The sequence below is a fragment of the Embleya sp. NPDC056575 genome, from assembly GCF_042793325.1.
Classification (GTDB): Bacteria; Actinomycetota; Actinomycetes; order Streptomycetales; family Streptomycetaceae; genus Embleya.
In genome coordinates, this window is sequence record NZ_JBHTVA010000006.1 from 1 (window position 1) to 113,996 (window position 113,996).

The 113,996-nt window shown below is 70.4% G+C and carries 102 protein-coding genes, 12 pseudogenes and 4 riboswitches; of the genes and pseudogenes, 53 read left to right on the forward strand and 61 right to left on the reverse strand.

The features are described 5' to 3' along the window. Positions 1-52 precede the first annotated feature (52 nt). The 6 genes and pseudogenes from ACFRCG_RS06010 to ACFRCG_RS06035 all read right to left on the reverse strand — a co-directional run bounded on the left by ACFRCG_RS06010 (position 53) and on the right by ACFRCG_RS06035 (position 6,414). Entirely contained in the window at positions 53-586 is a 534-nt protein-coding gene (locus ACFRCG_RS06010; protein WP_380029647.1) for a GNAT family N-acetyltransferase, read from the reverse strand. A 12-nt stretch (positions 587-598) separates the two neighbouring features. After that, a pseudogene (locus ACFRCG_RS06015) lies at positions 599-802 on the reverse strand (4-hydroxy-2-oxovalerate aldolase); the annotation flags it as partial. A gap of 128 nt (positions 803-930) precedes the next feature. Further along, a complete protein-coding gene (locus ACFRCG_RS06020) occupies positions 931-2,304 on the reverse strand; it encodes an NAD(P)/FAD-dependent oxidoreductase (RefSeq protein ID WP_380029231.1) in 1,374 nt (457 codons plus the stop codon). 390 nt (positions 2,305-2,694) lie between these two features. Further along, the gene (locus tag ACFRCG_RS06025; protein WP_380029233.1) at positions 2,695-3,324 is read right to left on the reverse strand and encodes a DUF1989 domain-containing protein; all 630 of its coding nucleotides are present in this window, start codon (positions 3,322-3,324) and stop codon (positions 2,695-2,697) included. A 1-nt stretch (position 3,325) separates the two neighbouring features. Next, on the reverse strand, positions 3,326-4,792 hold the full coding sequence (locus tag ACFRCG_RS06030; RefSeq protein WP_380029235.1) for an APC family permease: 1,467 nt from the start codon (positions 4,790-4,792) through the stop codon (positions 3,326-3,328). Then, positions 4,789-6,414 carry an amidohydrolase gene (locus tag ACFRCG_RS06035; protein ID WP_380029237.1) on the reverse strand — a complete coding sequence of 542 codons (1,626 nt, stop codon included), beginning with the start codon at positions 6,412-6,414 and terminating at the stop codon, positions 4,789-4,791. The genes ACFRCG_RS06030 and ACFRCG_RS06035 overlap by 4 nt, the downstream gene beginning before the upstream one ends. 96 nt (positions 6,415-6,510) lie before the next feature. Between ACFRCG_RS06035 and ACFRCG_RS06040 the strand changes: the two genes are divergently transcribed. Next, on the forward strand, positions 6,511-7,524 hold the full coding sequence (locus ACFRCG_RS06040) for a LacI family DNA-binding transcriptional regulator (RefSeq protein WP_380029239.1): 1,014 nt from the start codon (positions 6,511-6,513) through the stop codon (positions 7,522-7,524). Positions 7,525-7,741: 217 nt separating this feature from the next. Here the strand turns inward: ACFRCG_RS06040 and ACFRCG_RS06045 are convergent, their stop codons facing one another. After that, complete coding sequence (locus ACFRCG_RS06045) at positions 7,742-8,605, reverse strand: carbon-nitrogen hydrolase family protein (RefSeq protein WP_380029241.1); 864 nt, start codon at positions 8,603-8,605, stop codon at positions 7,742-7,744. 366 nt (positions 8,606-8,971) lie between these two features. Between ACFRCG_RS06045 and ACFRCG_RS06050 the strand changes: the two genes are divergently transcribed. Further along, positions 8,972-10,687, forward strand: a complete 1,716-nt coding sequence (locus tag ACFRCG_RS06050; protein WP_380029243.1) for a SpoIIE family protein phosphatase — start codon at positions 8,972-8,974, stop codon at positions 10,685-10,687. A gap of 116 nt (positions 10,688-10,803) precedes the next feature. Here the strand turns inward: ACFRCG_RS06050 and ACFRCG_RS06055 are convergent, their stop codons facing one another. After that, positions 10,804-11,169, reverse strand: coding sequence for a MerR family transcriptional regulator (locus tag ACFRCG_RS06055; RefSeq protein WP_380029245.1), 366 nt, complete (start codon positions 11,167-11,169; stop codon positions 10,804-10,806). Between the two features lie 64 nt (positions 11,170-11,233). Between ACFRCG_RS06055 and ACFRCG_RS06060 the strand changes: the two genes are divergently transcribed. After that, entirely contained in the window at positions 11,234-12,505 is a 1,272-nt protein-coding gene (locus ACFRCG_RS06060; protein WP_380029247.1) for an MFS transporter, read from the forward strand. Between the two features lie 159 nt (positions 12,506-12,664). Here ACFRCG_RS06060 and ACFRCG_RS06065 read toward each other — a convergent pair. The 6 genes and pseudogenes from ACFRCG_RS06065 to ACFRCG_RS06090 all read right to left on the reverse strand — a co-directional run. Then, positions 12,665-13,180: pseudogene (locus ACFRCG_RS06065) on the reverse strand (MFS transporter); the annotation flags it as partial. Between the two features lie 160 nt (positions 13,181-13,340). Continuing rightward, a complete protein-coding gene (locus ACFRCG_RS06070) occupies positions 13,341-13,475 on the reverse strand; it encodes a hypothetical protein (protein WP_380029249.1) in 135 nt (44 codons plus the stop codon). A 57-nt stretch (positions 13,476-13,532) separates the two neighbouring features. Further along, entirely contained in the window at positions 13,533-14,135 is a 603-nt protein-coding gene (locus ACFRCG_RS06075) for a GNAT family N-acetyltransferase (protein ID WP_380029649.1), read from the reverse strand. 253 nt (positions 14,136-14,388) lie between these two features. Next, positions 14,389-15,456: an agmatinase gene (speB, locus tag ACFRCG_RS06080; protein ID WP_380029251.1), complete on the reverse strand. Its 1,068-nt coding sequence runs from the start codon at positions 15,454-15,456 to the stop codon at positions 14,389-14,391. Between the two features lie 277 nt (positions 15,457-15,733). Next, entirely contained in the window at positions 15,734-16,642 is a 909-nt protein-coding gene (locus ACFRCG_RS06085; RefSeq protein WP_380029253.1) for a LysR family transcriptional regulator, read from the reverse strand. Positions 16,643-16,910: 268 nt separating this feature from the next. Next, on the reverse strand, positions 16,911-17,303 hold the full coding sequence (locus ACFRCG_RS06090; RefSeq protein WP_380029255.1) for a winged helix-turn-helix transcriptional regulator: 393 nt from the start codon (positions 17,301-17,303) through the stop codon (positions 16,911-16,913). A 142-nt stretch (positions 17,304-17,445) separates the two neighbouring features. On the opposite strand from ACFRCG_RS06090, the gene ACFRCG_RS06095 reads away from it, so the two are divergent. The 3 genes from ACFRCG_RS06095 to ACFRCG_RS06105 all read left to right on the forward strand — a co-directional run bounded on the left by ACFRCG_RS06095 (position 17,446) and on the right by ACFRCG_RS06105 (position 20,650). Next, positions 17,446-18,057: an FMN-dependent NADH-azoreductase gene (locus tag ACFRCG_RS06095; protein WP_380029257.1), complete on the forward strand. Its 612-nt coding sequence runs from the start codon at positions 17,446-17,448 to the stop codon at positions 18,055-18,057. Positions 18,058-18,877: 820 nt separating this feature from the next. Next, complete coding sequence (locus tag ACFRCG_RS06100; protein ID WP_380029259.1) at positions 18,878-19,027, forward strand: hypothetical protein; 150 nt, start codon at positions 18,878-18,880, stop codon at positions 19,025-19,027. 201 nt (positions 19,028-19,228) lie between these two features. Next, positions 19,229-20,650: an APC family permease gene (locus ACFRCG_RS06105; protein ID WP_380029261.1), complete on the forward strand. Its 1,422-nt coding sequence runs from the start codon at positions 19,229-19,231 to the stop codon at positions 20,648-20,650. A gap of 507 nt (positions 20,651-21,157) precedes the next feature. On the opposite strand, the gene ACFRCG_RS06110 is transcribed toward ACFRCG_RS06105, so the two are convergent. The 3 genes from ACFRCG_RS06110 to ACFRCG_RS06120 form a co-directional block, all read right to left on the reverse strand. Continuing rightward, positions 21,158-21,724, reverse strand: a complete 567-nt coding sequence (locus ACFRCG_RS06110) for a MarR family winged helix-turn-helix transcriptional regulator (RefSeq protein ID WP_380029263.1) — start codon at positions 21,722-21,724, stop codon at positions 21,158-21,160. A 190-nt stretch (positions 21,725-21,914) separates the two neighbouring features. Further along, complete coding sequence (locus tag ACFRCG_RS06115) at positions 21,915-22,460, reverse strand: hypothetical protein (RefSeq protein ID WP_380029265.1); 546 nt, start codon at positions 22,458-22,460, stop codon at positions 21,915-21,917. Then, a complete protein-coding gene (locus tag ACFRCG_RS06120) occupies positions 22,457-23,203 on the reverse strand; it encodes a hypothetical protein (RefSeq protein WP_380029267.1) in 747 nt (248 codons plus the stop codon). Before ACFRCG_RS06120 ends, ACFRCG_RS06115 begins: the two co-directional genes overlap by 4 nt. A gap of 214 nt (positions 23,204-23,417) precedes the next feature. Here ACFRCG_RS06120 and ACFRCG_RS06125 point away from each other — a divergent pair, with 214 nt between their 5' ends. Further along, the gene (locus ACFRCG_RS06125; RefSeq protein ID WP_380029269.1) at positions 23,418-24,383 is read left to right on the forward strand and encodes a hypothetical protein; all 966 of its coding nucleotides are present in this window, start codon (positions 23,418-23,420) and stop codon (positions 24,381-24,383) included. 42 nt (positions 24,384-24,425) lie between these two features. Here ACFRCG_RS06125 and ACFRCG_RS06130 read toward each other — a convergent pair whose 3' ends face one another. Then, positions 24,426-25,223: an IclR family transcriptional regulator gene (locus ACFRCG_RS06130; protein ID WP_380029271.1), complete on the reverse strand. Its 798-nt coding sequence runs from the start codon at positions 25,221-25,223 to the stop codon at positions 24,426-24,428. A 131-nt stretch (positions 25,224-25,354) separates the two neighbouring features. Between ACFRCG_RS06130 and ACFRCG_RS06135 the strand changes: the two genes are divergently transcribed. From ACFRCG_RS06135 to ACFRCG_RS06150, 4 genes are all read left to right on the forward strand, one after another. Continuing rightward, positions 25,355-26,383, forward strand: a complete 1,029-nt coding sequence (locus ACFRCG_RS06135; RefSeq protein ID WP_380029273.1) for an NAD(P)/FAD-dependent oxidoreductase — start codon at positions 25,355-25,357, stop codon at positions 26,381-26,383. Between the two features lie 122 nt (positions 26,384-26,505). Next, positions 26,506-26,841: an indolepyruvate ferredoxin oxidoreductase subunit alpha gene (locus tag ACFRCG_RS06140; protein WP_380029275.1), complete on the forward strand. Its 336-nt coding sequence runs from the start codon at positions 26,506-26,508 to the stop codon at positions 26,839-26,841. Further along, positions 26,838-27,566 carry a class II aldolase/adducin family protein gene (locus ACFRCG_RS06145; protein WP_380029277.1) on the forward strand — a complete coding sequence of 243 codons (729 nt, stop codon included), beginning with the start codon at positions 26,838-26,840 and terminating at the stop codon, positions 27,564-27,566. The genes ACFRCG_RS06140 and ACFRCG_RS06145 overlap by 4 nt, the downstream gene beginning before the upstream one ends. Before the next feature lie 35 nt (positions 27,567-27,601). Beyond that, positions 27,602-28,348, forward strand: coding sequence for a dienelactone hydrolase family protein (locus ACFRCG_RS06150; RefSeq protein WP_380029279.1), 747 nt, complete (start codon positions 27,602-27,604; stop codon positions 28,346-28,348). A 416-nt stretch (positions 28,349-28,764) separates the two neighbouring features. On the opposite strand, the gene ACFRCG_RS06155 is transcribed toward ACFRCG_RS06150, so the two are convergent. Next, positions 28,765-29,823: a GNAT family N-acetyltransferase gene (locus ACFRCG_RS06155; protein ID WP_380029281.1), complete on the reverse strand. Its 1,059-nt coding sequence runs from the start codon at positions 29,821-29,823 to the stop codon at positions 28,765-28,767. A 236-nt stretch (positions 29,824-30,059) separates the two neighbouring features. Here ACFRCG_RS06155 and ACFRCG_RS06160 point away from each other — a divergent pair, with 236 nt between their 5' ends. Next, positions 30,060-30,569: a hypothetical protein gene (locus tag ACFRCG_RS06160; protein WP_380029283.1), complete on the forward strand. Its 510-nt coding sequence runs from the start codon at positions 30,060-30,062 to the stop codon at positions 30,567-30,569. Between the two features lie 312 nt (positions 30,570-30,881). After that, positions 30,882-31,463 (forward strand): annotated as a pseudogene (locus ACFRCG_RS06165) (DDE-type integrase/transposase/recombinase); the annotation flags it as partial. Between the two features lie 70 nt (positions 31,464-31,533). Here ACFRCG_RS06165 and ACFRCG_RS06170 read toward each other — a convergent pair. The 3 genes from ACFRCG_RS06170 to ACFRCG_RS06180 are packed head-to-tail and all read right to left on the reverse strand — an operon-like array spanning position 31,534 to position 33,193. Then, positions 31,534-32,340: an NAD(P)-binding domain-containing protein gene (locus ACFRCG_RS06170; protein ID WP_380029285.1), complete on the reverse strand. Its 807-nt coding sequence runs from the start codon at positions 32,338-32,340 to the stop codon at positions 31,534-31,536. A gap of 48 nt (positions 32,341-32,388) precedes the next feature. Further along, positions 32,389-32,838, reverse strand: coding sequence for a hypothetical protein (locus ACFRCG_RS06175; RefSeq protein ID WP_380029287.1), 450 nt, complete (start codon positions 32,836-32,838; stop codon positions 32,389-32,391). A gap of 46 nt (positions 32,839-32,884) precedes the next feature. After that, positions 32,885-33,193, reverse strand: a complete 309-nt coding sequence (locus ACFRCG_RS06180; RefSeq protein ID WP_380029289.1) for a hypothetical protein — start codon at positions 33,191-33,193, stop codon at positions 32,885-32,887. A 92-nt stretch (positions 33,194-33,285) separates the two neighbouring features. On the opposite strand from ACFRCG_RS06180, the gene ACFRCG_RS06185 reads away from it, so the two are divergent. Further along, positions 33,286-33,969: a TetR/AcrR family transcriptional regulator gene (locus tag ACFRCG_RS06185; protein ID WP_380029291.1), complete on the forward strand. Its 684-nt coding sequence runs from the start codon at positions 33,286-33,288 to the stop codon at positions 33,967-33,969. Between the two features lie 747 nt (positions 33,970-34,716). Here the strand turns inward: ACFRCG_RS06185 and ACFRCG_RS06190 are convergent. Then, the gene (locus tag ACFRCG_RS06190) at positions 34,717-35,814 is read right to left on the reverse strand and encodes a peptidase (protein ID WP_380029293.1); all 1,098 of its coding nucleotides are present in this window, start codon (positions 35,812-35,814) and stop codon (positions 34,717-34,719) included. 128 nt (positions 35,815-35,942) lie between these two features. Continuing rightward, a riboswitch (cobalamin riboswitch) is annotated at positions 35,943-36,078 on the reverse strand. Between the two features lie 372 nt (positions 36,079-36,450). After that, positions 36,451-36,632: riboswitch (cobalamin riboswitch) on the forward strand. 40 nt (positions 36,633-36,672) lie between these two features. Between ACFRCG_RS06190 and ACFRCG_RS06195 the strand changes: the two genes are divergently transcribed. Continuing rightward, positions 36,673-37,266 carry a cob(I)yrinic acid a,c-diamide adenosyltransferase gene (locus ACFRCG_RS06195; RefSeq protein ID WP_380029295.1) on the forward strand — a complete coding sequence of 198 codons (594 nt, stop codon included), beginning with the start codon at positions 36,673-36,675 and terminating at the stop codon, positions 37,264-37,266. Between the two features lie 216 nt (positions 37,267-37,482). Here the strand turns inward: ACFRCG_RS06195 and ACFRCG_RS06200 are convergent, their stop codons facing one another. From ACFRCG_RS06200 to ACFRCG_RS06235, 8 genes and pseudogenes are all read right to left on the reverse strand, one after another. Further along, entirely contained in the window at positions 37,483-38,382 is a 900-nt protein-coding gene (locus ACFRCG_RS06200) for an ECF transporter S component (RefSeq protein ID WP_380029297.1), read from the reverse strand. Beyond that, positions 38,379-40,067: an ABC transporter ATP-binding protein gene (locus ACFRCG_RS06205; protein ID WP_380029299.1), complete on the reverse strand. Its 1,689-nt coding sequence runs from the start codon at positions 40,065-40,067 to the stop codon at positions 38,379-38,381. Before ACFRCG_RS06205 ends, ACFRCG_RS06200 begins: the two co-directional genes overlap by 4 nt. Continuing rightward, positions 40,064-41,296 carry a CbiQ family ECF transporter T component gene (locus ACFRCG_RS06210; protein WP_380029301.1) on the reverse strand — a complete coding sequence of 411 codons (1,233 nt, stop codon included), beginning with the start codon at positions 41,294-41,296 and terminating at the stop codon, positions 40,064-40,066. Before ACFRCG_RS06210 ends, ACFRCG_RS06205 begins: the two co-directional genes overlap by 4 nt. Next, on the reverse strand, positions 41,293-42,297 hold the full coding sequence (locus ACFRCG_RS06215) for a hypothetical protein (protein ID WP_380029303.1): 1,005 nt from the start codon (positions 42,295-42,297) through the stop codon (positions 41,293-41,295). Before ACFRCG_RS06215 ends, ACFRCG_RS06210 begins: the two co-directional genes overlap by 4 nt. Before the next feature lie 32 nt (positions 42,298-42,329). After that, positions 42,330-43,826, reverse strand: coding sequence for a prenyltransferase/squalene oxidase repeat-containing protein (locus ACFRCG_RS06220; protein ID WP_380029305.1), 1,497 nt, complete (start codon positions 43,824-43,826; stop codon positions 42,330-42,332). 123 nt (positions 43,827-43,949) lie between these two features. After that, a riboswitch (cobalamin riboswitch) is annotated at positions 43,950-44,024 on the reverse strand. Between the two features lie 310 nt (positions 44,025-44,334). Next, positions 44,335-44,667 (reverse strand): annotated as a pseudogene (locus ACFRCG_RS06225) (5-methyltetrahydropteroyltriglutamate--homocysteine S-methyltransferase); the annotation flags it as partial. Positions 44,668-44,816: 149 nt separating this feature from the next. Next, a complete protein-coding gene (locus ACFRCG_RS06230; protein ID WP_380029307.1) occupies positions 44,817-45,350 on the reverse strand; it encodes a flagellar hook-length control protein FliK in 534 nt (177 codons plus the stop codon). A gap of 181 nt (positions 45,351-45,531) precedes the next feature. Then, positions 45,532-45,606: riboswitch (cobalamin riboswitch) on the reverse strand. A gap of 249 nt (positions 45,607-45,855) precedes the next feature. After that, positions 45,856-46,806, reverse strand: coding sequence for an NADP-dependent oxidoreductase (locus ACFRCG_RS06235; protein ID WP_380029310.1), 951 nt, complete (start codon positions 46,804-46,806; stop codon positions 45,856-45,858). Between the two features lie 82 nt (positions 46,807-46,888). Between ACFRCG_RS06235 and ACFRCG_RS06240 the strand changes: the two genes are divergently transcribed. Further along, complete coding sequence (locus tag ACFRCG_RS06240) at positions 46,889-47,461, forward strand: TetR/AcrR family transcriptional regulator (RefSeq protein ID WP_380029312.1); 573 nt, start codon at positions 46,889-46,891, stop codon at positions 47,459-47,461. A gap of 348 nt (positions 47,462-47,809) precedes the next feature. Beyond that, positions 47,810-48,427 carry a hypothetical protein gene (locus tag ACFRCG_RS06245; protein WP_380029315.1) on the forward strand — a complete coding sequence of 206 codons (618 nt, stop codon included), beginning with the start codon at positions 47,810-47,812 and terminating at the stop codon, positions 48,425-48,427. Positions 48,428-48,666: 239 nt separating this feature from the next. On the opposite strand, the gene ACFRCG_RS06250 is transcribed toward ACFRCG_RS06245, so the two are convergent. Together ACFRCG_RS06250 and ACFRCG_RS06255 are read right to left on the reverse strand one after the other, a co-directional pair. Beyond that, positions 48,667-49,848, reverse strand: coding sequence for a low temperature requirement protein A (locus ACFRCG_RS06250; protein WP_380029318.1), 1,182 nt, complete (start codon positions 49,846-49,848; stop codon positions 48,667-48,669). Between the two features lie 164 nt (positions 49,849-50,012). Further along, positions 50,013-50,471 carry a MarR family winged helix-turn-helix transcriptional regulator gene (locus tag ACFRCG_RS06255; RefSeq protein WP_380029320.1) on the reverse strand — a complete coding sequence of 153 codons (459 nt, stop codon included), beginning with the start codon at positions 50,469-50,471 and terminating at the stop codon, positions 50,013-50,015. 594 nt (positions 50,472-51,065) lie between these two features. Between ACFRCG_RS06255 and ACFRCG_RS06260 the strand changes: the two genes are divergently transcribed. Both ACFRCG_RS06260 and ACFRCG_RS06265 read left to right on the forward strand, forming a co-directional pair. Beyond that, positions 51,066-52,076 carry an aldo/keto reductase gene (locus ACFRCG_RS06260; protein WP_380029323.1) on the forward strand — a complete coding sequence of 337 codons (1,011 nt, stop codon included), beginning with the start codon at positions 51,066-51,068 and terminating at the stop codon, positions 52,074-52,076. Between the two features lie 61 nt (positions 52,077-52,137). Further along, positions 52,138-52,560, forward strand: coding sequence for an SRPBCC family protein (locus ACFRCG_RS06265; RefSeq protein ID WP_380029325.1), 423 nt, complete (start codon positions 52,138-52,140; stop codon positions 52,558-52,560). A gap of 180 nt (positions 52,561-52,740) precedes the next feature. On the opposite strand, the pseudogene ACFRCG_RS06270 reads toward ACFRCG_RS06265, so the two are convergent. Both ACFRCG_RS06270 and ACFRCG_RS06275 read right to left on the reverse strand, forming a co-directional pair. Beyond that, a pseudogene (locus ACFRCG_RS06270) lies at positions 52,741-53,052 on the reverse strand (helicase associated domain-containing protein); the annotation flags it as partial. Positions 53,053-53,382: 330 nt separating this feature from the next. After that, positions 53,383-54,102: an SDR family NAD(P)-dependent oxidoreductase gene (locus ACFRCG_RS06275; protein WP_380029328.1), complete on the reverse strand. Its 720-nt coding sequence runs from the start codon at positions 54,100-54,102 to the stop codon at positions 53,383-53,385. 68 nt (positions 54,103-54,170) lie between these two features. On the opposite strand from ACFRCG_RS06275, the gene ACFRCG_RS06280 reads away from it, so the two are divergent. The 4 genes from ACFRCG_RS06280 (at position 54,171) to ACFRCG_RS06295 (ending at position 57,785) form a co-directional block, all read left to right on the forward strand. After that, on the forward strand, positions 54,171-54,743 hold the full coding sequence (locus ACFRCG_RS06280) for a MarR family winged helix-turn-helix transcriptional regulator (protein ID WP_380029330.1): 573 nt from the start codon (positions 54,171-54,173) through the stop codon (positions 54,741-54,743). Positions 54,744-55,372: 629 nt separating this feature from the next. After that, positions 55,373-56,308, forward strand: a complete 936-nt coding sequence (locus ACFRCG_RS06285; RefSeq protein ID WP_380029333.1) for a YhjD/YihY/BrkB family envelope integrity protein — start codon at positions 55,373-55,375, stop codon at positions 56,306-56,308. Continuing rightward, complete coding sequence (locus ACFRCG_RS06290) at positions 56,305-56,931, forward strand: potassium channel family protein (protein ID WP_380029336.1); 627 nt, start codon at positions 56,305-56,307, stop codon at positions 56,929-56,931. Before ACFRCG_RS06285 ends, ACFRCG_RS06290 begins: the two co-directional genes overlap by 4 nt. Continuing rightward, positions 56,928-57,785: a hypothetical protein gene (locus tag ACFRCG_RS06295; RefSeq protein ID WP_380029338.1), complete on the forward strand. Its 858-nt coding sequence runs from the start codon at positions 56,928-56,930 to the stop codon at positions 57,783-57,785. Before ACFRCG_RS06290 ends, ACFRCG_RS06295 begins: the two co-directional genes overlap by 4 nt. A gap of 60 nt (positions 57,786-57,845) precedes the next feature. Here the strand turns inward: ACFRCG_RS06295 and ACFRCG_RS06300 are convergent, their stop codons facing one another. Together ACFRCG_RS06300 and ACFRCG_RS06305 are read right to left on the reverse strand one after the other, a co-directional pair. Further along, complete coding sequence (locus ACFRCG_RS06300; protein ID WP_380029340.1) at positions 57,846-58,934, reverse strand: FUSC family protein; 1,089 nt, start codon at positions 58,932-58,934, stop codon at positions 57,846-57,848. 388 nt (positions 58,935-59,322) lie between these two features. Next, positions 59,323-59,432 (reverse strand): annotated as a pseudogene (locus tag ACFRCG_RS06305) (transposase); the annotation flags it as partial. Between the two features lie 61 nt (positions 59,433-59,493). On the opposite strand from ACFRCG_RS06305, the gene ACFRCG_RS06310 reads away from it, so the two are divergent. The 4 genes and pseudogenes from ACFRCG_RS06310 to ACFRCG_RS06325 form a co-directional block, all read left to right on the forward strand. Continuing rightward, on the forward strand, positions 59,494-60,861 hold the full coding sequence (locus ACFRCG_RS06310) for a prealbumin-like fold domain-containing protein (protein WP_380029342.1): 1,368 nt from the start codon (positions 59,494-59,496) through the stop codon (positions 60,859-60,861). A 1,512-nt stretch (positions 60,862-62,373) separates the two neighbouring features. Continuing rightward, the gene (locus ACFRCG_RS06315) at positions 62,374-62,964 is read left to right on the forward strand and encodes a transposase (RefSeq protein ID WP_380029344.1); all 591 of its coding nucleotides are present in this window, start codon (positions 62,374-62,376) and stop codon (positions 62,962-62,964) included. A gap of 21 nt (positions 62,965-62,985) precedes the next feature. Then, positions 62,986-63,309 (forward strand): annotated as a pseudogene (locus tag ACFRCG_RS06320) (reverse transcriptase domain-containing protein); the annotation flags it as partial. Positions 63,310-63,365: 56 nt separating this feature from the next. Continuing rightward, positions 63,366-64,110, forward strand: a pseudogene (locus ACFRCG_RS06325) (transposase); the annotation flags it as partial. Between the two features lie 130 nt (positions 64,111-64,240). Here the strand turns inward: ACFRCG_RS06325 and ACFRCG_RS06330 are convergent. Further along, a pseudogene (locus ACFRCG_RS06330) lies at positions 64,241-64,435 on the reverse strand (transposase); the annotation flags it as partial. Between the two features lie 95 nt (positions 64,436-64,530). Beyond that, positions 64,531-65,121 (reverse strand): TetR/AcrR family transcriptional regulator, encoded by a 591-nt coding sequence (locus ACFRCG_RS06335; protein WP_380029346.1) that lies wholly within the window; start codon positions 65,119-65,121, stop codon positions 64,531-64,533. Positions 65,122-65,207: 86 nt separating this feature from the next. Here ACFRCG_RS06335 and ACFRCG_RS06340 point away from each other — a divergent pair, with 86 nt between their 5' ends. Beyond that, entirely contained in the window at positions 65,208-67,454 is a 2,247-nt protein-coding gene (locus ACFRCG_RS06340; protein WP_380029348.1) for a glycoside hydrolase family 3 C-terminal domain-containing protein, read from the forward strand. Here the strand turns inward: ACFRCG_RS06340 and ACFRCG_RS06345 are convergent. Then, positions 67,441-68,370 carry a formylglycine-generating enzyme family protein gene (locus ACFRCG_RS06345; RefSeq protein ID WP_380029350.1) on the reverse strand — a complete coding sequence of 310 codons (930 nt, stop codon included), beginning with the start codon at positions 68,368-68,370 and terminating at the stop codon, positions 67,441-67,443. The genes ACFRCG_RS06340 and ACFRCG_RS06345 overlap by 14 nt on opposite strands. 55 nt (positions 68,371-68,425) lie before the next feature. On the opposite strand from ACFRCG_RS06345, the gene ACFRCG_RS06350 reads away from it, so the two are divergent. The 3 genes from ACFRCG_RS06350 to ACFRCG_RS06360 all read left to right on the forward strand — a co-directional run bounded on the left by ACFRCG_RS06350 (position 68,426) and on the right by ACFRCG_RS06360 (position 72,195). Continuing rightward, positions 68,426-68,995 carry a PadR family transcriptional regulator gene (locus ACFRCG_RS06350; RefSeq protein WP_380029352.1) on the forward strand — a complete coding sequence of 190 codons (570 nt, stop codon included), beginning with the start codon at positions 68,426-68,428 and terminating at the stop codon, positions 68,993-68,995. Continuing rightward, positions 68,992-70,755 carry a sulfatase-like hydrolase/transferase gene (locus tag ACFRCG_RS06355; protein ID WP_380029354.1) on the forward strand — a complete coding sequence of 588 codons (1,764 nt, stop codon included), beginning with the start codon at positions 68,992-68,994 and terminating at the stop codon, positions 70,753-70,755. The genes ACFRCG_RS06350 and ACFRCG_RS06355 overlap by 4 nt, the downstream gene beginning before the upstream one ends. 96 nt (positions 70,756-70,851) lie before the next feature. Next, complete coding sequence (locus ACFRCG_RS06360; RefSeq protein WP_380029356.1) at positions 70,852-72,195, forward strand: MFS transporter; 1,344 nt, start codon at positions 70,852-70,854, stop codon at positions 72,193-72,195. 168 nt (positions 72,196-72,363) lie between these two features. Here ACFRCG_RS06360 and ACFRCG_RS06365 read toward each other — a convergent pair whose 3' ends face one another. Continuing rightward, positions 72,364-73,140 carry a phosphotransferase gene (locus ACFRCG_RS06365; RefSeq protein WP_380029358.1) on the reverse strand — a complete coding sequence of 259 codons (777 nt, stop codon included), beginning with the start codon at positions 73,138-73,140 and terminating at the stop codon, positions 72,364-72,366. Positions 73,141-73,211: 71 nt separating this feature from the next. Between ACFRCG_RS06365 and ACFRCG_RS06370 the strand changes: the two genes are divergently transcribed. Further along, on the forward strand, positions 73,212-73,442 hold the full coding sequence (locus ACFRCG_RS06370) for a hypothetical protein (protein ID WP_380029361.1): 231 nt from the start codon (positions 73,212-73,214) through the stop codon (positions 73,440-73,442). A 120-nt stretch (positions 73,443-73,562) separates the two neighbouring features. On the opposite strand, the pseudogene ACFRCG_RS06375 reads toward ACFRCG_RS06370, so the two are convergent. Beyond that, positions 73,563-74,277 (reverse strand): annotated as a pseudogene (locus ACFRCG_RS06375) (IS5 family transposase); the annotation flags it as partial. A gap of 238 nt (positions 74,278-74,515) precedes the next feature. Next, on the reverse strand, positions 74,516-75,331 hold the full coding sequence (locus ACFRCG_RS06380) for an alpha/beta fold hydrolase (protein ID WP_380029363.1): 816 nt from the start codon (positions 75,329-75,331) through the stop codon (positions 74,516-74,518). 1,307 nt (positions 75,332-76,638) lie between these two features. Between ACFRCG_RS06380 and ACFRCG_RS06385 the strand changes: the two genes are divergently transcribed. Next, positions 76,639-77,781: a hypothetical protein gene (locus tag ACFRCG_RS06385; RefSeq protein WP_380029365.1), complete on the forward strand. Its 1,143-nt coding sequence runs from the start codon at positions 76,639-76,641 to the stop codon at positions 77,779-77,781. Positions 77,782-78,304: 523 nt separating this feature from the next. On the opposite strand, the gene ACFRCG_RS06390 is transcribed toward ACFRCG_RS06385, so the two are convergent. The 3 genes from ACFRCG_RS06390 to ACFRCG_RS06400 all read right to left on the reverse strand — a co-directional run bounded on the left by ACFRCG_RS06390 (position 78,305) and on the right by ACFRCG_RS06400 (position 79,900). After that, positions 78,305-79,492 carry an NAD(P)/FAD-dependent oxidoreductase gene (locus tag ACFRCG_RS06390; RefSeq protein WP_380029367.1) on the reverse strand — a complete coding sequence of 396 codons (1,188 nt, stop codon included), beginning with the start codon at positions 79,490-79,492 and terminating at the stop codon, positions 78,305-78,307. Further along, the gene (locus ACFRCG_RS06395) at positions 79,489-79,686 is read right to left on the reverse strand and encodes a ferredoxin (RefSeq protein WP_380029369.1); all 198 of its coding nucleotides are present in this window, start codon (positions 79,684-79,686) and stop codon (positions 79,489-79,491) included. The genes ACFRCG_RS06390 and ACFRCG_RS06395 overlap by 4 nt, the downstream gene beginning before the upstream one ends. Before the next feature lie 76 nt (positions 79,687-79,762). Continuing rightward, positions 79,763-79,900, reverse strand: coding sequence for a hypothetical protein (locus tag ACFRCG_RS06400; RefSeq protein ID WP_380029371.1), 138 nt, complete (start codon positions 79,898-79,900; stop codon positions 79,763-79,765). Between the two features lie 287 nt (positions 79,901-80,187). On the opposite strand from ACFRCG_RS06400, the gene ACFRCG_RS06405 reads away from it, so the two are divergent. Beyond that, positions 80,188-81,282: an AraC family transcriptional regulator ligand-binding domain-containing protein gene (locus ACFRCG_RS06405; RefSeq protein ID WP_380029373.1), complete on the forward strand. Its 1,095-nt coding sequence runs from the start codon at positions 80,188-80,190 to the stop codon at positions 81,280-81,282. Positions 81,283-82,221: 939 nt separating this feature from the next. Next, the gene (locus ACFRCG_RS06410) at positions 82,222-82,599 is read left to right on the forward strand and encodes a hypothetical protein (RefSeq protein WP_380029375.1); all 378 of its coding nucleotides are present in this window, start codon (positions 82,222-82,224) and stop codon (positions 82,597-82,599) included. On the opposite strand, the gene ACFRCG_RS06415 is transcribed toward ACFRCG_RS06410, so the two are convergent. Together ACFRCG_RS06415 and ACFRCG_RS06420 are read right to left on the reverse strand one after the other, a co-directional pair. Next, positions 82,584-82,730, reverse strand: a complete 147-nt coding sequence (locus ACFRCG_RS06415) for a hypothetical protein (RefSeq protein WP_380029377.1) — start codon at positions 82,728-82,730, stop codon at positions 82,584-82,586. The genes ACFRCG_RS06410 and ACFRCG_RS06415 overlap by 16 nt on opposite strands. A 534-nt stretch (positions 82,731-83,264) precedes the next feature. Continuing rightward, positions 83,265-83,822, reverse strand: a complete 558-nt coding sequence (locus ACFRCG_RS06420) for a hypothetical protein (RefSeq protein ID WP_380029380.1) — start codon at positions 83,820-83,822, stop codon at positions 83,265-83,267. 206 nt (positions 83,823-84,028) lie between these two features. Between ACFRCG_RS06420 and ACFRCG_RS06425 the strand changes: the two genes are divergently transcribed. Beyond that, positions 84,029-85,063 carry a hypothetical protein gene (locus ACFRCG_RS06425; protein ID WP_380029382.1) on the forward strand — a complete coding sequence of 345 codons (1,035 nt, stop codon included), beginning with the start codon at positions 84,029-84,031 and terminating at the stop codon, positions 85,061-85,063. Between the two features lie 209 nt (positions 85,064-85,272). Here ACFRCG_RS06425 and ACFRCG_RS06430 read toward each other — a convergent pair whose 3' ends face one another. Both ACFRCG_RS06430 and ACFRCG_RS06435 read right to left on the reverse strand, forming a co-directional pair. Continuing rightward, a complete protein-coding gene (locus tag ACFRCG_RS06430; RefSeq protein ID WP_380029384.1) occupies positions 85,273-85,926 on the reverse strand; it encodes a response regulator in 654 nt (217 codons plus the stop codon). Then, positions 85,923-86,876: a HAMP domain-containing sensor histidine kinase gene (locus tag ACFRCG_RS06435; RefSeq protein WP_380029386.1), complete on the reverse strand. Its 954-nt coding sequence runs from the start codon at positions 86,874-86,876 to the stop codon at positions 85,923-85,925. The genes ACFRCG_RS06430 and ACFRCG_RS06435 overlap by 4 nt, the downstream gene beginning before the upstream one ends. 338 nt (positions 86,877-87,214) lie before the next feature. Here ACFRCG_RS06435 and ACFRCG_RS06440 point away from each other — a divergent pair, with 338 nt between their 5' ends. From ACFRCG_RS06440 to ACFRCG_RS06450, 3 genes are all read left to right on the forward strand, one after another. Then, positions 87,215-87,685 (forward strand): cation:proton antiporter regulatory subunit, encoded by a 471-nt coding sequence (locus tag ACFRCG_RS06440; RefSeq protein WP_126642345.1) that lies wholly within the window; start codon positions 87,215-87,217, stop codon positions 87,683-87,685. Between the two features lie 4 nt (positions 87,686-87,689). After that, positions 87,690-88,907, forward strand: a complete 1,218-nt coding sequence (locus ACFRCG_RS06445) for a cation:proton antiporter (protein ID WP_380029388.1) — start codon at positions 87,690-87,692, stop codon at positions 88,905-88,907. A gap of 140 nt (positions 88,908-89,047) precedes the next feature. Then, positions 89,048-90,109 carry an acyltransferase family protein gene (locus tag ACFRCG_RS06450; RefSeq protein WP_380029390.1) on the forward strand — a complete coding sequence of 354 codons (1,062 nt, stop codon included), beginning with the start codon at positions 89,048-89,050 and terminating at the stop codon, positions 90,107-90,109. Between the two features lie 151 nt (positions 90,110-90,260). Here the strand turns inward: ACFRCG_RS06450 and ACFRCG_RS06455 are convergent, their stop codons facing one another. The 3 genes from ACFRCG_RS06455 to ACFRCG_RS06465 are packed head-to-tail and all read right to left on the reverse strand — an operon-like array spanning position 90,261 to position 91,670. Then, the gene (locus ACFRCG_RS06455) at positions 90,261-90,446 is read right to left on the reverse strand and encodes a multicopper oxidase domain-containing protein (protein WP_380029392.1); all 186 of its coding nucleotides are present in this window, start codon (positions 90,444-90,446) and stop codon (positions 90,261-90,263) included. Continuing rightward, complete coding sequence (locus ACFRCG_RS06460; RefSeq protein ID WP_380029394.1) at positions 90,424-91,212, reverse strand: hypothetical protein; 789 nt, start codon at positions 91,210-91,212, stop codon at positions 90,424-90,426. Before ACFRCG_RS06460 ends, ACFRCG_RS06455 begins: the two co-directional genes overlap by 23 nt. Continuing rightward, complete coding sequence (locus tag ACFRCG_RS06465) at positions 91,209-91,670, reverse strand: hypothetical protein (RefSeq protein WP_380029396.1); 462 nt, start codon at positions 91,668-91,670, stop codon at positions 91,209-91,211. Before ACFRCG_RS06465 ends, ACFRCG_RS06460 begins: the two co-directional genes overlap by 4 nt. A gap of 387 nt (positions 91,671-92,057) precedes the next feature. Between ACFRCG_RS06465 and ACFRCG_RS06470 the strand changes: the two genes are divergently transcribed. Then, positions 92,058-92,894, forward strand: coding sequence for a carbohydrate-binding protein (locus tag ACFRCG_RS06470; protein WP_380029651.1), 837 nt, complete (start codon positions 92,058-92,060; stop codon positions 92,892-92,894). Positions 92,895-93,145: 251 nt separating this feature from the next. Next, positions 93,146-93,355, forward strand: a complete 210-nt coding sequence (locus ACFRCG_RS06475; protein WP_380029398.1) for a hypothetical protein — start codon at positions 93,146-93,148, stop codon at positions 93,353-93,355. A 62-nt stretch (positions 93,356-93,417) separates the two neighbouring features. Here ACFRCG_RS06475 and ACFRCG_RS06480 read toward each other — a convergent pair whose 3' ends face one another. Next, positions 93,418-93,792: a tectonin domain-containing protein gene (locus tag ACFRCG_RS06480; RefSeq protein ID WP_380029400.1), complete on the reverse strand. Its 375-nt coding sequence runs from the start codon at positions 93,790-93,792 to the stop codon at positions 93,418-93,420. Between the two features lie 156 nt (positions 93,793-93,948). After that, complete coding sequence (locus ACFRCG_RS06485) at positions 93,949-94,098, reverse strand: hypothetical protein (RefSeq protein WP_380029402.1); 150 nt, start codon at positions 94,096-94,098, stop codon at positions 93,949-93,951. A gap of 933 nt (positions 94,099-95,031) precedes the next feature. Here ACFRCG_RS06485 and ACFRCG_RS06490 point away from each other — a divergent pair. The 5 genes and pseudogenes from ACFRCG_RS06490 to ACFRCG_RS06510 form a co-directional block, all read left to right on the forward strand. Next, positions 95,032-95,490, forward strand: coding sequence for a hypothetical protein (locus tag ACFRCG_RS06490; RefSeq protein ID WP_380029404.1), 459 nt, complete (start codon positions 95,032-95,034; stop codon positions 95,488-95,490). A 214-nt stretch (positions 95,491-95,704) separates the two neighbouring features. Further along, complete coding sequence (locus tag ACFRCG_RS06495; protein WP_160161748.1) at positions 95,705-96,079, forward strand: peptidase inhibitor family I36 protein; 375 nt, start codon at positions 95,705-95,707, stop codon at positions 96,077-96,079. 278 nt (positions 96,080-96,357) lie between these two features. Then, positions 96,358-96,969, forward strand: coding sequence for a molecular chaperone (locus tag ACFRCG_RS06500; RefSeq protein WP_380029406.1), 612 nt, complete (start codon positions 96,358-96,360; stop codon positions 96,967-96,969). Positions 96,970-97,240: 271 nt separating this feature from the next. After that, positions 97,241-97,411: a hypothetical protein gene (locus tag ACFRCG_RS06505; RefSeq protein WP_380029408.1), complete on the forward strand. Its 171-nt coding sequence runs from the start codon at positions 97,241-97,243 to the stop codon at positions 97,409-97,411. A gap of 3 nt (positions 97,412-97,414) precedes the next feature. Then, positions 97,415-97,639: pseudogene (locus ACFRCG_RS06510) on the forward strand (ATP-binding protein); the annotation flags it as partial. 59 nt (positions 97,640-97,698) lie between these two features. Here the strand turns inward: ACFRCG_RS06510 and ACFRCG_RS06515 are convergent. Next, a complete protein-coding gene (locus tag ACFRCG_RS06515) occupies positions 97,699-98,367 on the reverse strand; it encodes a hypothetical protein (protein WP_380029410.1) in 669 nt (222 codons plus the stop codon). A 13-nt stretch (positions 98,368-98,380) separates the two neighbouring features. On the opposite strand from ACFRCG_RS06515, the gene ACFRCG_RS06520 reads away from it, so the two are divergent. Continuing rightward, positions 98,381-98,527: a hypothetical protein gene (locus ACFRCG_RS06520; RefSeq protein ID WP_380029412.1), complete on the forward strand. Its 147-nt coding sequence runs from the start codon at positions 98,381-98,383 to the stop codon at positions 98,525-98,527. 871 nt (positions 98,528-99,398) lie between these two features. Here the strand turns inward: ACFRCG_RS06520 and ACFRCG_RS06525 are convergent. Next, on the reverse strand, positions 99,399-99,848 hold the full coding sequence (locus ACFRCG_RS06525; protein WP_380029414.1) for a hypothetical protein: 450 nt from the start codon (positions 99,846-99,848) through the stop codon (positions 99,399-99,401). A gap of 714 nt (positions 99,849-100,562) precedes the next feature. Between ACFRCG_RS06525 and ACFRCG_RS06530 the strand changes: the two genes are divergently transcribed. From ACFRCG_RS06530 to ACFRCG_RS06550, 5 genes are all read left to right on the forward strand, one after another. Further along, positions 100,563-101,039 carry a hypothetical protein gene (locus ACFRCG_RS06530; RefSeq protein WP_380029416.1) on the forward strand — a complete coding sequence of 159 codons (477 nt, stop codon included), beginning with the start codon at positions 100,563-100,565 and terminating at the stop codon, positions 101,037-101,039. Positions 101,040-101,160: 121 nt separating this feature from the next. Further along, a complete protein-coding gene (locus ACFRCG_RS06535) occupies positions 101,161-103,716 on the forward strand; it encodes a DUF6603 domain-containing protein (protein ID WP_380029422.1) in 2,556 nt (851 codons plus the stop codon). Positions 103,717-103,738: 22 nt separating this feature from the next. After that, positions 103,739-105,946, forward strand: a complete 2,208-nt coding sequence (locus ACFRCG_RS06540) for a hypothetical protein (protein WP_380029424.1) — start codon at positions 103,739-103,741, stop codon at positions 105,944-105,946. A 13-nt stretch (positions 105,947-105,959) separates the two neighbouring features. Next, positions 105,960-109,418 (forward strand): hypothetical protein, encoded by a 3,459-nt coding sequence (locus tag ACFRCG_RS06545; protein ID WP_380029426.1) that lies wholly within the window; start codon positions 105,960-105,962, stop codon positions 109,416-109,418. Between the two features lie 36 nt (positions 109,419-109,454). Then, the gene (locus tag ACFRCG_RS06550; RefSeq protein ID WP_380029428.1) at positions 109,455-111,026 is read left to right on the forward strand and encodes a hypothetical protein; all 1,572 of its coding nucleotides are present in this window, start codon (positions 109,455-109,457) and stop codon (positions 111,024-111,026) included. 494 nt (positions 111,027-111,520) lie between these two features. On the opposite strand, the gene ACFRCG_RS06555 is transcribed toward ACFRCG_RS06550, so the two are convergent. From ACFRCG_RS06555 to ACFRCG_RS06570, 4 genes are all read right to left on the reverse strand, one after another. Further along, the gene (locus tag ACFRCG_RS06555; RefSeq protein ID WP_380029429.1) at positions 111,521-112,078 is read right to left on the reverse strand and encodes an alpha-ketoglutarate-dependent dioxygenase AlkB family protein; all 558 of its coding nucleotides are present in this window, start codon (positions 112,076-112,078) and stop codon (positions 111,521-111,523) included. Positions 112,079-112,173: 95 nt separating this feature from the next. Next, a complete protein-coding gene (locus tag ACFRCG_RS06560) occupies positions 112,174-112,302 on the reverse strand; it encodes a hypothetical protein (protein WP_380029430.1) in 129 nt (42 codons plus the stop codon). A 153-nt stretch (positions 112,303-112,455) separates the two neighbouring features. Next, positions 112,456-112,704, reverse strand: coding sequence for a hypothetical protein (locus ACFRCG_RS06565; RefSeq protein WP_380029432.1), 249 nt, complete (start codon positions 112,702-112,704; stop codon positions 112,456-112,458). A 362-nt stretch (positions 112,705-113,066) separates the two neighbouring features. Next, positions 113,067-113,309 (reverse strand): helicase associated domain-containing protein, encoded by a 243-nt coding sequence (locus tag ACFRCG_RS06570; protein ID WP_380029434.1) that lies wholly within the window; start codon positions 113,307-113,309, stop codon positions 113,067-113,069. Positions 113,310-113,540: 231 nt separating this feature from the next. Here ACFRCG_RS06570 and ACFRCG_RS06575 point away from each other — a divergent pair. Continuing rightward, positions 113,541-113,957 (forward strand): annotated as a pseudogene (locus tag ACFRCG_RS06575) (OsmC family peroxiredoxin); the annotation flags it as partial. Positions 113,958-113,996: the final 39 nt, after the last annotated feature.

Here is a 113,996-nt window from a genome sequence, read left to right on the forward strand (position 1 = left end):
ACCATTGGTCGCGGACGGGCAGCCTTCGAGTAAAGGGGTCGCTCGGCTCGGATCAGAGGTCCAGGACGTAGCGCTGTTCCGGACGGCCGTTCCGAGGATGTGGGACCGGCTCGCCCGATGCCCTCCACCCGAGTCGCCGATACAGCGTGACGGCGCGTTCGTTGTCCGCGTAGACGAGGAGAGCGGCCCGCGAGAACCCTGCGGACTTCAGGTGCTCGGGGACGGCGTCCATGAGGATTCGGCCCACGCCCTCGCCCCAACGGTCGGGGTGCACGCCTACATAGCACACCTCCGCCACCGCGGCGGTGTCCGCCGGCCGCACAGCCGCGAAGCCCACGACGCGCTCGTCGGGGTGCACCGCGACCAGAACGAACGCCCTCGGCGACGCGTCGAGCACCGCCTGGATGATCGGCCGCGCCTCCTCCGTCGGCGCCACGTCGGGATCCCCGTCCCGCGCGGCCGTGGCCCGCGCCCACACCTCTGCGGCACCATGGAGGTGACCTTCGCCGGACGCCTTCAGAACTCGCACATCGCTCATCGGGCGACTGTAGCCGGCGCGCGCGAGTCCGTTCCGTGGGCGATACACCTGGGCTCTCGTGGCCGAGTGGGCGTCGACCAGGTCGAGCGCGACGTCGACGATCAGGTCCTCCTGTCCGCCGACCGGGCCGCGCCGGCCCACATCGACGAGCACGTCGCGGGCGTTCAGGTCGTAGCGGACGGTGGCGCGTTCGGCGTGGTGCGGGAAGGACGAGTACACGCCGGCGTAGCCCAGGGTCGGGGTCTCCCGGTCCACCCAAACCGGGTAGCCGATGGCGGCCGGGTCGGCGTTCGGGAGTTCGGTGCGGATCGGCGGGATGGCCGCGCCGGTGCGGTGGGCCTCGTGCAGGCGGTCCGCGACCCGGGCGATCCGCGGGTCGGTGGGGTGCTCGGTCATGATGTCTCCTCACTGCTCGCGGTGCTCGTGACGCCCGCTTGTGGCGATCGTGGCTGTGGGTGGGATCGGAGCCGGGCCGCCAGGGGGTCCGGCGCGGCGGGGGGTCTGGCCAGGGCTCGCAGGTCGGTCGTGGGGGAGGCCAGGGCGGCGGCGTCCACCGGCACGCGACGTTCGATGAGCGTGCGGGTCGCGCGCAGTTCGCGGGCACGGTCGAGGCCGGCGGCGGCCACCGGGACGCCGTCGCGGATCCAGAACCCGAGGAAGCCGTCGCCGGCGGGCTCGCCCGCCTCGGCCGGGTCCACCGGGTCCACCGCGTCCGCGGCCTCGGCGCGCAGGACGAACTCGTCGCCGGGGGCCGGGCGTCCGTACATCTGTAGGGTCCGGCCGTACTGCTCGGAGTAGAAGTAGGGCAGCGCGGTGTGGCTCTCCGGGACGCCCGCGAGTACGGCGCCGGCGACCGCGCCCTGCTGCATGGCGTTGTCCCAGTGTTCGATCCGGCCCCGGGCGGGCAGGTGCGGATGCGCCTGGTTCGTGGCGTCGCCCGCGGCGAGAATCCACGGCACATTGGTGTGGCAGTGCCGATCGACGACGATGCCCTCGTCGCACAACACTCCGGCCGCCTCGGCGAGCGCGGTGTCGGGTCGTACCCCGACGCCGACCAGCACGGTCGCGGCGGGCAGTACCTGCCCGTTGCCGAGGCGGACCCCGGTGACGTCGGTCTCGCCGATGAACGCGGTCACCGACTCCCCGGTCCGCAGCCGGACTCCGGCCCGCTCGTGCAGCCCGGTCATCCGCGCGGCCAGCACCGGGCCGAGCGGGCCCTCCAACGGACGGGCTCCGATCTCCACCACGGTGACGTCCAGTCCGGCCTCGCGCGCCACCGCCGCGACCTCCAGACCGATGAAGCCGCCACCCACCACGACGACCGGCCCGCCCGCGCGCAGGCGGGCGGCGAGTTCCCTGGCGTCGCGCACGTCCCGCAGGGTCAGCACGCCGCGCAGGTCGGCGCCGGGCACCGTCAGGGTGCGCGCGAGCATGCCGGTTGCGAGCAGGACCCGGTCGGCGTACAGCGTTTGACCGTCGTCCAGTTCGACGGCCCGGCGGTCCGGGTCCAGGGCCAGGACGCGGGTGGCCGTCAGCAGGGTGATGCGGTGCTCGGAGTACGCCTGCCGGGGCAGGATCGCATGCAGGAAGGAGTGTTCGCCGCCGGCCAACGCCTTGGACAACGGCGGTCGTTCGTAGGGGAGTTCGTCGCCCGCCTCGACGACGGTGACGCGTCCGGCGAAGCCGTGCCGGCGCAGTGCGAGCGCGGCGGAGACGCCGGCCGCGCTTCCTCCGACGATGACATGGTGGTGCGTCTCGTCGCCCATGTGTGCCTCGGTCTCCCCGTCCCCCACGGGACGGACGGGCGCAAGGCTATGAACGGACCGGCGCCTGTAGGGCCGATCGTTCCGGCGAACGGGACACGTACTCGGACCGCCGCGGCCGCCCACCGGCGGCACCGGTCGCCGGTACCGGGGGTCCGCTCCTCCTCCGCGAGGCGGTTTGTCGGGTCCACAGTCCCCCCACTACCGGCGACCGGATTGCCCCTCGCTTGCCGGGCAGGCGGAATTCCTCGGATCAGCACTCGGTGCCGGCGAGCAGTTTCCGTGTGCCCGGTCGGCGTCGCGGCGATGCGAACCCGCCGCACCGGGGGAGTGGCCGGGCCGGACCGTGTGTGTGGGACGCGGTCACCCTGTTCGGCGTATGAGCGGCGAAGGTCAGGGATCGACGAGGATCTCGAAGTCCCGTGGCGAGCCGTCGCCGCCGTTGGTCGGGTAGTGGTCGTCGGGACAGGAGGACACGACGAGCACCAGATCCATCTCCGCGCGCAGTTCGACGTACATCCCCGGACGGAACGGCGGTCGTCTGTAGACGATCCTCCCGCCCGGCACCACCTCGGCTGTCATGAACAGGTTCCAAGGCTGCGGCGGATCGGCGAACGGCCACTGCGGCAACGCCTGTGCGTGATTGGCGGTGCAGCTCCGATGGGTCCCCGGGAGGCCGACGTTGAGGTACATCTCGGTCCGGCAGGGCGCGATCAGGGTGTCGTGGTCGATGCCCGAGGTGTCGTCGACGACGGTGAGGCAGGCCCGGTAGCGATTGGTCGACAGGGTGTCCCCCGGCCGGAAGTGGATCCGCTGCAGCACCTCCCTGCACTGCGAGAGGCCCAGATACTCGCCCGGGTCGTCCCGCGTATGCGCCCACAGATCCACCACCTGTGTGCCGGAGGTGTTGACGACACGAAGCGTCTGCCCGCGACGGACGTCGACCGCGGTGCCCCGGCCCGCGGGCACGATCACGCGTCGAGTCGGATTCGTGTCGTTGCCGGTTGTGTCGTAGGCGTGCATCTCACGCTCCCTCGGTTCGGCCCGGGGCCGGCGCGAGCCGGTTGTCGAGCGAGAGGGCCGGTCGCGGCTCGTGGCGAACCCGTCTCGTGTGCCGCGTTGCCGCCGCGCCGACGAGGAAGGCCACCGGTACGACGAGGAGCAGGGCGGTGTTGGTGGCCGTTCCGGCTCCGGTGAGGACGGAGAAGTTCTCGACGATGAGGTAGAGGGCCGCGGTGAGCGCGAGGGCGGCCGCGGTGGGCGCGATAAGCCGCCGAACGATCCCCACTCCGTGGGAGTCGCGCGCGAAGAACACGATGATCGCGACGGAGCACAGGACCTGGAGCCCGATGATCCCGGCGATGCCGATGCCGTTGAGCCACAGGAACGTCTGCAGGTACGGGTCGGCTCCGAACAGTTGGAAGCCGACGACGCCCAGGACGGTCAGGGCCGTGACGAGCAGGCTCGCGTTGGCGGGCGAGTGCGTCCTCGGGTCGGTCCTGGCGAGGACGCGAGGCAGTACGCGATCCCGCGCGAGAGCGTGCAGGTAGCGGGCCGAGGCGTTGTGCACCGCGAGCACGGAAGCCAGGGCACTGGTCACCAGGAGCAGGTGCATCGCGTCGCTGACGGGTTTGCCCACCCATTGCGTCATCGCCACGAAGAACATGTCGGCCGGATCGGAGTCGGCCGTCTCGACGGCCTTCGATTCCCCGAACGACATGATCACGGCCCAGACGACGAGGGAGTAGAACACCGCCAGGAAGCCGACCGCGATGTACGTCGCCCTGGGTACCGCCCTCTCGCCGTCCCTGGTCTCGCCGCGGTAGATGGCGGTCGACTCGAATCCCAGGAAGGCCCCGAAGGAAAGGACGAACAGGCCGCCCACTCCGGGCGCGAAGATGTTTCCGGGGCTGAAGCCGTCGAGACTGAGCCCCTCCGCGCCGCCTTGGACGACGACCGGCACGGTGAAGACCAGGAGGACCAGAACCTCCAGGACGAGGATCGTTCCCAGGACCTTGGCGCTCAGGGTCACGTTGAGGTAGCCCAGGATCGCGACGATCGCGCCGCCGATCGTCGCCCACACGCTCCAGGGCACGTGGAGTCCGAACACCGATTCGGCGCTCTGTTGGGCGAAGACGCCGATGGCGGGGACGAATCCGACGGCGATGGGGATGTAGGAGGCGAGCGCGACGAAGGCGGCGCCTCCGCCGACGACGCGGCCGAGCCCCTCCGAGATGTAGGCGTAGAAGGCGCCGGGGTTGGGGACGTACCGGGTCATCGCGGTGAAGCCGACCGCGAACACGAACATCGCGATGCCGCCGAGGAGATAGCCGCCCGGTGCTCCGATGCCCCCGAACTGGATCGCGAGTGGCGCCACGCCCGACATGACCGCCAGCGGCGCGGCCGCCGCGACGACGAAGAACACCAGATCCCACATGCCGAGCGCGTTGGGCCGCAGTTCCTTCGAGGGTTTCCGCGCGGAGTCGTTCATGGTCTTTCCTCTCCGAACGAGTACCCGCCGTCGACGATAGTGGCGAGCACGGGCAGTTCCGGCAGTTCGTCGGCGGGGACTTCCAGGGGGTCGCCGCCGAAACAGGTGAGGTCGGCGGCCATGCCCTCGACGACGCGGCCGCGTGAGGTGTCGCCGAGTGCCTTCGCGGCGGCGGTCGTGTAGGCGTGCAGGGCCTCGGCGGGTCGCAGGACCTGATGCGGTTCGAAGACCGCTCCATCGAGGCCCGGTGGGCGCCTCAGTCGGGCCCAGGCCATCCCGACACGTGGGTCGAACGGCGCCACCGGCCAGTCGGAACCGAGTGCCAGCGGGATGCCCAGGTCCAGCATGTCCCTCGTCCGGTAGGCCCGGGACGCGCGATCGGGGCCCAGGCGGGAGGACCACTTGTCGGACCGATCGTGGCGGCGCCATTGCATCTGGAGAGGTTGCATCGACGCGGTGGCGCCGAGCCGACCCATGCCGGACAGGTCGGCGTCGGTCAGCGTCTCGATGTGTTCGATCCGATGGGGGGCGCCGTTCGCGGCGAGGATCCCCACCTTCCGATAAGTTTCGACGACTTCCCCCACCGCTCGGTCGCCGATCGCGTGCGTGGCGATCTGGAACCCCGCCGCGGCGTATCGCGACACCACGTCCGTGAATCGGTCTCGATCCGTCCAGTAGGACTTGTGGCTGTGGCCACAGGTGTCGGGCTCGTAGAGCCATGCCGTACCCGTCTCGACGACGCCGTCGAGGAACAGCTTGATGATGCCGGTGCGCCATCGACGCCCCCGGTCGGTCCGTCGGGCGACGAACTCTTCGACGCCGTCGTCCCCGCGCCCGGGTTCGTGCCACAGGGCGACGTCCAGGCGGATGGGAAGATCCTCGGTCGTCTCGATCTCGGCCAGCAGGTCGAGGGTGTCGAGGGACCCGTCCATCACCACGCCCCCGGTGAGCCCGGTGCGGGCGAAGTCGCGCAACACGCGCGTGGTGTGGTCCCGCAGTTGCGAGCGGGTCACCTGCGGGCACGCTCGCAGGAGCAGCTTGTAGGCACTGGGCTCGCGGAGTTCGCCCGTGGGTCGGCCGTCGGCGTCCACGACCACGACCGACTGGTCGGCGAACGTCTCGCTCCCGTCGATGCGGGCGTGCGCGAGCGCGGCGTCCGTCGCCACGCCGGTGTGGAGGTCGTGGAACATCACCACCGTCGGCATGGCGTGCACGGCATCGGTGAAGTCGACGCCCCGGATCGGCCGCCCCTCGAGCGCGGCGTAGTCCAGGTTCCAGGCGAAGACCCACTGTTCGCCCTTGCGGATCGTCGCGTCGGCCTCGGCCCGCAGCGCGGCCAACACGGCCCGGAAGCTCGTCAGTCCGCCGAGGTCGACGCCTCGGGCCAACTCGGCGCCCCAGATCGGGTGCGTGTGGGAGTCGATCAGGCCGGGGGTGACGGTCCCTCCGCGGGCGTCCACGAGGGGACCGGCGGGCCGGGAGGCCAGGACGTCGGCCGATGTGCCCACCAGGGTGATCCGGCCGTCGCGCCACGCCACCGCTTCGGCGACGGGACGCGCCGGATCCATCGTGTGCACGTTCGCGTTGACGATGGCGCCGTCGCGCAGTGATGAGATTCGCATGGCCAGACCGTAACCCAAAACGATTTGGGCGTGAAGGGGTCCGGTCGGGTCGCGATGGACTACCGTGTGCGGATGGCCGCGCGTTCCGGAACACGAGTGACGATCAAAGACGTGGCGGAGGCGGCCGGAGTGTCCATCACGACCGTCTCCCACGCCCTGAACGACAAGGGTGAGGTCAACGCCGAGACCCGCCGACGGGTTCGAGAGACCGCGGCCGCCCTGGGGTACCGCCCGAACCGGGCGGCCCAGGATCTGCGCGGGACACCGCGCAAGTCCGTCGCGCTGATCCTTCCGCGGACCGACGGCTCGCCCGCGGAGGCGGAGCTGATCGGGCTCGACTACTACCTCGAGATCGCGTCGGCCTGCGCCGGCGCGGCGTTCGCGGGTGGCAACTCCCTCGTGTTCCCGCCGCCCCTGGAGACAGCCGAGGAGTGGGCGCAGATGGGTCTGGACGGCGTGATCATCTGCGACCCGTCCGAGGAGGACCCCCGCATCGACATCCTGGAGAGCGTCGGCGTGCCCGTGGTCACCATCGAGCCCGACGCCGGTCGTCCCGACCGCCCGTTCTACGTCCGCGCCGATACCACCGCCAGCACCGTGGCCCTGCTGGATCACCTCAAGGCCGCGGGCGCGCGGAGAATCGTGTTGCTGTGGGCCGAGTCGACCTGGGCATGGGCCCTGGAGACCCGGGCGGCCTACGAGTCCTGGTGCTGGGCGAACGGGCGAGGACGGCTTGTCACGCCGGTGCCGCTCGTGGCCTTGGAACTCAGCGCATACAGGGCGACCATCGCACTCCTGGACGGCGAGGCGCCGCCGGACGCTGTGTTCGCTTCGGCGGAAAGGTACTCGACCGGCGTGCTGCAGGCGTGCCGGGAACGAGGGCTGCGCGTCCCCGAGGACATCCTCGTGGTCGGCGGCGTCGACGGCTCGACCGCGCGGTTGAGCGACCCTGCCATCACGGCCGTCGACCCCCGCCCGACTCGGTTGGGAGCGGCGGCCATCCACATGCTCCTGGAGCGCATCCAGGGCGTGGCCGTGACCGAGCCGATCACCGTCCCCAGCGCGATCAACCTCAGGGCCAGCTCCACGAGGGACCCGGCGGAGCCGTAGACACGAAGGTCGCGGAACCGTTCGGGAACGGCCCCGCGTTCGTGCGTCCCCGGTCGAACACGCGGGTGACGACGAGCAGGCACCGGCACGCCGGGGTGAGACGCCGACCGCGACCCGCCCTCAGGCTCGTCCGCCCGAGAGGCACCCGGCCCGGCGACCCTTCGCCGCCGTCCGAACGACGCCCTCCGCCGGGACCGCCCGACCGTCGAGGAACGGGTCATCCCTCCGGACTCGCGGCGTGGATCGGGTCGACCAGGGCCCGGTACAACCCGGGACGCCGGTCGCGCAGGTACGGGTTCGCACGTTGGGCCGCCGCCACGGCCGTCGTGTCGATCCACGCGTCGGCCATGCCGGTCTCGGCTTCGATCCTCGCCAGCACCTCCCCCGAGGGACCGACCACGCTGCTCCCGCCCACGTACGTCGTTCCACGCTCCTTGCCGGAGTGGTTCGCGTAGGCGACGTATATCTGGTTCTCCCACGCCCGCGCCCGGATCAGATGGTCCGCCACGAAGGCGAAGGGCTCCATCTGCGCGGTCGGAACGGCGACGAGATGAGCGCCGGCGATCGCGGCGGCTCGAACGTTCTCCGGGAACTCGACGTCGTAGCAGATCATCAAGGCGATCCTCACGCCGTGGTAGTCCACCATCGTGAACGGCCTGTCACCGGGCTCGAACAAGCGGCGGTCGAGGTCGCCGAACAAGTGCGACTTCCGATGACGACCCCGTACCTCGCCCTGGGAATCGACGAAGTACGCCGTGTTGTACATCCGGGGCGCGCCGGACGAGGCGATCTCCGGAAGGCAGACGACGATGGCGACCCGGCATGTCCTCGCGATCCGTCGAACCGGGTCGAGGAGGTCGTTTCGCGCGAGATCGGCGAGCGGCCGGTCGATGTCGTAGCCGGTGACGAACATCTCCGGTGTGACCAGGACGTCGAGACCGTCGTTCCGGGCCCGTTCGGCGGCCCGACGGAGTTCGACGAGGTTGGTCTCCGGGTCACCGGGGGATCCCGGCGATTGAAGGATCGCGACCCGCAGACCGTCGCCCGCTCGACGCCGTGCGCCCGCATCGCGATCGATCATGACTGCCTCCCGAACGGTGGGTGGTGGATGCCTGATGCCACATGGGAGGCGAATGCCGCGCCGGATGCCGTCCCTCGTCGGCGGAGCCGACACCCGGCCCCGTGCGCGCACGGGGATCGCCGCGCACTTCCGAACCGGTCCCCGCCCCGTATGCGCGAACCACTCTTTTGCGCCAGGGCCGCGACATTCGGAACCTAAATCGTTTTTGGTGGAGTGTCAAGAAGGCAGGGACGCCTCCCTCACGACCGCGGGAGTTCCCTCCCGACGCTGCCCGATCCCCACGAGGTCGATCGACCGCGGGCGGCGGTTCCGAGGGCGCTGCGGTCGCCTGCGTGGGTACCGTGGACAGGACCCGGAGGTGTTCCGATGGGTGCGGAAGACGAGGTTGGACGGCTGCGTCTGCGGGTGCGGTCGATGTACGAGGCCGCGGCGCGTATCGGTGCCGATCTGGACGTGCGGCGGACGACGCAGGACATCGTCGACGTGGTGGTGCCGGCCCTGGGGAAACTGGCGACCGTCGACCTGTACGTGGCCGTCTCCACGGGGGAGGACGCGAGGGGCGTGTCTCCTCCGCCCAAGGGGACGGTCGCGCGTTTCGCGGTCTGTGGCGACCTGCCGGAAGGGATGATAACGGCAGGAGAGCGAGTGCCGTCGCTGTCCATAGGTGCGTACGACGCGGCCCTGATGGCCGGGGACGTGGTGGTGGTCGAGGATGCCTGGACGTTCATCACCTCGCGGCACGGTGTCGAGTCCGCGCGGGCGATGGTGCCCGATCGTGCTTCACGGGGGATCGTCGCCCCATTGTTCGCGCGAGGACGGTTGTTGGGGGTGGTCACCGTGTGGCAGGACCGGGCGCGGGACCTGCATCCCGACGACGTGGAGATCCTGCACGAGATCGCCTCGCGCGGCGGACTGGCCGTCGACAACGCGCGCCGGTACGCGCGCGAGCACGCCACGGCGGTCGGGTTGCAACGCATGCTGCTGCCGCGAGGTACCACGGACACCGACGCGGCCGAGACCGCGGCGATCTACCGTCCGGCCGGGGAGGGGGCGAGGGTCGGCGGCGAGTGGTTCGATGTGATCCCCCTGTCGTCCGCACGCATCGGCCTGGTCGTCGGCGAGGCGTTCGGTCGAGGGCTGGTCGCCACCGCGACGATGGGTCGGGTGCGGGCGGCCATGCTCACCCTCGCCCACCTCGACCTGGAACCGGAGGAGTTGCTCACCCACGTGGACGATCTCGTCCGGCGCCTGGGTACGGAGGCCGAACCGGGCGCGGATCCCGTGGGCGCGACGTGTGTGTATGCCGTGTACGACCCGGTCACCTCGCGCTGCGTGCTCGCGGACGCCGGTCATCACGCCCCACTGCTCGTCGCCCCCGGCCGTGAACCGGCCCTGGTCGAACTCCCGCCCGGGCCGCCCCTGGGTGTGGGCGGCATCCCGTTCGAGACGGCGGAGTTGGAACTGCAGGCATCCTCGGTCCTCGTCTTCCACGGCAGTGGGTTCCTCGATCGCCATGGTGACGCGGCAGGCGCCGGTCTGCGCCGACTGCGGCGCTCGATCGGTCGACGGTGCCGGACGGGCCGCGCCCTGGCCGACGTGTGTCGGGACATCGTCGACGACACCGCGCTCGAGGGCGAGTCCACGGACGTGGTCCTGCTCTGCGCCCGGACGCGCTCGATTTCCCCCGCGAGTACGGTCCGGTGGGTCTTCCCGGCGCGGGCGGAGTCGGTGCCCGAGATCCGCACACTGGTGACCGGGCAGTTGGCGCTGTGGCGGCTCGACGAGGAGGTCTTCGCCACGGAACTGGTGATCAGCGAGTTGGCGGGAAACGCCGTCCGCTACGGCGGCGATTCGATGACGGTGCGGCTGATCAGAGGCAAGGACCTGTTGGTGTGCGAGGTCGGCGACGGCAACAGCACTCAGCCTCGCATCAGGCGGGCCCGCAGCACCGACGAGGGTGGTCGAGGTTTGTTCCTCGTGTCCCAGGTCACCGAACGCTGGGGCTGCAGGTTCGGACCCGACGGCAAGACGATCTGGGCGGAGCAGCGGCTGGACCGAACGCACGAGAGCGCTCCGGGATAGACGGGCCCACGGAGGGGGTGAGCAGCGTGTGCACGGGCGACGGCGCACGTGGCAGGCACCCTCGGCCTCGTGGACGAGCGCAAATCGGGCGATGCCTCGAACGTCGACCGGCTCGTTCACCCTTCGGGCGAGGGCCGCGATGCCGTCAGGTAGTCCCGGATCGCATCGCGGTTGCGGGTCAGGCAGGTGATGCGTTCGTCGAGTTGCGCCAACTCGTCGCCGAGGAGCGCCACCAACTCCGGCCCGGGCGACGGGGGCAGCGTCAGGGCGCCCTCCAGGTACGGAATGACCGAACGCAACGCGCGTGTCGACAGTCCCGCGTCGATCAGCCCGCGGATCTGGTGGACGCACGCGACAGCCTGGTCCGGATAGTCGCGATAGCCGTTCTCGCTGCGAGCCAGCTGGAGCAGACCCTGTTCCTCGTAGTAGCGCAACAGCCGCGCACTGACGCCGGTGCGTCGCGACACCTCGCCGATCCTCATGTGTCCCACCTCACGTCATCGGATTTGACCTTCACACCGATGTGAGATTCCTAGCCTTCGATCCATGTCAAGGGAATCGGAACCTTCATCCACTTCCGCCATCGAGACCACCGCTTCGACCGAAAAGGCCACGTCCACCGATGCGGCCACGTCGGCAACTCCGGAGCCCGGATGGCCACTTGGTGGACTGCTCACCCTGTCGGCGGCGGTGTTCGTCGCTTTGACGACCGAGATGCTACCGTCCGGACTGCTTCCCACGACGGCCCGTGACCTGGGGGTGTCCGAGGTCGCGGCCGGGTTCTTGGTGACCGCCTTCGCATACGCGATGGCCCTCGGCGCGATACCGCTGACCGCAGCCATCCGGCACTGGCCGCGGCGCCCGTCGATGGTCGCCACGCTGGTCGGGTTCGCGGTGGTCAACGTGGCCACGGCATGCTCCGGCAGCTATCCGCTCACGCTCGTGGCCCGCGCCGTGGGAGGGCTCCTTGCGGGCGTGTTCTGGTCGATGGCGGCGGCGTACGCGGTCCGTATGGTCGCCCCCGAGCGTGTCGGCCGTGCGGTGGCCATGGTGTTCGCGGGCCAGGCGGCGGCACTGACGATCGGCATACCCCTCGGCACGGCGGCCGGCTCCGCGGTCGGCTGGAGAACCGCGTTCGCGGGCTTGGCCGCACTGGCCCTGCTGCTCGCGGCACTTGCCGCCCACACCCTGCCCGCGTTGCCCGGTGACCGATCGTCCGTGCGGGCGGGCGTGGTCGACGTGCTGCGAATACCCGGCGTGATGGTCGTCGCGGGCACCACGACGGTCGTGATGCTCGGTCACTTCGCCCTGTACACCTACATCGCGCGACAGTTGGAGCGAGCCGGCCTCGGCGAGTCCGCAGTCGGGTGGGTATTGCTCGCATACGGCGTGTTCGGCGCGATGGGCGTCGGGGCCGCGGCGGCCCTTGTCGACCGTCGACCGCGCGGCGCCCTGCTCGCCGCTTTGGGCGTGATGACCGCCGGTGTCCTCGTACTTGCCCTCTCCGGCCGGAACCCGGTCCCCGCCGTCGCCGCGGTCGCGGCGTGGGGCCTGGCGTTCGGGGCGCTTCCCACACTCCTGCATGCCGCGGTGGTACGCGCGGCCCCCGCGACGCCGGAGACCGCCGACTCCGTGCTGAACTCCGGCTTCAACATCGGCATCGGCACGGGTGCGTTCCTCGGCGGCCGGATCCTGGCGACAGCCGGCATCGCGGCCGTGCCGTGGACCGCGCTCGCCCTGGTCGCGGTAGGTACGGGCATGGCCGTGGCGGCCCGTCGTACCGGGTTCCCCGAACTGTCGAAGGAGCCGGCGGACTGATCCGCCCCGCTCGGGGGCGTGCGATCCCTGGATCGTCCGGCGAGACGGGCCGGATGCGGGCGGGCCGGGCCGGCCTCGCGCACGGGGTGTCCGCAGTGGGGCCGGCGGCCGCTGGGGTCGGTGCATCGCCGGCCCGACCGGGCCTCGGCTCGGGTCGCGCCGACCCAGGCCCGCGGCGGCGAGGGCGGCGCTCACCAGGTACACGACCACGGCGATGATCGCCGCGGTGTGTACGCCGTTCATGAACGCCCGGCCGCTGCCCTCGAGGATCCGGGCACGCAACTCGGCGGGCACGTCGGGGGAAACGGGTGCGACGCCCATCGCCACCGCGCCCTCGGCGGCGCGCAGGCCGTCGGCGGTCGACGTGGGAACCCCGGCGGAGGTGAATTCGTCGATCATCGTCGAGCCGGCACGACTGCTGATGACGGACATGAGCACGGATGTGCCCAGGGCGCCGCCGACCTGCAGGGCGGGCAGGCCACCGGCCACGCCGCCGTCCCGGACGGGTGCGTTGCCGACGATCGCGTCCGAGGAGGCGGCCATGACCATGCCGGTACCGAGGCCGAGCGCGACGAACGGCGGCCACATCAGCGTGTACGAGGAGTCGATGTCCCACGCGAGCATGCCCAGCGCGGCGGCGGCTTGGAGCAGCATGCCGGTCGGCATGCTCACCCGAGCGTCGCGGTGGCCGGCTCCGAGGAGTACGCCGACTGGCGCGGAGCAGCTTCTGCCGCGGGAGGACGTCGAGGCGAGGCTCCCTCGCGGTGTGGCCGCATCTCAGCAGCTCAGCCGCCACCTGCAGCGTGAACGCCGGCGGTACAGGATTCTGCCACTGCTACCAGGATTCCTGGACGGTCCCGCCGAGGAGCCGGTACTTGAACCGGGTCTGGCGGACGTCGTCACGCTGCAGCGGCGCCAGTCGGCCGAACTCACCGGCGGCGATGAGGAGTCCTTCTTCCTTCCTGGACACCGTCGCCGAGTACCAGTGGGCCCCGGACGCGCCCATGCTCGACGAGGACTCAGGCTCTCAGCGAGGATCCCTGCGCATGCACCACGTGCGGGGACCATTGTCGGGGAGCTGGACATCGGCGGTGACCTTGAAGCCGAGGCGTTCGTAGAACCGCAGGTTCGCCTCGCTGGAGGTCTCCAGGAACGCCGGACACCCAGCACGCTCGGCCTCCTGGATGCCGGGAATCAGCACGGCGCTGCCGAGGCCCTTCCCCTGGGCCTCAGGGGCGGTGGCCACGGTCTGCAGAAACCATCCCTGCTCCTCGGGCCGGTACGGGGCCACAGCCCTGTCCGCGGCCTCGGAGGCGGCGGCCCGATCGCCGCTGAGTTCGCCGAGGACCGGCCCGATTTCGGCGAAAACGGGCGAAGGATCCTGGCCGGGAACGGACCAGACAGCCACGGCGCGGCCTTCGTCGGCGACCCAGACCCGGCCGTACACCATGCCGATGCGGGTCAGGCAGAGTTCCTGGTAACGCCGGATCCGCTCCTCGTGACCATCCGCCGCGATTACGTGCCGCGTGAAGGGATAGTCGGCGAAGGCCCGAGCGAGGGTATCGACCGCAACGGGAACGTCGGCGTCGGTGATGGGACGTACGGACGGGGCGCTGTGGTGCTGTGGCATGTTCACCAAACGATCTTGACAGCAGGCTACTGCCCCGACAACGCATTTGACCGGGCACTCATGCCCTACCCAATGCCCTCGAGAAACGGTGCCCTTCCGCCCCGGTGCCCCGCCGCCACGCCCGTCTTCAAGCGATGGCGACCTCAAGTGATCAACGCATGCCGGGCAGGCCCACCGGGGGCATCGGCGATTCCTTCAGGTGTGCGCCGACGACCGAGGGAGGACCGGCCGCGCAGGGGCCGCGCACACCGGTTCACCCCCGCGTCGCTCCGCGGTGCCGGCGATTCGCGTCGTGGTGGTTGGTGTCGTACGGCTCGAGGAGGGGTCGACCGCGGTCCCACGACTCCAAGTGGCCGTTCTTCTCGCCCTGTCGGCGGGCGATGCCGGACAGCGCTTCGAGAACGATGCGGCTGCCGAGCATCGCGGTGATGTCGGCGTGGTCGTGGCCGGGGGCGACCTCGACGACCTCGACGCCGACGATGGGCAGTTCGTAGGCCAGGCGGCGCACCGCGTCCAGGAGTTGGCGGGAGGTCAGGCCACCGGGTTCCGGAGTCCCGGTCCCGGGGGCCATGCCGGGGTCGACGACATCGACGTCCACCGAGAGGTAGACGCCGTCGCAGTCGTCCAGTGCCGTGCGTGACGCCTCGGCCAGGCAGGTTTCCAGGCCGCGTTCCACGATCTCGGTCATCTCGTACGAGCGCATGCCCTGTTCGGCCATCCATTCCAGGGTCTCCGGGCCGGGCCAGTAGCCGCGCAGGCCCAACTGCAGGAAACGGTCGCTGCGGGCCGCGCCCGATTCCAGGAGGCGGCGCATCGGCTGGCCGTGGGCGATGAGGGAACCGTGGCAGATGTCGCCGGTGTCCGCGTGGGCGTCGAAGTGCACGACCGAGACCCGGCCCCACCCGACCGCACGTGCGACGCCGGTAACGTTCGGGAGGGCGATCGAGTGGTCGCCGCCGAGTACGAAGGGAATCCTGCCGGCGGCCGAGATGGTGTTCACCGCCTGTTCCAAGGCGGCGTGTGCCGCTTGCGCGTCGCCGCTGAACATCATGACGTCGCCGGCGTCCTTGACGCGCAGGTCGAGCAGTCCGTCCACACCCAGCGCGAGGGAGGGCCGGCTGCCCTCGTGTTCGAGGTAGCAGGCCTGTCGGATGGCCTTGGGCCCGAACCGGGCGCCCGAGCGGTACGAGGTGCCGCCGTCGTAGGGCGCGCCGAGGATGACGACCTGGGCGTCGTCCCATGTCGAGTGTTCGTCCAGGTCGCACGGCGGGACGCCCAGGAAGGTGACGTCGGGGCCGTACATTGCGCCGAAGCGGGTCATCTGGGGAAGTCCTTTGCATCATGCGGAACGCGCCGCCGGGCCGACTTGTCGCGGTGTGGCGCGATGCGGGTGCTCGGCGAGCAGGTCCGGTGCTCGGAGAACGGGCCGGCCGCGGCCGCCGGGCCCACTCGCATCAGGTTTCGCCGGGTCTGCCCGGCCGCCGCGCAGGCTCGAATCCTTACAGCCTTGCGGCTGTACAGGTATGGACGAGCTTTCGACGAGGCTCCATATGGTCTATGGAAGACCGCGCGACGCCTGCCCGGGTGATGCGGTTCCGTCAGGGCGTCTTCTTGACCGCCGCCGCGCGGTGCAGTTCCTCTAGCAACCGCCCCACCAGTGCAGGCTGTGTGCCTTGAGGGGTGAGAAACCGGATGCTGCGACAGCCCAGGACCTGCACAGCAGGGCGGGCGACGACGTCGTACCCCTCCTCCAAAGCGAGTTCGGGTACCAGCGCGACGGCGGTGCCGGCTGCGACGAAGCCGTGGACCACACCGTAATCGTCGGTCCTGAGCACGATCCGGGGTCGGAACCCCAGGGACTGGCACGTCGCGAAAAGAGTCTGGTCGCTGGGGTCGTACGAGCCGCGAGAGACGATCCACCCGTCGTCGGCCAACAGTTCGATGTCGACCGGACCCGCTGCCCGGGCCTGGGGGTGCGATGCGGGGAGCAGGACCCGGTACGGATCGTCGAACAAGGTCTCGGCCCGCATGCCCGCGCCGTATCGTGCCCCGGCTCCGCCGACGTCGTAGATCACGGCGCAGTGCAGCGACCCGGCTCGTAGATGCGCGACCAGATCGAGTGGTTCGGCCTCGATCAATTCGATCCGCACGTCCGAACCGATCGCGGCATTCCGCACGGCCCGGGGGAGCAACCGCGAGGCCGCGGAGTGGAAGGCACCGACGCGCAGCGTCGACACACCGTGTTTCGCCCGGGCCTCGACATCCGCCTCGACCGCGTCGATCCGGTCGAGCACGGCGCACGCGTGCTCCAGGACCATCGTGCCGACATCCGTCAGGACCGCCCCGGTGGGACCGCGCTCCACCAGCTTGACCCCCAAGTGCGCCTCCAGCGCCCCGAGATGGTAGCTGATGGTCGGCTGTCCGTAGTGGAGCTCGCGGGCGGCCCCGGCCAACGAACCATTCGAGGCAATGGCGCGCAGCACCTGGAATTGGCGAAGGTCGAACATCCATACATGCTATGTATCTCGGCCGAGCGGCCACCTCGCCCGCATGCCTCCGTGCCTCACACCAGGGGGCCGCAGAACGAGGCTTGAGTGAGGACATCGAGGCCCCGAGCCAAGCTGAAACGCCTGATCAAAACCGAGCATCGGCACCAGCAGTCGTGTCCCAGCCCCCTCGAAGGAAAGGACGGAGGGACGGCGGCCAGACTCTCGTCGGAGGCCGTCTTGTACTGCGTGAACCGGCCGTCCCGGGCCGTGCCGTACTCGTACGCGGTTACGGATTCACCACTTTCGACTGCCGCATGGTGGGGCAATCGCCATGCTCGGATCCTCCGAGGAACTGCTCGGCCCAGCTGCCCAGCTCCTCCAGAGCCGGCCGCAGTGCCTCTCCTGCGGGGGTGAGGCGGTAGGTGACCCGCAACGGCGGGCCGGAGTCCACCTCGCGGCTCACCAGGCCGGCGTCGCCGAGTTCGGCGAGGCGGTCGGAGAGCATGCGCTCGCTGATCCCGCTGACGGCGCGGCCCAGTTCGGCGAAGCGACCCGGGCCGTTCATCAGGCTGGCAAGGATCACGCCGTTCCAGCGCTTGCCCAGAAGGGCGAAGACGCCTTCCACCGCGCCGCCCGCTGCTGCGCACTGCCCCGCGTCCCCGTGCCGCCCCTTGGTCATGCGCCCATGTTAGCGCCCGTCAGCCAATGACTGCGGAAAAGTAAGCTACTGTATAAAGATAAGTAGCTTACGAATCTGGTTCCCGGTGCCCTGGTGCGCCGGTTCCAGCGCAGCCGCGTACCCGCCCCGAGGAGTGCCTTCCATGGCCGTTCTGCTGCACATCGACTCGTCCCTGTTCCCGCTGGAGCGCTCCGGCTCCCGGCAACTCACCGACGCTTTCCGCAGGGTTTGGGAGGAGGCACACCCGCAGGGCGGCGTCATATACCGCGACCTGGCCGCCGCCCCCGTGCCGCATCTGGACGCGGCCACCGTCACCGCCGAGTCCGTCCCCGCGCCGCGCGAGGAACTCATCGCCGAATTCGAGAAGGCCGATGTCATCCTCATCGGTGCTCCCATGTACAACTTCACGATCCCCTCGACCCTGAAGGCCTGGCTGGACCAGATCATCCTGGCGGGGCGCACCTTCGGCGAGGGCGTGGTCCCGTCCGGCAAGCACGTCGTGATCGCGTCCTCGCGCGGCGGCTCCTACCGCCCCGGCACGCCGCGAGCCGGCTTCGATTTCGACACCAACTACCTGGAGAAGGTGCTGGAAGGCGGGCTCGGTCTGCGGGTCGAAACCATCACGCGCGAACTGACGATGGCGGCCGTCAAACCCGCCATGGCCGACCTGGTGCCGCTGGCCGAGGAATCGGCGCGGCGGTCGTTGGAGCGAGTCGCCGAGTCCGCGCGGCGGCACGCCGCGCTCCTGGCCTGACAGTCGAGCCCGGCTGCCCACAGACCGCGGCGATCCGACCATGCCGCACGGCTCGGTGGGGGTTTTCGCCCCACGGGTCGGGGATCCGGCCCGGTCGAGGTGACGGCCCGGGATGGCGGCCGAACTCACATCGATCACGGTTCCGGGGTTTGGCCCACTCGCCGGGGGCAGTGGCCGTGGCCGGGTCCCCGTCGAGGACACGGCCGTTCCGGCCGTCTGCCATCCTGCTCGGCCGGCTCGCCCGCCGATCGAATTCTCGGCGCCGCGGGCCTCGCGGCGACCGGATCGTTCCGGTGGCCGGAACTCCGATGCGCCGCGCCGTACCCCGGAACGGCCCGCGCCGGTGTCGCGGCCACCACAACGATGCGTTGATCGTGTTCGAGTGGGGTCTTGGCGAGCCGGGTTCGGAAACCGGATTCCAACTGTCGGCGTGGTCCGCGCGAGACGGTCGTCGATTGGCCGCGATTCAGGCGCCCTTGCCCGGCAAGGCGGACCTGGCGTGAGGCCGCGGGTCGGGAGGAACCGCCGCGTCGGTGCGGCAGATGTTCGATCGCGAACCGACGACCGTCGCCGTCGCGATGCCCGTGGGCAACTACACCGGGATCAAGCGCGTGATGACCAACTACGACGCCTGATCCGCCGCGCCGCGCCGCGCGAGCGGCACCCCCGCGCACCCTGTCAACCGCGCCCCGTGAGGGTTGACAGGGTGCGTGTTGCCGTGCTGGGCGGGGCGCGGCCACGATTCGGTGGGTCGTCCGCACGCCCGACGCGTCCCGCGTCCGGGGCGCAGGCCCCTTCCCACATCGCCAAGGAGTCGCCGATGACCCGCGCCCGCATTTGTGCCCGGTCCCCGCTGCGGATCGCCGGCCACGACGTGGATCGGCGGATGTTCCGGCGCGGCGCCGACGCGGCCGCGGCCGTCGGCGCGCCGGCCGCGTGCGGCGTGCCCTCGGCGTACGTGCGGGAGTAGAAGCGCGGCGGCCCGGACCGGTCGGCCGATGTGCGGATAACGCGCCGTCACCTGCCGGCCCGAAGCAACATTCGCTGACATTTGCGGCGCACAGCCCACGAAATCAGCTTGGCAACGGGATCTTGACTTGAGATCAAACGAGCGTCTTTATTACGCCGCACCGTTCGGAACGTGCGAACGGCCCATCACAGAGGTAGGGCCATGGCTGTAGAAAGCACCCCACCGCCGTCCGGGACCCTGCCACCACCGGTCGTTCTCGACGACGTCGGTGGTGCGCCCGCCCCGCTCAAACGATCCATCGGTGTCGTCGGCGGCACACTGCTCACCCTGTCCTGTCTGACCCCCGCGTCGTCCCTGTTCGTGATCGTGCCGGGCATGTTCGCGGATCTGGGGTCCGGCACCTCGCTGGCCCTGGTCGTGGCCGCCGTGCTGTGTATCGGGGTGGCGTTCTGCTACTCCGAGCTGGGCACGCTCATCCCCAGCGCCGGCGGCGAGTACGCCATGGTCGGCACCCTGATGGGGCGCTTCATGGGCTGGCTGGTCTTCGTCGTCGCCACGGCCGTGGTGATGATCGTGCCGCCGATCATGGCGCTGGGCACCGCCGAGTATCTGACCTCGATCGCCACGGTCGACACGATGTGGGCCGGGGCCGCGGTGATGATCCTGGCGACGATCATGGGTCTGCTCGACCTGCGCGCCAACGCGTGGGTGACCGGCGTGTTCCTGGGCCTGGAGGTGGTCGCCGCCGCGATCGTGGCCTTCCTCGGCTTCGCCAACACCCATCGGTCCGCCTCGACGCTGGTCAGGCCCGAGGTGGTGAGCGATGCCGCGGCCGGCACCACCGACCCGTTGAAGATGGGCCTGCTGATCGCGGGCATGGCCGGCGCGCTGTTCGCGTTGCAGGGCTTCTCCACCGCGGTCTACCTGGCCGAGGAGATGGAGAACCCGCGGCGCACCGTCTCGCGCACGGTGTTGTGGACCCTCGCCCTGGGCGGGGTGATCCTGATCGTGCCGACCATCGCCATCTCGCTGGGCGCGCCGGATCAGGCGACGCTCGCGACGGGGGACATCCTCGGTCTGGTCGAGGGCTGGTCCAACCACGGCATGGCGACCTTGATCGGGCTGTGCATCGCGCTGGCGATCGTCAACGCGGGCGTGGTCATGGTGATCCAGGGCTCGCGTGTGGTCTACGCCTCGGCGCGGGACAGGGCCTGGCCCGAGCCGATCAACCGGGCCTTCGGCAAGGTGAACCGGTTCGGTTCGCCGTGGGTGTCCACGCTGGTGATGGGCGTGCCGGGCGCGCTGCTGTGCTTCGTCAACCTCGACATCCTCGGCGAGGTCACCGGCGTCGCGGTCGCCGCGCTCTACCTGACCGTGGCGCTGGCCGTACTGGTCGCCCGCCGGGGCGTGCACAAGAGCGGCCAGGCGTGGCGCATGCCGCTGTGGCCGGTGATCCCCGTGCTGCTGATCGCGGCGATGATCTACGTGCTGACCGAACAGCCGACGCGCGCGCTGGAGATCACCGGCGCAATCATCGTGGTGGCCGCGCTGTACTGGCTGCTCTACCTGCGCCCGCGCCAGGAGACCCGCTGGAACATCAAGCTGATGGCCGACGACTCCTGAATCCCGCCCCGGTAGCCGTAACCACCCGCCCGAGGGCGGTGCCTCCTCCTGTGGGCACCGCCCTCGGGCGTGTCCCGGGCCGGTACGGCTCGGCCCTCGGTCAGCAGCGCCGCGCGCAGCCGCTCCAGCCGATCCGCGTCCAGGCCCAGGCCACGTTCCAGGTAGGCGTCGAAGCCGCCCCAGTCTGGCGTGCGTGAGACAACCTGCGATTTCGGACCTCGACGACGAGGAACTCGGCCGAGTACGTCGGGAGTTGGCGCGCCGGAGCCTGAGCGATCCATGTGGCAACCGGCCCCTTTGATCCCGTACCACGCCGGGGCGGTCGAGGCCGTCGTCCGCGGGCTTCGCCGTGGAGTATCCCCGGGGGAGGGCTACATCGCCCGGCGTCGGTCGGGCGGTTCTGCCCAGGCTCATTGGCGGCCGGGTTCGACGGTGATGCCGAAGTCGTAGCCGTGCACTTGGTGTTCGTCGTGCCATCGCGGCTCGGCAACCCCGATCGCTCGGCGGTCACGACGTTGTCATGACCCTACCGGTCGGGGTCGTCGGGGCCGGGTTCGATTCAGCCGCGGCCGTCGGTCCCTCGTGGTGTGTCGCGCGCGGGGGCGCGAGCGCCTCGGTCAGCGCCCACAGATCCGGTGAGGCTGCACGGATGCGGGCGATCGATTCCGGGGGGAGTTCGGCGAGCGCGTCCGTGATCCGGGAGGCCATGCCGGATCTGACCTGGCGTCCCCCGGTGAGCATCTCCGGCGTCGGATGCAGTTCGACCAGTCGCCGGTCGGATATCGCCGGGCGGCGTTCCAGGAGGTTGTCGCGAACGAGCAGGGTGACGAGATTACTCACGTTGTTGGGCATCATCCGCAGCGTCTCGGCGGCCTCTCGGACGCTGATGCCGGGTCGATCGAGCACCAGTTGCAACATCTCGACCTGTGCCGGAGGGCGCACGTGGTGCCCGTCCGGAGGCTCGGCGACCGCACGCAACGTCCGGTGGAGGGTCCAGATCAGGCGGGTGAGGTCTGCGGACAAGTCTGCGGGCGAATCTGCGGACAAGTCTGCGGGCGAATCTGCGGCCGTCATCGTCCGATCGTAGTCGAGTCTGGAATAACCCATGGTGCTATACCTATAGTGCCATGTGTGATCTGTCCTCGAGGTTCTCCAGGCCGTTGGACGACACACGGACGCGGTGTCGTCGCGCCCGAGGGGGGGCGCTCGTGACGACACCGCGTTCGCTGTCGGGTCGGACCGCGTCGGAGCCGGCCGACCCGGATCAGGCCGTGCCGACGGCCTCGGGCAGTTCGAAGGCCGAGAGATCGATCTCCGGGTGCACCGCGGAGCAGTCGCGGCACGTGCGGGCAGCCTCGTCGGTAGTGAACCGGGTACACGCAGCCGTGTAGTAGTGCGAGAGGGGCACGTCGTTGTCGTGTTCCCACTCGTAGCGCGTCAGTTCGTGCCCGCAGCCGGCGCAGAACCAGGCCACCCCGAGTCGTCCGGCGTCCAGGGGCATGTAGCGCAGGGTCACGCCCTCTTCGCGAGGGACGAGCCGGTGCGGCGTGCCGGCCGGGACGTACACGTGGTCGCCGGTCCCCATGACGAACCGGTTCACCGAACTCTCGCGCAGATGCACCGCGACCGTGCCGGACATCTGGCTGAGGACCGTGTCGTGTTGGCAGATGAGGTGGAACGGCTGGGCGAGGCGGTTGTACGCCAGGTACAACTGCGGATCGGTGTCGGCCGGGAGCACCGCCGCCTCGACGTGGTCGCCGAGTTCGGGCCCGGTTTCGAGGCTCTTGAGCATGCGACGTCGGCGGGTCACGGGTGGTCGACCTCCCGGGTCGTGTCGGGGCGGTGTGCGGCGGCGCGCAGGACACGATGCGCGTCGATCGCGACTCGGGTCTGGGCGACCTGGCGGGGCCATCCCCACGGTGTGCCGGAGAACGCGTCGTTGACGTGGCCGCATTTCCCGCAGGTGCGGCCCTCCTCGGTGTTGCGCAGCCGAACGAATTCGGCCGAGCCGACCGCGGTGGCGAACTGGCGTACGGGAGCGTCCTCGCCGCCGTGCCGTTCGGCGTCGAATCCAGGCAGACCGAACGGAGTCGCGTCGTACGCGTGGCGCACGATCTCCTCCGCGCAGTTCGTACACCGGGCGATCATCGCCTCGGACTGGTCGCCGTCACGGGACTGGTGCTGGGTGACCACGATGACGGCGAAGGAGCCGGGGTCCTCCTGGTCGCGCAGGAACGAGTTCACGCCGTGCAGGTTCTGCGCCGCCATGACCTGCCCGGAGCCGAGCACCGAGCCGCTGGATCCGTACGACACGACCACTTCGCAGGCGGTGTTCCAGTGGAAGAAATGACCGTAATCCTGGCCCGGTCCGCCGACGATGACGCTGCCGCACGGGACGATGGCGCCCGCGTCGTCGTAGGGGAACAGCGGCGTCAGTTGAGCGGCGGCCTTGGCCATGCGCTCGTACACGTTCGCTTTCAGGGGTTCCCGATCGGGGTCCGGAGGCGGGATCTTCCTGGTCTCTTCGACGGCTATCTGCCGGGTGGTGCTCACGACAACTCCTCTGCCGGAGATGGATGTTGCATCATACGGAACAGCAACTCGGATTCTGATACCAAACTTGGGGATTCGGCAAGAGCGGGTTTCGTAAGGCTTCACAAAAGCAGGCAAATATTGACACCCATCTTGTGTTACTGGATCCGTAGGTGCACAGTACGGTCTTGTGTTCCACGTGGTGACACATGTGCTTGTCTGCGAGGAGATCGAAATGCTTGTTGAGCCGAGACTCTCGGCACCGGTGACCCTCCACCTGCAAGGGGACTGGGGGCAGGCGAACATGCACCGGATATGCGGATGGATCGCCCAGGAGATGGGCGATCGCGCACCGGCCGGCTCCCGCTTCGCCATCTGGAACGGGCGTGGCGGGCTGGACGCGATCACCGCGCTGCGCGAGGGCGATGCGGACATCAGCGTGATGACACCCGCCGCCGCGGCGTCGAGGCTCGCGCGGGCGGGTCGGCTCGACGGTCTGTGCGCCCTGGGCGTGATCGGACAGCGCGACCGTCTGGTGGTCGCCGTGGACGCGGCCCTTCCGGTGCGCACGGTGGCCGAGTTGGCCGAGTACGCGGGGGAGGTGGTCGTGGCGACGGCGCCCGACGACGGCGTCAACCTGGTCGGATTCGCGGCGCACAAGGCACTCGCGCTGGCCGGGATCGATGCGGACGGGGTCGACTTCCGCTACGACGAGCGTCCGTTCCCCGCGCTGGAGTGGTTCGCCGCCGGAGAGGTGAACGTCCTCGTCCAGGAGGCGATCATGACGCCGCCCTGGCAGCGCGTCGAGCGGGTGCGGCCGGTGAAGTACCTTCCGTGGGGAGAGGAGGTCCTGCGCGGCTTCGCCCGCGAGGGTTGGCCGTCGGCGGTCGTGCGGGCGGGGTATCTGCCGGGACTGACCGAGGACTTGCACACCCTGGATTTCTCGGACTTCGTCGTCATGTGCCGAGAGGACCTCGCGGACGAGGTCGCCCATCTCGCGACCTGGTGCATGATCGGCACGCGGCGGGCGCTGGAGGTGCAGTACGGCCACCTGCCGATCGACCGCTCCCCGGTGACCTACCCCCTGGTGCCCGCGGACATGGCGGCGACCCCACTTCCGCTGCACCCGGCCGCCGCCCGCGCGTATTCCGAGACGGCCACGTCGGACGGTCCGCTCGACGGCCCGCTCAAGTGGAGTTGAACGGGTGCCGCGCCGACGGATCGACGTGCGGGGTGCTCCGCGTCAGCCGATCCGATCGCCCAGCTCCCGAGCCACTCGCATCACGGCCTCCGCCGTCGCGGTGACCCAGGCGTCGCCGGCCCGCGATCGTGGCGCGGTCGTGGAGATGGCGCCGCGCGCACGACCCTGTTTGTCACGGACGACGGCGGCGACCGCGTACACGTCGTCCTCGCTCTCCGCGTTGTTGGTCGCGTAGCCCCGACGTCGGGTCTCTTCCAACTGCACGCGCAACTGGCCGATCGTGGTCACCGCGCGCGGTGTGGGAGCCGTGAGCTCGCCCGAGGGGTAGAGCGTGGTCAACTCGGTGTCGGGCAGTTCCGCGAGCAGTGCCTTGCCGGCGGCGGTGGTGTGCGCGGGCAGGGTCCAGCCCACGCGACTGCCGGTGCGCATGGCGTGCGCGCTCTCCACGCTGTCGACGTAGACGGCATCGGGACCGCGCAGATGCGCGAGGTGCACCGTTTCGCCGGTCTCGTCGCGCAGTCGGGTCAACGCGTCGTGCGACACGGCGCGGACGTCGATCCGGCCGACGACCGTCAGGCCGATCTCGATCAGGGCCGGCCCCGGTCGGTAGGCCCGGGACAGCGGCTCCTGTTCGACGAAGCGGTGGTGGGCGAGCGTGGCGAGCATCCGATGCACCGTCGACCGGGACAGTCCCATGTCGCGGGACACCTGATTCACCCGGACCATCTCGTGGTCCTCGAACAGGCGCAGCAGGCGCAGCACGTTGTCCACCGCGCCGATGAGCCCCGCAGGCCGCCCGGGCTGCGCCTCGTCGTTCGTGAGATCTCTGGCTTCGTCCACGGAGATCACATTAGCGCAGAGATATCAACCCTTGATCGAGACTTGGATTGCGATCATGATACGGAACAGTGTTCCGTAGAGTGACACATCGATGAGAACGCCGCCGGCAACCGGCGGACGGAAGGTCGACCGTGAACGAACCCCCCATGGAGACGGCGCGGCAACGACGGTCGTCGGAGACCGAGTTGTTGATCGTCGGCGCCGGTCCGGCCGGCCTCTTCGCCTGCCACCACGCCGGCACGCGGGGCCTGAGCGTGACACTGCTCGACTCCCTGCCCCACCTGGGCGGGCAGGTGGCGGCGCTGTACCCGGACAAGGAGATCTTCGACCTCGCGGGGTTCCCGGCGGTCCGCGGCCGGGACCTGGTGGCGCGGTTGACCGAACAGGCGATGATCGCAGACCCGGTCGTGCTGCTCGACGACGGGGCCGCCGAACTCGACACGCGTCCCGACGGGGTCACGGTGCGCACCACCGCCGGTCACGAGATCCGTGCCGGCGCCGTGCTGCTCACCGCCGGCATCGGCCGGTTCACGCCCCGGCCGCTACCCGCGCTGGCGGGGTACACCGGTGAGGGCGTGCATCACGTGGTCGCCGCGCCGCACACCTACGAGGGGCGGGATGTGATCGTCGTGGGTGGTGGCGACAGTGCCGTCGACTGGGCCAACACCCTTGCCCCCCACGCCCGTCGGGTCACCCTGGTACACCGCCGGCGCCGCTTCCGGGCGCACGAGCACTCGGTGGCGCAACTGGCGACCTGGCCGGTACACGTCCGCACGGACAGCGAGATCGCCGAGGTACACGGCGAACACGCGGTGCACGCGGTCACCATCCGCGATTGTGCGACGCGAAACCTCGAACGGGTGGCCGCGGACGTCCTGATCCCGGCACTCGGTCACGTCGCCTCGCTGGGACCGCTGACGCGTTGGGGTCTGCGTCTGGAAGGACAGCAGATCGAGGTCGACACCGACATGTCCACGCGTGTCGACCGCGTCTACGCCGCGGGTGACGTCACCACCTACCGCGGCAAGGTCCGCCTCATGGCCGTCGGCTTCGGCGAGGCGGCGACGGCCGTAAACAACATCGCCGTGCGCCTGCGCCCCGACGAGGACCTGTTCCCGGGCCACTCCAGCGAACGACCCCCGGCCCGCGTCGCGGGCTGACGTCGGCCGCCCGACACATCTCCCGAACCAACGAACCCCCGAACCAACGAGCCAACGAACCCCCGAAGCAACGAACCAACGATCCAACGAGTCTTCGAACCCTCCTGCGAGAAGGAGACGTCATGCCGTACGTGATCAACGAGAAGTGCATCAACGAACTCGACGGGGCATGCGTCGACGTGTGTCCCGTCGACTGCATCTACGAAGGCGCCACCAAGCGCTACATCAACCCGGACGAGTGCATCGACTGTGGTGCCTGCCTCTCGGAATGCCCCGTCGCCGCGATCGTCGCCCCCTCGGGCGGACCCGATCCCGTCTGGGTCCGGGACAACGCCGCGTTCTTCGCCCTGCCGCTGCCCGGGCGCGACACCGCGCTGGGCAACCTCGGCGGGGCCTACGACACCGGCGCGATCGGGGTCGACACCCCGCTCGTCACCCATTGGAACAAGGAGTCGTGAGCACTGTGCACCACACCGCGCCGAACACCGCGACGAACGAGATCGACGAGACCGTGCGAGCGAGTCGCGCGCTGGCCGCGGCGGGCCTGAGCGACATGGTCTGGGGCCACGCCGCCGTGCGCGACGGTGCGGATCGCGGCGTGTGGATGAAGGCTTCGGGCTGGGGCTTCGAGGAGATCGACGCCGGTCGCGTACTCCTGGTCGACCGGGCCGGGGAGGTGCTGGAGGGTCAAGGCACCCGCCACATCGAATTCCCCATCCACACCGAGATCATGGCCGCGCGGGCCGACGTCGGCTGCGTGGTGCATACCCACGCACCCGCGCTGAGCGCCTTCGCCTCCCTCGACGTTCCGCTTCTGCCGATCTCCCACGACGGCGTGCCGTTCTGTGATCCGCAACTGCCGCGCTTCGTCGATACCGGCGCGCTGATCGCCACCGACAGCCTGGGCGCCGCACTGGCCGAGGCGCTCGGTGACGCGAACGCGTGTCTGATGCCACGACACGGCGCGGTCACCGTCGGCCCCGACGCGGCCACCGCCGTCATGTACGCCGTCCTGCTCGAACGCGCTTGCCGTACCCAGTTGATGGCCATGGCCGCCGACCGGCCCAGGGTCTGGTCGGACTCGGCCGAGGTGGTGTTCAAACGCGAACAGGTCTGGAACCCCACGCAGCGCGAGGCCGGTTGGCACTATCTCGGGCGCCTCGCGGAGCGAAACGCGCGATGAACGACCACGGTCACCACCCGAAAGGCAATCACCACATGAGCGAGCGGATCCACGCGAGCGAACAATGGATCACCATCGCCACCGCCGACGGTCCCATGCGCGTCTTCGTCGCCCGGCCCCAGGCGTCCCACGGCCCCACAGGCGCCGTGCTCGTCCTCCAGGAGGCGTTCGGCGTCAACGAGCACATCCGGACCGTGGCACGACGCATCGCCGAACACGGCTACCTGGCGGTGGCGCCCGACCTCTTCCACCGCAGCGGTATCGCCGAACTGCGCTACGACCAACACGCCGAGGCCATGGACCTGATCGCGGCCCTCGGCCCGGACGCCGTCGTCGCCGACACGACCGCGGTGCTGGAGCATCTGGCACGCGAGGAGGCCATCCCGGCGGCGCACACGGCGGTCGTCGGCTTCTGCTTCGGCGGGCGGGCCGCGTTCACCACGGCCACGTCCGGCGCGAAGACGGCCGGGGTGGTCGTCTTCTACGGCCCCGGCGTGGCGGCCGGGCCACACGCGGTGCTCGACCGGGCGGCGCACATCGACACGCCCCTGCTTCTGCACACCGGTGGGCAGGACCCCACCATCCCGGCCGACCACATCGCCGCGATCGACGCCGCGCTCACCCGTGCCGGCGTCACCTACGAGCACCACGTCCACCCCGAGGCGGGCCACGCCTTCGCCTGCGACGCCCGCCCCGACAAGTACGTCCCGGGACCCGCCGCCGAGGCATGGCGCCATACGTACGCCTTCCTGGAGCGGGTCATGCCACCCACCCACGCCTGATCCACCGCCGCACACACCCGGACGCGCGGAGGCACGCCACCACTCGCACGGCCGCCCCCGCGCGCCCGGAGCCGCGACGACGCGGCAACCACCCGAATCCGGACGGGAGCACGTGATCCTCACCAACCCCGAACAGCCTGGAACGCCTCTTCGGCGAGGAAGCGTGTGTCACGTTCAGTGACTCGCTTTCCCCGGCGGACGTCCTCCATGTTCTCGGCACGGAGGCGGAGCCCGGTACGTTGCGCGACCCCGGCCCGGCGCATACGGCCGCCGGCCGCCGCGACGATCGTTTGAAACGTCGTCGAAGCGGTCGTCGCGCCGACCGCCGGCACCCACGATGGTCGATCACGGCACTGTCTCTCGTGCGGTCTCGGCGGCCGGTGGGAACCGGGCCGGGCGTCTACGTCCCGGTGGGATCAGAAGCGTTTGACGAGACTGACCGAGCGGTCGCCGACGGTGAAGCCGAAGCTCTGGTACAGGCCCAGGGCGCCGGTGGGGCTGTCGGCGTCGACTTCGAGTACGGCGCGGCGCAGACCGTCGGCCCGCATCCTCCGCAACACGTGGGCCATCAGGGTGCGGGCCAGTCCCAGCCCGCGTGCCGCGCGTCGGGTGCCGACGGTCGTGATGTAGCCGAACGGGCCGTCGCGCAGGGGCCATTCGTCCTCGTCGACATCGACGAGGACGAAGCCGTCGACGCGTTCGCCGTCGTCCGCGGTGGTGACGGCGAGCAGTGACAGGTCCGGGCGGGATGCCGACAGACGGTCGGCGGAGGCCCAGTCCTCGGCGGTGATCGGCGGACTGCCCCAGTGGTCGCGGAAGGCGTCGTTCCTGGCGGATCGCGTCTCCTCCTGCCATTGCGGTCCGTAAGGCACGAGTCGTACGTCCGGTGGGCTCGGCGGTTCGGCGATCGGGGTGTCCAGGTCGAGTTCCAGTTCCAGCCACCATCGGGCGCGGTCGTAGCCGTGCGTCTCCAGGAGCCGGATGGTGGAGTGGGCGTGTTCGTGGGTCATCGACATGAGCCACCCGGGTGCGGTGGTGTCGCACGCCGCGAGGTGCTGGAGTCCTCGGGCCTCCTGCCAGGCCAGCAGCGCGCTGCCGAGACCCTCGCCGCGGCGATCCGGGGCCACCGCGGCGTCGAGTTCGACGCAGGCGAGCGTCTCCACGCTCTCCGGGGCCTCCGCCGACGCGTAGGCGACGGCCCGCCCGGTCGAGTCGACGCCGATCACGGCGTCGCGTTCGGGGTCGAAGTTGTCGCTCGCGAACTCCTCCTCGATCTCGTCCCTCGTCTGCGTGACCCTGGGGTGGTCGACCCTTCCGGCGGCGCGCTTGAGGTCCAGGATCGGATCGATGTCGGCCACCGTGACGGGTCGCCAGACGATACCCACGCCGACCGTGGGCAGTTCGACCGTCGCCGGTGCGGTCACCCGGTCGCGCAACGTGCGTGATTCGGGGCCGCGATCCGCTGTTCCACTCACGGGTTTCCTGCTTTCGGGCTCTCGGACTTCCTGGTCGGGTGGGGAATGTGCGCCGATGCGGGGGACGCGCACCGGAAGGTCGGGTGTGCCGCGCGCCATCCTGCCCGCCCCGACGGGCGCATGCCGGTTTGTGTTCCGGTGGCCGGAACGCCGGACCGTACGCGCGCCGTTCCGCCCATAGCCTCACGAACTTCCGTCCGGCCGTTCGTGGGGGGACGGACGGAGCACAGGCACGCATGGGCGACGGGACGCATCACCGCGGCATCGTCGCCGGTTTCCACGTAGGGCGGAGCGGTACGTTGCTCGCGCGGGCGCGGTGGTGGGGCGACGTCGGTGGCAAGGTCCGCCTCGAGGCGTTCGTCCCGGACGGCCGCCTGCTCCGGGTCGGTGATGCGGACGACGCCGCCCGGTTCCATCGAGCACGCGATGAAGTCGGCGACGTGGTCGGCCCGTTCGGGTCCATGGGTATCCAACAGGGCGCCGTCCGCGCCACGCGGGACCAGATCGAGCTGCCTTTCGAGGTCGACGGCGTCGCCGGCCGGCAGCAGTCGGCCGTCTCGCCGACGCTCGACCCAGCGCGCCTGAAAGGCGTACAACGCGTGCCGCACCAACGTGGCGTTGTTCAGTGTCACGCCCCGGGGTGCCAACAGCCGCCAGGCGGTGTCCGGTTCGGAGAAGGCGGCGCGATCCTCGTCGTCCAGGCGCCTGAACTCCCACGGAGGATGCGGCCGATCTCGTCGTCGTGATGCACGGCGTGAGGCAGCGGATACGTGGATTCACCTCGACCACGGGGGCGAGGCCGATGCGCTCCGCGAACCCGATGCCGCCCCGGACCGTGTTGATCGGCCCGGAGGGCAACCCCGCGGCGGCGAGGATCTCGAACCACTCGTCGGCGCCGCGCCGTCGGAGTTCGTCGACCAGGAGGGGGCGAAGCTGCTCGCGGTTGCGATGCGGTCCTCGTTGTGCAGGAACCGCACGTCGTGGACCAGTTCGTCCAGACCGAGTGCCGCGCACAACCTGCGCAACCGACCGTCGTTGCTGGCGATGACGATGAGGTCCTTGTCGACCGTTCCTCCCGACCCCACCACAGCCCCCGTAGGACGCCGACGCGGACCGAGCGCCGGATCGTCAAGGCCCGCGTGCTCCGCCGCTGGGGACCCGCCCGCATCGCCCACCTGCTCGGGCTCAATGCGGCCACCGTCCACCGCGTCCTCACCCGCTACCTCCTCGCCCGCCGCGACCGCGACCGGCCGGGTGATTCGCCGCTACGAACACGACGCCCCGGGCGACCCGGTCCACGTCGACGTCAAGAAACTCGGCAACATCCCCGACGGCGGCGGCCACAGGAGCCTCGGCCACGCCGCCGGACGGAAACCCGCTCCGGCGCCGGATACGCCTACCTCCACAACGTCGTCGACGACCACTCCCGCCTCGCCTACGGCGAGATCCTCCCCGACGAGAAGAAGGAAACCGCGATCGCCTTCCGGAGGCGCGCGCACGCCGATTTCGCCTCGTGCGGCATCACGGTCCGCCGCCTCCTGACCGACAACGGCTCCTGCCACAAGTCGCACGACTGGCGCAACGCCCTTGCGGGTCAAGGGATATCGCACAAACGGACCCGTCCGTATCGACCCCAGACCATGCTTTGAAGGATCTTGTCGATCGATCATGTGTTGACCGGTTCGGGCCGTGCGGCCGCGCCGGGCGCGATCAGGTGGGTGGCGCCACCCGCGGCGGCCTTTGTCGGTGCGGCTGTGCGAGATCGTCGAGGAGGCTGTCGAGGACCTTCGTGAGGGCCTTCGCGTTGGCCGTGTCGAACCAGGTGCCGCGGACGCGTTCGTTGTTGCCGTTCGGGGTCTCGTGGTCGGCGGCGAGTCGGTCCAGGGAGCGGGTCTCGTCTCCCAGGGAGCGGCCGACCCCCTGGAACAGGCCGCGAACGTAACGGTCGGCGTCGCCGGGGGCGATGCCGTGGTCGGCGGCCCACGAGGCGAGCGTGGCGAGATACGCGTAGTGGGTGGTCAGCGTGCCGGTCAGTGCGGACAGGACGTCGAAGGCGGCCTCGTCCGCGACGGGAAGCGCGCCGCCCAGCCGATCGAAGAACGAGTCCACCTCCGGGTGCGACGGGTACACCACGGTGACGCAACGGCGTTCACTGACGGTCGGCAGGGGGATGGCACGAACCAATGGGGCATCGGTGCCGAGCACCCGTCGCAGGTCGTCGTTGCCGACACCGGCCATGAGGTTGACCACGACCTTGTCGCCGCCGACGCGCACTCCGGCGAGGGCCTCGTGCCGGTGCTCGCGACGCATCGCGAGGATCACGATCTCGGCGCGGTCCGCCACCTCCCGGTTGTCGGCGCACACTTCGACGCCCTCGTATCGCGCGGACAACTCCGCGGCCGTGCGGGCGCCGCGCGGCGAGAGAAAGACCCGCGGCGCGGCTCCGCCCCCCTGGTGCAGCCCCGTCACGATGGCCCGACCGATCTCGCCCACCCCGATGATGCCGATGCGTTCCACAGCCGCTTCCTCCGCGGTAGGTAATGATCAGGACTCGTGGTGTGTACATCATCGCGATCGCGGTCGTCTCCACAACAGCGCGACCGCCACGATGCCCGCCATACAGGGAGCCATCCCGGCCCAACCCAGCGCCGGCGGCAGTCCGGTCGCGCCGGAGGTGTCCTCGGTGAGAAGGCCGGTCAACCCGGCGCCGGCGCCGAGCGCGAACATCACGGTCGCGCCGTACCGCGCCCACGGCTTGCCCGCCTTGACGGCCCGGATCGTCCAGAGCCAGGCGAGGACGCCGAGTGTTCCGATGACGGACAGCAGGACCAGGTAGCCGGCGACGGCCGAGTCGACCCGGGCGTCGCCGTACATGGGATAGCCGGCCCGGATGTGGTCGGCGAGCAGATGGCCGGTGGCGCGGTCCGCGTACGGAGCAGCCGTCGCCAGGACGGTGAGCCCGAGGCCGGCATACATCGCGCCGATCGCCCGCCGGTCATGGGGTGTCGAGGTCATTCGTCCGCCTTTCATTCTTGCGGTCGTGGTGGGCATCGTTTTTCCGTCACGCAGTCAGGGCCGTGCGGAGGGATCCGAGGATCTGCGCCCGAGCCGCCCCGGCCTGCGATTCGACGTACAGCGGCCCGTCGCCCGTCGATGCCGGCCGGTACGCCCGGACGGGTAGGCGGCGCCCCGGCAGTGCCAACACGTAGCAGTCGATGGCGGTGGCGGAATCCGGCTCCCCGAGGATCGCGCGTGTCGCGGCGGAAGCCCGCCAGGCGTTCTCCGCGTCGCGACAGGCGATCGGTTCGCCGCTCGTGATCGCCGCGAAGTCCGGCTCCGCCGGCCGCTCTGCGGTGGGGCCTTCGGCCATGATTCTGCTCCCGTCCACTGCAAACCTACGGCGTAGATTTTCACCACACAGTAGATTCTACGGTGTAGATTTGCCAAGAAGGAGGAGCGGACATGGCCGGACGCGGGCGCGGTAGGTCGGCAGGACTCGATCGCGGGCGGATCGCCACCGCCGCCGTCGCCTTGGTCGACCGCGACGGCCTGGACCACTTCGGGGTACGGCGGCTCGCCGACGAACTCGGGGTGGACCCGATGTCGATCTACCACCACGTCAAGGGCAAGGCGGCGTTGCTGGACGCGATCTGCGAGGCCGTGATCGTCGAGGTGGAACCCGGCGACGACCAGACGCCTTCGGACTGGGAACAGGTGGCCCGCCAAACGGCGTACAGCTACCGCCGGATGGCGTACCGGCACCCGCGGGTGTTCCCATTGTTGGTCACCCGCCCCCAGAGCTCGCCCGTGGCCCTGGCCGTCCTGGAGCGCCTCGTCGCCGCGATGCGCCGGGCGGGCCTGCCCGACCAGGTCACCGCGGACGCGCCGGTCACACTGTTCGGCTTCCTCAACGGCTATTTGACGGCAGTCCTCAGCGGAGGCCCCGACGGCCCCTCGAAAATGCCCGCGCTCGACTCCACCGCATATCCGACCCTGACCGCCCTCGCACCTTTCCAAGCCGACTTCGGATCCACAACAGAGTTCGACCGACTCCTCGACACCGTCCTGTCCGGCATCCGCCACCAGGCGGAGCACCCATGCCCCGCCCGGCACACGAACACCCACACGACACATCGACCCGACTGACGACCAACCACCCCCACCGCTGGGATCGGTGGTCCTGCCGGGACGTGACTGGGATCGCCTCGAAGGCGTCTTTCGTGGCTGGGATTTGGCCGCCCTCGCCGATGTGTGGGCGCGTCCGTGGACGTTCCCGTGGGGATCCGGCGCGGCCCCGGACCCGGACCCATGGCCGTTCCCCATGTTCGCGTCGAAGACCGGGGCGGAGCGGATCCACCTCGAACTCGCGGCCTTCGACACCGACAGGATCCACACCGACAACGACCTCCTCCCGGACTCCGCCGCGAGCGCGGACGACGGATCCGGCCAGGGTGAGCGCGGCCGGCGAGGGCGCCGGAGAAGTCGAGGTACGCCTTGAGTACCGCCAGGCTGTCGGCCGTCGCCGTGGTCATCTTCGGGTGACGCCCAACGCCTTCCGGACGCCGGCGAGCAGGTCGGCGGCCGGGCCGGTCGCGTCCTCGGGCTGAATCGGGGGCCGACGGGACATGGTGTGTTCCTTTCGGGGTGCGACACGACAACCGGCCCGAGGTGCCGGTGAGGTGGCCCCGCGTTCTCCGGACGCCTTGCTTGCTGTCCTCTTGTGCCGCGCGTCCGCGTTCGTCGTGCTCCCGCAGGGCTTCGAGGGACGTGCGGTATCCCAGAGCGGAGCGGAGTGCAGCCTTCGTCGCGCCGGCGAGTAAGGCGCCCGGGACCGACGCCCGCACTTGCCGAGGGACCGGCCACCGCGTCGACGGTGGCCGGTCGCCCGTCGGGTCAGGCTGTGGCGGGGCAGTGCAGCGTGGGGGCGTTCCGACGAGCGCTCGCACTGCTCAGGTCGGCGAAGCCGGTGCCGGCCAGGCCGAGAACCGCCTGAGCGGTGGCCCTGATGGCGGTGGCCGGGTTGTACCCGCCGGTGTCGTAGGCGATCGCGCCTCGCGTGGTCGTGGCGGCCGAGCAGCCGACCTGACGTTCGGTCAGGAAGTGCCGGGCGGTCAGGCCCGGTATCACGCGCCAGGACGAGAGCAGGGCCTGGGCGGCCAGGCCGGTGCTGTTGGCGTTCGACGCGGTGGCGCCCACCGTACCGAAGCCGCCGTCGGAAAGCTGGTGTGAGACGAGCCAGTTCAGTCCGGCGGCCGCTTCCTGGTGGCGCCCGGTCGCGGCCAGTGCCTGCACGCTCATCGCGGTCGAGTCGGCGTCGCTGGTGCAGGTGGACAGACCGTAGTCGAGGGGGAATCCGCCGTCGGCGCAGTGTGCGTCGGCCAGGAAGTCCACCGCGGCGGTGGGCGCGCCGGCCGGAGAGCGGTCCAGCGCCAGGAGCGCGAGGGACTGGCTGAAGGCGTTGCTGTAGTCGCCCCACGGCGAGGTGTCGGTGAAGCGGCCGGAAGGCTGTTGCAATGAGCGCAGCCGGGCCGGGAGGTCCACGCCGCCGAACGTGGTGGGGTCGACACCGCGTACCTCGGCGGCGAGGAGGGTCTTGGCGGTGGCTCCGGCGTAGGCGTTGGTGGTGCCGTCGCCGATGTACCCGGACAGGATTTCCGGGCGGGCGAGCCACGTGGTGGCCTTGGCTCCGTTGTCGTCCGCGACCCCGGCGGCGGCGAACGCGAAGATCGCGTCGATGGTCAGGCCCTGGTCGGGATAGGTCACTCCGTCGAAGGTGGTCTCGAAGCGTTCTCCGTCGACGAGTTGCCGGGCCAGCCACCCGGCCGCGGCCTGGGTGCGGTTGCCGGAAAGCACGGACACGTTGGCTGCGCGCGTCGTGTCGGTCGTCGGCGGAGTCGCCACGGCGGTGGACGGGATCAGGGCGGTCGCGGCGGCGAGGGCCAGTCCGCCGAACAGCGCGGCGATCCGGCGTCCGGGTCGGGTGAGAGTCATCACGGTGCCTTTCCGGGCCCAAGGCACGGCGGACCCGGGAGACTCGCGCGATCGAGCGGGCGCACCGACGGCGGCCGTCCCGACGCACGGGTCACTGGGGCTCCGTCCCGCGGACCACGACGGGGATGGGAGACGAACACTCCGACGGCGGGCATTCGGGCTCGCCGTCGGGAGGGACGGACCACCGCTGCGGGTCAGCGCCGGATTCACACCGGACTTCCCCCGTCGCCGGAGCTACTGCGGGTCATCGGACAACGCGATCGAGGCGGTGACGACGCCCGGAATCGGTGCGTCGACTGCTCAGGCCTGCAATCGTCCCGCACTCTACGGATCGCTCACTCAGGACGGAACTCTCTTTCCGGCCAACAAGATCTTCGTTGCACGCAGGACGGATCCACGGTCGGCGCGGCGGTGGACCGCCGAGCGGCGCGAGTTTCCGGGCGACTTCCTCGATGTGGCGTATGGCCGCCAGGCGCCACCCGGCCTCACGGTCGAGTGGTGGGGTGGTGGGGGTGGACTGCGAACCGCTCGTCGGCAAAGGGGATCCATGCCACGACGCCCCGCCCCGGTCGAGCAGGAGTGCGGTGCCCCGTGGCAGGGGGTCCCGGGTCGTGTCTGGTGCTTGCGAGGGCCGCGTGTCATGCTGTGGCCTGCTGTGCGACGGCGAAACCGAGGAAACCGGTGTGACTCCGGTGCGGTCCCGCCACTGTGATCGGGGAGCGACTCCCGTCAAGGCCACGGCTCCGCTTCGGAGTTGGAAGGCCGGGGGAAGTGTTGATCCGAGAGCCAGGAGACTCACGTCGTCGCCACCTCGACACAACCGGGGCGGATTTCCCCGAGAGAGGCCGGTGGTTCGCCATGTCTGTGGTGCTGAGCCGTATCTACACTCGCACGGGTGACGCGGGTACGACCGCGTTGGGCGACAACTCCCGTGTCCGTAAGACCGATCCTCGGATCGTCGCCTATGCCGATACCGACGAGACCAACGCCGCCATCGGTGTGGCGCTGGCACTGGGTTGCCTGGACGTGGAGCTGCGGAACGTCCTGGAAGGCGTCCAGCACGACCTGTTCGACGTGGGCGCGGACCTGTGCGCTCCGATTCGCGACGGAGACGAACGCCTGCGGGTCCGGGACGAGGACGTATCCCGCCTCGAGCGTCTGTGCGACACGTTCAACGAACGGCTGGAACCCTTGCGGTCGTTCGTAGTGCCGGGCGGTACGCCCGGTGCGGCGCTCCTGCACACGGCGCGGACGGCCGCCCGCCGGGCGGAACGCTCGGCGTGGGCGCTGGTCGACACGGATACGGAGTTGTCCGGCGGGGAGGCGGCGACGGTGAACCCGGTGTGCGTCCGCTATCTGAATCGTTTGTCGGACCTGCTGTTCATTCTCGCGCGGTTGGCCAACGACGGAGGGCGCGGCGACGTGCTGTGGAGTCCCGGCCGCAACCGCTGACATCGCGCCTCCACCGTTTCGCCGGCGAATATCGCACCGGCTCTCGGCAGGTGCGGCGGCACGAAGGACTCGTTCGGGAGATTTCCCGAATTGCTTTCCCGGACTCGCCACCCGGCCGCCACCGCGGCCGGGTGGCCGGAAACGCCGCGCACCCGCCGGGGCCGATTCGTCCCCGATGAGCCGTTCGCAGACGCCGGCGCCGCATACGGAACGCCGCTATGGAGCGAGCTTCGTCGGCTCGGCGGTGGTCGCGGGTCCGACCTGCGCAAGGCCGTTGTCGGGCGGGGCGGGTTCGAACACGATCGGTGCCTCGAAGGCGGCCTTGCGGGACGCGCGGCGCAGGGCGGCCAACACCGCCGGGCCGACGAGGACGATCGCGACGCAGTTGGTGATCGCCCGGCCGGTGTCCCAACCGAAGGTCGAGGTGAGGACGGTGAAGACGAAGAAGCGGCGCAGGTTGTCGAGGATGCCGTCGCCGGGGACGAACGCGGGGCCGACCATGGATTCGGAGTCGGCGAGGAACGGCCAGAACCACATGTTCATGAGGAAGCCGAACACGTAGGCGGCGAAGACGCCGTAGCAGGCGAGCATGACGATCTCGCGCCGCCCACGCACCCGTCGGGGCAACAGCCCCGCGCCGAGACCGACCCAGGCCGAGGCGAGCATCTGGAACGGCAGCCAGGGTCCGACTCCGGCGGTGAGCAAGGCGGATGCGAACAGTGAGGTGCAGCCGAGTACGAAGCCGAACCCGGGCCCGAACACCCGCCCGGCCAGCACCAGCATGAAGAACACCGTCTCGATCCCCGCCGTTCCGGCACCCAGCGGGCGCAGTGCCGCGTTGATCGCGGAGAGCACGCCGAGCATGGCCAGCGCCTTGGAGTCCAGTCCACCGCTGGTGAGTTCGGCGAGAACCACGGCGACCACGAACGGCAGCGTGACGGCGAAGATCAGCGGCGCGTCCCCGGAGTGCGCGGCCGATTCGGGGGACGGAGAGGCGAACAGCGGCCACAGGAACATGGCCAGGCCCGCGACGGAGGCGATGATGAGTACGATCGCGGTTCGCGGGGTGATGCGAATCGCACTGGTGCGTTGGCGTGTGTCGGTGACGGTCGTCATCCGGTGGGCTCGCCTTCTGCGGCGGATGCGCGAACGTCGGGTGCAACCGACAGGTCGGAGTGCGTGCGGGCGACGCCGGTATCCGCAAGAGCGTTGCCGACGTCGGTGACCGTCAGCCACTCGGCGGGGGCGAGGATCTTGGCCACCTGCGGGGCGAACGCCGGAGAGGACACCACGACCTCGGTGGTGGGGCCGTCGGCCACGATGTCGCCCTCGGCCATCACCACCACCCGGTCGGCGACCTGCGCGACGAACTCGACGTCGTGCGTGGCCAGGACGATCGCCCTCCCGGCGTCCGCGAGTTCGCGCACCACTCGGACGAACCGCCGCTTGGCGTGGTAGTCGAGGCCGCGGGTGGGCTCGTCGAGCAGCACCACGCGTGGTGCCGCCACGAGTTGGATCGCCAGGACCAGTGCGAGGCGTTGCCCCTCGGAGACGTCGCGCGGATGCAGGGCGCCGTCGATACCCGGCGCGATGCGATCCAGCAGGGCCCGACACGCACCGGCCTCGGCGCCGGACTCCCGGTCCGCCTCGGCGCATTCGGCGTCGACCGTCTCCAGGTAGAGCAGGTCACCGGGGGTCTGCGGGACGAGGCCGACCAATGCGCGGGCACGTTGGGGCGCGGCCTTTCCGGGGTCCTCGCCCGCGACGTCCACGGTGCCGCCCTGGCGCGGCCCGGATCCCTGCAACGCCCACAGCAGCGAGGACTTGCCGGAACCGTTGCGGCCCATCAGAGCCGTGACCTGCCCGGCCGGCAACTCCAAGTCGAGGCCCCGGACGGCGATCACGTCGCCATGGCGCACGACGATCCGCCGTGCGCTCAGCAGCGGATCGGCCGTTGGGTCGACCGGGCGCGGCGCCGGAGGTGTGCGACCGGCGAGGCGTTCGCGCAGCGGCGCGGCCAGGCGACGGGCGTCGCGCACCGACAGCGGCAGCGGCGACCACCCGGCGAGTCGGCCGAGTTCGACGACGGGCGGGGCGATGTCGCAGGCCTCCAAGATCTCGGCCGGCGGGCCGTCACGCACGGTGCGGTCGCCGGGCAGGTGCACGAGTCGGTCGGCGTACTGCACGACCCGCTCCATCCGGTGCTCGGCGACGATCGCGGTGATCCCGAGGTCGTGTACGAGCCGGGTGATTGCCGCGAGCACGTCCTCGGCGGCGGTCGGGTCGAGTGCCGAGGTGGGTTCGTCGAGCACCAGCACCCGCGGGTGCGCCGTCAACACCGAACCGATCGCCACCCGCTGCTGCTGGCCGCCGGAGAGGGTGCGCAAGGCCCGGTGCCGCAGTTCGGCGATCCCGAGCAGGTCGAGGGTCTCCTCCACCCGCTTGCGCATGACCGCCGACGGGATGGCCAACTGCTCCATTCCGTAGGCGAGTTCCTCCTCGACTGTGTCGGTGACGAAGCCCGCGAGCGGATCCTGGCCGACCACGCCCACCAGGTGCGCGTACTCGCGCGGCGGTTGCGACCGGGTCTCGATCCCGTCGACGCGCACACTGCCGCGCAGCGTACCGCCGGTGAAGTGCGGGACCAGGCCGTTGATCGCTCCCAAAAGGGTCGACTTCCCCGCCCCGGTGCGGCCGATCACCAGACACAACTCCCCTTCGGGAATCGTGAGTTGCACATCTCGCAGGGCCGGCGCCGGGGCGTCGGCGTAGGTGATGGTGACGTCGCGGAATTCGATCACCGGACGGACTTCTCCCTGATGGTGGTGCCGGTATCGGTGGTCGGGCCCGTGCCCGGCGCAACCGCCGACGGGTCGGACCCGGTGTCACCGACGCGCGGTGCGGTAGGTGGGGGTGGCGGCGCCAGCCACGCGGGCAGTACACCCACCAACAGCGCGAGGACCGGCAGCGGGGCCAACTCGGGCCAGGCGAGCGGACTGAGCGACGGATACAGGTTGCCGGCGTCGATGCGGCTGGTCAGGTAGAGCAACGCGCCGGTGCCCAGACCGCAGGCGGCGACCGCGAATTCGGCGAACCGCCAGCGGTCCGGCAGGTAGACGCTGCGGTTGACGCGCCGTCCGGTGAGGACGAAGCCGATACCGGCGACGACGAGACCCCCGGGCAGCATCGTGGCGCCCAGATAGCGCGGTGTGCTGCCGTCGAGGAGCGCGTACACGCCGACACAGACCCCGATCAGCCCGGTCAGGGTCAACACTCCGGTGAGCAGCCGGATCGAGCGCGGCAGATGCCGATTGCGACCGTATCCGCGCGAGTCCATTGCCGCGGCCAGCGCGAGCGAACGATCCAGCGCGTCCTGCAACACCGGGATCGCGATCGACCGCAGTGCCCGCATGCCCTTCTGCGCACCGCCGCGCAACCGGCGGGCCCGGCGCACCCGATGCACACTCTCGATCAACTGCGGCGCCACCGACAGCGCGACCACCACGGCCGCGCCCACCTCGTACAGCGCGGCCGGCACCGCCTTGAGCATGCGCTTGGGACTGGCCAGGGCGTTGGCCGCGCCCAGACATACGATCATCGTGGCCAGCCGCAGTCCGTCATAGAACCCGCCCAGGACGTGTTCGAGCGCGACCGGTCCGAAGAGGTGGATCCCCGCCGCCCACGCCGGCAACGGAATCTCCGGCAGATCGACGAGCACATGCCCGCTCGCCGCCCCCGCGCCGAACACGACCCGGAACAACACGCGCATCACGACGATGAACAACCCGAGGAACAGGTACATCCGGAAGGCCAGAGCCCAGGGTGCGTCGCTGCGCCGGTTGGCGACCACGTATCCGGCCACGGCCAGGATCAGCGCGAGCAGCAGCGGGTTGGTGGTGCGGCTCGCCGCAGTGGCCAAGCCCAGGGCCCACAACCACCACGCGCCGGGATGCACCGTACGGGGCAGCCGGCCGCCGCCGCGGCGGAACGCGACCGCGGTCGGCGCCGGTTTCGGGTGGGGCACGTTCATCCCGATCCGTCGGCGCGGGTCCGGCGGCGCCACGCGGTGAACCCGGCCGCCGCGCAGATCGCCACGAGCAGGGCGATCCCGACGATGGTCGTCGTCGGGATCCCGTCCCGCTTCTTCGTCGCCAACTCCTCGCCGCCGGTCCAGGTCTGGCCCTGGGGCGTGACGCCGGAGGGTTGCACCGACGGCCCGGCCGATCCCGGCCCGGCCGCCGCCGACTCGGTCGGCGCGGCGGTGGGCAGCTCACTCGCCGGAGCGGCCGGCGGCGGCTCGGCCTCCATCGGGTTGCCGGAGACACCGGGCCCCGGGGCGAGCGGATCGGTGCCCGAGGTGGCGGTCCCGTTCGCCCCGTTCGAGCCGGACCCGGTCGACGCGTTGCCACCACCGGCTCCCTTCGATGTGCCCCCCGAGGCCGCCGACGTCGTGCCGTTGCCGGAGTTGCCTCCGTTGCCGGCCGGCGGTTGCGGGTTGTTCGTCCTGGGCGGTGGATCCTGGGTGGCGGGCGCCGTCGGGCGCACCGGTGCCACGCGCGGCGGCGGGTTGGTGGTCTCGGTCCTGTTCTTGGAGAACGACCACCCCTCGAAGCTGCCGGCAGGGGGCTTGCGGTTCATCACGCCCCACTGGCTGTACGTCCACGAACCGCCGTTGGGGGAGTGCCAGTACGACCAGTAGGCGGAGGCCGGCGGCGTGTCGATGCAGGCTTCGGAGTTGGCGCCGGGCTTGCCCTCGATCCGGCAGACGAAGGATTCGCCCCAGCGGGCCACGCCGGCGATCTCGATGCCGGCGTTTTTGAGCGCGGCGTGGCCGGTGGCCTGATCGCCCCGCGCGCAGCGCACGATGGTCGTGCCGCCCAATTCCTGGAAGTCGATCACGACCGTCACGCCGTTGCCGTCCGGGCAGTAGCCGGGGGAGCCCTTCGACGTGTCGACCGCGTATGCGGTCGGCGCGGCGGCGGTGACCTGGGCGACGGCGGGCAGCGCGAGCAGGACCAGGGCAGTGGCCATGCGGGCCATGCGGCCGCTTCGTCCGAGGCGCCTCACGTGTGCTTGCCGTTCTTGCGGCGTGCGCCGGCGCGGACGGCGAACCCGGTGCCGACCAGGCCGACCGCGAGCAGCACCAGGCCGCCGATCTCCGCGCCGGTACGGGCGAGGCTTCCGCCGCCACCCCCGTTCCCGGTGCCGCCGGAGGTGCTTCCGCCGCCCGATCCCGAGCTGCTCGTGCCGGCCTGGGTCGTGTTCGTCGCGGATGCGGTGATCGAGGCGCTCGCGGTCCGGCCGAGCGACGTGGTGGGCGTCGCCGACGTCGAGGCGGACGGACTCTCGGACTCGGTGTGGGTCGCCGAGCCGGTGGGCGCGGGAGTGTGGGAGCCGGTCGGCGCGGGGGTGCTTGTAGCGGTTCCCGTCGGTTCGGTCGGTGCCTTGCCCAGGTCGCCGAGGGGGACGCCCGCGAGCACGAGCAGGGCCTGCGGGGTCGCGCGGCGCCATTGGTCGCGCTGGAAGTCGGGGATGCCCTCCGCCCGCGCCGAGGTCAGCGTCTCCTCGTTGTAGGCGATCGTGCCGACGTCCTTGGTCGCGGCACCGGCGTTGTCGGCGGTGATCTGGTGCTGGGCCACCCACGCGGCGGCCCTGTCCGCCTCGGCCGAGTGGCCGGCCGCGCGCAGGGCCTGCCCGGCCAGGCCCGTGCTGTTGGTGTTCGAGGCCTCGGTGGGACCCGAGCCGCCGAACGAACCGTCGGCGCGCTGCTTGGACTTCAGCCAGTCCGCACCCTTCTTCGCCGCGGCCGCCGCGCCGGCCGACCTGCTTTCGGCCGCTGCGGAGAGCAGCGCCTGTACGGCCATCCCGGTGGAGTCCGGGTCCAACACCGTGGTCGGGGTGTCCTGGCAGGTCGCCCCGGTACTCCCCAACTGCCCGGGGAACAACCGGAATCCACCGCTCGGGCACTGCTGCTTGACCAGGAAGTCCACCGCGGCCTGCGGCACTCCGCCACTGCGGGCCAGGCCCAGCACGGCGAGCGACTGCCCGAAGGCGTTGCTCGAGTCCGGGCTGCCGGTGAGCTTGTCCCGGATCCGACCCGCGTCGTCGCCCGCGTCCGCGCCCGCGATCAGATCGAGTGTTTCCGCGCGCATGTCCAGCCCACCGAAAGAGGTCGGCGTGCGACCGGCGGCCACCGACGCGAACAACACCTTCGCGGTCGCCCCCGCGATCCGCGAGCCGGGCATGCCCCACTCCTCGGCGCTGTTGTACTTGCGGATGTTCGCGGCCACCGCGTCCGCCGCCGCGCCCAGCGCGGCAGGCTGCGAACGGGTGGCGGCCAGCGCCATCATGGTGTCGATGGTCAGGCCCCAGTCCGCACCGGAGAACCCGGGTATACCCCCGTCCACCAGCTCCCCGGCCTGCCACTTCGCCGCCGCCGCGGCCTGTGCGGCATACGGGTTCGCGGCATCGGCCGACGCGGAGAAGACGGGGGAGGCCGCGACCAGGATCGCTCCGCAGACCGCGACGGCGCCGGTCTTTCTCACAGTGAGCCAGGACATCGGTGGGACCCTTCCGAGACCAACGCGTCCCGGGGCTCGCCGACGACACGACGCCGGTCGGGCGATCCGGGCCTCAGCGTGTAGTCCACGACAGCTGGAGCCGGCAAAATTCGTACGTACCCAGGTATTCCGACTCGCGGCGGCCTTACGGCCACCGCCTACGGTTGCGGGTCAGCGCCGGATTTCGACCGGCTTCCCCTGGGTTTCGAACCATGAAGTTTTGATGCCGATACGACTCGGCGTGCGGAGCATACGGAATATTCCGACCGTCGGACAACAGGACGAGTGCGGAATCCCTCGTGCCGTTCGTCACGATAGTGGACGTCAGCCAACGGGAAGGCGGGTCGCAGGTTCGGCGGCCGAGTACTGGTTCGTGGTGCATCGCCGAACCGCCCACGGCCGGGCGGTGGTACCGACCGACCCACCACCCACCCGATGCTCAACGACGTCGCGGGCACCCTTGCGATGCCGGGCCACGACCAAGACGCCGCCACCAGCGCGGGGAGTGGATGTGGGGGTGGATCCGGGTGTCCGCGCGCACGCCGGACGTGCTCAGCCGGAACGCCTCGGTGGCCCAGTCCAGGTACGAGGCGTGGTCCACGGCCCGCAGCGGCAGCGTCTCGCGCAGCACCGGCTCGTCCACCTGGATCACCGAACTCCCGGTCGCTTCAGCATCGTTCACCTCGCTTCGCAGGGCGAGCACGACCTGTCGGGCGGTGTCCCCGAGCTCTCCGCGCGCTGCGACAGCGCACGGGCAGTGGCAGGTCTTCGGATTCGCGGGCACATCCACCGGGGGCGGACACCTACCGGCCGTCGCTTCCCGGACCCGACTCGGGCCCACTGCTGTTCACCGATCCGCCGTGCGCGACCGCTGCCGCGTTCGTGCCGAGAGGAGTACCCCGTGGGGGCACCTCGCGGAACGAACGCGGCAGCGGGCACGTCGAGTTCGCCCCCGGTGTGTCCGGTGTGTCCGGCGGGATCGGGCCGACGCTATGGGCGCGTCGGGGCCACGCGCGGGGGCGGATTGGTGGTGTCCGTCTTGTCCTTGGAGAACGACCAGCCCTCGAAGCTGCCCAGCGGGGGTTTGCGGGCGCTCGCGCCCCACGAGCTGTAGGTCCAGGTGCCGTTGTTCGGCGCGTGCCAGTAGGACCAATACGCGGACGCCGGAGGGGTGTTGACGCACGGTTCGGTGTCGACGCCCGGCTTGCCCTCGATCCGGCAGATGAACGCCTCCCCCCAGCGGTTGGTGCCCTGGATCTGGAAGCCCGCGTTCTTGAGTGCGGCGAGCCCGGTGGCCTGGTCGCCGGGCGCGCAGCGGGTGAGCGTCGCCCCGCCGAGTTCCTGGAAGTCGACGATCACGGTCACCCCGTCGGCGTTGGGGCAGACGCCGGCGGAGCCCTTGGTGGGGTCGATGGCGTAGGCGGCCGGGGCATTCACGGTGATCTGGGCGGTGGCGGGCAGCACGAGCAGCACGAGCGCCCCGATCAACCGACCTGTTCGAGCCTTGTTGCCACGAATCTTCACGTGCGGATTCCCTTCGTGCGACGGGCGTCGGCACGAGCGGCGGGTTCGATGCCGACCGGGCCGAGCGGTGATCCTCCGGGAACTGCCCCGGGTATCCCGCCGACGAGACATCGCCGGACGTGAAGTCCGGGCTTCAGCGTGCAGTCCACGGCGGCTGGAGCCTTCTACTCGTACGAATCCAGGCATTCCGACTCGCGGCGGCCTCACGGCCACCGCCTACGGTTGCGGGTCAGCGCCGGATTTCGACCGGCTTCCCCTGGATTGCGAACTGTGCGGTTGTCACCGCCCCGAAAAGGGTCGGCCTGCGGAGCGTACGAGATGCCGTGTCCGTCGGACAACGGTCCGTGCGATGGCCCCGCGATGTCGTTCGTCACCTTCGCGAATGCTCAACGGTTGTGCGCACGACGTCGGTTCCGCTCACGCCGGCCGCTTGGCGCTTGGACACGGAGGGGCCTGGCCCCGCTCCTCGTCGAGGTGGTCTCGCTTTGCCGGGCCGGCAGGGCGATCACAGGACGAGCATGAGCTTGCCGCCGGGTCGGCGGGACCGGCTGAGCTCGGCCGCTTCCCGGATCCTGTCGAGCGTGTAGGTATGGGCGACCGGTACGACCAGGACGCCTTCGCCGGCGAGCCGGGCGAACTCGTCCATCCGGTCGTAGCGGATCTCGGTGGTGATCCGGACACCCAGCTCGGCCGCGGCGGCGAAGTCCGAGAGGGTGAGGACACGGTCGGGATCCCCGGTCAGCTCGATCAGGGTCGGCAGCGAGCCGCCGGCCGGGCTGGGCCGGTCGGCGCGGTCTATCCGGCCCCCGGTCGGCGACGTGTCCAGAGCGCGGTCGACGGGGCCTGCGGCCAGTGCACCGACGCGTTCGGCCATGCCCTCGCCGTAGGCGGTCACCCGGGCGCCGATCCCTTCCAAGGCCGCGGCCCGAGTCGGCCCGGCGGTGGCGATCACCCGAATACCCCGGTGCAGGGCGAGGCGCACCGCCGCCTCACCCACGGTGGTACCCGCGCCGTGGACGAGCAGCAGCTCACCCGGCCGGACGCCGAGGTCGTCGAGCGCGCGCCACGCCGTCTCGGCCGCCATCGGCAGCGCGGCGGCCTGCTCGTCGGTGACACCTTCGGGGATGCGTGCCCAGGCCGGCATCAGCGCGTACTCGGCGGCGCCGGCCGTCGGGCCGTGGAACGTGGCCGGGCCGAACACGCGGTCCCCGATCCGGACACCGGTCACGCCCTTGCCGAGCGCGTCGACGGTGCCCGCGACCTCCAAGCCGAGCCCGCGCGGCAGCGGCGGCAGATGGTCGGCGAGGAGACCGTCGACCACGTGCCAGTCGGCCGGTGTCAGCCCGCACGCCCGCACGGCGATCCGGATCTGACCGGGACCCGGCTCCGGCTGTGGAACGTCGCGGAGCACGATCACGTCCGGGGAACCGAACCGGTCGAATTGAAGAGCCCTCATGACGATCTCCCAAGTGATAACAGCATCTGTTGTCATCAACATATCAGCCGACAACAGCTTCTGTTGTCGTAACCTGGTGGGCATGCCGAGATGGGAATCCGACGCACAGGGCCGGCTGGAGCGCGCGGCGCTCGAGCTGTTCGAGACGCAGGGCTTCGAGCGCACCACGGTCGCGCAGATCGCGGAAGCCGCCGGGCTGAAGGAGCGCTCCTTCTACCGCTACTTCCCCGACAAACGGGAAGTCCTCTTCGCCGGCAACGAACTCGAAACCCACCTCGTCGCCCGGTTCGAGGAAACCGACCCCGACCTCCCGCCGATCGAGGCGCTGCTGACCGCGCTGAGAACCGCCGAGGAGACCTTTCGCCCGCGCGAGTTGCTGCTGCGCCGCGTCAGAGTGATCGCCGCCAATCCGGCACTGGCCGAGCGCGATCTGATCAAGCTCGCCGACATCGCCGACGCGCTGGCGCGGGCGCTGGAGCGCCGCGGCGTCGAGCCCGGCAAGGCACGCTTCGTCATCGACGTGGTGCTGGCGATCCACCGGCGCGCCACGGCTCGCTGGCTGACCGACCCGGACGCCTCCCTCTCCCGGCTCATCACCCAGGCCGCCGACGAGCTGCGCGAGGCGGTCACGCCGCCGGCTCCGACGGCCCGCTGAATCCGCCCAGCACCCCGAAGCCGGCCGCAACGGACACGAAGGTGTCCCGTCCCCGGTCGGCCGACCGGGCTGTGACGCTCATGTCGCGGTCACCTCCGAACAACCGTTGCCCCAAGTGGAGTTGGGCATTCAACGTCGTTCGCATGGAGGACGTCGGAGGGTTCCGGGGGCTGGTATGGCCGGAGGTCGAGGACCTGGTGGTGGACGGGGCCGGGTCGTCGGTGCCGCGATGCGGGTCGACACGCACCGCGGGCGCCCGACGGCGCGTTGCCCCGGGCGTGAGTGTGAGGTCGACAGGGTGCACGACGCCTACACGCGACGGCTTGCGGATCGGCCGCTCGGCGGCCGGTGTGTGTCCGTCCCGCCCCCGCCCGCGACCGGCCGGCGCTGCCCCGGCACGAGCGCGCCGCCCGCCAACTCGCGGTCACCGACGTCCTGGTGCTCACCTCGCCCGGGGCCGCAGTCCGCCTCGGCGGCCTGGTCAACGACCACCGGCTGATCGACCCGCGCGGCGCGCTGGTGTTCGCCTGCCTGTTGCACGTGTCCGGCCGGGACGAGGGGGCGATGTTCTGGTGGCGGTTCGCCGCCGGCGCAGGCAGCCACCATGCCGCGTGGTGCCTGTACCTGAAACACCGCAGCCGCGGCGAGGCCCGCGACGCCGACTACTGGCTCGACCAGGCCCGGGTGCTGTCCGCCCTCACCCGGGCCACCCCACCCCCGCCGTTCACACCCACCGAGGACGACCGCCCGCTCCTGCCCGCCGACGCCCGCGAGACCATCCGGGCCCAGTGTGAGCGCGGCGACCGACCCCGCCTGCCCCAACGCCTGGAGACGGTGGTGCGCCGGCTGCGCGTCGAGGGCGACGCCGACCACCCGAGCGTCCCTCGACCCTGCCGCAGCCTGCCCGACGCGCTCACCACCGCCCGCCAGGGAACTCCACACCAAGGGCCGCGACTCCGAGAGTGATCGACACCGGAAACCTGCCGTCGACCTGCGTGGCTAACGCATGCGTCACCCACCGCAAGACTCGGGTGACGCCCGCGGAACCCGTTCGAGTGGATCTCACGTACCCCATCGCGGCCGTGGAGAGGTTCCGGTCATGCCCGTCCCGTCCGGGCCGCTGCCGGGTCACCGTTGCCCGATCGGCGTTGCGCGGTGCACGACGTTCGGGCCCGGGCCGTCCGACCGCCGTCCCACCCGATCGTCTAGAAGGCGGGGCCGTCCTCGCGCGCGCCGGGCGTGGTCATGGTCGTGAGTACTCTCCGGTGCACTCGGGTGAGGGTGAGGACGAGCGTGACCAGGATCAGGTCGAGGATCAGCACGGAGGCCAGGGGCGGGAGTCGCACGGCCGCGATGCCGGCGGCGGCGCAGGCGAGGCATGCCAGGAGTCGGGCGCCCCAGGCCTGGCGGGTGGAGGTGTAGTACCACCAGGCCTGGGTGATCACGTAGAGGATGGTGCCGCCGAACAGGAGGAGGCCGAGTTCGGTGTTGCCGTGGCCGGTGGGGTGGTCGATGGCGAGTTCGGCGCCCACCGCGAGGAGGACGAGGCCGGCGAGGGTGGGGTACTGGCCGCTGACGGCGTGGCGGACCGGCAACAGGGTGTCGGCCGTGGTGGCGACGTGTCGGGCCAGGATGTCCTCGCCTCCTCTGAAGTAGCTGGCGCACAGGCACACCACGGCGACGAACATTCCCAGGCCGGTCGTCACCGTCGCGGCGTCGACCGGGGCGGCGGAGATCGCCGTGCCGATGGTCAGGACGGTCTCGCCGAGTTGGAGGATGATGAACAGCCGGATCCGTTCCACCATGTGCTCGGCGTCGAAGACCAGGTCCCGGGAGGACAGGACGTTGCGGGGCAGGGGATGGGCCAGCCAGACGCCGGTCATGTCGACGGCGGCGGCCGCGGCCCACCAGGCGAGGCGTGGCCCGTGGTCCGTGGCCGCCCCGGTCAGCCACAGGGGGACGGAGACGGCGGCCCAGACCGTCACCCGGCGGTAGTGCCGGCGCAGGAGCGGGGTCGGGGCCCATGCCGCGGCCGTGACGTCCACCAGCAGCAGGATGGTCACCAGCGGGAGCGCGAAGGCCCACGGCCGGCCCGTGAAGGCGTGCGGGATCTGGGCGTTCATGAACAGGCCCAGACCCATCACCACCAGTACAAGCCGCCGGGTGCGGGGGCGCTCGACGTCCAGGAAGGTGGCGTCGAAACTGGTCAGGGCCCAGGTGCTCAGGACGGCGATCAGCATCACCGCGGTCTCGGCGGCGCCGCGCCAGGACAGTTCCGCGTGCAGGTGGTGCGCGAGTTGGCCGACGGCGAAGACGAAGACCAGGTCGAAGAACAATTCCAGCGGGGAGACCATGCGGCGCGGACCGGCCGACGGCGCGCCGCTCACGTCGGCACGCCGTTTCGGGCCCCGGGGTGGCTCGGCATAGCCTCACGATCCGGCCGCGCGACGGGATGCGCAATCCGGGCTTTGAGGCGAGTGGAAGGACGGCTTCCCCGATCCGCGTCGATGGCGCGGACCGGGCGGGGGCCGTACGAAGGAGAGTGGGCGGGTCAGCGCGGGGCCTTCACCGCTTCCACGGCCGTGACGAGCGACGCCAGTTCCGGGTTCGTGGCCGCGTCGTCGAGCGCTTCCCGGAGGGCTGCGTCGTTCGTGGGCCGCGCCTGCTCCAGGAGCCCGAGGCCGTTGTCGGTGACGTCGGTGTAGATGCCGCGCCGATCGGTCGGGCACAGGTACCGGGACAGCAGGCCGCGCTCCTCCAGTCGGTTGACCAGGCGGGTGGTCGCGCTCTGGCTGAGTACGACGGCGTCGGCGACCTGTCTCATCTGCAGGTGACCGCCTTCGCCGTCGTGCTGGCGGCTGAGGACGTCGAGCAGCGAGTACTCCCGCACGCTGAGGTCGTGCCGGGACTGCAGGGCGCGCTCGATGTGCGTCTCGATCCTGTCGTGCAGGAGGGACAGGGCCGCCCATCCGTTGGCGAGGGCGGTGAGCGCGGGGTCCGTGGTGGTCATGGGTGGGGCTCCTTCGGGACGCGGCCGACCTCCAGAATACGCCATTCATGCAAATACCGTCTGAAGCCCTCATAAGGCTTGTGCAAGTAAACGGTGTCCCGTCCGGAGTCGGTCGGATCACCGGCGGGGTGCTCGTATCCCATCCGACCCCCGGCCGGGCCGGTACGCCGGCCGGTGAACCGGCGCCCCGCTCCGGGGGACTCGAACGGCCCCGGCCGAGGCGGGCGCCCGACACGCCCGCAGGGCTGCCCCCCTGCCCACGGCGGGTCGCTCCCGGCGTCCACGGGGATCGTCGTCGGCGGCGAGCGAGGTGCTCGTCGTGCGGACGCCCCGGCTTGCGGGCCCACTCGGAGGGCGGTGAGGTTGTCCGAGGGAAGGGTCGTGCTTCGGGCTCGGTGGCCCACCTCGGATCCCCGGCGCGCGACCCGCGCTTGCAATACAAAGCGTCTGCAACTATTGTCTTGGCTTGTAGATAGCTTCTGCATCTATTCGGGTCGCGGACTCCGGCCCCACGGAGGCATCCGCCCCCTCACGCCCCCACCCCATGCCGGGACGCGGTCGCATCCCGGCACCACCGATCGAAAAGGCACCATCATGTCGCTCAAGGAAATCCTTCCCGGCCGTCTCGGCTTCGGCACCGCCCCGCTCGGCAACATGTTCCGCGCGATCCCCGACGAGGAGGCCCGCGCCACCGTCGAGGCCGCCTGGGACCAGGGCGTCCGCTACTACGACACCGCCCCCTTCTACGGCGCCGGCCTCTCCGAGGAGCGCCTGGGCCGGGTCCTGTCCACCAAGCCCCGCGACGAGTACGTCCTGTCGACCAAGGTCGGTCGCGTCATCCTCGACGAGCACGAGACCGCCGCCCCCGACTTCGGCGAGAAGGGCGGCATCTTCGAGCACGGCAACCCCAACAGGATCGTCCACGAGTGGACCGCCGACGCCACCGAACGCTCCATCGAGGGCAGCCTCAAGCGCCTGGGCGTCGACCGACTCGACATCGTCTGGGTCCACGACATCGCCCAGGACTTCCACGGCGACCAGTGGATCGGCAAATTCGAGGAGGCCCGCACCGGCGCCTTCCGCGTCCTGTCCCGCCTGCGCGACGAGGGCGTCATCAAGGCATGGGGCCTGGGCGTCAACAAGACCGAACCCATCGAACTCACCCTCGCCCTCGACGAACCGCAGCCCGACGGCTTCCTCCTCGCCGGCCGCTACACCCTCCTCGACCACGAACACGCCCTCCAGCGCCTGCTGCCCATGGCCCAGGAGCAGGGCGTCGGCATGGTCGTCGGCGGCCCCTACAGCTCCGGCATCCTCGCCGGCGGCGCCCACTTCGAGTACCAGGAAGCCCCGCCGGAGATCATCGAGCGCGTCGGCAGGATCAAGGAACTCACCGCCAAGCACGGCATCGGCATCAAGGCCGCCGCCCTCCAGTTCTCCCTCGCCCACCCCGTCTCAGCCGCCGCCGTCCCCGGCGCCACCAAGCCCAGCCGCATCGCCGAGGACATCGCCGCCCTCGACGAGAAGATCCCGGCCGCGTTCTGGCACGACCTGCGCGCCGCAGGACTCGTCAGCCCCGCCGCCCCCCTCCCCGACGGCGCCTGACCCCACCCCACCCGAACCACCCCGAACCCTTCACCCGACACCACAATCCAGGAGAAACACCATGGCCTCCACCTCCGTCTCCCGCACCGTCCCCGCCTCGCCCGAAAAAGTCTGGAGCCTCATCGGCGGCTTCGACGCCCTGCCCGACTGGCTCCCCTACATCCCCGAGAGCGTCGCCGCCGAGGGCGGCCGGGTACGCCGGCTGAAGAACTCCGACGGCGACGTGATCATCGAACGCCTCGTCGACTTCAACGAGACCGAGCACCAGTACAGCTACGCCATCCTCCAAGCCCCGTTCCCGGTCGACGACGGCTACGTCTCCACCATCCGCGTCCACACCGTCCCCGGCCGCGACGACGTCGCCGAGGTCCAGTGGTCCGGCCGATTCCACCCCAAGGGCGCCACCGACCAGGAAGTCGTCGACCTGTTCACCGGCATCTACGCCGACGGCCTCGACGCCCTCCACAAGACCCTCTCCGCCTGACACACCGGCGCCGGCCACCACGCGGCCCGGGTACGCGGGATGCGTACCCGGGCCGGGCCGTGCGAGGCCGTCACCGGCGGTGTCGGTGTCGCGTGTTACCGGGACAGGCCATGTCGGGTCAGCCGGCGGCGATGTTTCGCGCACATCACAGAGCAGACTCCCCAGCACCACGGCCCACCATCACCTCACCCCACACGCCCACGCCCCGCCCACACCCATTGCTCGTCCCCCGGGCGCAGCCTGCCCCGCCGTCCTCGAACACACCCCGATCCCACGGCCGGCCCACGTCCAGCGCATCCCCGACGCGTCAGTCTCGGCGCTGCGTTCGGCCGAGAGCTTCGCCCGCCTGCTCCTGGTGGCAGTCACCCAAATTCCCAACCTGACGTCCTCGGGCCATCCGTCGAACGCCACCACCGATTCGACGTGTCCGCCCGGCACTTCCAGGTGCCCGACCCGGGCCCGGTACGCCGCCGCCGCACCCACCGCCATCGCCCACGCTCGCTCCCGCGGAGGCCCCCCGGCACGGCCCCGCGTCGACCGTCGCGGGCGGGGTCAGCCCAAGCGCAAGCAGCTGCTCGCGCTTCCGCATCGGCCCCTGCGGGGCCGGGGTTCCTGTGGCGGCCACGATGTTCGCCTTCAGTACGCGGTAGGCGCGGTAATCGGCGGATTCGTGTTCCTCAAGCACCGGGAACCGACGCTCGGCGTGGGGCGCTGCCGCCCGTCCCCACCCACCCGACGCGGGTAACCGACCTCCGCCCGGGTGACCACCGTCGGGCGGGTGGGGACGGTGCCCGCGTGTTCTCCTCTTGTGTCCCGCTCCGGTCAGCGGGTCCCGTGTGCGCCTCCGTTGACGTGCAGCACCTGGCCCGTGATGTGGCGGGCCCCGGGGGAGGCGAGGAAGGCAACCGCGGCGGCGACGTCCGCAGGGCTGCCGGCGCGGCCTGTCGCGGTGGCCGCGACGAGGGCGGTGCGGCGGGCTTCTGGGAGCCGGTCGCGGAAGAACTCCGTGTCGGCGATGTAGCCGGGCGAGACGATGTTCGTGGTGATGCCACGTGGGCCCAGCTCGCGGGCCAGGTCCAGGTTCCAGGCGGCGAGCCCCGCCTTGGCGGCCCCGTAGGAGCCGGCTCCCTGGTCGGCGGCGATCGAGCCGATGTGGACGACCGTGCCGTCGGGGGCGAGCCGGTCGTGCAGCGCTTTCGTGGTCAGTGCGGCACTCACCAGGTTCGCGTCCAGGTTGGCGCGGAAGTCCTGGGCGTACGCGGCCAGGTCCGTGGCTTCATCGGTGTCGAAGTCGGTATTCCCGCCTGCGTTGTTCACGAGGACGTCGATCCGGTCCGGCAGATCGGACAGGAGAGTGTCGAGCGCCCGGGGGTCGGTGTGGTCACACACCAGCGCGCGGACGCCGGACTCCGCCGCAAGTTCCCGGAGCGGACCGGGGCGGCGACCGGTGACGATCACCCTCTCGCCCTGCTCCGCGAAGAGCCGGGCGGTCGCTCGGCCGATGCCCGTTCCGCCGCCGCTGACCATGATGGTGCGTGTCATATGCTGACTCCCGATTCTCCTCTATTGAGATCTAAATTTAGGTCTAAACATACAGGTGGGAGTGGGCCGTGGCAAAGGAACCCCATGCGACGAACGGCGACGGCGGCGCCGGGCGCGATTCCGCGCGGGACATCGCCGCGGCGTGGGAGCGCGAGCGCCCCGGCACTCCGGCCGACTCGATCGGTATCGTCACCCCCGTCTGGCAACTCGCCAAGCTCTTCGGCGACGACCGGCGCAGGGTGCTGGCAACCGCCGGGGTGGACTCCGCGACTCTCGACCTGCTCAGCGTCCTGCGCCGCAGCGGTCCTCCGTACATCCTGAGCACCCGCGAGCTCGGGCGACGCGCCCTGGTCACGGCCGGGGCCATTTCCCAACGGGTGGCCCGCGCCGAACGGGAGGGCCTGGTGACCCGGCATCCCGGCACCGGGCGCCCCCGTACCGTCCAGGTCGCCCTGACCGCGGCCGGGCACGATCTGGTCGAGGCCACCGTGGACCAAGTGCTCCTGCGCGAAGCCGAGTTGATCGGAGGACTCACTCCCGACCAGCGGCAGCAGTTGACGGAACTGCTTCACCTCCTGCTGAAAGACGTGCAGCGGCGCGTCGGCGACGACCGCGTCACCCACGTGGGCGGCGAGGCGTGACAGGCGCCGGCTCATCGGGAAAGGGCACGCGCGTCGTTCCTCCGTGTGGCCGCACCGGTCGGAGCCTGCTCCGAGGCGCGAAAGGAGACGTTCCTCCGGCTGCCTCGCCCGGTTCACCTCCATGGCCCGACTCTTTCAAGGGCCGGTGACCCGGGACCCGATGTCATAACCCCACCCATGCCGGGACCGCCGGCCGCGCCGGCCCGCGCCGACCCACGAACGACGAGGCCCGCTGCCGGCGGCTTGGCGGATGAGGCTGCCGATCCGTCCGCACGACGGCGCGGACTGCGAGGTGGAACACGTGCCACGTGCCACGCCTGTTGTCGTCCGCTTCCTCGTCGGTGCCCTGCCACTGCAGGCTGTCGAAGGTGGGGACATACCTGCCGGGGTCGAGGCCCAGGTGGTGGATCGTGTCCCAGATGCCGCCGTACCGCGGTCCGGAGTGCCCAGCCGCGTGGTGGACGCCCCGCGCGGGGTTCGCGGCGACAGGCGTCTGGAGTGTCCGGTCCCGGTACGCCGTGCGACGGTAGAGGGGAGACCGCGACCCCGATCCGTGCGTGTCGTTGCCATGCGCGGGGTTCCCGCTGACCGCCGTTCCGGGGTGGTCATCGCCGGAAGGATCAGTCAGCATGCGGGCGACGGACAGGCCCCCGGAAGATCCGCGCGACGGGCACGCGGAAAGGGCCCGGGACGCCGCGAACGGTGGGCGGAAACGGCGGCGCACAGCCGACCGGGCGAGCGTCCTCAGGGCCCGGCGCGCGGCCGCGTGGGGAAAGACGAAATACTCCGGGTCCTGGGCCGAGAACCTGTGGCGGCACCTGGACAGGGTGGACTTCCTCAACCAGGCAACCTTGCTGGCGGCGACGCTGCTGCTGTGCGCCGTCCCGTTCATGCTGGTCGCGACCGCGCTGGCCGGGCGGTCGGCGGTGTCGGCGCTGGCGGAGAGGCTGGGGCTGAGCGGGCAGGCGGCCGCCGATTTCGACGACCTGTTCACGTCCTCGGCAGCGACCAGTGCGGCGGTCACCGGGCTGTCGTGGGTGTTCTTCATCCTTGCCGGGATCGCCGCGGCGGCGAGCCTCCAGCGGGTGTACCAGCTGGTGTTCGACGTGCGTCCGGGGGGATGGCGGGACCGGCTGCGGGCAGGGGCCTGGCTGGTCATCGCGGCGGGCTGGTTCGCGCTCGGCACCTCGGTGGGCAAGGCGTTCCACGAGGCCGCGCCGGTCGTGTGGTGGCTGGTCAACATCCCCGGAATCATGGCCTTCTGGTGGGTGACCATGTGGCTGTTGCTGGGCGGCCGGGTTCACTGGCGCCGGCTCGTGCCGTGCGCGGTCTCCACCGGCCTGTACTGGATCGGCATGCTGGTCGTCTTCCACTTCATCTTCTCCGGCATGGTCACCGACTACGACCACAAGTACGGGCCGATCGGGGTGGTGTTCGCCCTCATGTCGTTCTTCATCGCGATCGGCGTGGTCATCCTCCTGGGTGCGGCCACCGGCATGGTGTGGCACGACCACGGCCCGTCGCTCCGGGCGGGTGTCGGGAAACTCCTGCGGCGGTCGTCGTGACGGCCGGCACGGGCGCCGGCGCGGCGGGGCATGCTGCCGCCAAGCGGCGGCCGTCCTCGCGCAGGCTTACGTGGAGCGCCGTGCGGGTGGTCGGTTCGGTCGCCGTGCTGGTGGCGGTGTACTACGTGCTGCCGCTGGACCACGTTTCCCAGCCGACCGTGGTCACCGTGCTCCTGATCGGCTTGGCGGGCTTCGTGGCACTGGTCGTGTTCCAGGTCCGTTCCATCATCCACGCCCCGCACCCGCTGCTGCGGGCCGTCGAGGCGCTGTCGACCTGCGTGCCGTTCTTCCTGCTGCTGTTCGCGGCCACCTACGTCGCGTTGGCCGCACTGTCGCCCGCCGGCTTCGGCGAGCCCCTGTCGCACAGCGACGCGCTCTACTTCACCGTCACCGTCTTCTCCACCGTGGGGTTCGGGGACATCACCGCGAAGACCGAGACGGCGCGGCTGGTGGTCACCGCGCAGATGGTCGCCGACCTGATCATCCTCAGCCTGGCTGTGAAGGTCATCGTCGAAGCGGTGCGCCGAGGCCGGCAGTCCAGGACCGACACCGGCGACAGCACGGGCCGCGGTGTCGCCGACAGCGTCGACGGGAACACGGGGGCCGACGGGGCCGAACCGTGAGCCGAGGCGACGAGGACCTGATGCGCACGCACCGCCGACACGACCACCACCACCGCCGGGGCGCCGGCGCGGCCGTGACGTTCGTCGACCATGTGGGCCCGCACGGGGTGGTGGTGCGGTGGGGGTCGCGGCGGCACCGCAAGCACCAGCGGCAGGCCACCGGGTCGACGTGGTGGGCGCCGCACGCCCGCGGCTGGTGGATCGCGGTGCTGTTCGCCGTCGGGTCGGTGCTGTTCGCGGTCGGGTCGATTCCCGCCTACTCCGACGCGGTCGGGGCGCGCTGGGACACCGTGACCTACTTCGTCGGGTCGCTGTTCTTCACCTCGGCGTCCTTCCTCGCCTACCGGGAGGCCGTCGACGCCGCCCCGCCGGCGGAGTATCCGGCGCACGGGAGCGTCCTGGTGTGGCAGCCGGGGCGGATCGACTGGTGGGCCACCGCGGTCCAACTGGTCGGCACCCTGTACTTCAACGTCAGCACCGGTGTCGCGATGAGCGCCAACCTGTCCGCCGCGACCGCCCACCAGCACGTGTGGAGGCCCGACGCGATCGGGTCGGTCTGCTTCCTCGTCTCCAGCGTCCTGGCCTGGTACGAGGCGTGCCACGGCTGGGCGGCGTGGCGGCCCGCGTCCTGGGCATGGTGGATCACCCTGGCCAACCTGGTCGGGTCGGTCGCGTTCGGGGTCGCGGCCGTCGCCGGGTACGTGGACCCGGTCACCGGCCGGGTCCACAACGCGGCCGGGGCCAACGCGACGACCCTGATCGGCGCCGTGTGCTTCCTCGCCGGCGCCGTGCTGCTGCTCCCGGAACGCACCGAGGAGACACGTGCCGCACGGACGGAGCCGACGCGCTGGTGACGTGGGCCCGGCGGCCGCGCGCCACCACGGTGCCGGCGGGCCGCAGCCCCGAGGACCCGGTCACCCGCCCGCGCCGGTCGACGCCGACGGCCGCGGACGGGCGGCGCCCGCCCGGCGCTTTGCCGCCATCGTTGCCAGGTACGTCACCAGCACCGCGATCCCGACGCCCACGAACGTGAATCCCACACGCCGGGCCTCCTCCGCGAGGCCGGCCGGGTGCGGCATGCCCTCCGCGATCAGCACCGTCGCCGCGACCGCCGCGACGTACCAGGTGTAGCTCACGGCGCGGACCGCGCCCGCGAGCCCGCCCACGATCACGACAACCACGCCGAGCGCGATCTTGTTGTCAACGGCCAACAGGAACACCGACGCCACCACCGCGCCGATCACCGCGCCGGTCAGGCGCTGTAGCGCGGTCACGGTCGACTGCCGCAGGCTCGGCTTCATCGCGATGAGCGCGGCGACCGGCATCCAGTCGGCGTTGGGGAGGCTGAACCCGAACGCGATCGCCACGGCTGCGGCCACCGCGACGGCGCGGATCACGCAGTACAGGACGACCTGCCGGGACAGCGGCACGGGTGTCGTGTCGCCGGGCAGCAGTTCCGCGCCGGTCTGCTTCCGGTCGGAGCGGCCGGTCGCCGGCCACATGACGCCGATCCACCCGATCATCATCGCCGAGCCGACCGCCCAGGCCAGGGCCTGCGGCCAGGCGCCGGTGTGCACGTGGTCGGCGGCGTAGCCGTCGGGCAGCGCCACCGCGATGAGGAACCAGACGTTGAGCAGAAGCGCGGCGGTGAACCGGTGCTTGCCGTACTTCACCGCGAGACCGGCGACCAGCGTGACCGCGAACGCTCCCAGCATCACCCACCCCCACGCCTGAGCGCCGAGCCAGTAGCCGAACGCGGTGAGCAGCGTGCCCGCGCCGGTGACGACGGCCAGCCGCGGTGCCCGGTAGCCGTAACGCCCGCCGGGGTCGCACAGGCCGGTGAACAGCGCACCGAGCGCGACGCCGACGAAGTACTTCTCCTTGCCGAGCGCACCCAGGACGATCAACGGGAGCAGCATCACCAGCAGGACGGAGACGCCCCGGCGCAGGTTGAAACCCTGCCGGTCGATCGCGAACACGTCCGCCAGGCGGATCTCGGCCATCACAGAACACCTCCGCACGGCTCGATGACCGGCTCGGGCTCCCCGGGACCCCGGCGTGCGCCGCCCTCCGGCGGACGGAGCCCTCTGTGCGAGCGTCTCCCGCGCCGCGCCCGCGCGCGACTTTTCCCGCGCGGCCCGGCGGTGCCGCGGACGGGGCGGGGCCACTTCTCGTGAACATTGCGCGTGCGAGCTCGTCACGACCGATCCCAGGACTGGCGAACAGCCGTCTCGCTTCTCGCGAGGCTGTACCCGATGTGCCCCACCCCTACGAACCCGACCTCATAGCGGGGCGGGATTCGGGGAGTCGGTGGTGGGGAGGTTGGTGAAGTGGTGTGCGCGGCCTCGACGTCCGCGACCGGGGTTGCCCGTTACCAGTCCATGAGGGCCCGGGCCCGTACCGCGCCGGAACGTCCCGCCACAGGGGGCACCGGTCCGCAACCGCCACAACACCCCGTCGATCACCTGCCGACGATCACGCCACGGCCGACCACGACCATCGTTCGGCTGCTTGGCCGATCCCCACCGAGCGCCGCTCGCCCCCGCGTCTGATTCTTCCCATATGAGACGTTATCTTTCATTCGCGGGCGTGGTGCTGGCCGCCGGGCTGTCGACGTCGGCCGTGTTCCCGGCCGCCTCTCCGGCGGCCGCCGCCCCCACTGCGCGGCAGGCTCCGCAGACCTTCACCTTCACCGGGGCACCCGAACAGGTCACGGTCCCCGACAACGTGTGCACGGTGACCGTGGACGCGTTCGGGGCCGCCGGAGGCGACGGCCAGTACGGCGTGGCGGGCGGCCGGGGGGCGGAGGTGTCGGCGTCGTTCGGCGTGACGCCCGGAGAGGTCCTCACGGTGAACGTGGGCGGCGCCGGGCACTCCGGGGACGACAGCGACCCGGCACGTGCCCAGGGCGGCTACAACGGGGGCGGCCTGGGCGGCGCCTACATCGCGAACGGCCAGATTTCCGGTATCGCCGCGGGCGGCGGCGGGGGCCGGACCACGGTCGGCAACGGTATGACACCCCTGATCGTGGCGGGTGGCGGCGGAGGAGGCGGCGCGTCGTTCTTCGCCACCGCCATCGGCGGCGGGAACGCCGGCAAGGCGGGCGAGCCGGGTCAGGGGCTCCCCGGGGACGACGAGGGCAGGCCCGGCAGGCCCGGCGGCGAGGGCGGGCAGGGCGGCGTCAACGCACCCCACACCGACCCCAACGGCGAGAACGGCAGCCCGGCCGTCGGACCGGTCGGAGGCGCGGGCGGGAACAGCATCCTCGACCCCCACGGCGGCGCGGGCGGCGGCGGAGGTGCGGGAGCCACCGGAGGCGGCGGCGGGGCCGCGTCCCCCACCTCCTCCAACAGCGGCGCGGGCGGCGGCGGAGGCTCCAGCAGCGGCCCCGCGAGCGCCGTGTTCACCACCGGAGCCCGTCAGGGCAACGGCGAGGTCACCCTCACCTGGGTGCCCTGCGTCGGCGTCACCGGTAACGTGACGGTCCTCAAGCGGGATGCCGACACCCAAGCCTCGCTCTCGGGTGCCACCTTCCAACTCTGGGAGGAGACCAACGACATCCCCGGACTCCAGACCACCGGCACCGACCCCGACACCGCCATCGGCGAGCCCTGCGTCACCGGCACGGACGGCACCTGCACCCGCAACGTCCCCGTCGGCACCTACTACTGGGAAGAGACCCGCGCCCCGGACGGCTACCTCCTGCCCGACGACCGCGTCTTCGGCCCGCTCGTCCTGACCACCGCCAACGCCGCCACCGGCGTCGACGTCACCGTCGACGACACCGCGAAACCGACCGAGCCGAAACCGACCTGCCACGACCACCCCGACGACACCACGAAGCCGACCGAGCCGAAACCGCCGTGCCACGACCACCCCGACGACCACGGCACACCCGAACCTTCCACCCATGGCGGCTGCAACTGCTGACCGCGACCCACACATCCACGCGCGGAGCGCGAGGCAGCGGCAAGGCACCGCGCGCCCTCACGCTCCGCGAACCCAACCCACCATCGCAACCTCGTCGACGGCCGTCGGCCCGACTCGCACATCCTTGCGCCGTCCCCACACGATCGAGGCGTACCGTCCCGGTTCGTGACACAGGCCCAACGCGTGTCCCAGCCCGCGAGCCGTACCAACCCTGGGGTGGCCAAGAACGGAAGCCGCATCGCCGAAAACCCCTCGAACTCCCAGGCGGCCCGCCGTCCTACTCCCGGCCCGAGCCCGGGAGTAGCGGCACATCGGGACGGCGTGTCGCCCCCGGGACGACCCCGGCCAAGCCCGCCGCCTCACCGGCGGCCCCATCTCCTGCCGCAGTTCGAGGACCCCGGCGGCCGAGGCACCCGACGCGGACGGCCCACGCCAACTCGACCCGCTCACGCTCGTCGATTTCGCGCCCGCCGAACCCGCCGATGTCGACCGGGAGGACCACGGTGCTCGTCGACCTCGGCGCCCCGATGTTGTTCCCCACCACCGATTCGGACAGGTAGACCGCCCCTGACCTGCGGTGGGTTTCCATTGCCACCGTCGAGCCCCCAGCACGCCGCCGTGCGTCACTGCCACGCCTCGAGGTGGAAGCGCACACCGGTGGGCGGCGACCCGAACCGGAGAGGACAACATCATGGCCGAGCGCGGCGACCCGGTACTGATCACCCACATCGGTGGCGAGCTGGTCGAACTCCCGGGGAGCTTGGGAGGGATCAGAGCCGGGCTTCCCGATGACGCTGCGCGCGCCGCGTTCGACGCGGAGATCGACGCGGCGCCGCTCGCACGTGGCGATAGTTGCCGCCCGATGGGGTCTGCCGCAGCAGCCCGGTGTGGTTCCGAGGGTGGTGTTTGGTGGTGTGGGTCGGGGTGTTGCAGGTTGGTTGAGAATGCCCGGGTGTGTTGCACATAGCCCCGCGTGTCTGAAGGCCCGGGCCGTGTTTGTGCTGGTCGCCGGCTTTTGCCCTGGTCGCAGGGGCGGGGTGGCGGTCTACCGTCCGGGTGTGCGTGGCCGGGTGATCCGCGGGTGATGGTGTGTTTCGGCGAGGTGGTCGATGCGGATCCGATCGAGGCTGGTTGTGGTGATGCGTTCGGTGCCGTCCACGATGGCGGTGATCGCGGCCTGGCGTACGAGGCGGGCGGGGTTGCTCGTCGGGACCCTCGCCGCCGGGAGCACGCGTGTCAGATTCCGAGTCTTCCCTTGACCCCTCCGGGGCGTCCGCTCTTTCACTCGTGTGTCGGGAGTGGACCATGGTGCGGCAGCGGCCTTCGTTGACGCCGGAGTTGTAGGGGGTGGTGTGGTGATCCCCTGGACCACCGCGTCCCGGTCCCCGCGCGGTGCTGTCGCGGGAACGCCGCCATGGCGACAAACCGTGACCCCCCGGGCTGACCCCCATCGCCATCCTGGCAAACGAGTTTCCGTGAAAGGACGAGGTCATCCATCTGCGGTCTGCGGGCGTGGACCTGGGCAAGCGCCTCCTCCTGGCCTGCGCGCGGACCCCGAATCCGGCGCGGACCGGGACCTGGAGTCTGGAGACGGAGAGGTTCGGCACCACCCGGGCCGAGTTGCGGCGCCTGCTGGCGTGGCTCGTCGAACGTCGGGTCGAGGTGGTGGTCATGGAGGTCACGTCCGACTACTGGCGCGGGCTGTACTACCTGCTGCAACCGCACCTGAACCTGATGCTGGTCAACCCCGCCCACCTCAAGGGCATTCGCCGCCGCAAGACCGACCCGAGCGACGCGCCGTTCCTGGCCTGGGCCGGTGCGTCCGGGATGGTGACGGTCCCGCGCATCTCCGCCCGTCGGGGCGGGAAACGCGCCCTGGTCGCCGTCATGCACAAGATCGCGATTGCGATCTGGCACGTCCTGAACGACCACACCCCTGTACCGCGAACTCGGCGCCGACTACCTTGCCCGCCGCAACCCCGAACGTGCCATGCGCCGCATGACCAAGGAAGCCAACCGCCTCGGCCTCACCATCCGCTTCGATCCCATCGCAACCGCCCGACTTGCACGGGGACTTCACCATTTTCGTGTCAGAGCCCATAGATTCGTACGCCGACACGGGGGGTGCGGGCCGCGCTGAAGCTGGTCCTGGAGCCCGTCTTCGAGGGGGACTTCCGTCCATGCTCGAACGGGTTCCGGCCCAACCGGCGCGCACACGACGCGATCGCCGAGATCCACCTGTTCGGCTCCCAGGGGTACCGCTGGGTGCCGGACGCGGACGTCGAGGCGTGCTTCGACCGCATCGACCACGCGGCCCTGATGGACCGCGTCCGAGCGCGGGTGAAGAGCAAGCGGGTGCCGGCGCTGGTGAAGGCGTTCCTCAAAGCCGGGAGCATGACCGAGCTCGGCGAACGGAACGAGACCACCTCCGGAACACCGCAAGGAGGCATCCTGTCAGCGCTGTTGGCCAACGTTGCGCTGTCTGTGCTCGACGACTTCGCCGCCGAGCAGTGCGCAGGGTCCGGGCCACAGGCGCCGCGGCCGGGGCCCGGCTCAAGCAGATATCGCGCACCCTGCGACGCCGCACCGGGCAGGAGTTCGGCGGAATCGACCGGCTCACCGGCGAGATCGCCGCCACCGCCCGCGCCGCGCTCAAGCAGGCCACGGACGTGGAGCGCAACGCCCGACGCGCCTTGCCCGCCCGGGTTTCGGGGCGACTTCGGCGCCTGGCCGACGAACTCGCCGCGATCACGGCCGCCGTTCGGCGGCTGCTCGCGCAGACCGCCCAGCGGCTCGCCGGCAACCGGATCCCCGAACCGGACGGTCTCCCCGGCGGACCCCGGCGCCCATCCGATCCGAAAGGGCAAACCGCGGTACCCCACCCAATTCGGCCACACCGCCTTGATCACCGAGGGCGAACACGGCTTCGTCGTCGACCACCGCGTCGACCTCGGGAACCCGCCCGAAACCGTCGTCGCCGACCGCGGCCGGCACCGCCGCCAGCGACCGCGCGCCGTCGGCCTGCAACGCACCGGACCCCCCGGAAAGGCCCGACGCGAACACGAACGAACCCGCTCCTTCCGCCGGATGCGGAACCGGAGAGTCGGTATCGAAGCACGGACCAGCCACCTCAAGCGCACCTTCGGGTGGCGTCGAACCCGCCTCCGCGGCCTCGCGGGCGCGCAGACCTGGGCTGGACTCAGGGTCTTCGCTTACAACCTCCAGCGGATGACCGTCCGGGGTCGGTGACCACAGCCACCCACGGGAGAGGGCAGCACAGCCACACCGCATCACGACCCTCACCTGGGCGAACCCTTTTTCAGGGGCAAGTAGCCAGAACGCCCACTCATTCCCTTGACCGCCCTCGCTGGGAGGCGCTCCGACGCCAACATGTCATCCCCGGCCCGAAACCCAGCTCCCGCGGCAGGAACTCCCACTGGATCCCGGTGTGCAGGGTGAACGAAGTCCGGCACAGAGCCCGGCGATTCGGCACGCGAGGCCGACTCGGCACTGCCTTCGACGCCGGCTCGGGCAGCAACGGCTCGATCAGGGACCATAGTTCGTCCGAAACCACCTACGGACGCGACTCACCTCTGCGCACATCACGCACAAGCTCGGCGGCCCCGGTTGCGGTGGCCCGGATCCGCAAGCCGAGGGCCGGAGCCGCCCTCAGGCGGGAGGTGCCGCCGTGAGTGACCGCCAGACGCGGCGGACGTGGTCCGCCATGTCCACCGTCGGGTCGCTCAGCCACTGCAACTGGATACCGTCGGTCGCGGCAACCAGGGCCGAGGCGGTGAAGTGCGGGTCGATGTCGGGGCCCATGCGGCCGGCCTGGCGTTCGGCTTCGATGTGCTCGGCGATCGTGGCGCGGAGCAGGGCGTAGCGTTCCTCGAGGTAGGCGTGCGCCGGGTGCGCGGGGTCGGTCGCGGCGGCGACCAGGGTGACGTACAGGCGTACCCGGGCGGCGTTGGCGGCGTTCGCCGTCAGGGCCAGGGCCAGGAACTCGCCGGGGTCTCGTATCGTCTCCGGGTCGTGGAAGCGGGCCTCGGCGGCCTGGTCGCTCGCGCGAAGCACCTCGGTCAGCAGGAGGTCTTTGGATGTGAAGTAGTGCATCAGGCCGGTCAGGCTGATGCCGCTTTCCCGGGCGACGGTGCGCAGTGTGGTGGCGCGTTCCCCCTCGCGGCCGAAGATCTCCAGGGTCGTCCGGAGGATCTCCTCCCGCTTGGCGACGCCCTTCGGGTATGAGGTTTTGGCTTTCACGCGATCATCCTAGACTCTTGCCTCAAGAAACAGTACACCGTACTGTTTCGTCGCGTTCGCAGGATGCCGTCGACCAGGAAGCAGTCATGACCGACACGACAGAGATGGTGGCCGGGCTCAGCCTCGCCGAGAAGGCCGCGCTGGCCACCGGCGCGGACTCATGGCAGACCCTCGCGTTTGCCGACCACGGGATTCCCGCGTTCCGGATGTCGGACGGCCCGCACGGCCTGCGCCTGCAGGTCGCGGTGGAGGGCAGCGACCACCTGGGCCTCAACGACAGCGCGCCGGCCACGTGCTTTCCTCCAGCCGTCACGCTGGCGAGCTCATGGGACACCGGCCTCGCGGAAAAGGTCGGCGCCGCGCTGGCCCGGGAGTGTCTCGCGCACGGTGTGCATGTGCTGCTCGGTCCGGGAGTCAACATCAAGCGCAGTCCGCTCTGCGGGCGCAACTTCGAGTACTTCTCCGAGGACCCGCTGCTCAGCGGCATGCTCGGCGTGGCATGGATCAACGGCCTGCAGGCGCTGGGCGTCGGCGCTTCGGTGAAGCACTTCGCCGCGAACAACCAGGAGACCGAGCGGATGTCGGTCAGCGCGGACATCGACGTCCGCGCCCTGCGCGAGATCTATCTTCCGGCCTTCCGGCGGGTGGTGACCCAGGCGAAGCCCTGGACGGTCATGTGTTCCTACAACCGGCTCAACGGCCTCCACGCGTCGGAGCATCCATGGCTGCTGACGGACGTCCTGCGCGACGAGTGGGGTTATGAGGGCCTGGTCGTCTCCGACTGGGGCGCGGTGGTGGACCGGGCACTGGTCGCCGGGCTCGACCTGGAGATGCCGGACTCGTCCGGCGTCGGTCCGGCCCGGGTGGTGGAGGCCGTCGACTCCGGCGAGCTGAGCGAAGCGGCGCTGGACCGCAGCACGGAGCGCATCGTCGCACTCGCCCGTAGGGCGGCGGAGAACACGCGACCCGACGCCATGTACGACCAGGACGAGCACCACGCGCTCGCGCGCGAGGTCGCCGTTCGCGGTGCCGTGCTGCTGAAGAACGACAACGGCCTGCTGCCGCTGCGCGCCACGGCCGATCAGCACATCGCGGTGATAGGAGAGTTCGCTCGTACGCCGCGCTATCAGGGCGAGGGAAGCTCGCTGGTGGTGCCGACCCGGCTGGACGACGCGCTGACGGCGATCTCCGCCGCCGCGCCCTCGGCGCGCGTGACCTTCGCGCCCGGATTCCCCGTCGACGCGCCGGGCGTCGACCCCGTTGCGCTGCGCGAGGAGGCCGTCGGCGTAGCGGCTTCGGCGGACGTGGTGGTGCTCTTCCTCGGCCTGCCCCCGAGCTACGAGTCGGAGGGCTTCGACCGCGATCACCTGGAACTCCCGACGGATCAGCTGGAGTTGGTCGAGTCGGTCACGGCGGCGAACCCCAACACCGTCGTGGTCCTCGCCAACGGCGGCGTGGTGCGGCTGTCCGGCTGGATCGGCGGCGTACCGGCGGTTCTCGAGGGGTGGCTGGGCGGCCAGGCCGGCGGATCGGCGACCGCCGACCTGCTGTTCGGCCGGGCGAATCCGTCGGGCCGCCTGGCGGAGAGCGTGCCGCTGAGGCTCGCCGACACTCCGGCCCATCTTTCCTGGCCCGGCGAGAACGGGCATGTCGCGTACACCGAGGGTCAGTTCGTCGGGTATCGCTACTACGACGCGCGGCAGATGGAGGTCTCATTCCCCTTCGGCCACGGCCTCTCCTACACGACCTTCGACTACGCCGATCTGCGTGTGACTTCGCGGGAGGACGGCATCGACGTCGCCGTCACCGTCACGAACACCGGTGACCGGGAGGGCCATGAGGTGGTCCAGGTCTACGTCGCCGCGCCCGGCGACAAGGTCCGCCGTCCCGTCCGGGAGCTGAAGGGCTTCGCGACCGTGTTGCTCTCCCCGGGTGAGAGCCGGGACGTCGGTGTACGTATCACCCGGGCGGACCTCGCCTTCTTCGACGTGCCGGCGGATGCCTGGCTCGTCGAGAGCGGCGACCACCGGATCGACGTGGGGGCCTCCAGCCGCGACATCAGGCTGAGCGCGACCGTCGGGATCGCGGGCGACACGCTTGCCGAAGCGCCGGACGCCGAGTCGACGGTCGCGGACTGGCTCGCCCACCCGAAGGGCGGCCCGGCGCTGGAGGCCCTGCTGGCGCGGGTCAAGCGGACCATGGGCGACGCCTACCCCAGGGAGGAGAGCGCACGCTTCCGCATGGTCACCAACATGCGGCTCAGCAGGCTCGTCGCGCTTCCGTTCGTTCCGCTCGGCCCCGACGACGTCGAGGGGTTGCTCACGTCGCTGTGACGGTCCTGAAGCCGCAGTTGCCGCTGCTCGAGGCGGGTGTGTTCGCCGAGCGGGCGGCGACGCGGTAGCGGTGGCAATAGCTGTGGTGACACAGGTACGAGCCGCCGCGCATGACCCGGCGGTCGCCGGTCTCCGGTCCTTGGGGATCGGTGACCGGTGACCGGGCGTAGTAGTCGGCGGCGAAGCGGTCCGCGCACCACTCCCAGACGTTTCCGGCGACCTCGTGGAGGCCGAACCCGTTCGGCGGATAACTGCGGACCGGCGCGGTGGCCAGCCAGCCGTCCGCGCCGGTGTTCGCGTACGGGAACCGCCCCTGCCAGATGTTGCACAGCCACGTTCCGCCGGGCGTCAGTTCGTCGCCCCACGCGAACCGGCGGCCGGGCAGGCCGCCCCGGGCGGCGTACTCCCACTCGGCCTCGGTCGGCAGCCGGCGGCCCGCCCACGCGCAGTAGGCCACCGCGTCGTCCCAGGACACGTGGACCACGGGATGGTCGTTCTCGGCTGCGGACAGCGGGCCGTGCGGGTGGCGCCAGTCGGCGCCGCGGACGTCCAGCCACCACGGCACTTCCGGATCGGCGCCGAGGACGTCGGAGCGCGCGGCGGCGACCGCGAGGTGGAAGACCGCCGAGTGGCCGTCGCGTTCCGCGACCGTCACGTACGCCGTGTCGTCGACGAAGGTCCGGAACATGGTCACGGTCACCGTCGTGACGTCGATGCCGAACGGTTTGATCCGCACGGTGTGGACCGGTTGTTCACCGTCCGCCGGATAGCCCTCGCCGAAGGCATCACCCATCCGGAACTCGCCTCCGAGGAGGAGGACTTGTTCGTGCCGGGGCGGCACCGCGGCCGGTTCCGGAAGCGACGCGGACGACTGCACCGGTGCGACCGGCACACAACAACTCATTGACGTCTTCATAGCTTGAGTATATGAATCTGCACATAGGTGAAAACACACATAGGAGGTCGAGAGCGTGAAGTTCGAGTACGTCCTGCTCGGCCTGCTGACCCGACGGCCCTACAGCGGCTACGACCTGCGCAAGTGGCTGGAGACCGAGGGCCGGTTCGTGTGGCCCCGGGCGCACCACAGCCAGATCTACCGCAAGCTCGTGCAGATGGAGACCGACGGCTGGGTGCGGCACCAGGTGGACCCGCGGGAGGGTCGCCCGGACGCCAAGCTCTACCGGCTGACCCCGGAGGGGCTCGCCGTGCTCCTGGAATGGGTGCGGTCGCCCTACGAGCCGCCGAGCCGGTTCCAGGAGAGCGACTTCACCGCACGGTTCAGTATCACGGCGCCGCTGGACAAGACCGCGGCGGTGCGGCTCGTGGAGACCGAACTCGCTTTTCGGCGCGAGCAGATCGCGCTGAGGAGAAACCGTGACCGCACCCTGCGCTATGAGGATCCGGCACCCGGTCTGGACCAGGAGCTCGACCTGCAGATCCACAACGCCCTGCACGAACTGGGCGCGGCCGCCATGGACCACTGGGTCGCCTGGCTCTCGCTGACCCTGGACCGTCTGACCGAAGGGAAGCCCGTCCGATGAGGGCCGTCATGGTGATGTTCGACAGCCTCAACCGGCACATGCTGCCGCCGTACGGAGGCGACTGGACACACGCGCCGAACTTCGCCCGGCTGGCGGAGAAGGCGGTGACCTTCGACAACGCCTACGCCGGGTCGATGCCGTGCATGCCGGCCCGGCGCGAGATCCACACCGGGCGGCACAACTTCCTGCACCGCGGCTGGGGTCCGCTGGAACCGTTCGACGACTCGATGCCCGAACTGCTGAAGCAGAACGGCGTCTACACCCACCTGGTCAGCGACCACCCGCACTACTGGGAGGACGGCGGCGCAACCTACCACGGGCGATACAACACCTGGGAGTTCTTTCGCGGCCAGGAGGGCGACGCGTGGAAGGGGCAGGTGGCCGACCCGGACATCCCCGAGGACCTGAAGAAGATGCGCTTCGGCGGCTACCGCCAGGACTGGGTGAACCGCCCCCACATGGCCACCGAGGACCGCCATCCGCAGACCCTGACGTTCGACGCGGGCCTGGAGTTCGTCCGCACCAACCACGCCTCCGACCGGTGGTTCGTGCAGATCGAGACGTTCGACCCGCACGAGCCGTTCTTCAGTCCCCAGCGGTACAAGAACCTCTACCCGCACGAGTACGACGGTCCGCACTTCGACTGGCCCGACTACAAGCGGGTGGTCGAGACACCGGCCCAAGTCGAGCACGGGCGGTTCGAGTACGCGGCCCTCCTGTCCATGTGCGACCGATCCCTGGGCCGGGTCCTTGACACCATGGACGAACTCGGCATGTGGGACGACACGATGCTGATCGTCAACACCGACCACGGCCTGCTGCTCGGCGAGAAGGGCTGGTGGGGCAAGAGCGTTCAGCCCTGGTACAACGAACTCGTCCACCTCCCGCTGTTCGCGTGGGACCCCCGCCACGCCACCGCCGGCGAACGGCGGGCGGCCCTGGTGCAGACCGTGGACCTGGCGCCGACGCTCCTGGAGTTCTTCGGCGTCGACCGGCCCGGCGACATGCAGGGCGCGCCGCTCCCGGTCGCCGCCGAGGCCGAGGGCCGAGAGGCCGGGCTGTTCGGCATCCACGGCGGACATGTCAACGTCACCGACGGCCGCTACGTCTACATGCGCGCGTCGATCACCGCGGAGAACACCCCCCTGTTCGAGCACACCCTGATGCCGACGCACATGAAAGGCCGCTTTTCCCCCGTCGAGCTCGCGGACCTCGAACTGGCCGAGCCCTTCGACTTCACCAAGGGCGTGCGCACCCTGCGGATCCCGGGCCGCGTCCTGATCGGCTCGCACCACCACGGCACGCTCCTGTTCGACCTGGAGACCGACCCCGAGCAGGCGGTGCCGCTGATCGACGACGAGGCCGAACTGCGCATGGCCTCGTTGCTGGTGGACCTCATGAAGGCCAACGACGCGCCACCGAGCCAGTACGAACGACTCGGGCTCCCCGCCGACGGACCGGTGACCGACAAGCATCTGCTCGTGCGGGCGCAGCGCGACCGGGCACTTGCCGCATCCCAGCCGTTGCCGGTGCCCGAGGACTATACGCGGGGCCGTTTCGGGCTGCGGACCCCGCTGCGCACGCTGCTCGCCGATCCGGTGGCAGTCGAGGTGCTGCGCCAAAACCTTCCCGGCGTCGTGGACTCCGAATTGCTGCAGATGTTCGGTTCCGCGTCGCTGATCGACGTGGCCGCGATGGCGGGTCCGCTGTTCCCGGCCGCGAGCCTGCGGGCGGTCGCCGAGGCGCTCGCCCTGCTCTGAGGTCTTTTGGCCGCCGGTGACGGGGTTGCCTCCCCGTCACCGGCGTTCGCCCCCTCCCACCCCGCAGACCCACCCGCAGAGAAAAGAGACGGCTCGATGCTGGAGCTTAGCCAGGGCACCGCCGTGCCCGAATCCGAGGTCCCGGTCAAGGGGCGCCGGCGGCAGCTGTCCCTGCTGGGCGGCACCATGCTTGTCGACAGTACCGAGGCGAGCCTGGTCAACAGTCTGTTCCCGTTGATCCGGGAGTCGCTCGGGGCGTCGCTGGGCGGGCTGGGCGTGTTGACCGCGGCCGGAAAGATCGCGGGCGCGTTCAGCGGGCCGTTCTGGGTGTGGGCCGCGCAGCGCTGGTCACGCAAGACCGTGCTCGTCATGGCCACCGGCTTCTGGGGGATCTGGGGTGTCGCGGCGGGCTTCTCGCAGAACTTCACCCAGCTGCTGATCTTCTACACGGTCCTGGCGGCCGGCTACGCGGCGGCGGGTCCCATCGTCACCGAGGTGATCGGCGACCTGTTCGGCGGCTCGACTCGCGGCCGCGCGGTCGGGGTGACGTTCGGGGCGATCGCCTTGGCGGGTGCGCTGATCGGGCCGCTGAAGGGTCAACTGGCGGGCGTCGACGACGGCTGGCGCTGGGGTCTGTGGGGTCTGGGCGCGTTCAACGTCCTGCTCGGGCTCGCGCTGCTGCTGTGGTTCCGCGACCCGGGGCGCGGCGCGTCGGAGGAACAGTTCGCCGGGCTCGACACGGCCACCCGCAACGCGCACTCCCGGTTGACCTGGGCCAAGGCGCGTTCGCTGCTGCGGATCCGCAGCTTCGTCATCCTGCTGGTCTCCCGGCTGCTGTCCGGGCACCTGCTCGTGGGCACGTTCGGCGTGGTGTTTCTGGTGGACGTGTACGGCTTCACCACGGAGACGGCCTCGGTCATGCTGCTGCCCTTCGGCGTCGGCTACTTCCTGGGGACGCTCCTGGGCGGTTTCGCCGCCGACCGGGTCAACCGGATCAGCCCGCGGTACGGCTTGGTCGCGTTGCTCCAAGCCGCGCAGATCGTGTTCGCGGTCCTCGCCTACTTCGGAACGCAGTTCGACCACGGCAGCATCGCCGTCTTCGGCGTCTTCTTCGCGTTGATGGGCGCTGCCCAGGGCGTCAACCCGAGCGTGAACCGGCCGATGGTCATGGCCATCACACCACCCGAACTGCGCGGAGCGGCGTTCGCCGTCTACCTCTCGGTGTTCGAGGCGGTGGCGTGGGCGGGATTCAGCCTCGCCGCCGGGTTCCTCGGCGACACGATAGGCCTGCGTGTGGTGTTCCTGTGGGCCTTGGTCATCCTCATGCTGGTCAACGGCACGTTCCTGACGCTGCTCTACCGGACGTACGCCACAGACGTGGCTTGGGTCCAGACCGAACTGGGCGCACGCCGCGAAGCAGCCCTCGGCCGCCCCGCCTGACTGTCGGCCACATGGGGATCAAGGGGACCGCGGGATCAGGTCTTGTCCTCCCGACAGGGTCGCGAAGACCCGCTGAACCGACGGAATATCGGGTCGGCGGGGAGCCGGATGTCGTTCTCGCAACGGTTGGCTTCCGTGGAACCAGGGCTCGGGGGCATCCGTGACCCGTCATCGCTCGCCGGTAGCCTCCAGGATCGCGCGGAGACGCGACAGGCATTCGGCGGCGAAGAGGGGGTAGCTGTTCCAGTAGTACGGCAACCCGCCGACTCCGACGGCGATGGCCCACGCCCGAGCACGCAGCTTTCCCTTCTGCACCAATAGGTTGGTGGGTTTGAGGTCTCCATGAAGCCACACGTGGCGGCCGGATGACTCGGGCAAGGCGAGCGCGCTTTGCCACAGGTGTCGTAGGTGCTCGATGTCGATGTCGAGGCCCTGGAGAGTTCGGCAGTCGTCGAAGCACCGACCGATCCACCGGGCACAGGCAGGCAGGTCACCTCCGCGACACCAACTGAGTTCGCCTTGGCGACCGGCTCCCATGAGGGGGACAGTACGCAGGCTCCGCACGAGCGTGGCCAGGTCGGCCCCGAAGCCGCGCCAGTCGGTGACCGATCCCGGGCCGGCTTCATCACCATCGATCCGGCGATACACCGACCAGGCGAGCGGGAACGCGGAACTCGGTGTGCCGCAGTGCACCGCCACCGGGATGGGACAGGGAAGATGTGATGCCAGCCGCCGCAAGCAAGTCTGCTCCTTCCGTACGGCCTTCGCATTGTCCGGGGTGCGCGGCAGCCGCACGAGCAGTCGGTCGCCCAGCCGGTACATCGTGTTGTCGGTGCCCGAACCGGCCGGAGAGACGGGAAGGTCGGCCCATTCCGATCGCTGCTCCCGTATCAGCGACCGGACGAGCGCCTCATCCACATGGATCTCGTTTTCATGAAGTGTCATGGTGAGAGCCTTCTGCCTGGGCTCCGCCGCCGCCGCTGATTTCCCCGAGGTGGCCACGTTCGGAACACGACATGACCGTGCTCGGCGACACCGTCCGCGAGCGGATCGCCGAGAAGTCCGAGAGCAAGCCCGCGCCGCACGCCGGGAAGCGGAAGCCGAAGCGGCGCGCCTTTGCGAAGCCGCCAAGAGCGCACACGACGAAGCCGAATGCCAGTCGCGCCTCCTGCTCGAAAGCAACTACGCCGATCGCCGACCTGGGCCCGCAGCAAGGAACCGGCCCGACACGTCCAACTACGGCTTGAGGCCGGCCTGTTGATCTTCGGCCTGGCGGGCAGACGGGTGCGGGGAGAAGCCGTCGCGGGTCACGGGCAGCCCCACGGGCGGTGGCCACTTGCGCGGGTGGCCGGGGTTGGGGTCAAGGGTTATGTTTCGCGGAGCCACAGGATCAGCGAGGCCAGGACGACGCCGGCCATGTAGCGGGCGGCGAGTTTGTCGAAGCGCGTGGCGATCGCCCGGAACTGCTTCAGGCGGGCGAAACACCGCTCCACGACGTTGCGTTCGCGATACGTCCGCCGGTCGAACGCCGGCGGACGCTCGCCCTCACGTCCCCGTCGTCGGCGGTCTTCGCGTTGGTCGGCGTGTTCGGGGATCACCACCCGCACGCCCGCGTTCCGCGGACGTGCGCGTATCGCGCGCGTATCGCGCGCGAGGAGTACGCCCGGTCGGAGATCAGCCGGGTGGGTCGCACCCGCGGCCGACCCGGACCGAGCCGCGGCACGCGGATCCCGGCGAGCACCGCGTCCAACGCCGGCGCGTCCCCGGCCTGGCCCGGGGCGACGACGATCGACAGCGGCAACCCCCGCGCGTCCACCGCGAGATGCAGCTTGGTGGTCAACCCGCCCCGCGAGCGGCCGAGACCCTCGCGGCCCGCAGGCGTCGGGCCCGGCGCCGCACGCCCCACGCCGCCCGGTTCGTCCCCGTCCGCAACCCCTTTTTCCGCGGCCCGGCCGCGTGTCGGTGGGCCCGGACGACCGTCGAATCCACCGACACGGACCACTCGACCCGGCCGACCGTGTCGTCCCGCACCCGCACATGCCCCAACAACGAGGCCCACGTCCCGTCGGCCTCCGCTTCGGCATCCGGGCTCGCCTGCGGTGATCGCGCGAATACGGTCGGCGGCCGGGTCTGTTCTCCGGCGTCGGCCCGGCTCCTGTGGCGGCAAAGCGGGCCGACGTCCCTGCACGCTCTCACCGGACCGTGCCCCGACCTGGGCCCACCGCGACGTGTCGGCGAATGTGTGCGTTACGACGGCCCGGCCATGGATCGGGCGGCCTCGAAAAAGGAGCGAGGGACTGCGGTATGTGCCGCCTCGGCGTCAGGTGCCGTGCGGGTCGGGGAGGAAGAAGGCCGTGAGTGCCGGGGCGATCGTGGTGGGGGAGTTCTCCGGGCCGAAGTGGTCGAGCTTGGGATACACGACCAGTTCGGAGACGGGCAGGACGTCCTTGAGGCGGACGGTGGTGCGGCCGGCGCCGGTGTTCTTGACGCCCTTGCCGGCCATCAGCAGCGTGGGCGTGCTGATTGCGGCGTACTTGGCGTAATCGCCGTCACGGCGCGAGGATTCCCGGTGCTCGCGGATCGTGCCGCGCAGCAGGGCGTACTTCCGTAGCCGTTCCGGCTTCTTGATGGCGAGCGGGATGATCAGGCGCAGCAGCCACCGCGGGGCCTTGCCGCTGCTCTCGGGGTTGATGCCCTGGACGAACGCGAGGAACGCCTCGGCGGGGTTGCCCGCGTCGAGGTGGCGGAGGCACTCGTCGGCCCAGCCGAACGGCACCGAGCCGTCGATGCAGACGCCCGGCTCGTACAGCGCCATCCGCTCGAACGCCGAGCCGGCCAGCGCGGCTTCCAGGGTGACAAACGCGCCGAAGCTCTGCGCTACGACGAACCGGGCGCCGGTCGCCGCGCGCACGGCCTCGATGTCCGCGGCCTCCGCGTCCGCGCCGTAGGCGTCGCCTTGCGGCCCGCTGGTGCCGCGTCCGCGTCGCTCCACCGTGTGTACCGTGAACCGCTCGGCGAGCGCGACCGCCAGAGCGTCGTAGTCGGCGGCGACGGCCAGCGCGCCGGGCACGATCAACAGCGCCGGGCCCGTGCCCACGGTGCGGTACCCGATGACGGTGCCGTCCGCGGAACACACGGACCCCACGGATACCTTCCGCACCAAATCCGTAGCCGCCATCGTGTCTCCTCCGTCGAACCGATTCTTGTTCCAGCCGCAGGGAAAACCTAGACCGGCCGGGCACCGTTTCCTCCGGACACCTCCCGCCACAAATGGAAGCCGAAGCGTCAACCGATCCGATGGGTCCGTTGGCGGCGGCAGACGCCGGTGCCGAGTGCGGCGGCGAGCGGGGTGACGACCCCGCAGGTCGTACTCGCTCGATCCAACCGTCTGATGGCGTTCGACTGCGACCGGAAGACCCCGAAGTTGTGCATTCGCGAAGTGGGTTACACCACAGACGTGTTCGAGAGGTTCTTCGGCGGTGGCGAGGAACCCGACACGCCTGCACCGCGTGCGCCTTCACCTCGCCGTACATGTGCCGGGCCGAGTTGGGCAGGCCCGGCCGGCTCGTCGCCATCGGATCGAGTCCGATACGTCCGACCAGCGCCCCGTCACGGTCGAGGCGGGCGACGGACGCCGACAGTTCCCCACGAAAAGACCGTCCTCGTGGAACACCAGGCAACCCGGCCGGTTCAGGCCCTCGGCGAAGATCCCGACCAAGGCTCCCTCAAAGTCGTGTGCGGCTGTGGTGCGGGCCCGTGGTGGAAGATGTCGCCGGAGCAGACCCGGGGGCTTCCCGGCGAACTCGCCCTGATGGACGCCTTCTTGGACGACGAGCGATCCGTCGTACCGGTTCGGGCGTTGTTCGCCGAACACCTGGGCCGTCGGTGCGTGTCGGTCGAGACGGTGACGCCTCCGTCGTATCCGAGGCGCCGTTACCACCTCGGCCATGAGACGGCTGTGTCGCGAGGTTGTGGACTCCTCGAGTCGGCGGCGGTTCCCCCGGGCGCCGACCCGCTTACGCGTGGCATCCGCGAACTCGGCCGAGGTCCTGCGGATCGAAGCCGGGGGTGCCCCGTCTCGTACCCGGCAACGCCCATGGCGCACCGCGCGTTCGCCCGATGGGACGGCCGAGGCAGCCGATTGGTGAGTTCGCCGCGACTGGTGGGTACTCGGCACGGGGCGCCGACTTCACGACGGCCCGACACGGGCGCGATACTCGGGTCCGGTGTCCCGGCTCGACGCCGCCGGCAAGGGGCGGTGGGACCGGTCTGCCGTGGAGCGGATGGTCCGCCGACCCACATGCCGAACCTGTACGGGCCTGCCGAGGCGGCGTGACCCGAAGCGGGATCGGAAGGGCGAACGGCTTCTTCCCAGGGGCACCTTCGTTTGCCATCCTTGACGCACGCTCGTGGGGCGGGCGCCGAGGGGGATGCGTGGCGAACGTGCGTTCTTTCGTGAGCAGTTACTGGCCGCTCGCGATCGTCCCTGTCGTGGCGGCGGCACTCGACGCGGTCCTCGCCCAGCGCGGTCAGGCATGGAGTCTCGCGGACTGGGCGTCGAGCGTGGTGCTCGGCGCCTTGGTCACCGTCACCGTCGGCATTCTGCTCGCCCGCCGGCAGAGCCTGATCCAGGAGGCGCTGGCCGACCTCGAACTCGTCGAGAAGGTCGCGGTGTTGTCCGCGCAGGTTCCGCGCCTGCACAGCCGCTCGTCCTCGGGCGAGATCGTGCGCGTCTGCTACGACGCCCGGGCGGGCATGGCCCTGTTGCCGCTGGCCCGGAGCACCATGCAGACCGAGTACCTGGAAACCGTCGGGACCGTCCTCGACGAGATCGAGCGCCGCCTCGCCACCTCACTGGACCTCCACGCCACGTGGACCGCGGACGAATGGGACCGCTTCCACGACGTCGTATCGCGTCTGGCCGATGCCGCGCAGGCGGCCGCGCGCCGATCCGCGATCGTGCGTGCGCACCGGACCGCCACGATCGCCCCCGCGGCCCGCCGCCTGGCCGCGTCCACCGGCACCCGCGTGCCCTTCGACGCGTTTCGCCACCACTACACGCGCGGTCGGGACCGGATCCGCGTTCGGCTCGACTGGGATCGACTCGCCCGCCTCGTCGGCGCCCACGACGGTGGGGTACGGATCGAGCGCGTGCAGACGGCGATCGAGCCCCGCGACCTCGTCGCGCTGGCTCCCTACCACGCGCCCTGCTACCACGACCCGGCGTCCCCGTCACGAGGAGAGGTCGACCACGACGCCCCCGGCGCCCACCCGATCCGACACGAGCAAGCGGCCCACGACCGCACACTCGTGGAACCCGGACGCGATGCCCGCATCACCGCCGTCGAGAACTGGTACTCCGTCCGGGCGATCAGCGGCCCCATCCACCTCACGCTTGCGACCTGGGCCGTCGCGCCCGATCGCATCCTCGTCCTGGACGGCAACCATCGTCTCGCCGCGGTGGCGCGCCTCGTCGGCGACGGATGCCCCGTCACGATCACCGAGTTCCGCGTCACCGGCGCCGCCGGCGTGCTCCCTCCCCTGGTCCCGGACCTGGCCCACCACCTCACCGGACCGATCTCCTGAGCGGCGGACGGTCTTGCGGCTCCCGGTGTAGCCGCGCGGACGGCGATCTCGTCGCGAAGCGTCCGGGCGTCGTTGCCGCCTTCGGCCCACCGCGCGGCGAGGTAGGGGCAGGTGGGATGCGAGGGGGCCGCCGCGGCGCGGTCGCATGGTGATCGGCCCGCCCCGGGCGGCGGCGTGCGCATAGCGGCTGCACGGTCTTGCGGACCAGTCCGGTCTGATTGCCGTGATCGTCAGGCCCAGGGCATGCGGAGCGCGGATCCCCGTCCGGCGGGGGCGGGTTCAGGCAGGCGCGGTGCTTTCGGACGGCTTTCTTCACCGCGTCGGAGTTCACAGCGTGGATGGAGGAACGGCGTTCGGGGCAGCGGTACTTCGGCGCTGCCACGCGTCCATGCCTCGCGGCGCTGCGCGACGCCCGCGGCGGGTCGGGCCGGCCGTAGTCACCGGCCCGGGCTCTCGGCCGCCGTGGTACGCGACGACCTCACCCGCGATCTCGTACCGGGAGTGTCGCGGACCGGGCCGGTGTTCATGCTGCCCGGAGCAGTTCGTCGGTCAGGATGCGGCGGTACGCGGCGATCCGGCCGGGGCCGCCCACCGTTACCGCGCCGACCAGGCGCCCGGCGCGGTGGTACGTGACCTCGAGCCTGCGGCCGGGGACGTCGTATCGGCTGACTCGGCGCTCGTCGGAGCGAGCGGGCAGCCCGACCGCGCGCAGCGTGGACCCGTGCAGGTCGGACCAGAAGGACGGCACGACGGTGAACGGCCGGGCGTCGTCGGGGTGCAGCAGGGTACGCGCCGCCGCCACGGCTTGTTCGGCGGCGTTGCTCCAGTGGCCCAGTGCGATCGGCGCGCCGTCGGCGAGCGGGTGCGGCCATCTGGCGACGTCGCCCGCCGCGACCACGTTCGGCAGCGGCGCGCCGCTTTCGTGTAGCACCCGCAGGCACGGATCGCACGCCACGCCCCCGGACAGCGGTACGCCCGATCCGGCCAGCCATGCGGTGTTGGGCTCGGCGCCCAGGGCGAGGACGGCGAGGTCGGCGTCGACGGTGTCGCCGTCCGAGAGCACGACGCCGGTCACGGTGGGATCCCCGGTGAAGCCCAGCGCGGTGCGATCGGTCACCAGGGTGATGCCGGCGGCCCGGTGCAACTCCGCGACATAGGCGCCGACTCCGTCCCCCACCAGGCGGGCCAACGGCTGGGCGGTCGAGACCACCAGGGTGACGTCGAGCCCGCGTGCGCGGGCGGCCCCGGCGATCTCGCTGCCCAGGAAGCCGCCGCCGACCACAACGATCCGACGGCCCGCACGAAGCCGGGTCCGCAACGCCGCCGCGTCGTCGCGCCCGCGCAGGGTGAGCACCCCGTCGGGGACGTGGCCCGCCGGATGGGTCCGAGCGGCGGCGCCGGTGGCGATGACCAGTCCGTCGTAGTCGAGTTGGCGGCCGTCGGCCAGCCGGACCGTGCGGCCCGCCGGATCCAGTGCCCGGGCGGGGGTCCCGAGCAGCCAGGTCGCGTCGAGGTCGGGCGGGATCGGCAGGTCGTCGTCCTCGGGTCGCGCCGCTCCGGTCAGTTGCCGCTTCGACAACGGCGGCCGGTCGTACGGGAGATGGGGTTCGTCGCCGACCAGGGTGAGGGTGCCGCGAAACCCTCCGGCACGCAGCGCCTGCGCGGTTCGCAGACCCGCAAGGGAGGCGCCCACGATGACGATGCGCCTCATGCGCCTTCCTCGGTGATGGTGACGGCGCGGGCCGGGCACATCAAGGCGCCGGTGCGTACGTCCCCGGCCAGGGCGGCGGGCGGCGCGGTCTCGTAGATGAGGTGGTCCTCGTCGTCGAAGGCGAATACGTCCGGTGCGGCGAAGACGCATTGACCATGGCTCTCGCACACCGTCATGTCCACGATGATGCGCATGGGCGAACTCCCTTGCAGGGTCGAGCGACAGGGGGATGGAAACGCGAGTACCGCAGGGCGCTCCGGCGATGACGGCCTACGGCGTGACGACCACGCGGCCACGGGGCGCGGGGTGTTCGGCGACTTCGTGAGCCTCGACGATGTCGTCGACAGCGAAGCTCCGGACCTCCGGGAAGCACAGGTCGCCGGCGCACAGCGTGGCGGTGAGGTCCACCGCACCGCCGCGATCACCGTGGCCCCCGCGTGCCCGCCCAACGCCGGCGAACCAAGGGGCCATTCACAACAGACTCCGTTTCGCTCGGGAAAGTACACGGCGCCTCGCGCCGGGCGACTCCCTTCCGGGCCGTCCGTGGTTCGTCGCCCCTCGTCCCGTGACTCCTCGACCGTACGAACGCCACGCCGTCCGGACGAGGGACCCGGCCCGCCGACGAAGGGACTACACGCGCCAACGGGACCACCGGCCATCGACGCGGCACCGATCGTGGCCTAGCTTCAAAAACCGTGCTCAACGGAACCGTCTCCGCCCGCATGGGGCGCTTCATGGTCGACGCCGCGTGCCGAGCCGGAATGGATCCGGCCAGGCTGGTGCGGCTCCCCGACGTCGGCGACACCGTCCTGGCCGACGAGTTCGCCCGCGTATCCACACCCACCACGCTCCTGCTCTGGGAACAGATCATCACCGGACACCCCGGGACGCACGCCGGCACACACGCCGTCGGACTGGCCCCGATGGGCACCTTCGGCGTGTGGGACTACCTGTTCACCTCCGGCGAGACACTCGCGGAATCGCTGCGCACCGGCTGCGGACACCTCACCGTCGTCGGAGATCCGGGCGCGGAGAAGCTACACGTCACGGACGACGGCCGACTGTTCACCGTGACGCATTCCACCGGCCCCGCCCTCCCCGATGTGATCGCCGCCGTCGAGCAGTTCGTCATACCGTTGATCAGCCGCAGGGCAACCGAGGCGCTGCGGCGCCCCGTCATCCCGGTACGGGTCACTTTCCGACACCGCCCACCGAGCACCGTGGGCCCACTGACCGATCTCCTGGGCACCCGCAACATCGACTTCGACGCCCCAGCCAATTCGATCACCTACCTCGCCGAGGACGCGCACGCCCCGATGCCGCAGGCCCAGCCGGGCCTACAGGCCATCCTGCGCAACCACGCAGACATGATCATCGCGTCGGCCAGACCGGTCCTCGACTGGCACGGCACCTTCCGCGCGACCCTGCGCGCGACCTTCCGCGACCCCGATCTCTCCCTGGCCGAAGTCGCCCGGCGAATGGACCTGGGCCCGCGGACGCTGCAGCGCCGGCTGGGCGAGCTCGGCACCACGTGGCGCGGCGAAGTGGAAGCGGTACGCGAGGAACTCGCCATGGATCTCATCCGCGACAGCGACCTCCCCATGCGAACGATCGCGGCCCGCGCCGGCTTCAGCGACGCCCGCGCCCTGCGCCGCGCCGTCCACCGCTGGTACGACACCACACCGGGCGACCTGCGCCGCCATCGAGAACCGCCATCCGACCCGGAACGCGAAGACGCACCCCCGGAACTCCCACCCACCAACCCACCCGATCTCGGCCCGCACACCTGATCCACGCCGAACCCGCACCGCCGGAGGCCGGCCACCGCATCCTTACGATTCAACACCCGCCCGCGAAAGACGCTCGGCTACGAGACTCCGGCCGATGGACTCGCCGAAAGTGTTGCGTCGACCGGTTGAACCCACCGGTCCCTGTCCGGAACCTTCGTGGCACCCCAAACCGCCGAAAGTCGATTGTTCGCGTCCTGTCGATGCGCGACCATCCTCGGACGGACGTGGATCGGACGTTGGTGCGGGTGGCGCAGACCTCTCATGGTTTTCCGTCGCAGTGGGACGCCTGGACGGCGTCGGGTCGATGGGGACGACGGCACCGGCGGCGGTGAGATCGACCTCGAGGACTTCCTCGCGGCAGCCGGCTTGGTATTCGCGCCGGATGCCGCGGTCCACTTCGTTCGACGGGGCGGAAAGTGGATAGCGTCGGGAGGGCAGCGCCATAAGGATCGGGTGCAGGTGATCCGCGAGGAGCGGGTCGGCTCGGTCAGCACGTCGTCTCGCCCGACATCACGTGACCCGGATATTCGGAGACCTGTGATCCCATGCGTGCCGAGATGTCTCGGCACGGTCCCGATGGAGACGGGCGCCTCGGTGAGCGACGTCCTCGAGGCGAAAGGCATCAAGACGCACCGAACCCCAGAGACCATCGCCGAGCGGCATACGAGCCGCCATGGCGTGATACATGTCGGAACGGTACGGGCGATGGTGGCCGGAAACGTGCGACCACGACATTCTTGAACAGGCTGCATCGCGAAACCCTGAAGCCGTCTGTGTGTCATCCGAGACGGGATGGATTGCCTGAAACATCGACGGCAGCCACCACTGTTGGCTCAACATATCCGAGTATTTTAATTGGCGACGGCAGTCGGATTCCATTTCTCGACTGCCCGACTTTCTGCGATGCGCAAGAAAACTGCACCAATTCCGGGGAGTGTCATGAAGAAGTCCGTTCTTGCCACCTGCACTATTGCGCTGAGCTTCGGCGGCGTGATGGTAGCTGCTCCACAGGCGTCGGCAGGTTCGAACAGCCAGAAAATTTGGAGCATCGGCAACAACGGTGCAAGTATCAAGTTCGAGCACAATGGCGACAAGATAACAGTGTGCGATGTCAAGGCCGACGGCAAGGGCGCATGGGGTCGATTCGTCACGGATGACAGTCAACGCCTCGGCGGGGCGGCTTTGGCCAACGGAAATGGCAAGTGCAGCACCAAGTCGTGGGACGTCCCGGAGGGGCGAAGGGTGATCGTGGAGATCTGGCTGAACGACAACGGTGTCGTGTCGAACACGCATAACTACACCTACGCCACCTCGTAGTCGATCTGCCGCACCCGCCAGCGCACGATTCGCGGCAGGTGGGCCTCGACGCCGTCGAGGTCCACCACGAGATCGACATGGAGGGCGCCGACGCCCACGATGGGGAAACGCACATTGCGCGGCGAATCCACCACACCTCCACCACAGGCCAAGGCACCCGCCCCCGACCCTACTCAAGACGGAACGCGTACTACATCCTTGTGCGGCGCGAGATGTTCGCACCCGAAGGGCACTTCGCCTGGGCCTGGATCCTCGACGACCTCACCGACGCGTTCTTCGGCACCCACTGCCGCCACTGCGACGCCGGTGCCATCATCACGGTGGGCGAGCACGGCCATTGTTCCGCGATACGCGGCCGGGAGCGAGGCGGCATCGATCGCCGCCCGCTACGACCGACCCCAGAGCGGGAAATGTCCCGCCGGGTGCGGGACTTCTCGAGATCGCGATCCGCGATCCGCAGTCTTCCCTGGTCCGCGGCCTGCCGTATGTCTTCGGCACGGCGGAACGCCCGCCCTGCGGACGGACGTTCGCGGTCAATCGTTTCGCGAGGGTGGTCGTGTCCCCCGGTCCGGCTCCATCACCGCGGAACCCGAACCCGAACCCGAACCACGTCCGCGCCGGTGTGCGGCGCGGGCCGCGGGACGGACCGGCACTCGAGTGTTGCTTCAAACGCCGTCCCGCGAGGCTGAGGCGATGATGCGCTGGTAGTCGTGCCGGTCACGCGGGACGTGCGGTTCCTCCAAGGCCCGGACCGCGACCGGTTCGCCGGTGGGTTCGATCACCGCTCCCATGATGTTCTCCCAGGCGAGACCTTCGGCGTAGAAGTCGATCCCGTACTGCGCGACGATCTTCGGCTGCCCGTCGACTTTCATTGCCCAGTACCGGCGCTCGTAGGCGATGCTGTTGCCCTTTTCGCCGCCGCCGACGTCGGCGGCGAAGCAGGTGCCCCATCCGGGCACCTCGTACTCCACCGCCACAAACAGCGGGCGGCGTACCGGTGTTGGTGCCGTCTTGGCGATCCCGGCCAGTCTCTCGGCCGACATGCGCCGGGGACGCATGAACGGGGATGTCATGCTGGTGCCGGGTGAGGAGTACATGAGGGTCTCGGTGCGCGCGATCCGCAGTTCGAGCCCATCGTCGGGCTCGGTGAGGTTGGCGACGTCCTGCATGTACACCGCAGTGAGGAATTCCCGGAAGAAGGCCACGGCCTCGTCGATGTCCACGTCGGTTCTCGCTCTCTCGCCAAGGGCCGCACATCCGGCTCCGACCGCAGACGGTAGCGCACGCGCGGGCGGTGTCGATGTTGAAGTCGCTCCATCCGCCCGGACAAGCAGGACACCGCGAAAGTCCTTTTGTGCCATGGCAGTTCCCGAACCGAACCGTGGGCACCGGGTCGGTCCGGTGTGTCTCCGGCTTTAGGCTGCACAACATGACGAATGACGATCTTGTATTGCCGTGGGCGCACGCGGAGTTGATCGCGGAACTTCCGTGTGAGGTGGTGGGGCGGATCGAGAAGACATACGGCGGGCGTTGGATCGTTCGTGATGCCGAGGGCGGGCTGTTGCTTCTGGCGCCCGACCTGACCATCGTGGAACGATTCGTCGTCCCAACGTACTTCGTGGAATCGGGCTGGTTCAATCACGACATCGGCCCGGACGGCCGGTACGCCGCGTTCGCAGGCGAGCGCCGTTCGGTGTGCGTGCGCGCCGACGGCAGCGCGGTGTGGGAGGCGAGCCACCCCGCGTTGGGCAACGTCGACGGGGAGGACGTTCCCGCGTGCGCGGTCTTCACCCCCGGGGGGACCGAGCTGTGGGCCTTCGTGCCCGTCCCCGACGAGGACTGGCACGAGGACGACGACGTCACCTACACCGCGCAGCGTCAGGTGATCGCGCTTGCGGACGGGGCGGTGACCAGCACGTCGCCGTCGTACTACGAAGGTCCGCACAAGGTGCTGATCCACCCCGACGGACGGCACGCCGGTTCCGACGCGTTCGACGGCGCGGGCAACGATGGTCGGTGGACACGCTGGGACGCGGACGGTCGGCCCACGATCACGGCCCGGGGCTTCGGCGTACCGCTCGACGTGCATCCCAATGCCGGCACCTGGCTGGGCAACGCGTTCGGCACCCTGCAACTCCACGACTTCGGCCCGGTCGACGACGATTCGGGTCGCGACCCCCGCGTCGAATCGACGGCTTCGACGTACCGGTGGGCCTGGTTCCTGGACCGGGAGAGAGTCCTCGCGCTCGGCGAACACGCCCCCAGGCACACGCTGCTGGACACGGAGACCCTGCAGCCGCAAGCCCGCATCCGCTACCCGGGCCACCACGACGCCGACTCCACCGACCTCTGTAGCGCCGGTGACGGCACCTGGGTGACAGTGACGGCAGCCCACACCGGCGCCGCACCGTGCGTACGTCGCTGGTGCCTCGGACCTGGGATGCGAGGCGGGGAGCCCGACTGAGCCTCTGTGGCCCGCACCGGAGCACCGGGGGAACACCACCTTCAAGGCCGTGACGCGCACACGTGGACGACGCAGCCGTCACGTGTCATCCAACCAGGCCCACGCAACTCACAACGGCATGACCGGGCCGACCTCTTCGCGACGGGACAGTCACACGCGTGGGGCGGTGGTGAGCGGAGTCGGTCTCGGCGGTTGCGCCTCGCGGACGGTCAGGGTTCGATCAGTCCCGCGCGGATCGCGTATCGGGTCAGTTCGAGGCGATCGCGAAGGCCGAGTTTCTGCAGCATGTTCGCGCGGTGGCGCTCGACCGTCTTGGCGCTGATCACCAGGAGGTCGGCGATCTCCTTCGAGGTGTGGCCCTCGGCGACGAGCTTCAGGACCTCTTCCTCCCGGTTCGTGATCAGTCGGGCCGGCAGGCGCCCGCCCTGCCGGGCGCGCTCCAGGTAGTCGCGGACCAGCGCGGTGACGGCACCCGGGTAGATGAACGACTCCCCGCGCATGGCCGCGTGGCACGCCTCGACGAGGTCGCGGTCGGCGACGGACTTGAGCACGTAGCCGCTCGCACCGACTCGGAGTGCCTCGAAGAAGTACTGCTCGTTGTCGTACATCGTCAGCAGCAGGATCCGCAGATCCGGCTGCCTGCGGGCGAGTTCGCGGGCCGCCTGCAACCCCGTCATCCGCGGCATGGCGATGTCGAGGATGGCCAGGTCGACGTCGCGAGTGCGGAGCCGGGCCACCGCTTCCGCTCCGTTGTCGACCTCGGCCACCACGGCGAGGTCGGGTTCGCCGTCGAGGATGAGCCTGACGCCTCGGCGCACCAGCGCGTGGTCGTCGGCCAGCAGGATGCGGGTGGGGCCGGTCACGGCGCACCCTCCACGACGTCGGAGGGTGCGTCCAGGCGGATCTCCGTGCCGCCTGCGGGTCCGGTTCGCACGCTGAGTTCCGCGCCGATCAGCAGGGCGCGCTCGCGCATGCCGGCGATGCCCGCGCCCTCCGGTGCGCCTTCGATTCCCTTGCCGTTGTCGCGGATCACCAGTTCGACCCCGGTGTCCGACGCGTGCAGGTGCACGTCCGCACGGTCGGCGACGGCATGGCGGGCGACGTTGGTCAGGCTCTCCTGGGCGACGCGGTAGACCACGAGTTCGGTCTCCGGATCCAGCACGGGCAGGTCCGGTCCGAGGTGGTGGCGGACCCTCAGCCGCGGTGTGTCGATCTCGGCGGCCAAGGCGCGCAGGGCGCTCGCCAGGCCGAGGTCCTCCAGTACGCCTGGGCGTAGGCGGCGCGCGATGCGCCGGATCTCGTCGAGACCGGCGCGGGTGGTCTCCTGGGCCAGGTGCAGGTCCTCGCGCAGCGGCGCGGGAGCGTGGTCGGCGGTGTGTTTGAGTTGCAGGAGCACACCTGTGAGGGTTTGGCCCACTTCGTCGTGGAGTTCCTGGGCGATGCGTCGACGTTCGGCTTCCTGGGCGCAGAGAATGCGTGCGCTGCTGGTGGCGCGCTCGTTTTCCAAGCGGTCGAGCATGGTGTTGAAGGTGGTGATCAGTTCGGCGATCTCGCCGGGGCCGGTGACGCGCGAGCGGGTGCCCGGATGCAGCAGGTCGGCGGTGGTCATGGCACGGGACAGGCGTTGCAGGGGCGACAGGGCGATCCTCAGGATCGCGGCGTTGGCGAGCAGCATCGCGGCGAGTCCGGCGGCGATGACCAGTGCCTGGCCGAGGTGGACCGGGGTGGAAACGGTCACCGGACCGAGCAGCAGGGTCGCGGCGAGGATCAGAACGGCGCCGTTCAGCAGGAAGATGCGCCAGAACAGCGACACGAGTGTCCACCCCCGGTTTCCGCCGCGTCCCTCGTTGTCGTAGGAAGCGCGCTCTTGGCCCTGTGACCTGCGGAAGGTCCGAGATCCCCGGAGCAGTCTGATCGAACACGGCGGCGTTCGTCCATCCGTGACGACACCCATATCGCCGCATGCATCGCAGGTGGCACTATGTCGGACCGGCGAGGCACACCGCTGCCGGTATGGCTCGTCGCGTCGATTCGTACAACGACCCCGCGCCGCCCCGGCGTTTCGGTCGCCCGCACCGCGCCCACGACGCCCATTGACGCCCGCGGCGCCCGACATCTTCTGCAAGGGAGTTACCCGTGCCCGTCCCGCGGATGAGTTCGACTCCGCTGCCCGGCATCGGCGTCCGCTACGACCTGACCACGCGCGAGCGGCGCCGTCTGTCGGTGGTCGCCCACCGGGACGGGAGTCGGACGGTCAACGTATACCGCTCCGACGACCCGGACGCCTGCGCGCAGTCCGTGCGATTGAGCGGCGCGGAGAGCGCGTCGCTGATCGACGCGCTGATGCCCGCGCATCACAGCCCCACCATCCTGCACACCACCGATCTGGGGTTGGTCGCCGAACGAGTCGAACTGTCCGCGCACAGTCATTGGAACGGGCGCCCGCTGGGGGACACCCGGATGCGCACCGCCACCGGTGTCTCGATCGTGGCGGTGCTGCGCCGGGCCGGGGCGATTCCCGCCCCGGCGCCGGACTTTCGTCTCGCCGGTGGCGACACCCTGATCGTGATCGGCACCCGCGAGGGCGTCGAGGCGGCCGCGGTGATCCTGGGCCGGGAGTGAGTGCGTGGATTCCGCGGTCTTCCTGATCGAGTTCGGCGCCATCATCCTGGTGCTCGGTGTGCTGGGCAGAATCGCCGGGCGGTTGCGGTTCTCCCCCATACCGCTGTATCTGCTCGCCGGTCTCGCGTTCGGCAGGGGCGGGCTGTTGCCGCTCGGTGCCAGCGAGGAGTTCGTCGCCATCGGCGCCGAGATCGGCGTCATCCTGCTCCTGTTGATGCTCGGCCTGGAGTACACGGCGACCGACCTGGTGACCAACCTCAAGACGCAATACCCCTCCGGGCTGGTCGACTTCGCGTTGAACGCGCTGCCGGGGGCCGCGGCCGCACTGCTCCTCGGTTGGGGCCCGGTCGCCGCCGTCGTGTTGGCCGGGGTGACCTGGATATCCTCGTCCGGGGTGATCGCCAAGGTGTTGGGCGACCAGGGATGGGTCGGCAACCGGGAGACTCCGGTGATCCTGAGCATCCTGGTGCTGGAAGACCTCGCGATGGCGGTCTACCTGCCCATCGTGACCGCGCTGGTCGCCGGAGTCGGTCTGGTCACCGGCGGACTGACCCTGGCGGTCGCGCTGGGCGCGGCGGGGCTGGTCCTGTTCGTCGCGGTCCGGTTCGGTCGGCTCATCTCCCGCTTCGTCTCCAGCGACGATCCCGAGAAGCTGCTGCTCGTGGTGCTGGGGCTGACCCTCCTCGTCGCCGGCGTCGCACAGCAACTCCAAGTGTCCGCGGCCGTCGGGGCGTTCCTGGTGGGCATAGCGCTGTCGGGCGAGGCCGCCGAGGGCGCGCACACCTTGCTCAGTCCGCTGCGCGACCTGTTCGGTGCCGTCTTCTTCGTCTTCTTCGGCCTGCACACCGACCCGACCGGCATTCCGCCGGTGCTGGCGCCCGCCCTCGCCCTGGCGGTGATCACTGCGGGGACCAAGGTCGCCACCGGGTACTGGGCCGCCGGGCGGGCCGGAATCGGTGTCAAGGGTCGATGGCGTGCCGGCGGCGCCCTGGTCGCCCGGGGCGAGTTCTCGATCGTCATCGCGGGCCTGGCCGTCACCGCGGGCACCGAACCACAACTGGGTCCGCTGGCCACCGCCTATGTCCTGATCCTCGTCGTCGCCGGCCCGCTCACCGCGCGTTACAGCGAGGCGATCGGCGCCCGCCTCGCCGCACGCGCCACCGCACGCTCCGTGGAACCGGCGCCGGCCCGGGACGGCGACCCCGACCCGGTGGTCGAGTAGCCCGAGGCCGGGGCGTCCCGACGCCGCGCCCGAATCCACCTCCCACGGCGGCCCACGAGGGGCGCCACACGGTGTCACCGCCGTGCGTTCGCTTCGTCCTGCCGCCGCAACACCCGGATCACCCTCGGGAGTCCTCGTCCATGTGTCCCGCCGACCGGCCGAGCACGAACCGCAGGCTCAGCTGGGACGTACTCCGGGCGGCGACCGCACTGCTGGTGATGCTGTATCACAGCACGTTCATGGCCACCCATTTCCATCCGGAACTGGGCACGCCCGCCGTCGAGTTCCCGTACGCCGTCGGGGCGAGCACGCTGTTGATCGTCTCCGGCTACTTCGCCGCCGTGTGCGTACACCGTCGTCCGGCGCTGCGCTGGTGGGTGGGGCGAGTGTGTCGGCTGCTCCCCGCGTTCTGGGTGGCGGTGCCGGTGACGACGTTGCTGATGCGGATCGCTTCCCCCGCCGGGTGGTGGTATCCGTCCTGGTCCGACACCGCCCTGAACATGCTGATGGTGTGGCCGTGGATCCCCGACGCCACCCCGTACGTGGACGCGTCCTACTGGACCCTGCCCGTGCAACTGTCGGCCTTCACCGCCGTGTTGCTCGTGGCCTGCGCCGGCCGTCGCAGGCCGGCGACTCCGGTGTTGTTGTGGGGCGTGCTGGTGACCGAGATGTTGCTCCTACCCATTCGGCTGCACACTTCCCACGAACCGTTCCGGATGTTCCACGACGGGTTGGGCTGGCATCGCATCCACCTCTTCGTCATCGGGGTCGCCATCCATCTCGTGGCGACCCGGCGGGTGCGGCGAGGCCACGGCGTCGCGCTCGTGGTGGTGGGGCTCGCCGCGCACCTGACGCAGACCCGGGAAACGGGCACGACCGTGGGCGTCGCGCTGCTCACCGCGGCGGTGTGGGCCGCAGCCGTCGGTCCCGACTGGGACCGCGCGATCCCGGCGGTCCTCCACCCGTTCGTACGCTGGTTCGCCGGAATCGGCTACGGCGTCTACCTCATGCACCAATCGCTCGGCTACGTCGTCATGGGCCGCCTCCACGCCCGAGGTGTCGGACCCTGGGGCCAGGTCCCGGCGCTGATCACCACCGGAGTGCTGCTCGGCTGGCTCCTGACCATCCTGGTCGAACGCCCCATCCACCGCCGCCTGACCACCCTGCTCAATCGCCGGCCGGCATGGCTTCCGCCAGGGTGAGTTCCCCTCCGACGTGCGCGGACGCCAATCGCACCGCGCCGTCGGTTCCCCTGCCGGAGGCCCGTAGCCGTTGGAGGGTGATTCCCTGGTCGATTCGTGCGCGCTCGGCCTGCAGAGCGGGTCCCCGTCTGTTCGCACGTCCTCGAGAACCTCAATGGCCGTTTTCGTCGAGCACCTGCAGCGGTCGCATCATTTCGTTGTCCTCATGGTCCGTGATGTGGCAGTGCCAGACATACCGTCCCGCGATGTGGAAGCGAACCTTGACGCGGGTGATGCGATTGGGCAGTGCGATCACGGTGTCCTTGTATCCGCCTTCACCCGGCTGCGGGGGCGACAACGGGCCGCCCCCGATCGCTTGGCGGTCGAGGACCCCAGGTGTTGCCGTTGACGACCATCGTCGTGCCGAAGAACTCCGGGTTCCAGATGGGTGGAACGTCGGTGTGGGGGATCCACGGACCTCCGGGTGGGGTGTCCCCGAAGTATCCGCGGCTGCCGCGGAAGAACACCGACCCGTCGGCGGTGAAGGACTTGTCCTGAACCACCAGGGGGATCTCGTGGGAACGGACGCCGTGACCTCCTCGGGCACCGTCTCGTCCCGGCGCCGGCCCGGGAAGTACCCCCGAGGGGAGATCGGCGGATCCACCACGCAGCAGATAGACGCCCGCGAGGCCCGCGTAGACGTTCGCCCGCGTCATTCCCAGGGTGTGATCGTGGTACCAGAGCATTGCGGGACGCTGATCGTTGTCGTACACGAACGTCGCCGACCGCGGGCGCCGGCGGACGCCGTAGCGGTCCCGGAACCGCTCGGCGAACCGCTCGTAGTAGGTGCCCACGCGAGCGTATTCGCGAGGAATGTCACGAGCCTTCGGCAGATACCAGGCTTCGGGGTATCCGTCGCTCTCTTCCCGGCTGTGTCCACCGTGCAGGTGCGTCACGACGGGCACCGGCCCCGTGTACGGCCCGGGAGTGGTCGAGAACGTGGGCCGCGAGTCGCGCCCGGCCGTTCCGCCCGGAGGGTTCGCCCAGTGCAGCGTGGGATCCACGGCGCACAGATGAGGCAGATGCAGTTCGCGCGACGTGACGAGGTCGTTGACCCAAGTCACGGAGATCGGCCGATCCACCCGGGTTTCGATGGTCGGGCCCGGCGTATGGAAGGAATCCCGGTCGCCCGCGGCCCCGTAACCCAGACCGTAGTGGCCGGCATTCCGATCGGCAGGATCTGCTGCCGGAACTGACGGATCGCGATGCGGTAGGAGTTTCGGCCGTCGCAGGGCATTTCACCGAGAAGGAAAAGTGGTGTTCGGTACTTCGGTACGGACGAGGGATCGAGTGCGCCTGCCATCGGCCGTGAAGAACGCGGGTGATGGTGCCGAACGTATCGAGGAATTGCCGACCCCGATGGAGAATCGACCGCGTGGGCATGGCCTCCCGCGAGCACACCGGCAAAACCTGCGACACCGAACACGGCCTTGGTACGCAGCAGTTCGCGTCGACTCGGCAGATATCGCCCGGCGACGTCGGCCACCCGGGAAATCTCCGGAGAACTGATGTTTTCGATCACGCCCGAATGATATGTGGACGATAGGGATCGTCGCGTAATTTCGAAGGGCAATCGGAGTACGCACAATGGGAGAGAGTGTGACGCATGAAGACCTCGGCGGCCATGATCCGACCCCTTGGCCCAGAGCGACGGAGCCCAAGTTCTGCGCGGTGACTGCGGGAAGCGGAATCCTCCTCGTGGAGCCGTACGTACGCGTCGCCCCTCGAGGGACCATCTCGAAGACATCCGCGCAAAGTACTACGACGGCGGTGTTCTGTGTATCGACCCACCCCATCCGCCCGCATAGGTTCGAACCGATCGCGGGCGGTGACCTCGGTGTCGGTGTGAGTCGACGCCGTCGAACCGACGCGCCCGTGCCCGCCGCCGACGAGGAAGGTCGACGTGGACATCGACGACACGGACATCGACACGCCGTACAGCGAAGGACCGGAGGAAACCGCATCGCGCGGCATCACCCGAAAGAACCTGTTGAAGGCCGCGATCGTGGCGGCGCCGCTGCCGTTCCTGATCGGCGGCGTCCCCGCACTGGCCCGCTCCGCCCGCGACTCGGGTGCCGATCTGGCGCCGACGCCGTTCTGCCACGACGGCGACGCACCCACCATCGAGCAGACGGAGGGGCCGTACTTCAAGCCCAACTCGCCGCTGCGCACGGTACTCGCGACGTCGAGCACCCCGGGCATCCCCCTCACCGTGACCGGCTTCGTCTTCGGTCGGCAGTGCCAGCCACTCGCCAACGTGCTGCTGGACTTCTGGCAGGCGGACACCAACGGGACGTACGACAACTACGGGTTCGCCTTCCGCGGCCACCAGTTCACCAACGCACAGGGCGCGTACACGCTCACCACGATCGTGCCCGGTCTGTACCCGGGTCGCACCCGCCACCTGCACGTGAAGGTCCAGGCGCCGAACAAACCGATCCTCACCACCCAGACGTACTTCCCGAACGAACCGCGCAACAACACCGACACGATCTTCGACCCCCGGCTGCTGATGACGGTTCGTCAGGTGGGCTCGGGACGCGAGGCGTCCTTCGACTTCGTGCTCGACATCAGCGGCACACCGCCGACGACCCCGCCCACCGGCCGCGCGTGGAAGGCCGGCGTCAACTACGCGGTGGGCGACCAGGTCACCTACGGTGGCTCGACCTACCGCTGCCTCGTGGCCCACCTGTCCCGACCCGGGTGGGAGCCGCCGAACTACACGTTCCTGTGGCGGCGCATCTGATACTCCAGCAGCGGTTCGGTATCTGTGCAGGTCAGGGCCTGTGTGAGTGGTTTCCGGTCTATCCGTGATGGCTCGGGCGATCCCGAGTATCTCGGTCACACCCCTCCCTGGAGAACGGAGGTCCGGACGGAGCGCGTGGCAGCACCGAGAGCCTCACGGTGTACGACAGCTCGACCGGGACCGACGCAAGTGAGCGGGGGCTCGACCAGAGGGCCGGTTCGTGGATCAAACCAAGCCATCCCGCGGAGCGAGTGTTCCTCACCGCGGTCGGCCCCGGGCTGCCGACGTTCGCCGCGTATGAGCCCTACAGCCAGGATGTCTTTTCCGTCCACGACTCCCTGGTCCATCCCGTCGGGGAGCCCGCCCTCCCCGACGGCAAGCTGAGCTACCTGGTCGCCGGCTGGTACAGCGACAGCGGCGACGACATCCTGAAGCAGGCCGCCATGCCCCCGGCCTCTTGACCCCCGACACGGCCTCGCCGGTCGACATCCTCAGGTCCTTCGGCCGGCAGCCTTTCGACTCCTCACAGACCGCGCGCACCCTGTACAGCCGTCGTTCCCGCCCACCGGCTCGGGACCGACACTACCCGGACACCGGTGCGGGCCCCAACCATCTCGGCCGGGAGTACGCACGCTTTGGAGAGGCAGGGTCGGCTGGGCTGGTCGCCGGTGTATCGGAAGATGTCGCCGGCGCTGTTGACGTGCCACGCGTTGCCGTCGGCGCCGGCTGCGACGTCGGTGGCGGTGCCGGGGATCTTGATCCACGGGTTGGTGCCGCTGGCGTCGTAGTTGGTGTACCGGTAGACGGCGCCGGCGGAGTCCACCCCCCACACGCTCGTGCGGGAGCCCGCGTCGATGCGGACCAGACTGCCGTCGATGCCTTCCACGGGTTCACGCATCCTGGTCGCCGTGGTACCGGTAGATCTGGTTGCGACTGTTGACCCCCCACACCGTGCCGTCGGCTGTGGCGGAGATGTCGCTCAGACCCCCCGGGGATGCGGACGGCTGGGACGACAGCAGCTCCGCCGACCTCGTCTGACCGACTGCGGGCCGGGTCACCCGACGAGGGCGCGGACGGCGTCGGGGACGAGGGCGACCAGGCGGTGCCCGATCTCGTCGCCGACGCCCGCGGCTGCGGCGGCCAGGAGCAGGCCGAGCAGTGCGACGACATGTCGTCGGCGCCGCGACAGGGGTGGGGCCGGCACGGGCTCCTGCCCGTGTTCCGGCTCAGGAATGGGCTGGGTGCCTCCGGTCCTTCCTTGATAGGCGGGCGCCGCCGCAGGTCCGTGCATCCTGCGTGAAGTCGCGCCGCATCTGGGCAGGTTGGGGGAATCGCAGGTGGGGGCGCGGGTGTGGTTCCAGGCTCGGGGGGCGGGGTCGGGGCGCAAGGTGCGGCGCAACACCGGGGGAGGGGCGTGTGGTGGGGGACCCGGAGGACGTGGCCACACCGGAGGATTTCACCGCGGCGTTGGGGGCGCTGCTGGACGAGACGCTGCGCACACGATCGGGGGCTTCGCCGGCGAGGGCCGCGGGCATCGCGGAGAACGGCATCGCGAACTGGCGGGCCGGTGCGATCCCCCAGGCCGGTCCGTTGGACGAACTGCTGTCCGCGTGCCGGGTCCCGCCGGAGCGGGCCAGGCTCTGGCAACAGGCACGCACCCGCGCCGCCCAAGCCCGCAAAGCCCGCCGTACCGACGAGCCGCGCAACCGCGGCCGGCTGGGAGGCAACCACCTGCTCGCCGTCTTCGGACGGGACCCCCTGAGCCTGTACGTCGGCACGGCGACGGGCGAGGAAGCCGTGGTGGACCTGGAGACCGGCGACCGACTCGCGGACACCTCCTGGACCGACCGGCGCGCTGCGGCGCAGCGCCAGGTCGGCGAGCGCGGGTACGTCCAGGTCGACCGGGACGGCTCCATCGCCGTGTGGGTGACGCTGCCCGACGGGAACGGGAAGGTGGAGATCCGCAGCCGCCCACGCCTGCTCGCGGGTGCGCCTCGGCCTCGGCCCGCCCGGCACCGGCGGCGCTGCCGCCCCGGCCTCGACCACCGCGGGCCCGGGCGGTCGGCGGGCCGGGGCCGAGAAGCCGACCGGGGCGTCGAGGGTGGTGTTCGTCGCAGCGCGCCGTTCGTCCGAAGGCGTGGCCGCGCGGCGAGGCTCCTGCCCGCGGGGCGCCGAATGCGTTTGGGCCACGTCGTCGGGCCTCTTCGGCACCGACCGTGGGTTCCTGCTCGCCCTTCCCGTCAACCTCTACAGCGCGAACGCGGTCTCCCGACACCGGCGTTCCGTCTGGCGCCGGGTCCGCCTGCTCGACGACTGGGACATCGTGGGCGCCGCTTGCGCGATTTGCCTGGGCATGAGCGGGCACGGCCACCGCGAGCACCTGCTCGGCTCACGAGTCGGACGCCCGGAGTTCGCAATGCTCTCCTTGGTCGGCACCGTCGCCGTGCTCGGGACGACCTGGGAGACGGGCATCAACTCCCTCGCGGTGCCCAACCTGGGCGACACGGAGCCCATACGGCGAATGCTCGACCGGGCGGCGACCAGGGTCTGGGACCCCCGCGAGGAGTGGTTCATGGGGGCGCCTCGTCTCGGATGATCCGGTTCGTCGGACCGTTCGAGGCGAGGCCACGTCTCTTTGTCCGCGTCGACGGAGTCGGGTTCTCCGGCTGGGCCGTACTCCTTACGGGCCAATAGTGTCGCTTGTACGCATGTTCTGCCGACGACAACCCGGGGTCACGGCGATGCTTGTCGGAACGGGGCGGGTCCCGTCCGCTCTGCCAGTGTCGATCACGCCCACCGAGGAGTATTCCGTGGCTGACAGGAACGTCACCGTCCACACCGAGCGCGGCTATCGAGGTCGCAGCCAGACCCTGAAGCCGGGAGCATACGACGCGAGTGAGTTGAAGGAGGGGGAGGACACCATCAGTTCGGTCCGGGTGCCGGACGGCTGGACGGTCTGTTTGTACGAGGACCCGAATTTCACGGGCAGGTCCAAGCTCCTCACCTCGTCCACCGACTATGTGGGGGACGACTTCAACAACGTCACCTCCTCGCTCATCGTCGCCGACCCCGCGGCCACCGAGGACATCGACGTCGACGCGAAGTCGTTGATGCGCCTGACCCAGGGCTTCCCGCCGAAATATGAGCAGGTCATGGTCCTCAGCTTCACCATGGTCGGCGAGTAGCCCCGGTAGTGCCCCGACCAGAGGTCGTGATTCGGCCGGCACGGCTTGGTGCGAAGACGGGTGCGGCCACCGCTGATCACCGGTGTGTGATGCCGGAGGATCACGCGTTCGTCACCGAGCCGGAACCGGCCGCCCGCCAAGGCCCGCGGGACATCCGACATCGCCCTGCGCTCCTCAACGGCTTCCTCGCAACAACCGCCCCGACGCGATGAACAACACAATCGGATCCGCAGAGCTCAGTAGTCTGACGAAGTCCGTTCACTTACCTGGAGACACCTGTGGCTGTCGTCCTTACGACCTCCCGTGTGCTCTTCGATGCGTCCGTCGATCCGCGACAGGCGGCGGTTGTAGTCCGCAACACCGGTGATGAGCCGGTTGTGGTCCAGACGTTCGTCTCGGACCGGCAGGGCGATGCGAAGGTGCCCTTCGCCTCGACCCCGTCCGTGGTCAGGCTCAACGAAGCCACGGAGCAGGCGGTGGTGGTCCGCAGGGTGCACGTCAAGGGCAGCGACGTGCCCGCAGACCGCGAGGCCTTGTTCCGGTTCAACGCCAAGGTCGTTCCGTCCATGCGCTCGGATCAGGCAGCGACCACGCTGACGATTCCGCTCTTCCATCGGCCGACGGGTCTGGCCGGCGACCCGGCCGCGGCTCCGGGCCGGCTGTCCATCAGCCAGGAAGACGGCAAGCTGACACTCACCAACCCGACCCCATTTTTCGTCACCCTTGCGAGCCTGTCCGTGGGAGAAGACACTCTCGACATCGGCGAATCCGCGCTGATCCCCCCGCTGGGCGGCACCGTGTCCTACGCCCTGCCGTCGGACACCACGGCAGAGGTCGGCTGGACGGCGATCAGCGACTCCGGCACCATCACCCCCTGGTATCACGAGTAGCCTCGAGCGCGAGGTGCCCACCGCGTCGGCGCACCGCGTCGCATCGCACGCACGCTCGTGGAGCGTTGTGGCGCACTCGGGCGCATTCCGATCGTGCGGTGTTGTGCGATGCGGTGTCGATGTGGGTGGGAGAGCCAGGGACCCGGGCCGCCATCTGCCCCATGAACACCTCGTTGCCGGCCTCGCTGCGGCTCTTCGCTCAGGCGCGCTTACCTGGGACGCCGTCGCGCTGGAGGCCCGCAAAGCTGCCGAGGCCGGCACAACAGCCGCGATGAAACCGGAAACGCCCACCATGAACCGGGCAGCGGTGTTCTCGCTCGCCGAGCGGCGCCAGGCCCAGCCTCCGCCCGACACCAGGCCGCTGCCCTCGGTGGCCCACTACGACCGGCTACTGCGACGCCGCCGACGGGACCGCCCGACCCCTGAAGGAGACAAGCCGTGACCCCCCCGCCGGCGAGGACTCACCGAGCAGGCCGCCACCGCCGCCGTCGACCAGGCATGCCGGATGTTGCGGCTGCCCACCATCCGCTCCCGGTTTCCCGAGATCGCCGAGAGCGCCGCCCGTGGGCAGATGTCCTATCTCGGCTTCCTGTCCGAGCTGTTGATGGCCGAGGGCGACGATCGTGCCAGGCGCCGCTTCGAGCGCCGGATCCAGGCCGCCGGTGCCCCGGGGTCGTCCGTGCCCGACGGGGAGGAGACGGTGACCTCGACGCGGTTGCGAGTCGGCGTCTACGAGATCCCGACGAAGCGCCAGCGGCGACAGTTCTGCGGATACACGTCGGCCCAGCCGGTGTAGCCGTCGTCGTACATCACCGGGTTGTAACCCATGAGGCCGGTGTTCGTGCTGACGTATCCACTGTTCTTCTGTACCGGTGCCACGAGGAACCCGGGGCCGGCGCCGTCGTGGTCGGCAACGAGTGTCCACCAGTAGCGTTTGTGGTCGCACTCGCCGGTCACGCGTACGTGCCCGCCGGAGCCGTCGTCGGAGCCCACGACGTAGTCGCCGGCGTGGTAGCCGCCAACTCCCTTGATGTGGAAGAGCAGTCGGCGCTCGACGTGCGCTTGTGCGAGGTCCATCTGTACGTCGTCCCAGTGCGCGTCCGCGACGGTCCATTCGCTCGTTCGGTCGGCCCGGCCGGGGAGGTCCTTCATGTAGAAGCCCTCGAAGGGACCGTGGGGGTAGGGTTTCTCGGTCATGACGATGGGCCGGTCGGTGCCCGCCGGTTCGACGACGACGAATGTCTTCACGTGGTCTGCGGTCGGATCGACGTCACCGCCCTTCCACCAGTACGTGTTGCTGCACCCCTTCGACAGAAGCTGGAGCCAGGCCTCCGCGGCGGCACCCCATTCCCGGTACGGATGGTCGGGGTCGCGCCCCTGCAGGGCCCGATCGAGCACCCCCCGCCCACGAATGATCAACGCCCAGGACCCGATCGGCCGCCGGCTCCTGCGGGTCACGACGTCCTGGCACCACTACCCGGACACCGAACCGTCCCTACTGCACATGTGGTTGCACTTGGACGACCTCGGCCCCGTTCGCTTCCACACCCTGGGATAGGACCTGGACCTGCGGATCGACGAACCCCACAAACCCCACGAACCCCACGACCTGGACGAGTACGGTCACGTCATCGTGGAGGACGATCCTCCGGACTTCCCCATGAGCTGTTCTGGATCGGCGCATCGTCTCCGTCCGGCCGATTCGGTATCGGGACGCTGACATCGACTACGTCACCCTGCGATTCGAGAGCGGCGACATCCGTGTCCTCGCCGTCGCGGCCGAGGCACCCGACGTCGACGGGCCGCGTCAACTCGACCTGCTCACGCTCGTCGATTTCGCGCCCGCCGAACCCGCCGGCATCGACGACGCGGACCACGAGGAGCGGGACCAGGCGCTCGCCGACGTCGACACCCCGATGTCGTTCACCACCGGTTCGGATAGTTGGACCACCTCCGACCTGCGGCGGGTGACAGGAGGGTGTTCCGTTCGCCGGTCGTTCGCCGGATGTCCGGCGTGGAAGGTGTGTCGGACAGCGGAGCCGAGGGTCTCGTCTGCTGCGTGGTGGCGGCCGCGATTCCCGTCGTGGTCATTCCCCTGATCGGTCCGGTCGTCCCGATCGTCCGGTGGATCGCGACCGGACACTGGTCCTGGACCTGCTGGGGGTTCGGCCCAGCCGCAGGGCGGTGCGGGCAGGCCGGCAGTTCAGCGCAACGTGTTCCAGGGTCCGGGTCGGAGCGGGCCATCCGTTCGCACGTGTGAGGGGCGGCACGCGCACGAAGACCTCGCCGCGACCCGGACGTGTCGACCCGCTACCCCGGCCGGATTCACGCGAAGCCTCTGATGGCCCGTCCGGGTCCCCGGGCGCCGCGGTCGTGGCCTGACGTCCGTGGATCGGGGGCGAGGAACGCCCGCCGGCCGGTGACCTCGCTCAGGAGAAGATGTCGGCCTCGTACTTGGCGCTGTGCTCCCAGGTGCCGGCGGGGAAGCTGGACTGCCAGGTACCCAGGCGGATGTTCAGCTTCTCGTGCCTGGTCAGCCTGCCGGTGACGTGGATGCCCTTCGACTCGGAGGTACCCACGCCGCTGCAGCCGACCTCTTCGGAGTCCTTCCAGGACTGGCTCACCCCACCGTGCTGGATCCACGCCGTCGTACGCGAGGTCGCCTGGCAGTTCACGCTCAGGTATCCGCTGATCGCGTAGGAGCCGTCGCCCGTCCACGTGACCTCGCCCTGGAACGACCCGCGTGAATACCCTCGCTGCACGTAGAAGCCGATGGGGTCGCGCCCCTCCTGGACGGACGACGCAACCCGCGCCGACGTGCCCGCGGCCAGGACGGTCAGGGCGACCGACGACGCCTTGCCGAACACACGAAACCTCATGGAGTACCGCCATCCTCTCGTCGGGAGTCCCGGCCGCGCGGCGCCGCCGGCACGTCGTCCACCGGCAGCCGACATCTCTGCGGCGAGGCCGTATCGCGATCACTCATCCGGGGTGTGACTTCTCCGCTCCGGTCCGCCTCATGCGCCGCCGGGCCGGGATTCGCCCTTTCGGGGATGCCTCGGGGATGGATCCCACCCCGGCCGCACTCCCCGGTTGCCGGCAGGGGTTGCCCATGGGCGGGCGGGATTTCGCATCGGACGCGACCGTCGGCGGGCCTACGGCGCCCTGTCCCCGCACGCGTGAACGGGCCCCACCGAGCAGAACCCGCCCGCCCACGCCTTGAGGGGGGGCCACCGCACACTCGCGGTGGCCCCCTCGTCGGCCCGGGGGTTCGTGGGCTCCCGCGGCCGAGGCCACCGATGCGGACGGCCCGCGCCGGCTCGGCTTGCCCGGGCTCGTCGATTTCGCCCCGCCGAACCTGCGGGCGTCGACGGCCGGTACCGCGAGGAGCGGGACCAGGCCTCGTCGGCGATAGCGCCGCCTCGGGGTTGTTCGCCATCGATTCGGACAGTTGGGCCGCCTCCGACCTGCGGCTGGTGTCCGTTACCACCGTCGCGCCCCCGCACGCGCCGCCGTGCGCCACTGTCGGCGCCTCGAGGTGGCCGCGCACACCGGTGGGCGACGACCGACCCGACCCGGAGGGGGCGCGCATCATGGCCGAGCACGGCGACCCTGTACTGATCACCCACATCGGCGGCGAGCTGGTGGAACTCCCGGGCAGCCTGGGCGGAATCAGGGCCGGCCTGTCGGACGACACCGCGCACGAGGCCTTCGACGCGGAGATCGACGCGGCCCCGCTCACGCAGGTCCCGCTGATCGCGGCCCGGTGGGGCTTGCCGCAGCATCAAGGACTGACGGCAGTGGGCGGGACGGGCCGGCGTGCCGTGCACACGAGCATGCTCGCCCACGCTGCCCGCACCACATCCGTCGCCGATGCCGCGCGCGGCGCAGTCGTCGGCGGACGGGATCGGGCCGGCGAAGGGCCGCGCCTCGCCGTGGGGTTCGTGTCGTTCCCGGCGGCGACCGCGCGGATGTCGCACGGGCGTTCCAGAGGAACCGGGAGCCGTCCAACTCGATGGATGAGAACACGTCATTACATGATGCAATCGAGCCAGTCGTCATTTGTGTGATTGCTTACTTCTTGTCCGTGACGTCAAGTTGTTGAGCGACGCCGGCGAGTGACAGTCGCAGTCCGTCGGTACTGCTTCCGGCGCCGAACCCTTCGTCGTGATTTCAAGGTGGGTGACGGCTGTGGCGATACAGGTCCAGACCTTGCGGAAGCTGTTCGACGACACACGGCCCGGGGGAGTTCTCGACGTTCCGCCGGAACTCCTCGGCGCGGACGCGGCTCTCGTCTTCCCCGGGGGCGTGCTGCGCATCGAAGGCGTCGTGTGCGATGCGAAGGAGTTGCGCGCGGCCGGTCGGGCGGTCACCACGGCCGCCGACGGCCCCCTGCCGGTACGGGTCGACTTCGGCCGGGACGGCGAACACGTGTCCGGTGTCCGGGCGTTCGTGGACCTGGGTGGCACCGTCGGCCTGGTTCTGGTCGACGGAGTGCCGAGCGGTGACGGGCCGCGGCCCGGCGCCTGGCTGGTGACGGGTGATCGGGTCCTGCCGTTGGCCGCGCCCCCGCAGTGCGAGCCCGACACCGATCCGGAGCGCCGCGACGGGCTCGGCCGACCGCTGCCACCCCGGCGGCTCCGCACCGCCGAGGAACGACGACGCGAACCGCGGGCGTTGGTGACCTCGCGCGGCATCGTCGTACCCCGGACCGCGGCCGTGCGCCGCAAGGGCGTCACCGTACTCGACTCGCCGATGATCCGCGGTTGGTCCCCGCCCGAACCGCCGCCCGGCGCCAACGGCATCAGCATCAACCTCGAACGCCGCACGTTCCGTCTCGTCGGCGCGCTGACCGCGCTTCCCGCCACCCCGCCGTACAAGACCACCATCGCCGGCCTGCTCATCGTCGGCGTCGGAACGTACACCGGAACCGCGATGGGCGCGTACGTCGTGCCCGACAGCGGCACAGACCCCTCGATGTTCGTGTACGCCGCCCTCAGCGGTGACCCGCTGCTCGGCTCCCCGCCCCTCGAACTCAACGGTGTCTCGGCCGGGTTCGGCTGGAACAGCAAGGTCCGCGTCCCCGCCGCCGAGGCGCTCGCGACCTTCCCTTTCCTCCAGGCCCTCGACGACCCCGGCTCGATCGGCCACGACGAGGAGGCCACCGATCCCCTCGACATCCTCGCCACCCTCGTCGGCAGCGGGAGCCTCGCCTGGGTCCGACCCTCCGAGGGCAACGTCTGGATCGCCGCCGGCTTCGCCTTCAGCGTCTTCGAACTCATCAAGGGCCGCGCCATGGCCATCGTCCAGTTCGGCGACGACCTCGTCATCAGCCTCCTGGGCACGGGCGGCGCGGAACTGCCCACCAAGAGCACCAAGAAGATCGCCCGGGTGGAAATCGGCGTCGAGGCCACCATCCGCCCCTCCTCCGGCGAACTCAGCCTCGGCGTCGGCCTCACCGAGAACACCTTCGTCATCGACCCGGACTGCAAGGTCCGCGGCGGCATCGGACTCAAGGTGTGGTTCGGCGCCAATCCCAACGCCGGCGACTTCGCGTTCATCCTCGGCCGCATCCCCGCCGGGCGCGAGCTCCCCGTGCGCTATCCCCGGGGCGCCGAGGCCGCGCTCACCTGGGCCCTGGGCTCCACCGTCACCGTCTCCGGCAGCGCCTACGCCGGACTGACCCCCAAGTCCCTGATGGCCGGCGGCGCCCTGGAACTCGTCTTCGAGTCCGGCATGTTGCGTGCCTGGCTCATCGCCAGGATCGACGCCTTCCTGCAATGGAAGCCGTTCTACTTCGATGTCGGTATCAGCGTCCGCGTCGGAGTGTCCGCCACGATCCCGATCTGGTTCGTCCGGATCAGGATCTCCGTCGAGGTCGGCGTCAGCGTACGAGCCTGGGGGCCGCCGGTCGGCGGCGAGGCCACCGTCCACCTGTGGTTCATCTCCTTCACCATCGGCTTCGGCCGAAAGCGCGACGACACCCCACCACCGCTGGGCTGGTTCGGCTTCCAGGGCACCCTGCCCGTACCCCAGCACATGGTCCGCTCCACCGCCGGCGCCGGCCTCATCGGCGAAACCCCCGCAGGCACCACCCGCAGCGAACGCAAACCGTGGATCGTGGACAACGCCGGCTTCCGATTCACCGCCGACACCCAGGTACCGGTCAGCAAGGTCTACCTCAGCAGGACGGGAACCGAAGACGTCGCCGGCGGCCCACCGATCGACATCCTGCCCATGGCGCTGAAGGACCGGCAGAGCGAACTGCGCGTGTGGGTCACCTTCAACGGCGACGACACCTACGACCTCATGGAGTGGGGACGCGGCATCCTCCGCGGACCGGTCCCACGTGCCCGCTGGGGAGACAGCGGCGACGGCGGCGAACTTATCCCCGAACAGGTCATCGGAATCGAACTCGCCTCACCACCGGTCGACAACGGCACCGACACCGGCTTCATCGACGAGGAGGGCATCTCCTTCGACCCGGTCACCCCGCCCGGAATCCAGCCCCTCGACCCCGCAGCCACCCCCGTCGGCCCGGTACCGCAGCGGCCCTCCAGGAGCGTGGTCGACATCATCGCCACCGGGGTGAACACCCCCACCGTCAAGGACCGCCGCAACGCCCTCCTCGACGCCGCCGAGAACCTCGGCCTCTTCGACCGCGGCCCCGTCGACACCGACCTCACCGCCTACGCGTCCGCCGCCGGCACGGCCTTCACCGCCGACCCGATGCTCATCCCGGCCTGAGCCGCCCACCAGGAGGACCACCGTGACCACCGCACCCCAGGCCGGGGCTTTTGACCCACCGCGCCCGGCCACCGCCCACCGCACCCGCTTCTTCGACCACCGCATCCCCTCGCTCCACGCGGGCCGCTACGAGATCCACAACAATCAACTGCTCCGCGACACCGACGGCGCCGACCGGCCGCTCGACGGCACACCCCAACCCTTCGCCGTCATCCAACCCCGATTCGCCATCGCCCCCACCGCCGTCAACGCCCGCTACCCGGTGCCCGACGCCGTCGGCACGTACAGCGAGGTCCTGCCGCACATCAACCTGGACACCCCCGAACTCCCGTGGGCCCGGCTGCTCGGCGACCTCGGCGAACACGACAAGAGCATCCCGTGGATGGCCCTGTTCGTCTTCCGACCCGGCGAACTGGACGAGGACCCCGAGGCGGTCGGCGCCGTCACCGTCGACACCGTACGCAAACTGCTCGCGGGGGAACACGGCCCCGGCCGCCCGCCGGACATCGACCCGAAAAGCCTGCGCCCCGACGAATGCGACGAGAACTGCGTCAGCATCCACGTGCCCGCCACCCTGTTCGACCAGGTCAAGCCGCTTCCGGCCGAAATGGCCTACCTCGCCCATGTCCGGGAGGGCGGCAAACCCGACGCCACACGCGCCGGCGCCAGCCCGGAACCCGACATCGACCAGCTCAACGCCGTCGTCGTCGCCAACCGATTCCCCGACGCCCGAGGCGGCCTGCACGTCTGCCACCTCGTCAGCCTCGAAGGCCACGACGACGCCCTCACCGAACCCGCCGCCGCCGAGGGTGTCCGACTGGTCTCCCTCACCTCCTGGACCTTCGAGACACGACCCGACGACGGCACCGGCTTCGGCGACGTGGTCCAGCGACTCGCCACCACCGACGGCGTCACGCCACGCCGGGACCTGCGTCTGCGGGTCCCCGTCACCGAACCGGCGAATGTGACGGAGCCCCAGCGCGAAGCGCTCGACCGCGTCGCGGGCGGCGCCACCACCCTCCCGCAGCGCCTGCCCACCGGCGAACGTACGATCGCCTTCCACCGCGGACCCTTCACCGCCCTCAAACCCCAGCCGCTGCCCGACCCCGGCGAGGGCCGGGTACGCCTGGACTCCTCCGGCGAAGCACTCGTCTACCTGGAGAAGTACGGCGTCTTCGACACCTCGTACGCCGCCGCCTTCACCGCCGGACGCACACTCGCCCTCGCCGACGCCGACTACCGGAAGGCCCTGCTGGAGTTCCGCAAAGCCGCCCGATTCGCCCTACGCCGCCTCGCCTCCCACCCGGGTCTGGTCGGGCGCGCCGTGGCGGCCCGGGACCTCACCGCGCCCCTCGCGATCGCATCCTTCGACCGCATGCTCCTGGACGACGACGGCGCCCGACTCGGCCGCGCCGTCCGCGAAGCCCCCGCCGCGGTGCGCGCCGGCCTCCGGCGCACCACGACGACGCGGGCCCGGCGCACGACCGGCGACATCGGGACGCTGCTGGCCGACACCTCCGTGCGGTCCCTCGTCCGCGAAGCGGCCGGCGACGAGTTCGAGGGCGTACGGGCCTGGCTCGATCGGCTGCGCCTGCTGGAGATCGCGACCTTCGACAACCTCGTCCCGGACACCCGGAGGCTGCCCCAGGAGAGCATCCGCTTCTTCCACGTCGATCCGGAGTGGATCCGCGCCGCCGTCGACGGAGCCCTGAGCGTCGGCGTCGGCCACGCCCTCGACGCCGATCTCAACAGCCTCGCCGTGGACGGCGGGCCGGTCCCGGAGTGCGGCGTGCTCGTGCGGTCGTCGCTGATCCCCGGTTGGCCGACCACCATCTTCACCGGGCTGCGCGCCGAGGTCGACGTCGAGCCGCTGCGAACGGCCGACTACGGCACCGACGTTCGACTCGTGCTGTACCCGCGGGTGATCGACCGCTTCGAGATCGCCGAACCCCCGCGCGGCATCTGTTTCGGCGTCGGCAACGTCGGCACCATCGAACTCCGCGAGATCGACGGCCCCCGGATCGGATACCCGATGGGCGAGTTCCCGGCGGATGCCGACTTCGGCAAGTACCTCCGCGACCGGGACACGGGGGTCCTCAACATCGGCGGCTCCGGCACGGCCCTGCTCGACGGTCTCGACACCGCGCACGGCGGCGTCCGGCTGACCTCGGCCCAGTTCGCCCTGCAGATGATCCAGGCACCGCAGGTGCAGTCCTTCACCCGCCTGTGAAAGGAGGCCCGAGATGTCCGCGGACACCACCCTGGTCGTTCCCGTCGAGGTGGCGGCACTCGCCGTCAACCGGCAGACCCGCGACACCGGCGACGATCACGTCATCCAGCGCTGGAACACGAATTTCCGAGGTGTCGCCCAGGGCAATCCGCCCGAACCCGCTCCTTTCATGGGCCTGGAGCAGTGGCGCGGAGACGAAGACCGGCTCGGCGTCTACCTCCAGTGGGAACTGCCCGCCGCCCTCACCCGCGGCCGGCACGACGAGGACGAGGGCGTCGGCGACTTCCCGCTCGTCCCCAACCGCTGGCTGGTGGTGCGACACGAGGACGGCACCTCCAACGTCAGGGCGTGGATCGTCGAGAGCGACTACCTCGACCCCACCAACGGCACTGTCTCCTTCCAGGCCCCGGACACCGAGCACCCCGAAGCCACAAAGATCGGCAAGTGCCACGATCTGACCGAAGCCTGGCGCGAACCCGACGACCGGCACACCCCGTTCCTCACGGCGATCGGCCCCGGGCTGCCGACCTTCTCCGTCTTCCAGCCGTACAACACGAACGTGTTCTCCATGCACGACACACTGACCGGCGTCGAACCCGTCGAACGGCTCGGCTACTTCGTCGCCGGCTGGTACGCCCAGCCCGACAGCGACATCCTCGCCGGAACCGAGGACCTCTCGAAGCTGCTCGACGATCTCGGCTGGACGGCGCCGCCCGGATCCGGCAGCGGTATCCGCAGGTCCGTCTACTCCGGGACCGTCCTCGGCCTCGACTGGCAGATCGACGGCGTAGTACCGCGGTCGAAGTGCCCGCACCGCCGCGACGTCACCGCGACCGTCGCCAACAGCGTGATGGAGGCCGTGGGGGAGACGGGGACGTCCGCCGAGGGTGTGCTCTCCGTCGAGGAAGCCGAACTCTTCCGGGCGTTCCTGCTCGGCGGAACCGAGGCGCTGGCCGAACGGGACCTGCCCGAAGCGGACATCCTCACCGACCGCCGCGCCCACGACATCGGCTTCGGCCCGGTCCCCGGCGGCTATCACTGGTTCATCGGCGCCCGCGACGACATCGAACCCGACGCCCCCTCCGCGCCCGCCGGACGGACCCTCCTCGTCCGGGACGAGGAGGAGAACACCCTGCTCCGGCAGCTCAACGAGCTCCAGGCCCGGGCGGACGGGCGCGAACGCGAACTCCGCTCCGCCCGCGAACGCCTCTACCAGCTGTGGTGGCTCACCCAACGCGAGGACCAGCCGGACATCTTCCACGAAGGCATCGAGGACGCACTGGCACAGGCCAAGGCGGAGGTCGAACGGCTCTCCGCGGATACCGCCCGCGACTCCCGGCTGCCGACCGGCAGGACCGCCGACCAACTCGCCGCCGACATCGAACGCAAGTACCCCAAGTACAAGGCCCGTTCGGCCCGAACCCTGATCCGCGCGCCCCGCCAGGACTTCGAATACAGCGCCGATCCGGTCCTCGCCCTCGAAGGCGCCAACCTGCACGCCCCGCTCGTCCGTAAGGAATCCCTGCCCTGCCGCACGCCGGATCGCCTGGTCACCGCGGCATCCGGAGTGACGGGCAGTCAGGTCGCCCCGCTGGTCGCGAAGGTCACGTTCACCAACCTCCCGCCCTGTTTCCCGGCCCTCGTCACCGAGTTCTTCATCCTCGACAAGGCGCTGAAGACCGGCAACTACACCAATGTCATCGGCACGATGCCCACCTTTGGCACCAGTGAGTGGGAGATGCCCTGGCAGCCGCTGTTCCTGATGTGGAAGGCGGAATACTTCCCGCTGCCCTTCCACGACGAGGGCGGCGACCACTGGGAGTTCATCGAACGCTCCCGCTACCGCTGGAAGGGATGGCCCGAGGAGGGCCCGCCGCAGGAGATCACCACCATCATCGCCTCGGGCCGACAGATGCTCGCCCCCACCGCCGGGCACGTCCTGGAAGGCGAGATCGCCATTCACGCACGCCGCCGCGACGGCCTGATTCCGGCCGAAACCCTGCGCAGGCTACGCTCCGACGCCAAGGAGACCGACGTCCTGTCGCAGGTCCTCGACGGCTTCGGGGCGGCGATCGCGCAACGACAGCCGGCCGGCGCCATTCAACCGCCTCCGGACGTCGCCGCCCTGCTGGGCGACGGCGACTTCGCGCCGCCCGACCCCGGCGGCGCACCGGCCGACGATTGGGATCCGTGGCCCCCGTCGCGGTTCCAGGAACTGCGGGCCGGGCAGATGGCCTTCCTCGACCTGTCGGTCGTGGACCGGTTCGGCCGGGCCGTCGACCTGATCGGCGATGCGCTGCACTTCCGGCCGGAGATCGTCCGCACGATGGAACCCAGGTATTTCGCCCAGGAACAGGACGCCGACCGACTGATCGAACTCGGCCCCAGACTGCTCCAACCGGCCCGACTGCGCTTCGACTTCCTGTCCGCGGACGGCGACGAGGACGTCGAACTCGCCCCCGGAAACAACCCCGTCTGTGCGTGGCTGGTGCACAACCGGCTCGACAAGTCGCTGGTGGTGTACGAACCGACCGGACTGGTTCTCGGCGAACTGCGCGTGACGCTCGACTCCCGGTCGACCAGGGAGGTCTCCTGGTCCGTGCTCCCCGGATCGAACATCACCGACTTCGAACAACTCCGGACGGTCTCCGCACACGCCTACGACCTCCTCGAGCCCGTCAAGACCAGGGGGCCCGAGGCGTTCGACGCCTTCCGGGCCACCGTGGACAAGGCCCTGCACACCATCGACCCGGAAGGCCCCGCCGATCCCGGCCTGGGCTTCCTGCTGGGTCGCCCGCTGGCCCTGGTCCGGACCCGACTGGAGATGCAGGCCCACGGCCCGCTGGCCTCCGACGTCAGCTGGCGGATGCTGTTCGAGGAGACCGAACGCGAACTGCCCTCCTACCCCTGGGTGGTACGCATGGGCGAGGCGGACCAGACCGACGACGGCGTCGTCGGCTACGTCACCGACGGCGACTACGAGCACTTCGACACCGTCGTCGACCCGGTGACCGGCGCCGGCGACTACCTGCGCCCCATCGGTGACGTGCCCGCGCTGTGGCTGAACTTCGGCGACCGCAACACGACCGTGCTCACCCTCCTGGTCGACCCGCGCGCCGCGGCCCACGCCACCACGGACATCCTCGCGACCAAGAAGGTCCTCGTCCCGCAGGAGTTCACCGACGCCGCCCTCGCACGCATGTCGGTGAACTTCCGCACCGGCGATCTCCTCGCCGCAAGCGTGAACCTGTACGGCCCGTCCCGGGAACCGCAGGAAACCGTCCTGATGCCCGTGCCCGCGACCGTGCTGGGCGAGTGGTCCTGGACCGAGAACCGCCGCGGAGTGTGGGAGAAGCTCGCCATCCAGCCGCAGGACGCGACCGACCTGCCGCTCGCCGACCCGGAGATCAGGTCCGGGTTCCTGACCCTGGACAACGCGGCGGCGCACACCCGTTCCAACGAAGGGAGCTGACGAGACATGGGTCTGGTCACACAGAGTTTCACTGTCGTGTCCGCAGACGAACCGCTCCTGTCGTACGACCTGACGACCGCCCCGGACCCGGTGGAGGCATCACCGGAGAACCCGCAGATGCCGCCGGAGACCTGCGAACTGATCATCGTGGCGTCGCGGCGCAGTGGCACGGCGGCCGACGTGGCGTCGATCAAGGTGAAGATCCCGGCCGGCACGGCCGCTCCCGACCTCGCGCTCGATCTGAGCAGGGCGGTGGCGTCCATCAGCCTGTCCGGGTGGTCGGTGGCACTGAACTCGTCCACGGAGGAGTTCGTGTTCACGCCGGTGGCGGAGTACGAGACGATCGGCCCGGACACGTCGATCACCATCCGGATCTCGGAGCTTCCGGTGAGCCGTAAGGTCGGCAGTTGTCCGGTGACGGTGACCGAGCGCTCGCGCACGGGCAACAGTGCCTTCTGCAACCGTGAACTGGTGTTCAGCGTGGGCAAGTTTCCGCCCGGCTTCTACATGCGGAACCTCATGTGCGACCCCTTGGTGATCGACAACGGTGGCGACGTCACCCTGACGTGGGAGCGCTCGGCGAACGCGGCCTATGAACTGCTGTACGGGCGCACGTGCCTGCCCGTCACCAACGTGTCCACCCGGAAGATCACGAACGTCACGTCCGACACGACGTTCTACCTGCGGGGCACCGTGGGTCAGGCCCCGGACCAGGTGGTGCGGATCCTGGCCGCCCAGGTGACGGTCGTCAAGCCGCACCTGGAGGTCGGGAATCTCGTCGTCCACGGCACGACCACCGCCAAGGGCGACGTCACGGTGGACAAGGACAGGACGCTGTATGCGCGCACCATGATGGGGCTGGGGCAGAATCCGACGATCGACGTCGGCGGGCACCTCAACCTGTCGTCGTCGGACCGGACGACCACCGTCAAGGGGCCTTTGGTGGTGGAGGGCACCACGACGGCGAAGGACGACGTCTCCGTCACCGAGAGCGGTTCGATCGTACGGATCAGGGACCTGCGAGGACCGTCCGCCGTTCCCCTGACGATCAACAGCCATACGAACGTATTGCCGGGCAACGACGTCACGATCGCCGGCAACGTGACCGTGGCCACGGGCAAGCAGTTGTCCGCGGCGAAGATCGTGGTGGGCGCCGACGGCCTCACGGTCGGGGGACCGTTCGCCGCGACCGTGTCCACCATGGACATCGTCGGCCCCGCGCAGGTCTTCCCGCTGACCTTCGGCCGGACCCTGGCGTTCACCGCGCCGACCGCGGGCCTGGCGATCGGCGAGGTCCACACCACCGGCAACTCCCGGAACTCCATCGTCAAACTCTCCGGAAACGGGACCAACGTCAGAGCCTCCGCAATGCGTATCGACGGTCGTACGGCCGCCAACGTGGCGGTGTTGCCGATTCGCAAGGGCGCCTCGTGCAGCGTCTACTTCGGGATGGAGGGCGGTGACAGCGGACCCGAATTCAGGGCCGCCTGGCTCGTCTGGGTGCCGTTCGGCAAGGGTGGCATCACGCCGTCCTCGGTCGCGGGCGACGTGGACCCGCCGGACTCCGAACCCGAGGAGACCCCGGAGAAGTCCGCCTCGCCCGCCTGACGGATCGGCCCCGCCGCCCACCGGGACGACAAGACCGGCTACGACGGGCCGATCCTCAAGCACGGTACGTACGCCGACGTTCCGCCGATCCGAGCCCCGGCACGCCTTCCGGCCGCCGGGGCTCGCCCGTACAGGCAGGGTGGGGTGTGAGAACCCGACCCGTCGGTCGGCCGCGCTTGTCCCCACGGCCACCCGGGTGCCTGCCACGGGCGGCCGAAACCGTACCGGGCGCACGGCACGGCGCCCGGTACAGGGGACGATGATGGGTGAAGGGCTGATCCTGCGCAACGCCGTCGGTGCCGGTGGTCACGCGAACGCAGTTCGCCGGACAGACTCCGCCGGTGCGCCTGACGCAGATCTCGCTCTTCCAGTCCGCCGCGCTGTTCAGCGTCGCGATCGGCACGGAGCGAACCACGTCGACGGTCTTCTTCAGCGTGACACGGTAGCGTCCGGCTCCGCCCTTGCCGACCGATTCGACAGGGTCGCCTAGCTAGCTAGCTCGTCGGCCGCGTCATTGCTTGGCGGAAGGTGAGACTGATGCGGGGGCCGGCCGCGGGTTCCCGGGGGACGGCGTGGGTCCAGCCGCGTTGGGTCACGGCGGTCATGAGCAGCACCGAGCCGTGCACGAGGGCGAGTTCGTGGCGGTGGTTTCGGTCGAGGCTGCGGAAGGCGAGGCGGCGCGTCGCGCCGAGGGAGACGATCGCGATTGCGCTGCCGGGGCTGAGGCCGTCGTAGGAGTCCTGGTGGAAGCCCATGGTGTTGTCGCCGGTCTCGTACAGGTTCGCCAGGCAGTTGTCGAAGGGATGACCGGCGTGTGAGCCGGCGCGGGTGCCGATCGCGGCGATCCGCGGGGGCATGGGTGCGACATCGTGACGGCGCCCGGAGTAGTCGTACGGCACGCCGAAGCAGGCGGTCCGGCGTGCCCGCATGTCTTCGTCCCAGGTGACCTCGGCCAGGACACGGGCAAGGTCGGTATCGGGATCGGCGAGCGCGTCCGGGTGGTAGCGGATGTCGAGAGGTGGGGGAGGGGGTGGTGGGGATGGCGGTGGCATCGATTCTCCAGGGGACCGACGGGCCACGTCGTGCAGTGGCCGGTCGTCATCGCTTGCGTTGTTCGATGCGACGAGTATCCCGTGGTCCGGGCCGGTCAGGGTCGCTCTTGCGACGACGTCGAAGAGGCGATCCGCGCGTGGCTCAGTGCGAGTTGGTCGCCGAGCCAGGCGAGCATGGCCACCAGCGCGAACAGGTCGTCGGTGTGGTATCCACCGACGTCCACCCGTGATGTGCCGGGTCGGCCTGGGGGCTGGGCCGATCCGGGGGCGGATCCCGGCGACGGGGGGACGCCGGACCACCACGCCGGGCCCGACGACCGGGGCGGCCCGAGGTAGCGCGGGGGTGGGCGGTTCGGGCGGGCCGGGGCGTGGTCGGGTCAGCCGCGGACGAAGAATCCGTCGAAGTCGCCGCCCGCGCAGATGGTGCCGGTGGGTGACAGGGGGTTGTCCTGGACCTGTCCCCCGCCCACGCCGCACCACTCCCCGCCGATGAAGCCGCTCGGGGCGCCGGCGGATGCCGTCGACGCCCGCGGCACGGCGGTGCCGGCCGCGGCGGCCCGGCCGACGCCGCCGAGCAGCGCGGCGACCACGAGAGTGGCGACGGCGGTGAGGGTACGGATCTTCACGGGGGACTCCGATCGTGCGGGGGTCGAGGGGACGACGGGCACGATCCCCCACCGCCCGCGCGCCCACACCCCGCCTAGCCCGACCCCACCCCCACACCACCCGGTCGGCCCTTTGGTGTGGGGCCGGCCGGCGCCCGCCCGTCCGCGACCCGCCCGGCCGGCCCGGATCCCCCGTGAACCGGGCACGGATCCGACGCGGACCACACACCGCCCCCCGACCACCGCGCACCCCGGCGCCGATCCGCCCCGACCGATTCCCGTCGCCTGGGGCGTCGTCCTTGGAAACGATGGGGCAGGAACCGGTGTTCGGGCCGGTCGGGGCCGATGTGCACCCTCGAAAATGCGCAGGCTGTACATGGGGTTCATCGTGAGTAACCCCAATCCACCCCGGGCCGGGCCGTCCCGGCCCGCGTCCGGCGCATCCCCAACACGTGCAACTCCGCGATCCGCTCGGCCGCCGGCTTCGCCCGCCTGCTCCTGCTCGTGGTCACCCACACCCCCACCCTGACGTCCTCCGGCCACCCGTCGAACGCCACCACCGACTCCACGTGGGCGCGCGGCACCTCCACATGCCCCGCCCGGGCCGGGTACGCCGCCGCGGCCACTGCGATCGTCCATGCCCGCCCGCCGGGCGTGTGCTCGGAACAAGGCCGGTCCGAACCGCCACCCGGTCAAGGCGTCGTTCTCGGAGCGCGCTGTCGGTGTTCGTGGTCCCGGACGGCGTTCCCGTTGCGGGGATTCACCCGATAGGGGTAACCGGTCGGCAATGGAGCGTGCCCGCGATGTGGTCGGATCGAACCGACCCACACCGTCACCGACGACGAAGGATGTTCACCATGGCGACCACACGCACCGCACACACCGCATGGGAGGGCAACCTCCTCGACGGGTAGGGGCTCGTCACCTTCGACTCCTCCGGCGTCGGCGAGTTCCCCGTGTCCTGGCCCGCGCGCGCCGAGGCCGCGAACGGCAGGACCAGCCCCGAGGAGTTGATCGCCGGCGCGCACTCCGCCTGCTTCTCCATGGCCCTCGCCCACGGCCTGACCGGTGCCGGCACCCCGCCCACCAAGCTGGAGACCAAGGCCGACGCCACCTTCCGGCCGGGCACCGGCATCACCGCCATCCACCTGACCGTCGTCGGTACGGTGCCGGGCCTGGACGAGGCCGCCTCCGGATCCGCCGGCCTGTCCGTCGCCATCGGACGGACGCGGACGTCGTGCCCACCCGAGACCGTCGCGGCGGCGCTGCGCGGCGGCGCGTACCTCGCGTGCGACGTGGCGGTACGCGAGGGC

Coding starts and splice junctions, on each gene's coding strand:
- ACFRCG_RS06020 (WP_380029231.1), bottom strand. CDS start 2,304: ATGGGCGACGAGACGCACCACCATGTCATCGTCGGAGGAAGCGCGGCC.
- ACFRCG_RS06025 (WP_380029233.1), bottom strand. CDS start 3,324: ATGCACGCCTACGACACAACCGGCAACGACACGAATCCGACTCGACGC.
- ACFRCG_RS06030 (WP_380029235.1), bottom strand. CDS start 4,792: ATGAACGACTCCGCGCGGAAACCCTCGAAGGAACTGCGGCCCAACGCG.
- ACFRCG_RS06035 (WP_380029237.1), bottom strand. CDS start 6,414: ATGCGAATCTCATCACTGCGCGACGGCGCCATCGTCAACGCGAACGTG.
- ACFRCG_RS06045 (WP_380029241.1), bottom strand. CDS start 8,605: ATGATCGATCGCGATGCGGGCGCACGGCGTCGAGCGGGCGACGGTCTG.
- ACFRCG_RS06050 (WP_380029243.1), top strand. CDS start 8,972: ATGGGTGCGGAAGACGAGGTTGGACGGCTGCGTCTGCGGGTGCGGTCG.
- ACFRCG_RS06055 (WP_380029245.1), bottom strand. CDS start 11,169: ATGAGGATCGGCGAGGTGTCGCGACGCACCGGCGTCAGTGCGCGGCTG.
- ACFRCG_RS06060 (WP_380029247.1), top strand. CDS start 11,234: ATGTCAAGGGAATCGGAACCTTCATCCACTTCCGCCATCGAGACCACC.
- ACFRCG_RS06075 (WP_380029649.1), bottom strand. CDS start 14,135: ATGCCACAGCACCACAGCGCCCCGTCCGTACGTCCCATCACCGACGCC.
- speB (WP_380029251.1), bottom strand. CDS start 15,456: ATGACCCGCTTCGGCGCAATGTACGGCCCCGACGTCACCTTCCTGGGC.
- ACFRCG_RS06085 (WP_380029253.1), bottom strand. CDS start 16,642: ATGTTCGACCTTCGCCAATTCCAGGTGCTGCGCGCCATTGCCTCGAAT.
- ACFRCG_RS06090 (WP_380029255.1), bottom strand. CDS start 17,303: ATGACCAAGGGGCGGCACGGGGACGCGGGGCAGTGCGCAGCAGCGGGC.
- ACFRCG_RS06095 (WP_380029257.1), top strand. CDS start 17,446: ATGGCCGTTCTGCTGCACATCGACTCGTCCCTGTTCCCGCTGGAGCGC.
- ACFRCG_RS06100 (WP_380029259.1), top strand. CDS start 18,878: ATGACCCGCGCCCGCATTTGTGCCCGGTCCCCGCTGCGGATCGCCGGC.
- ACFRCG_RS06105 (WP_380029261.1), top strand. CDS start 19,229: ATGGCTGTAGAAAGCACCCCACCGCCGTCCGGGACCCTGCCACCACCG.
- ACFRCG_RS06110 (WP_380029263.1), bottom strand. CDS start 21,724: ATGACGGCCGCAGATTCGCCCGCAGACTTGTCCGCAGATTCGCCCGCA.
- ACFRCG_RS06125 (WP_380029269.1), top strand. CDS start 23,418: ATGCTTGTTGAGCCGAGACTCTCGGCACCGGTGACCCTCCACCTGCAA.
- ACFRCG_RS06140 (WP_380029275.1), top strand. CDS start 26,506: ATGCCGTACGTGATCAACGAGAAGTGCATCAACGAACTCGACGGGGCA.
- ACFRCG_RS06150 (WP_380029279.1), top strand. CDS start 27,602: ATGAGCGAGCGGATCCACGCGAGCGAACAATGGATCACCATCGCCACC.
- ACFRCG_RS06160 (WP_380029283.1), top strand. CDS start 30,060: ATGGGCGACGGGACGCATCACCGCGGCATCGTCGCCGGTTTCCACGTA.
- ACFRCG_RS06175 (WP_380029287.1), bottom strand. CDS start 32,838: ATGACCTCGACACCCCATGACCGGCGGGCGATCGGCGCGATGTATGCC.
- ACFRCG_RS06180 (WP_380029289.1), bottom strand. CDS start 33,193: ATGGCCGAAGGCCCCACCGCAGAGCGGCCGGCGGAGCCGGACTTCGCG.
- ACFRCG_RS06185 (WP_380029291.1), top strand. CDS start 33,286: ATGGCCGGACGCGGGCGCGGTAGGTCGGCAGGACTCGATCGCGGGCGG.
- ACFRCG_RS06190 (WP_380029293.1), bottom strand. CDS start 35,814: ATGACTCTCACCCGACCCGGACGCCGGATCGCCGCGCTGTTCGGCGGA.
- ACFRCG_RS06195 (WP_380029295.1), top strand. CDS start 36,673: ATGTCTGTGGTGCTGAGCCGTATCTACACTCGCACGGGTGACGCGGGT.
- ACFRCG_RS06200 (WP_380029297.1), bottom strand. CDS start 38,382: ATGACGACCGTCACCGACACACGCCAACGCACCAGTGCGATTCGCATC.
- ACFRCG_RS06210 (WP_380029301.1), bottom strand. CDS start 41,296: ATGAACGTGCCCCACCCGAAACCGGCGCCGACCGCGGTCGCGTTCCGC.
- ACFRCG_RS06215 (WP_380029303.1), bottom strand. CDS start 42,297: ATGGCCACTGCCCTGGTCCTGCTCGCGCTGCCCGCCGTCGCCCAGGTC.
- ACFRCG_RS06220 (WP_380029305.1), bottom strand. CDS start 43,826: ATGTCCTGGCTCACTGTGAGAAAGACCGGCGCCGTCGCGGTCTGCGGA.
- ACFRCG_RS06235 (WP_380029310.1), bottom strand. CDS start 46,806: ATGAGGGCTCTTCAATTCGACCGGTTCGGTTCCCCGGACGTGATCGTG.
- ACFRCG_RS06240 (WP_380029312.1), top strand. CDS start 46,889: ATGCCGAGATGGGAATCCGACGCACAGGGCCGGCTGGAGCGCGCGGCG.
- ACFRCG_RS06255 (WP_380029320.1), bottom strand. CDS start 50,471: ATGACCACCACGGACCCCGCGCTCACCGCCCTCGCCAACGGATGGGCG.
- ACFRCG_RS06260 (WP_380029323.1), top strand. CDS start 51,066: ATGTCGCTCAAGGAAATCCTTCCCGGCCGTCTCGGCTTCGGCACCGCC.
- ACFRCG_RS06265 (WP_380029325.1), top strand. CDS start 52,138: ATGGCCTCCACCTCCGTCTCCCGCACCGTCCCCGCCTCGCCCGAAAAA.
- ACFRCG_RS06275 (WP_380029328.1), bottom strand. CDS start 54,102: ATGACACGCACCATCATGGTCAGCGGCGGCGGAACGGGCATCGGCCGA.
- ACFRCG_RS06285 (WP_380029333.1), top strand. CDS start 55,373: ATGCGGGCGACGGACAGGCCCCCGGAAGATCCGCGCGACGGGCACGCG.
- ACFRCG_RS06300 (WP_380029340.1), bottom strand. CDS start 58,934: ATGGCCGAGATCCGCCTGGCGGACGTGTTCGCGATCGACCGGCAGGGT.
- ACFRCG_RS06310 (WP_380029342.1), top strand. CDS start 59,494: ATGAGACGTTATCTTTCATTCGCGGGCGTGGTGCTGGCCGCCGGGCTG.
- ACFRCG_RS06340 (WP_380029348.1), top strand. CDS start 65,208: ATGACCGACACGACAGAGATGGTGGCCGGGCTCAGCCTCGCCGAGAAG.
- ACFRCG_RS06345 (WP_380029350.1), bottom strand. CDS start 68,370: ATGAAGACGTCAATGAGTTGTTGTGTGCCGGTCGCACCGGTGCAGTCG.
- ACFRCG_RS06355 (WP_380029354.1), top strand. CDS start 68,992: ATGAGGGCCGTCATGGTGATGTTCGACAGCCTCAACCGGCACATGCTG.
- ACFRCG_RS06360 (WP_380029356.1), top strand. CDS start 70,852: ATGCTGGAGCTTAGCCAGGGCACCGCCGTGCCCGAATCCGAGGTCCCG.
- ACFRCG_RS06365 (WP_380029358.1), bottom strand. CDS start 73,140: ATGACACTTCATGAAAACGAGATCCATGTGGATGAGGCGCTCGTCCGG.
- ACFRCG_RS06370 (WP_380029361.1), top strand. CDS start 73,212: ATGACCGTGCTCGGCGACACCGTCCGCGAGCGGATCGCCGAGAAGTCC.
- ACFRCG_RS06390 (WP_380029367.1), bottom strand. CDS start 79,492: ATGAGGCGCATCGTCATCGTGGGCGCCTCCCTTGCGGGTCTGCGAACC.
- ACFRCG_RS06395 (WP_380029369.1), bottom strand. CDS start 79,686: ATGCGCATCATCGTGGACATGACGGTGTGCGAGAGCCATGGTCAATGC.
- ACFRCG_RS06410 (WP_380029375.1), top strand. CDS start 82,222: ATGAAGAAGTCCGTTCTTGCCACCTGCACTATTGCGCTGAGCTTCGGC.
- ACFRCG_RS06425 (WP_380029382.1), top strand. CDS start 84,029: ATGACGAATGACGATCTTGTATTGCCGTGGGCGCACGCGGAGTTGATC.
- ACFRCG_RS06440 (WP_126642345.1), top strand. CDS start 87,215: ATGAGTTCGACTCCGCTGCCCGGCATCGGCGTCCGCTACGACCTGACC.
- ACFRCG_RS06450 (WP_380029390.1), top strand. CDS start 89,048: ATGTGTCCCGCCGACCGGCCGAGCACGAACCGCAGGCTCAGCTGGGAC.
- ACFRCG_RS06480 (WP_380029400.1), bottom strand. CDS start 93,792: ATGCGTGAACCCGTGGAAGGCATCGACGGCAGTCTGGTCCGCATCGAC.
- ACFRCG_RS06505 (WP_380029408.1), top strand. CDS start 97,241: ATGAAACCGGAAACGCCCACCATGAACCGGGCAGCGGTGTTCTCGCTC.
- ACFRCG_RS06520 (WP_380029412.1), top strand. CDS start 98,381: ATGATCAACGCCCAGGACCCGATCGGCCGCCGGCTCCTGCGGGTCACG.
- ACFRCG_RS06525 (WP_380029414.1), bottom strand. CDS start 99,848: ATGAGGTTTCGTGTGTTCGGCAAGGCGTCGTCGGTCGCCCTGACCGTC.
- ACFRCG_RS06530 (WP_380029416.1), top strand. CDS start 100,563: ATGGCCGAGCACGGCGACCCTGTACTGATCACCCACATCGGCGGCGAG.
- ACFRCG_RS06545 (WP_380029426.1), top strand. CDS start 105,960: ATGTCCGCGGACACCACCCTGGTCGTTCCCGTCGAGGTGGCGGCACTC.
- ACFRCG_RS06555 (WP_380029429.1), bottom strand. CDS start 112,078: ATGCCACCGCCATCCCCACCACCCCCTCCCCCACCTCTCGACATCCGC.